Source organism: Myxococcus dinghuensis, from assembly GCF_024198235.1.
Classification (GTDB): Bacteria; Myxococcota; Myxococcia; order Myxococcales; family Myxococcaceae; genus Myxococcus; species Myxococcus dinghuensis.
The window spans coordinates 228,211-343,553 of the sequence record NZ_JAKCFB010000006.1 but is presented as its reverse complement, the minus strand read 5'-3'; the positions used below and the strand labels follow the sequence as shown (position 1 = coordinate 343,553).

Sequence of the window (115,343 nt, the reverse complement as noted above, 5' to 3'; positions counted from 1 at the left end):
CATGGCCGCCCGGGGCCTGGGCGCGGGGGTCCTCAACTGGAGCCCCTCCGGCTCCTCGACGTCCAAGGGCGAGACGCTCCTGGACACCGCGCGCAACATCGAGGCGACGGGGCCGGTGGCCATCGTCATGCGCCACAAGTCCTCCGGCGCGCCCCACCTGGTGGCGAAGCACGTGCGCTGCGCGGTCATCAACGCCGGGGATGGCACCCACGAGCACCCCTCGCAGGCCCTGCTGGACGCCTTCACGCTGCGCCAGCGCTGGGGCAGCCTCGAGGGCCGCACGGTGCTCATCGTCGGCGACATCCTCCACAGCCGCGTCGCCCGCTCCAACCTCTGGTGCCTCAAGGAGTTGGGCGCGCGGGTGGTCTTCTGTGGGCCCCCCACGCTGCTGCCCACGGGGCTGGAGTCGCTGGGCGCGGAGGTGACGTCCAACCTGGACGCGGTGCTGGCGCAGGCGGACGCGGTGATGTGCCTGCGCCTGCAACTGGAGCGGCAGACCGAGGCGTTCCTGCCGTCGACGAAGGAGTACTCGCGGCTGTTCGGGCTCACCGCGGCGCGCGAGGAGCGGATGAAGCCGGAGGCGCTGGTGATGCACCCAGGCCCCATCAACCGGGGGCTGGAGCTGGCGCCGTCGGTGGCGGACGGGCCGCGCAGCGTCATCCTGGAGCAGGTGTCCAACGGCGTCGCCGTGCGGCGGGCCATCCTCGAGGTGTGTACGTCATGAGCGGCACGGTGCTCTTCCGGCGCGGGCGCGTCATCGACCCGCGCAACGGCGTGGACGGCGTGCGCGACGTCCTGGTGAAGGACGGCAAGGTGGCGGAGGTCTCCGAGGCGCCGCTGCCCGTGCCCGCGGGCGCCGAGGTGGTGGAGGCCGCGGGGCGCTGGGTGCTGCCGGGCTTCATCGACCTGCACGTCCACCTGCGCGAGCCGGGCGAGGAGGGGAAGGAGACCGTCCTCACCGGGTGCCGCGCCGCGGTGGCCGGCGGGTTCACCGCCGTGGTGGCGATGCCGAACACCAAGGTGGTCAACGACAGCGGGCTCGTCACGGAGCTGGTGCTGTCGCGCGCGCGCGCCGCCAACCTCTGCCACGTGTACCCGGCCGGGGCCATCACCAAGGGCCTCAAGGGCGAGGAGCTGGCGGAGACGGGCGAGCTCATCTCCGCCGGCTGCGTGGCCATCACCGACGACGGCCGCCCGGTGATGAGCGCCGCGCTGATGCGCCGCGCCCTCCAGTACGCCACGCTCTTCGGCGTGCCCGTGATGGTGCACGAGGAGGACCTCACCCTGTCCGCCGGGGGCGCCATGCACGAGGGGCCCACGGCCACGCGCCTGGGCCTGCGAGGCATCCCCGCGTCCGCGGAGGTGGCCATGGTGGCGCGCGACCTGGTGCTGCTGGAGGAGACGAAGGGCCGGCTGCACATCGCCCACGTGTCCTGCGAGGGCAGCGTGCGCCTCATCCGCGAGGCGAAGCGCCGGGGCCTGAACGTCACCGCCGAGGCGACGCCCCACCACGTCATCCTGGATGACCGGGCGGTGGGGGACTACGACACGCACGCGAAGATGGCGCCGCCCCTGCGCGCCGACCGCGACGTGGAGGCCCTGCGCGAGGCGCTGGCGGACGGGACGGTGGACGCCATCGCCACGGACCACGCGCCCCACGGCGTGCTGGACAAGCAGGTCGAGTTCGAGAAGGGGATCAACGGCATCGTCGGGTTGGAGACGGCGCTCGGGTTGACGCTGGAGCTGGTCCACGCGGGCGTGCTCACCGAGCAGCGCGCGGTGGCGCTCCTGACGCACGGTCCCGCCCAGGCCTTCGGGCTGCCGGGCGGTCACCTGGCCCCGGGGGCCCCGGGGGACGTCACGGTGGTGGACCCCATCGAGGAGTGGACGGTGGATGCCCACCGGTTCTATTCCCGCAGCCGGAATACCCCCTTCCATGGCCGTAGGCAGAAGGGACGTGTGGTGCAGACCTGGGTTTCTGGCCGGAAGGTGTATGCCGACGGTCAGGTGAAGGAGTCGCGGTGATGACGAAGCGGGCAGTGCTCGCCCTGGCGGATGGCACCACGTTCGAGGGTCGCGCCTTCGGCGCGGTCGGCGAGACGGTGGGTGAGGTGGTCTTCAACACGTCCATGTACGGCTACCAGGAGATCCTCACGGACCCCTCGTACGTCGGGCAGATCGTCACCATGTCGTACCCGGAGATGGGCAACGTCGGGGCGACACCGGAGGACGAGGAGGCGGGCAAGGTGCACGCGGTGGGGATGGTCGTCCGCTCCCTCACCGACCTGCCCTCCAACTGGCGCGCGCGCGAGTCGCTCGACGCGTACCTCAAGCGAAACAACGTCGCGGGCATCGAGGGCCTCGACACGCGCCGCCTGGTGCGCCACCTGCGCACCCACGGCGCGCAGACGGGCGTCATCTCCAGCGAGGGCCACTCCGCGCCCGCGCTGGTCGAGCGCGCGCGGTCCGCCCCCGGAATGGAGGGCCTGGACCTGGCCACCGGCGTGTCGACGAAGGCGCCGTACACCTTCACCGCGCCCTCGCCGGACGTCTTCACCGGGCTGGGGGAGGTGCACCCCAAGGGCGACCCCCGCTTCGACGTGGTCGCGTACGACTACGGCCTGAAGAAGTCGATGCTGCACTTCCTGGTCGACGTGGGCTGCCGCGTCACGGTGGTGCCGTCCCACACCACTGCGGACGAGGTCCTGGCGCGCAAGCCCCACGGCGTCTTCCTGGCCAACGGCCCGGGCGACCCGGCGGCGGTGAAGGGCGCGGACCGCACCGTGGCGGCGCTGCTGGGCAAGGTGCCGGTGTTCGGCATCTGCCTGGGGCACCAGATCATGGCCCTGGCGCTGGGCGGCCGGACGTACAAGATGAAGTTCGGCCACCGCGGCGGCAACCAGCCCGTCAAGGACCTCACCACGGGCAAGGTGGAGATCACCGCGCAGAACCACGGCTTCGCCGTGGACGACGCCAGCCTCAAGGGCAAGGCCGTCGTGACGCACATCAACCTCAACGACGGCACGGTGGAGGGCCTGGCCGTCCCGGACGCTCGGGCCTTCAGCGTGCAGTACCACCCCGAGGCCTCTCCGGGCCCGCATGACGCGCGCTATCTCTTCGGTCGCTTCGCGAAGCTGATGGCGGGGTAGGATGACCTGGCCCCTATGGACTCCCCGCTGTCACCGCTCTCCTACCAGCCGTACCTGGACCAGCTCATCGCCTTTGGCAGCGCGGACTCGCGGAAGGCGGACCTCCTCGACGCGAAGGCGGAGTACTTCCGCCTGACGGGCGAGGTCTTCGAGGACGACAAGCTCTTCGAGCTGCGCATGGCGTCGTTCCTCGACTTCTACCTCTACGACCGCGTCTCGCCCCCGGCGGGCAAGACGCCGGCCGTGGAGTTCTACGAGCAGCGGGCGGCCAGCTCCTCCCCGGAGGAGTCCAACGCCTTCCGGAGCTTCACGGAGACGGTCCACGGCCTCTTCGAGGTCCGCAAGCTGGGCAAGGGCCTGGTGCGCCTGCGCGAGCTGTACTCCGGCAAGGACTTCGACGTGACGGAGCGCCGCCACATCGCCGGGCTGGAGACGGGCGACATCCTCGAGGCGCGCCTCATCCCGTTCGGTGGGCACCTGCTGTTCTCCTCGGCCTTCTGCTACCACCCGCGCGTGGCGGTGAAGGCCATCAAGGCCGAGGTGAAGCGCCGCAAGAAGAAGGAGCCGGAGCGCAGCCCCGACGAGCTCGTCTGGGAGTGCGCGCGCCGCGCCCTCAACATGGAGCGCTACCGCCAGCTCGCCGTCGAGAAGCTCTACGACTTCGAGCAGAAGGTCCTCTGAGGCCCCGGGGGCCGCCGTCGTCCGGACGACGGCCCTCGCGGCGACACCTCAGACGCGGTGGATGCTCATCAGGTTGGTGTTGCCGGGCACGTTGAGCGGGACGCCCGCGACGATGACCACGGGCGTGCCCACCTCGCAGATGCGCTCGCGGTGACACAGCTTGCGCACCTGCCGCAGCATGGCGTCCGTGGACGCCACCCGCGGCACCTGCAGCCCCGTGACCCCCCAGTACATGGCCACCTTGTTCACCGTCGCCTCGTTCGGCGTCAGGGCGATGATGCGCGCGTGGGGCCGGAACTCGGAGATGAGGCGCGCGGTGTGGCCGCCCTCCGTGTAGGCGACGATGGTGTGGATATCCAGTTGGGTCGCCGCCGCCACCGCCGCCGCGGCCACGCCCGTGCCCAGGTCCTCCGAGCGCTCGAAGGGGGAGTGGTGCAGGTGCCGCGTCACGCCGCGCTCGGTCTCCTCGACGATGCGCGCCATCGTTGCCGCCGCGTCCACGGGGTAGCGCCCCGCGGCCGTCTCGCCCGACAGCATCACCGCGTCCGCGCCGTCGAGGATGGCGTTGGCCACGTCGGAGACCTCGGCGCGCGTGGGCCGGGGGCTGCCCACCATGCTCTCCAGCATCTCCGTGGCCACGATGACCAGGCCGCCCATCTGGTTCACCACGCGCACCATCCGCTTCTGGATGGCGGGTAGCTGCTCCAGCGGCATCTCCACGCCCAAGTCACCCCGGGCCACCATGATGCCGTCCGCCACCTTGGCGATGGCCTCCAGGTTGTCCACCGCCTGGGGCTTTTCGATCTTCGCGATGAGCGGCGTCTGGAGCTTCTCCACGTGCTCGCGCGCCGCGTGGATGTCGTCCGCCGAACGCACGAAGGACAACGCCACGTAGTCGACACCCACCTCCTGCCCGAAGGCGAGGTCCTCGATGTCCTTGGGCGTGAGCGTCGCCACGGACATGGGGGAACCTGGCAGGTTGAGTCCCTTGTGGTCCTTGAGGACCCCGCCGACCTCCACTTCGCACAACACGTCGCGTCCGGACACCTTGCGCACGCGCAGGCGCACCCGGCCGTCGTCGAGGAGGATGGCGTGGCCCGGCTCCACGTCCTTCACGAGGGAGCGGATGGGCGTGGGGATGATGGCGCCCTGGCCCAGCACGGCGCGGGTCGTCACCGTCACCTTCTGGCCGGGCGTCACCGTCAGCTGCCCGCCCTCGAACCGGCCCAGGCGGATCTTCGGGCCCTGGACGTCCTGGAGGATGGCGACGGGCTGCTTCAGACGCCTGGCTGCCTTGCGCAGCAGGGCCACGCGCTGGCGGTGTTCGTCATGCGTACCGTGTGAGAAGTTCAGCCGCGCCACGTTCATGCCGGCGCGGATGAGGCCCTCGATGACTTCCAGCGAACTCGAGGCGGGCCCCAGGGTGCAGATGATCTTCGCCTTGCGCATATGCGCGGGCATCCTAGGCGCCCGGGTGGCCGGCTTGACAGCGTCGCGCCCCCGGGACTAACTCTTCGTCACGGGCGCGCGGCGGACCCAACCCACCGGGTGGTCTCGCGCCAGGCTTCCAGCGCTGTTCGATGTTCGAAAGAGAAAGCCCGGCTTCCCTGGGAGGGGGGGCCGGGCTTTCTCCTTTCGGCGCGGGCTCTCACCGGGGAGGCCTACAGCTCGATCTCCTTGCCGGTGCCCTCGGGCGGGGGCGGCTTGGGGTGGCCGGGAGGCAGCACGAGCGCGTCCCCATCCGAGGGAGGCTGGCCCCCGGACGACGGGGGGAGGCCGGGCGCGGCGGGCTCGTCCATGAGGCCCGGCGGGCCGCTGCCACCCACGCCGGGGCCGCCCTTCTGGAGCGATTCGATCTCCGACCGGCTGATGCCCGCCAGCGTCAGCACCTTCCGGGTGACGCGGATGCGCGCGTGGCTGGTCATCGCCATGGCGATGGAGTCCGAGGGCCGCGCGTCCAGGCTCATCTTCTTCTGGCCCTGCTCGAGGAAGACGCGGCCCGAGTAGACGTTGTCGCGCAGGTCGTCGATGCGGACCTCCGTCACCTTGGCGCCCAGCTGGTCCACCACGTCGTCCAGCAGGTCCTGGGCGAGTGGCTGGGGCGGCTCGCGCTCCGCCAGCCGGAAGGCGATGGAGACCGCGGAGGCCTCGTCCACGAAGACGGGCAGGACGATCTCCTGGTCCTTCGTGGTGAGCACCACCGCGTGCGTCTGGGCCTCGATGAGCGGGATGACGTCCTTCACCTCCAGGTCCACGAGTTCGGAGCAGGCCTTGGGGTCGCTCCCGTGGTCGGTGATGCAGGGCTGTCCGGCTGGCTTGTCCCGGCCCACCGCCGAGGCGATGGCTCCCGGGGAGGTGAAGGCCGGAAGCAGCAGGAACCCTCCCAGCGCCAGCACCAGAGCCGAGAGGGGAGCGAAGACGAAGGTGGCGCGCTTGGGCATTTTCACGCCCCTAAGCTACGCACCCGTCATTCCGCCGGGAGGGCAGCGGTCCAGCCCGGTTGCCCTCGGCGCCGGGAGCCGGCTGCCCGGAGGGCAAGGAGGCGGACGTCAACGACGGTCGTCGTCCTCGTCCTCGTCGTCGTAGTCCTCTTCGTCCTCGACGTCCTCGTCCTCGTCCTCGTCGAGGTCGTCATCCTCGTCCTCGGACTCCTCGTCGTCCTCCTCGTCCTCGTCGTCGTCGAGCGTGTCGGCGACGTCCTCGGACTCCAGCGTCATGGAGACGGCGAACTTCTTGTCGAGCACGGCGATCTGCGCGCGCATCTCCGAGAGGGCCGCGACGAAGTCCTCCGCGAGGTTGGCCGGCGCCTTCGCGTCGCAGTGGGGGCAGACGATCTTCTCCGTCCCCTCGATGAGGTCTTGCACGTCAAGCTCGAAGCTTGCCTCGCACTTCTGGCAGGTGAAGTCGATGCTCATGGTCGGGCGCGGCATACAAAGCCGCCGGTCCCCATGTCAACGCCCTCGACATGGAAGGGCGGGTGCATGGTGGCCCAACCCCCACATCCGCTAGCGTGCGGCCCATGGACCTCCCGAAGACCGTCGTGCATGCCCTTCATGAGCGGGCCGCGCAGCAGGAGCATCGGCCGGCCCTCTGGACGCGACGGGGACGCGCCTACGTCCCCACCTCCTGGAAGGAGTACGCCGAGCGTGTGAAGCGCTTCGCCCTGGGCCTGCGGACGCTGGGCTTCGGGGAGGGGCAGGCGCTGGGCATCATCAGCTTCAACCGCGAGGAGTGGCACGTCGCCGACCTGGCCGCGATGGCCCTGGGAGGCGTACCGGTAGGTCTGTACACCACCAGCGCGGTGGATCAGCTCGAGTACATCCTCGGGCACTGCGAGGCCACCGTCCTGGTGGTGGAGCACGACAAGCACCTGCGCGCGGCCCTGGCGCTGCGGGCACGCCTGCCGAAGCTGCGGCACATCATCGCCGTGGACGCCCCCATCGGGCCGCTCCAGGAGGGCGTGGTGCGCTACGAGGAGGTCCTGGAGCGCGGCACGGACGTGGACGAGAAGCCCTACTGGGACAGCATCAACGCGCTGAAGCCGGAGGCGCTGGGCACCCTCATCTACACCTCCGGCACCACGGGCCACCCCAAGGGGGTGATGCTCAGCCACCACAACCTGTCCTGGACGGCGCGCCAGCTCATCCTGGCCGTGGACTTCGTGGCCAAGGACGACTCCGTCATCCTCTCGTATCTGCCGCTGTCCCACATCGCGGAGCAGGTCATCTCCCTGCACTGTCCGCTGATGCTGGGCATCCAGGTGTACTTCGCGGACTCCGTGGAGGCGATGCCGGCGAACCTGAAGGACATCCGGCCCACGTTCTTCTTCGGCGTGCCCCGGGTGTGGGAGAAGTTCAAGGTGAAGGCGGAGGAGGGGCTGCGCGCCCAGCCGCCGTTGAAGCGCCGGCTGGTGGAGTGGGCCCGGGGCGTGGCCTCGGAGTTCCATGCCCGCGCCCAGCGCCACGAGCGCATCCCCGTCCTGTTGGAGACGCAGTACAACCTGGCGCGGCGGCTGGTGTTCGAGCCGCTCAAGGCCCGCATCGGCATGGCCCGGGTGGAGTTCTTCGCCACGGCGGCGGCGCCCATCGGCCGGGAGGTGCTGGAGTTCTTCGCCTCCATCGACATCCTCATCCACGAGGTGTGGGGCATGACGGAGGTGTCGGGCCCCGGCACGGTGAACACCCGCGACGCCACCCACCTGGGCACGGTGGGCCGGCCCATGATCGGCGTGGAGATCCGCATCGCCGAGGACGGGGAGATCCTCGTCAAGGGCGGCAACGTGTGCCAGGGCTACTTCAAGAACCCGGCGGCCACGCAGGAGCTGCTGGAGGACGGGTGGCTGCACACCGGTGACGTGGGGCAGTTGGACGGGGAGGGCTACCTCCACATCACCGGCCGCAAGAAGGAGATCATCGTCACCTCCGGCGGGAAGAAGACGGCGCCCGGCAACATCGAGGAGCTGCTCAAGGGGCTGCCCGGCGTGGGCAACGCGCTCGTGGTGGGCGACCGCCGCAACTACCTGGTGGCGCTGGTGACGCTGGACGCGGAGAAGGGGCGCACCCTGGCGCGGCAACAGGGGTGGCCGGAGGACCCGGCGGCCCTGGCGAAGGACGCGCGCGTGGGGCCGTTCCTGCAACAGCTCATCGACCGCGAGGTGAACCCGAAGCTGTCCCGCTTCGAGACCGTCAAGCGCATCGCCGTGCTGGAGCGCGACTTCACGGTGGACGACGGCGAACTCACCCCCACGATGAAGGTGCGCCGCAAGATCGTGGAGCAGAAGCACGCCGCCCTCATCGAGTCGCTCTACGACGAGGCCGCGGCGGCGCGCGCGGGCTGACGGCGTCCCCCTCTGCGGCGCCGTCCCGCCGCTCCAAAAAGAAGGAGGGGCGGGGAACCTTCCGGTTCCTCGCCCCTCCTCAGGTCATGCCCAAAGGGGTGTGGTGACGACCGGGACTACTTCCCGGTGCGCTTGTCCATGGGGATGTAGTCGCGGCGCGCCTTGCCGGTGAACACCTGGCGGGGGCGGGCGATCTTCTGCTCGGGATCCAGGACCATCTCCTCCCACTGCGCGCACCAGCCCACCGTGCGGGGGATGGCGAAGAGGACGGGGAACATCTCGACCTGGAAGCCCATCGCCTCGTAGATGAGGCCGGAGTAGAAGTCGACGTTCGGGTACAGCTTGCGCTTGACGAAGTACTCGTCCTGGAGGGCGATGCGCTCCAGCTCCACGGCGATCTCGAGCAGCGGGTTCTTGCCCGTCACGTCGAAGACCTCGTCCGCCACGCGCTTGATGACCTTGGCGCGCGGGTCGTAGGACTTGTAGACGCGGTGGCCGAAGCCCATCAGCTTCTTCTCGCCCTCGCCGCTCTTCACCGACTTGATGAAGTCCGGCACCTTCGAGATGTGGCCGATCTCACGCAGCATGCGGAGCACCGCCTCGTTGGCGCCGCCGTGCAGCGGGCCGTAGAGGGCGGCGATGCCGGCGGTGACCGCGGAGTACGGGTCGACCTCGGACGAGCCCACCGTGCGCACGGACGTCGTCGAGCAGTTCTGCTCGTGGTCCGCGTGGAGGATGAAGAGCACGTCGAGCGCGCGCTCCAGCACCGGGTGGACCTTGTAGGTCGTGGTGCCGATGCGCTTGATCATCGCCAGGAAGTTGGCGACGTAGGACAGGTCGTTGTCCGGGTAGATGTACGGCAGGCCCATGCTGTGCCGGTACGAGAACGCGGCGATGGTGGGCATCTTGGCGATGAGCCGGGTGATCTGGATGCGGCGGCTGCGCTCGTCCTTGGTGTTCTTCGCGTCCGGGTAGAAGCCGGAGAGCGCGGCCACCGTGGAGGCCAGCATGGACATCGGGTGCGCGTCGTAGCGGAACCCGTCCATGAAGGACTTCACGTTCTCGTGGACGTAGGTGTGGTGCGTGACCAGGTGGATGAACTGCTCCAGCTCCTTGGCCGTCGGCAGCTCACCGTTCAGCAGGAGGTACGCGACCTCGAGGTAGCTCGACTTCTCCGCGAGCTGCTCGATGGGGTAGCCGCGATACTCCAGGATGCCTTTGTCGCCATCGATGAAGGTGATGGCGCTCTTACAGTTCGCCGTATTCAGGAACGCCGGGTCGTAACCCATCAGGCCGAAGTCGTCGTCCGAGACCTTGATCTGGCGCAGGGCGTTGGTGCGGATACATCCGTTCTCGACCGGGACCTCGTACGTCTTGCCGGTCCGATTGTCGGTGATCGTCAGCGTGTCCTTGGGCATGGGCGGAGATTTCACAGGGCGCAGATCGCTTTCAACAAAAAAGAACGATAAGTCAGCAGGGGCGACACTGATGCTTCCTACGGGTGCTCGGAAATTCGGACGCCCGCGCGGGACAATTGGCGCCAGAAGCCCGGAAAACTCTTCTCGACACATTCGGGGCCGGTGAGGACCAGGGGCGTCCCGGACAGGACACTCAGGGTGGCGGCCGTCATCGCCAGCCGGTGGTCCCCCCGGCTGTCCATCTCGAACCGGGGCGGCGGGGCGGCGGGGGGCTGGATGCGCAGGACCTCTCCCTGGAGGTCCGTGGTGCCCCCGTAGGCCGCCACGAGGGTGCGGATGCCCTCGAGCCGGTCGCTCTCCTTGACCCGGAGGATGCCCACCTCCGTCAGCGTGGACGGGGCGGGCAGCACGCACGCGAGCGCCGCCAGGGTGGGGAGCAGGTCGGGGCACTCCGTCCCGGAAGCCCGCAGGCCCCCGGACAGCCGCCCCTGCACCTTCATCGTGTGCGCGGGGCCCTCGGGGACCGCCCGCAGGCCCACCTGCTCGATGAGCCGGAGGATGGCCTGGTCCGGGTGGGCGCTGTCCGGGTCCGCCCGCTCCACCGCGCCCTGGGCCTTCCAGGCGATGAGCAGGAGGTAGCCCAGCGACGACCAGTCCCCCGGCAGGGCCGGGACGCTGGGGGGCGCGGTGTAGCCGGCCACGGTGTAGCGGGAGGGCGACTCCTGGATGTCGAAGCCGAAGCGTCGCAGCCACGACACCGTGAGCTCCAGGTAGCCGGCGCTGGTCAGCGTCCCCTCGATGTCCACGCTCCAGGCGCGGCGCTCGCGCAGGAAGAGCGCGGCGCAGCCCAGCAGGAGGCTGGAGGCGTACTGGCTGCTCTGGGCGCCCGGCACGCGGAAGGCGGACGTCATGGACGACGTGTCCGTGGGGGCCTTCAGCTCCACGGGCCACGGCGTGCCCTCGACGAGGGTGAGCCCCGCGGCGCCGAGCGCGTCGCGCAGGGCGGTGAAGAGCGGACCGTGGGGGCGCTCCCCCAGGCGCGGCGTGCCGGTCAGCCGCACGTGGGCGCCGGGCGTCACCGCGACCTGGGTGGCGAGGATGCGGAAGGGGGCGCCGCCGTCGGCGCAGTCCACGTCGCGCACGGGCCCCGCCGGCAGCCGCAGGGCCTCCACGCCCCGGCGCAGCACGCGCACGTCGGCGGGGAGGTCCTCGTCGGCCTCGGCCTGGACGGAGGGCAGGGGCCAGGCCCCGGTGAGGTGTCCCAGCACCAGCGCCCGCTGCGCGTCCGACTTGGAGACGGGCGGGGTGAGGGCGGAGGCGCGCAGGCCGCTGGGGTCCACGAGGACGCGGCGGGTGCTCTCGCTCACGGGCGCACCCCCTTCGTCCAGGAGGGCCACAGCCCGCGCCACGTCGTGGCCTCCACGTCGCGGACCTCGGTCGCGCCGATGGCCGTCAGGAGCACCATGCGCAGCTCACCCTTCGCGCCCGCCTTCTTGTCGGCGTCGAGCAGCGTGGCCACGTCCTTCAGCGAGGACTTCCCCAGCAGGCCGGCCACGCGCTCGCGGCCGAGCACGCCCGGGCCCTGGAGGAGCGCGGACTCGACGGTGGCGGCGACGGGCTCCGGCGTGACGCCCAGCGTCCGGCCCACGTCGAGCGCCAGGAGGATGCCCAGCCCCACCGCGTCGCCGTGCGACAGCTTGAAGCGCGACACGCTCTCCAGCACGTGGCCGAAGGTGTGGCCGAAGTTGAGCACGCGGCGCAGGCCGGTGTGCTCGTACGGGTCCCGCGAGCAGACGCCCTCCTTGAGGGCGCGCGCGTCCTTCACCAGCTTCTCCAGCGACGGCGCCTTGCGCACGTACGCGCGGAAGCGGCGGGCGTCGAGGCTGATGACCATCTTCCACGCCTCGAGCGACCCCTCCCGCACCTGCGTGGGCGACAGGGACGCGAACAGCTCCGGGCAGATCCACCCCTCCTCGGCGTAGTGGAAGACGCCCGCGGGGTTCTTCACCACGCGGCCCTTCACCGTGAGGTCCACCGCGCCCTTGCCGCCGAGGCTGCTGTCCACCGCGGCCAGCAGCGTGGTGGGCACCTGGACCAGCCGGACGCCGCGCTTGAGCAGGTGCGCGGCCACGGTGGACACGTCGCCCACGGTGCCGCCACCCACGGCGACGAGCGTGCCGGAGCGGGGCAGGGACAGCCCCGCGGCGAGGACCTTCTCCAGCGCCTGGAACGTCTTGGCGCTCTCACCGCCCACCAACTGGACGATGGCGCGCGGCGAGCGGGCCTCCAGCGCGGGAATCAGGCCCGGGTGGAGCCGGGCGACGGTGCGGTCGACGACGGCGACGCTGCCCTCGGGCAGGCGCTTCGCGAGACGAGGAAACGGGCCCCAGCGGTCGTTCGGAGGACGGTAGGCGCCGGGAGGAGTCTGGCTCATAGGGTGTTCGGGCGTGCGTTCATCTGTTGGACGAGGTCTGCGATGACCAGGGACACCATGGACTCCAGCACCGGGACGGCGCGGGGCATGATGCACGGGTCGTGACGGCCACCCTTCGCGTGGTCCGCCAGCGTCGCTGGGGGTTTGAAGAAGGCGCGGACCTGGAGGGGCTCGCCGTTGGTGAGCCCGCCCTGGATGCCGCCGTAGACATCCTTCACGGAGTGGAAGCGGGTGCCGGGCTGGCTGATGCGCTCGAGCAGATCCGGCGGGCCCCACACGACGCCGGTGATCGCGCCGACGCTGCCGAGCGCCTGGGCGATGAGCGCCTTGATCTTCCCGAAGATGGGTTCGCCCAGTCCCACGGGCAGGCCCTCCACGCGCACGTCGATGGAGCCGCCCAGGCTGTCGCCGGCCTCCTTCGCCGCGAGGATGCGCGCCGCCATCTCCTCGCGCACGGCGACGTCCGGGCAGCGCGTGGGGTGCGCGTCCACCATGGCGCGGGTGAGCCCGGGCGCGGGGACGGAGGCCACGAGGTCCCCCACCTGGGACACGTACGCGACGGTGCGCACCGTGGGCAGGTCCCGCTCCAGGTACGCCTCGGCGATGGTGCCGCCGATGACGCGGCAGAGCGTCTCGCGCCCGCTGGTGCGGCCGCCGCCCCGGTGGTCGCGGTGCTTGTAGCGCTCGCGCCAGACGGCGTCCGCGTGGCCGGGCCGGTCCACCTGCTTGAGCTGCTCGTAGTCGCCGGAGCGCTGGTTCGTGTTGCGCACGATGGCGGCGATGGGCGTGCCCAGCGTCTTGTCCTCGAAGACGCCGGAGAGGATCTCCACCTGGTCCGGCTCGTTGCGGGGCGTGACGAGCGACGACTGCCCCGGGCGACGACGGTCGAGCGCGGCCTGGATGCGCTCGCGCGTCAGGGGCACCCCCGCCGGGCAGCCATCCACCACCGCGCCGAGCGCGGGGCCGTGGCTCTCACCGAAGGTCGTCAAGCGGAACAGGGTGCCGAAGGTGTTCATGTCGCTGTCTCCCAAAGCTGTCGCTGCCGCCGGGCCTGCGCGACGAACCACGCCGCGCCCAACAGGACCGGGGTACCGCCGCGCCGCGAAATCTCCGCCGCGATGCGTCGTCCGGGCGCACCGTACGCGATCACCGCCACGCGTGCTCGCTCGAATCGCAGGGAATCCGGTGGTGGCACCCGCTCGGGCCACGTCCAGACGCCCGCGCCCTCCAGCGGTCCCTGGATGTCGGCGCGGCGGAGGACCCGCAGGGCCTGTCCCCGCTCGGCGGCCACGGTGCGCAGGGCGGAGGTCGCGCCCCCGTCGCCCAGGACGAAGACGTCCCGGGCGCCCAGGCGCTCCAGGACCTTCCGGGCGCCCTCGGTGTCGGTGTTGAAGGACTCCCACCGGGAGCCCCGGCGGACGAGGGTGTTGATGGCGTCGAGGGGCGAGCCGGTGTGCCGGGCCAGCCGCATCTTGAAGGGGCTGGTGACGGCGAAGCCGGCGTACTCGGTGAGGAGCGAGTCCACGAGCGCCTCGACCGGGCCGGCCTCGGGGATGTCGATGCGGTCGAAGGGCTGGCGGTGGAGGCGCGGCGAGCGCGAGTGGGTGATGGCGGTGCCCAGGATGCCGAGCCGCAGGGGGGCGGGGAGGGTGAGGCGATCCGCGCCCTTCCACTCGCGCACGACGTCGTCGAGCAGGCGCTGGCCGGGGGCCGCCGCCCACGAGCCGCCCGCGGCCACGTAGTCCAGCACGTTGTTCCGGGCGAGCACGGCGCGAGCGGGCAGGGCCACCGCGCCCATGCCCAGCACCGTGACGCGCGTCGCGCCGAAGCGCGCCGTCAGCGCGCGCTGGGTCTCCAGGAGGGTGCCGAGGTGGGCCGGCTCGCTCATGGGCTCCACGTGCTTCACCAGCGCGTCGGTGGGCAACGGACGCTCCCACAGGGCCAGGGCCTCGTGGGTGCTCAGCGGCCGGTCCGCGTGGTGCGAGGCGAGCAGCTTGCCGGCGGGCGCGTCGAGCGAATCGCGCCGCTCGCCGGTGGCGTCCATCAGGTCCTGGTCCACGCGCCACGCGGCGGCGACCCAGGCGGGGGGGAGGGGCTTGCCCCGCTCCGAGACGAGCAGCGGCAGCACCTGGGCGAGCGCGGCCGGGTCGACGGCGTCGGCGGCGTGCAGGTCCGTGCGGATCTCCAGCACTTCGGCGCCTCGGCGCTGACACTCCCGCGCGAAGGCCACGGCGTCGCCGCCGAGGAGGGTGGGAGGCAGGGTCACGACACGCCGGGCGGGCGTCACGGGGGCTCCTCGTGGGTGAGGCAGCCCCGGAGGAAGTCGACCAGGGCCACGGTGGGGACGCGGGCGTGGAGCGCCTCGCGTTCATGGAAGATGGAGGCGATCTCCTCCTCGAGGGAGACCTCGGGGCGCAGGCGAGGGCGCGTCCGGTCCACGAGCAGGCGATCCCGATACGTCTCGAACGTCACCGGAATCAGCAGGGTGAAGGCCCCCGCGAGCGCGTCCGGATGATGCGAGAGGAAGCCGCCGCCCACCGCGACCAGCGAGCCGGGGGGCAGGTCCACCAGCGCGCGGCGCTCGGCGGCGCGGAACTCGGTGGGGGACTCGGCCACCCAGGTGCGCAGGGGCCGGCCGTGGAGGCGCTCCAGGTGGTGATCCAGGTCCACGCCCTCCCGTCCGAGCAGGGCCGCCACCCGGGGCAGCAGCGTGGACTTGCCGGCGCTGCGGTGGCCGCAGAGGACCACCGTCTGACCCGCGGCGGGGCGCGCGACCGGACCCGGCCGCGCGAGGGCTTCCCTCAGTGCCGGCGCGAGCCGGGGATCCACCGAGGTGAGGACATGCTCGACGAGGTGACTGCGCCGCTCAGCGGACGGTGCCGACATACACGTGCGCGGTGCCGAACGTCAGCGGATGGGCGCTGCGCTCCGCGTACGCTCCGGACTGGTCCATCAGCGACAGGAACTTGTCGCCGGCGGGGAAGGCCGCGGAGGTGCGCGGCAGGTACTCGTAGGCGGCGCGGTTGCCGGTGAGCAGACCGCCCACGGCGGGCATGATGGTCTTGCTGTAGAAGCGGAACAGCGCGCCGAACATGCCCTCGGGCTGGCCGAACTCCAGCACCACCACGTGGCCGCCGGGGCGCACCACGCGCCCCATCTCCCGCAGGCACTGCACCGGGTCGTCCACGTTGCGGATGCCGAAGGCGATGGACGCCACGTCGAAGCTGTTGTCCGCGAAGGGCAGGGCCATCGCGTCCGCCACCTGGAAGTTCACCTGGAGGCCCGCCTTCGCCGCCTTCGCGGGGGCGCTCTCCAGCATCTCCGGGCAGAAGTCGGTGCCCGTCACGTGCCCGGTGTCGCCCACCTTGCGCTTGAACACCATGGCCAGGTCGCCCGTGCCGGAGGCGCAGTCCAGGACGCGGTCACCCGCCTTGGCCTGGCTGAGCCGCACGGCCGTCCGCCGCCACAGGCGGTGGATGCCGAACGAGAGGACCTCGTTCGTCACGTCGTACCGCGTGGCGATGGAGGAGAACATCTGACGGACTTCAGTGCTCATCGCGCCCTCACGACCTGGGCCGGGCTGTCCGGCCGCCAAAGGTGTCGGCCCACCGCGTCTAGCACGGGTGACAGCCGCTGCATCAAGGATTGGAAGCGCTCCGGCGTCAGGGCCTGGTTTCCGTCACACAGGGCCTGCTCCGGGCGCGGGTGGACCTCGATGAGCAGCCCGTCCGCCCCCGCGGCGGCCGCCGCCAGGGACATGGGCAGGATGAGGTCCGGGTGTCCCGTCGCGTGGGACGGGTCCACGATGACGGGCAGGTGGGTGCGCTGCTTGGCCCAGGCCACCGCCGCCAGGTCCAGCGTGTTGCGCATCTCCGTCTCGAAGGTGCGGATGCCCCGCTCACAGAGCATCACCTGCTCGTTGCCGCCCTCGAGGATGTACTCCGCCGCCAGCAGCCACTCCTGGAGCGTGGCCGACAGCCCGCGCTTGAGCAGCACGGGCCGGCGCACCTTTCCGAGCGCGCGCAGCAGCGAGAAGTTCTGCATGTTGCGCGCGCCCACCTGGAGGATGTCCGCCGCCTCCGCCATGAAGGGAATCTGCGCGGAGTCCATCACTTCACTGATGACCGGCAGGCCGTGCTTGCGCCCCGCCTCCGCCAGCAGGTGCAGCCCCGGCTCGCCCATCCCCTGGAACGCGTAGGGACTGGTGCGAGGCTTGAATACGCCGCCCCTCAATACATGGGCTCCAGCGGCCGCCACGGCCGCGGCGGTCTTCTCCACCTGGTCCGTCCCCTCCACCGCGCACGGGCCCGCCATCACCACGAAGCCCGGACCGCCGACCTCCACCTCACCCGCGCGGACGCGCGTGCCCTCGGGCCGGAAGGCTCGCAGCACCCGGCGCGCACCCGTGTCCTTCCCGGACACCGCCGGCGTCGCTTCGTCTGGCTGCTTGCCTCCCACGGCCTCTCCTGTTCATCGAGTTCAAGAGGTTTTGAACTCCTTGGTGCATGTATAGCCGAGATGGCTTAGAAGACAACCGAAGGTGGTGGCAGGGCAGTCGCGGATGAGGACCGCTGATGAAGACGCTCAATCCCGTTGAGAGCCAGCGCTGGGTGGCAGGAGTGATGCCCCTGGCGGCGGTGGATCCGCTCTCCGGGGCGGAGGCCCTGGGCGTCCCGTCGGTCTACTGGGAGCGTCCCCTGGAGCAGGAGGCCGCGGCGGGTTGGGGCGAGGCGGCGGTGCGGGTGGCCTCGGAGCCCGGGCAGGTGCCCGCGGTGCTCGCGTCGTTGAGCGAGCTCCCCTTGCGCTGGTTGGGGGATGTCCCCGCGTCGATGCCGGGGCCCTGGTTCGGCGGTGTCCGTTTCGGCGCCACGGGGCGACCGGACGGGGACTGGGCGTCGCACGGCGTCTCCCGGTGGACGCTCCCGGAGGTGCTGGTCTGGCGCGCCGGGGGCCAGCTGCTGGCGGCGGCGTTCGCTCCGGAGTCCCAAGGCGGGGAGGACGCGGTGCGCTCGCGGCTGGAGCGGGTGCGCGCGTGCTTCCCGAGCGCCTATCGGCACGCGCGCGGAGACGCCGTGGCGTTGTCGCTCGCGTCGTCCCGGGAGGAGTTCGAGTCGCGGGTGGACCGGGCGGTGGAGGCCATCGCCGCGGGGAGCCTCCAGAAGGTGGTGCTGGCGCGGGCGCTCGACGCGCAGGCGCCCGAGTCCTTCGACGTGGTGGACGTGCTGGCGAGGCTGCGCGAGCAGAACCCGCGCTGCGCGACCTTCTTGTTCCGGGCGCCGGACGGGGCGTGCTTCGTGGGCGCGACGCCGGAGACGCTGTGTCGGGTGGAGGGCCGCGTGCTGGAGACGGAGGCGCTGGCGGGAACGGCGGCTCCTCAACTGGCCGAGGGGTTGCGAGGGCAGGACAAGGACGTGCGCGAGCACGAGGCGGTGGTGCGCTACATCCTCGCGACGCTGCGCACGCTGGCCTCGGACGTGAAGGCCGACGCGGAGCCTCGGCTCCTGGCGCTGAAGAACGTGGTGCACCTGCGCACGGGCATCCGCGCGGAGCTGCGGGAGGGCGTGACGGCGGCGCAGGTGGTGGGGGCGTTGCACCCCACGCCGGCGGTGGGCGGGACGCCCCGTGAGCGCGCGCTGGCCTTCCTGGTGGAGCACGAGGGGTTGGACCGTGGGTGGTACGCGGGGCCGGTCGGGTGGGTGGGGCCCCGCCGGGTTCATCTGGTCGTGGCGCTGCGCTCCGCGCTGGTGCGGGGCGCGCGAGCGAGGCTGTTCGTGGGATGCGGAATCGTGGCCGGCTCCATCGCGGAGGCGGAGTGGCGGGAGACGGAGATGAAGAGTCTGGCCATGTTGCGGGCGCTGGGAGGCGGGGATGTCGGCCGACGTTAACGTCAACGTGTTGTGGGCGCGCGCGCTCCTCGAGGAGCTGGTGCGCGGTGGCGTGCGCCACGCCGTGGTGTGCCCGGGTTCCCGCTCGTCGCCGCTCGCGCTCGCGTGCGCGCGCATGGAGGGGCTGCGCACCTGGTCCGTCATCGACGAGCGAGGCGCGGGCTTCTTCGCGCTCGGGCTGGCGAAGCACTCGCGCACGCCGGTGGTGCTGGTCGCCACCAGCGGCACGGCGGGAGCCCATTTCTATCCGGCCGTCATCGAGGCCTCGCTGTCGCACGTCCCGCTCATCGTGCTGACGGCGGACCGTCCGCTGGAGCTGCAGGGCTGGGGGGCCGCGCAGACGGTGCCCCAGGCGCGCTTCTATGGTGAGCACGCGCGCTACTTCGCGGACCTGGGCCTGGCCGAGGCGAGCGAGGTCGCCCTGATGCACCTGCGCGCCACGGCGGCGCGCGCGGTGGCGACGGCGAAGCGCGCGCCCCGAGGGGCCGTGCAGCTCAACGTCCCGTTCCGCGAGCCGCTGGCCCCCGTGGCCGAGCCCTTCGGTGAGGAGCGGCTGTCCGCGCTGGTGAAGGCGGGGCGTCCGGGCGCGCCCCTCACGCACATCGTCCCCCCGGTGCCGGTGCCGGACCCGGCGGTGCTGGAGGCCGTGCGGCGGCGCATCGCCTCCACCGAGCGGGGTGTCATCGTGTGTGGTCCGCGCGACGAGGTCGACGGCTTCGGCGAGGCCATCGCCGCGTTGTCCCTGGCGACGGGCTACCCGGTGCTGGCCGAGTCGGTCTCCCAGGCGCGCTACGGCGGTGGTCCGCTCACGCTGTCGTACTACGACGCGGTGTTGCGGCATGCCCCCTTCGCGAAGTCGCACAGGCCGGAGCTGGTGCTGCGCTTCGGGGGCGGGCTCACGCCGAAGGCTCCCCAGCAGTGGCTGGATGCGTCGGGCGCGGAGGTGGTCCTCTTCAGTGACGAGGGCGGCCTGTTCGACCCGGGGCATCGCGCGGCCACGGTGGTGGAGGGCTCGTCCGTGGCGGCGTGTGAGTCGCTCGCGAAGGGGCTGTCCCGTGGCGCGGCGGGGAAGTGGCCCCAGGCGTTCCTCGTGGCGGAGCGGTTGGCGCGAGGCGCCCTGGAAGCCGCGTTCGCGGAGCGCCCGGACCACCTCAGCGAGCCGCGCATCGCGCGCGAGGTGGTGGCCGCGCTGCCGTCGGGTTCTCCGCTGTTCGTGTCCAGCAGCATGCCCATCCGGGACGTGGACGCGTTCGCGCCCGCGGGGCCGGTGCCGCTGCGGGTGCTGGCGAACCGCGGCGCCAACGGCATCGACGGCATCGTGTCCAGCGCGCTCGGGGTCGCGGCGTCGGCGGGACGTCCCACGGTGTTGCTCACGGGGGACCTGGCGTTGCTGCACGACGTCGGCGCCTTCGTCACGGCGGCGCGCTCGCGCGTGCCCCTCACCGTCGTCGTGGTGAACAACGATGGGGGCGGCATCTTCTCGTTCCTGCCCATCGCGCAGGTGGCGAAGCAGGACGAGTTCGAGGCGCTGTTCGGCACGCCGCACGGCGTGGACCTGTCGCATGCGGCGGCGCTGGGCGGCGCGCGGTTCCACCGGCCGACGACGCCCGCGGGGCTCCGCTCGGCGGTGCGCGAAGGCCTCGAGGGGGGCCTGCACGTGGTCGAGGTGCAGGTGGACCGGGCCGCGAACGTGGATGACCACCGGCAGCTCTTCGCTCGGATGGCGACCGCCATCGGGGAGGGACCATGGGCGTGACGCTGGCGTACGAGACGTGGGGCGACGGCTCCCGGCCGCTCGTGCTGCTCCACGGCTTCACGGGCAATCGGACCTCGTTCGATGGCCTGCGTCCGTTGCTCGGGCCCGCGGTGAAGGCCATCGTCGTGGACCTGCCGGGCCATGGCGCCACGCCGCTGCCCGAGCGCACCGGGCGCGAGGGCTTCGTCGAGACGGTGGACGCGCTGGTGGCCCTCGTCGACTCGCTGGGGCTGGGCCCCGTGGACCTGTTGGGCTATTCGCAGGGCGCGCGGGTGGCGCTGGCCGCGGCGGTGCGCGCGCCCGAGCGCTTCGGTCGGCTCATCATGGAGAGTGGCTCTCCGGGCCTGCATCGCCGTCAGGAGCGGGCGGAGCGCAGGGAGTCGGACGCCCAGCTCGCGACCTTCCTCCGGACGCACGGCGTGGACGCCTTCGTCGAGCGTTGGGAGGCGCTGCCCCTGTTCGACGGGCTGCGGGCGATGCCCGAGGAGCGCCAGGCGGCGCTGCGCGCCAATCGCCGCGCGTGCACGGTGGAGGGGCTCGCGGGGGCGCTGGAGTGCATGGGCACGGGGACCCAGCCGGATTACTGGCCGGAGCTGCACCGTCAGCGCCTGCCGACGCTGCTGCTCACCGGGACGCGGGACGAGAAGTTCACGACCATCGCGCGCCGCATGGCGGCCGAGCTGCCCGTGGTGTGGCGGTACTCGTTCGCGGACGCGGGGCACGCGCCGCACCTGGAGGCGCCGGAGGCCTACGCACGCGAGGTGCTGGGCTTCCTCCAGACGCCCTGGTACGAGGCGCCGCAGTTCGAGGGGGCCGCCACCCCGGCGGCTCCGGAGAGGGTGAACCCGTGAGCACGTCCGTCCCAGGAGTCCCGACCGCCGAAGCGAAGCCCCGGCCCACGGTGAAGACGTGGCTGATGGCGGTGCGCCCGAAGACGTTGACGGCGGCGCTGGTGCCGGTGCTGGTGGGGACGACGCTCGCGTTCGGCCTGGGCGTGGGGCGCCTGTTGCCCGCCCTGGCGGCGCTGCTGGGCGCGGTGCTCATCCAGATCGGCACCAACTTCATCAACGACTACTACGACTTCAAGAAGGGCGCGGACACGCACGAGCGGCTCGGCCCCGTGCGCGTGACACAGAGCGGACTCATCGCGCCCTCCACGGTGATGGCGGGCGCGGCGGTGTGCTTCGCGCTGGCCACGGCGGTGGGGGCCTACCTCGTGGTGGTGGGCGGCTGGCCCATCGTCGTCATCGGCCTGTTGTCGCTGTTGTGTGGCTACGCGTACACCGGCGGCCCCTATCCGCTGGGCTACAACGGCCTGGGCGACCTGTTCGTGTTCATCTTCTTCGGGCTGGTCGCCGTGACGGGCACCTTCTACGTGCAGGCGGGCATGGTGCACCCGGCGGCGTGGTGGGCGGCCGTGCCGGTGGGCGCCAGCGGGACGATGATCATCGTCGTCAACAACCTGCGCGACGTGACCACCGACGTGAAGGCGGGCAAGCGGACCCTGGCGGTGCGCTTCGGCACGACGGCGGGCAAGGCCGAGTACGTGGCCCTGCTGGGGGTGTCGTTCCTGACGCCGGTCGCGATGTACCTCACCCAGATGGCGAGCCCCTGGGTCTTCCTGTCGTTCCTGAGCCTGCCGTTCGCGGTGCCGCCGCTGAAGCTCGTGCTGGGCGCGCAGGGCGCGGCCCTGAACCCGGCGCTGGGGGGGACGGCGCGGTTCCAGCTTTTCTACGGCGTGCTGTTCGGCCTGGGGCTGTACCTGAGATGATGTGAGCCCATGCGCATCGTCCAGGCGACGCTGACCCCGCTGCGGCTGGAGCTGCTCCAGCCCCTGAAGACATCCCGCGGTACCTACTCCGCGCGCGAGGGTTTCCTCGTGCGGTTGGAGGACGAGGAGGGCCGCATCGGGCTCGGCGAGGCGATGCCGCTGCCCGAGTTCGGCACGGAGTCTCATGCGCTCTGCGGCGAGGTGCTCGCGGCGTGGCTGGGCTCGCTGAAGGGCGAGACGCTGGGAGACAGCGTGCGCGCGGTGGAGGACACCCTGTCGCCGTTCGCGCCCACCCTGGCCCGGGGCGAGGGCGTCCGCATCCGCTCGCGCCACCCCGCGCCGTCGGGCCCGGTCCCGGCCGCGGAGCACGCGCTGGAGCTCGCGTTGCTCGACCTGCTCGCCCGGCGCCAGGGCGTGCCCTTGTGCTGGCTGCTGGCGGAGGAGGCGCGTCCGGAGGTGGTGGTCAACGCGCTGCTCGGCGCGGAGTCACCCCAGGCGCTCGCGCAGGAGGCGCGCGCGGCCGTGGCCGAGGGCTTCGGCACGCTGAAGCTGAAGGTCGCCATCCGTTCGCTCGAGGACGACGAGCAGCGCGTGAAGGCGGTGCGCGAGGCGGTGGGGCCGGACGTGAAGCTGCGGTTGGACGCCAATGGCGGCTGGTCCGAGTCCGACGCGAAGCGCGCGCTCGACAAGCTGGGCTGGTATGGCCTGGAGCTGGTGGAGCAGCCGACGGCGCCGGACGACCTCGCGGCCCTGTGGCGGGTGCAGCGTCGCGCCCCTTGCATCATCGCGGCGGACGAGTCGCTCGGCTCGCCGGACGCGCTGCGGGCGCTGCTCGCCGTCGACCCGCTGCTGGGCGGCGGCCCGGCGGTGGGGGCGGTGGTGCTCAAGCCGATGGTGCTGGGCGGCTTGCTCCCGGGGCTGGTGGTGGCGATGCGCGCGGCGCGGCTCGGCATGCAGGCGTACGTGACGAGCTCGCTCGACGGCGTCGTGGCCCGGGCGGGGGCGGCGCACCTCGCGGCGGCCTTGCCCTCGGGTTCGCTCGCGTCGGGGCTCGCGGTGGGGCGCCTCTTCGCACGGGAGCCCGAGGCGCATGAGTACAAGCCCGTTCACGGGCGCATCCGCCTCCCGGAGACCTCCGGGCTGGGCCTGGAACCAGGAGTGGTCGTGTGACGTCGCTGTCGTGTCCCATCCGCGAAGGGGCCGCGCATCACCCCGATGCGCAGGCGCTGACCTTCGCGGGGCGCTCGTGGTCGTACCGCGAGCTGGATGAAGCGGTGGGGCACTGGGTGGCGGCGCTGGAGGCCCGGGGCATCGCCTCGGGACAGCGCGTGGCGCTCCTGGCGACGAACCACGCGGACTCGGTGTTCCTCTTCTGGGCCCTGGGGCGCCTGGGTGCGGTGCTCGCGCCCCTCAACGCGCGCCTCACCGCCTCGGAGCTCGCCCCGCTCGTCGACGACGTCGAACCGGCCCTGGTGCTGGCGCTCGCGTCGCTCCGCGAGAAGTTCCCGCGCGCCGAACCCCTCGAAGCCTTCGCGTCGTCCGCGACCTCGGCCACCTGTGGTGCGCTCGAGGTGTCCTCGCCGCGCGTGGTGCTCTTCACGAGTGGGACGACGGGGCGCCCGAAGGGCGCGGTGCTGACGGAGGGGAACTTCCGCGCCTCCTGCCGGGCCTCCGCCGCGAACCTGGGGACCCACCCCGCGCCGCGCTGGCTCGGTACGCTGCCGCTGTTCCACGTCGGCGGGTTGTCGATGTTGACGCGCACCGCGTACGAGGGCGGCTGCCTCGTCCTGCACGAGCGCTTCGACGTCGACTCCGCCAATCGGGCCTTCGACGAGGAGGCCGTGTCTCACGCGAGCCTCGTGGCGACGACGCTCGAGCGCGTGCTGGATGCGCGGGGAGGGCGGCGGATGCCCTCCACCTTCGAGGTCGCGTTGATCGGTGGAGGCCCCGTCCCGGTGCCTCTGTTGGAGCGGGCGCGGGCCGTGGGGCTCGTCGCGCTCCAGACGTATGGGCTCACCGAGTCGTGTTCCCAGGCCGCCACGGAGCGCCCCGGCGATGCGGATGGCAGGACGGCGGGCCCCGCGTTGCCAGGGGTCGAGGTCCGCGTCGTCGGCCCGTCGGGCGCGCCGTGTGGCCCCGGAGAGGAGGGGGACATCCAGGTGCGCGGTCCCACGGTGATGTCGGGCTACTGGCGTCGCCCCGAAGCCACGCGCGAGGCGCTGCGCGACGGCTGGCTGCACACGAAGGACCTGGGCGTGGTCGATGCGCGAGGCCGCCTCACCGTGCTGTCTCGCCGCACCGACCTCATCCTGCGCGGTGGAGAGAACGTCTATCCCGCGGAGGTCGAGGCCGTGCTCATCAACCACCCGGCGGTGCAGGAGGCCGCGGTGGTGGGCATCGCGGACGCGCGCTGGGGCGAGGTGCCCGTGGCCTTCCTCGTGCCGCGTGTCGGTCAGGAGCGCCCGGACGTGGACGCACTCGCGGACTGGTGCCGGCGGGACCTCGCCGGTTTCAAACAGCCGGTGCGCTTCATCTGGCGGGAGGCACTCCCGCGCAACGCGATGGGCAAGCTCGAACGCCAGGTGCTCCGCCAGGACGCGAGTCACTGAAGGACAGTGGCGCCAGGAGGTCCGCGAGGGTTCGCGGTGGATTGATATGTGAATCAATTCCCGCTCGTGCCCGATGAGCGCTGGCCAGGGTGCCAGGCGGGCGGGCGAACGGGCGGCTCCTCACTTGCTTGGCGGGAGCCGAGCCGTTCGCGTCGAGGCGGTGTTCAGCTCTCGGTGGCGGGGTGGCCCCACGGATTGGTGCGCGGGTACTCGCGCAGCATCGCGGTCAGCCGATACACGGACGAGACGGTGGTCGCGCCGGCGCGGACTCTGCGCGTCAGGCTGGCCCTCCGTTCCGCCACGGCCCCGATCCGGGCCGCCTGTTGCGCGAGCTGTCGCTCCACTTCGGGGGACCAGCGGGAGAATTCGAGCCATTCCATGGGACTGCTCCTTCGCGAACCACACGTGAGGGGGACATGGACGAAACACCTGTCCCGGGCGGAATGCACGACGCCCTGCGTCGCTTCCCGGTGTCACTGCCGTCTTCCAGACAGGGAACGTACGCGTCGCACGGCCGTTTGATTCCATGTGGACGCAATCTTGAAGTGCACAGAAAACCCTCCACCCACCTTGGAACATGACGGGAACCCACCGGGTGTGGGTCGCCTCGCGGGTGTCTGAGAATACGCGCCGGATTTGCAACGGATTCACTACGCCGGGCGTGAATCGCAAACATGCAAGGAATTCGACGCGCGGCGTTCTCTGGGTGGGGGGACGTGATTCGGAAAATCCGTGACACGGATAGAGACATGGCCTGGGCGGTCGGCCGGGACCAATGGCAACTCATTCCTTGTCATGTCTGGAGGTGGCCGTGTTGCAAAAGACCGTTGACGTCATCATCGTGGGCTGTGGGCCGGTGGGCGCCATGGCGGCGAACCTGCTCGGGCAGCGAGGCATCTCGACGTTGGTGGTGGAGCGCGAGCTCTCCGCGCACGGACAGTCGCGCGCCATCAGCGTGGATGACGAGGCCCAGCGCATCTTCCAGGCCGCGGGACTGGAGGGCGAGCTGGGCGTCGGTTTCCATCCCTGCAAGCGGCTGCAGTATCTCGATGACGACCTCCGCGTGCTGGCGGAGGTGGACTTCACGAAGCTCGACGAGCCCAACGGTCATCCCGTGGGCGCGCTCTTCCAGCAGCCTCGGATGGAGGAGGCCCTGCGCCGGGGGATGGCGCGCTTCGCGCACGTCGAGTTGTGGCGCGGTCACCTGGTGGAGTCCTTCGTCCAGGGTGACGGAGGCCTCACGGCCCACGTGCGAGACGTCATCACGTCGCGCACGACGCTGGTGAGGGCGAAGTACCTGCTGGGCGCGGACGGCGCGCACAGCGCCATCCGGCGCATGCTGGGCCTGAAGCTGGAGGGCTCCACGGGGTTGGAGCACGCGCTCGCCATCACCGTGGGGACCTCCTCTCCGGAGCCTGACTTCTCCTGTTACCTATGCGGGCCAGCGCGGCGGGGCTTCGTCACGCGCACGGCGAAGGACGAGATGCGCTTCGACATCATGGTCCCCGCGGGCGTGGACCTGGACGCGGTCCGCCAGCCGGAGTCGGTGCGCGCGTTGATCGCGCCGTACATAGACCTGTCGACCGTCGAGGTCCGCTCGGCCAACGTGTACTCGTACCACAGCCGCATCGTGAGCCACTGGCGGGTGGGGCGCGTCTTCTTGCTGGGGGACGCGGCGCACCTCATGCCGCCGTTCCTGGGACAGGGGTTGTGCGCGGGCCTGCGCGACGCGCTCAACCTCGCGTGGAAGCTGGCCAGCGTCCTGGCGGGGGCCGCGGCGGAGTCGCTCCTGGAGACATACGAGGTGGAGCGGCGCGACCACGTCGAGGCGCTCATCCGCAGCTCGGACGCGATGGGGCGGGTGATGATGTCGGGCGGAGCGCTCGTGTCTCGCCTGCGCAACCTGCTCATCCAGGTGCTCTACCGGCTGCCGTTCACCGGTCCCTTCATCCGGGAGTTCCGCGCGCGGCCCGTCGTCCCGCTCCGGCGCGGCTTCCTCCTCGGGGGTGTGCGGGCCAAGGATGGGGTGGAGGGCACCTTGTTCCCCCAGCCCCGCGTCGAGGTGTCGGACGGGACGCTCGCGCGGCTCGACGACGTGCTCGGGCCGGGCTTCGTGCTGCTGACCCGGCCAGGGGCGTCGCGTGAGCTCCGGACGGAGGCGCGCACGTTGGCGGAGTCGCTGGGGATGGGCGCTTGGAGCGTCTTGCCCGCACCGCATGCGGGCTTCGCGTCGTCCAACGCGGTGGTGGACGTGGGCGGAAGACTGGGGGACTGGTTCCTGCGCCACGCGGTGGACGTCGTGGTGCTACGTCCGGACCGGCATGTCTACGGGGCCGTGTCGGCGACGCGCTTCGCCGCGCTGCAGCGCTCGCTCAAGGGGCACCTGCGGCCGCGCCAGGGCACGGGCGAGCGCGACGTGCGCAGGGCGGGGTAGGGCGGCTGGAAACGACGAGGGGCGCCCGGGCCGGAAGGTGGCCCTGGGCGCCCCGGAGGCGTCAACCGACGGCGGTGTGACTCAGGCCGCGGCGACCTTCGCCTTCAGCATGCCCTGGGCCTGCTCGATGCAATCGCCGAGGAAGCGCAGGTAGATGTCGAGCGCCTCGGCGCCCGTCTTGGCGATGATCTCCGCCTTGTCGTCGGAGACCTGCTCCAGCAGCTTGTTGAGCATGACCTCGTTGAGGGCGGTGTGGCCCACGTCCAGCTCCGCGTGCTCCTTGAGGAAGGACATCTTCCTCAGCACGCCCTCGCCACAGACGCGCTGCGCCTGCTCCAGCAGGCCGGGGACGAAGACGACGGACAGGTTCTCGATCTCGTACTCGATGGCGACCTGCGCGGCGGGGACGGGACCGGCGATGGTGTCCTCGTGGATCCGGCGATAGTCGACCATGGACTGGGTGGGCGTCTGCTTCAGCAGCGCGGACGCATCCAGCTTCTCGGTGTTCTTGGAGTTCCAGCTCTCCACGAGGCCCTTCGCGTCCTCGACCATCATCAGGTGATGGCCTTCCTCGTGCTTCGCGTGGGTGATGAGCTTCTCGCCCACTTCCTTCATGCCCGCCCGGACCGTGGCCTCGCCGGCGCGGCGGATCCACCCGTCCACGGGCTCCGTCATGAAGACGCCGCGCGAGTTGTACTGGATGAGGAAGGCCTCGACGAACGCCGGGTCTGCCTTGGGATCCAGCAGCTTCTGGAGGGCGGGGGACGTCTTGAGACGCTCGCGTGCGGCGGCGACGTGCGGAACGTACTTCTGCTCCACGAGTTGCTTGCTCATGTTTTGAACCCCTGTGGTGTTGGTGTTACCGCGAATTGTGTGGGCCGCGGCGCCCGATGGTGAGCTCGCTGATGTGCTCGAGGTAGTCGGGGATCAGCTTGGCGGAGATGATCCACAGATAGGGATCAGGTCCGCCGTGGATGCCGGCCTCCTCGATGTAGCTACCGCCCTCGTCCTCACAGATGAAGTGGAACGAGCGGCGTTTGCGCGCCGAGTACCAGCGGCGCGCGGCGTCCACCAACGCCACGAAGGTGGACGGTCCTTCCTCGGTCAGCGGGAAGAGCCGGGTCATGTCCAGCATCGAGTACAGGTTCGTACCCTGCTGACCCAGCTCCATCACCGCCGCGGCCACGGCGACGCCGTTGATCCGCGCGACCACGGTTCCTCGCTCGCGCTCCAGGCCGAACCCCTCCCAGCGGGCCTGGATGCGACGCATGTCGAAGCGCTCACGCGTGAAGTCGAGCGCCTCCATGTAGCAGTTGGGGCGCGTGCGACCGATGGTCTCGATGAGCTGGGCGATCTCCTCCGGCGTGGCCGGAGCGATCTCGATGCCCTCGTGGGCGCGGCCCGTCAGCTCGTGCGAGTAGACATCCAGCATGCGCACGCGCTTGGTGAAGGACTGCTCGGGGTCCGCCGCCATCTGCCGCTCGGCGTAGCGCACGTGCGACTTGGCGATCCACGGGTTGAGCCCCTCGACGTAGGCCACCACCCACTTGCAGTCCGCGTCGCTCTGCGCGTGCTCGAAGGTCCGCACGTAGATGTCGCGCAGGATGCGGCCCGGCTCCATCACCGCCATCTGTGGCTTGCCCGGGCGCTTGGCCAGCTGGTGCAGGAGCCAGGAGTGCTCCTGGGTCCGCATGATGGAGATGGTCGCCTCGGGGCCGCGACCGGAGGGCCACACCGCCTGGCAGAAGAGCTGCGGGACCTCGGAGGCCCGCTGCGCCATGGTGCGGAACTGCAGGCGCAGGGCCTCGAACTCCTCGTGCGACTTGCCCGCCAGGCTGAAGAAGCCGGAGAGCGTGAACACGTCCCAGAGCCCCTCGGTCAGGCCCTCGGCCGTCCGCGTCGTCGGCGTCGTCGTCTGCGACACGAAGCTGACCCACCGCGCCTCGTCGGACGAGTAGGGCTGCACGCTCAGGCCGCACAGCACGAAGCCGTCCGGACGCACGCTGGTGACGTAGCGCAGCTCCCCACGCAGCGTCAGCGTCTGCCCCATGCCCGTGTCCAGCTCGATGTGGGGCGGCAGCAGGCCGGGGAACATCAGGTCCTCCGGCTTGCAACGGATGCACAGGCCTGAGAAGGACAGGTCCACCAGGTCCCGCTTCAGCTCGCCCAGCTCCCGCCACAGCGGGTGGTGCAGGCGGACGCTGGTGCCCTCGGGGGCGGGGACGCGGCGGTGCCAGCGGTGGCGGATGCGCTGCAACTGCGCGGGCAGGGGGGTGAGGAGCTGGTCCTCGGCGCCCCCCGTGGCCTCCAGGCGCATGCGGTACGCGCTGTTGTAGCCGATGATGTCGACCTCGTAGGGCGCCTCGCCCCACCCGGTCACCGTCTCGTCGACGCGCCACTCCAGCTGCCCCGTCGCGCTGTTGAGGCGCTCGAGCTCCATGCGCACCGAGCGGCCCATGCGGCGCAGCACGCCCTTGTTCCGCGCGGTGCAGATGGCCGCGAGGATGGCGCGGATGCGCTCGGCGTCCTCGATGGTGTCCTGCACCGGCAGCGCCGAGGCCGCCGGCTCCGCGACGCCGCGCTTGAGCGCGTCCGCCAGCATGTCGAGGATCTGCCGGCCCTGCTCCACCGTCACGCCCACCAGTTGGAGTCCCACCGGCGCGTTCACCGTCTCCGCGTCCGCGCGGATGAGCGCGCCCACCAGCGGCCCGATGGTGACGCCGCAGCCCTGCAGGAAGACGGGCAGCGTCGGCGCCTCCAGCGTGTTCACCGGACCGCGCGGCATCACCCACACCACCGTGGGGCTCAGGCGCGTGACTTCACCGATGAAGCCATCCGCCGTCAGCAGCGAGCAGGTGATCGCATCCGCGCCCTTGCCGTGCAGCGAGTAGCCCGAGTCGTCCAGCGCGGCCTCGGCCGGCGGCAGCGGAATCACATTGAGGAACGCGTCGCGGCTGTCGAACTCAACCCTCGAGCGCGCGGAGAGCGGGTTTCCCCCTTCCATGTTCAGGAGCCCCCTTCTCCGGTAGTGAGGAACGCCCGATGCGGTTGGCGAAGTTGCAAGCACGACAGTTCCTCCCTGCTCCAGCGGTGCGGCGGTAGGCGGCGTTTCGCTATGGGTCCGCATCATACGGAGTCAGCAGGAACAGTCAAATCGAATTTGTGCAGCCTTGCTGTTTTCGTCAAGGCGGGAATCTAGAACACTGGGTCAACCCTGACAGGGTTCTTCTCCAAATTTCACGAAGTGTATGCCCAGGACACGACAACAGTACGGCCAAGATGTCGCGTATCTGTAATGTTCGCAGTCAATCACGCCCTCGGCCCTTTCTCGTAGTGAAATGGAGCGTGTCGGGGGAAGCCACTAGAGTCACCTACCGTACGTCGTCGGTGAGACGAGGTGTGGGATGCGTGCAGCGGCGGAAATTCCAGGGGTGACGGCGAGTGAGGGCGCGGAGTCGGTCCGGGTGCCCGCGCGCGTGCCTTCCCTGGAGTTGGTGGAGGGCCCGGATTCGTTCCAGGTGAACCTGGGGAACGTGGCGACCGAGGCCCGGGCGCTGTTGGACGCGACGCACCGGCTGCACGGCGTGGATGTGACGCTGGACCTGCCGGATGACGCGGCGGTGGCGCGGGTGAGCCGGCGTCGCGCGGGGCAGGTGATGTTGCTCCTGCTGGCGCACGCGGCGGACCACGCGGGAGGGCAGGGCGTCCGGTTCGTGGTCGAGCCCCCCGACGACTTCGGTGACGAGGGACCGCGCTTCGCGGTGCGGACCCCGGACGCGCGGCTGTCCGGGCGCGAGTTGAACACGGCCCTCCTCTCACCCGTGCTGGCGGGCCCGCGTCATCGTCAGCTCGCGCGGGCGCGTGAGCTGGCGGAGGCGATGGGCGGTGAGCTGGTGGCGTCCTGTGACGAGCGCTCCGGGCTGTGTATCACCGTGAGCCTGCCCTCGACGGGGCTGTCCAGCTGGTAGCGTCGTCGTCGACGCGTCGTTCCCTCGGGTGCCAGGGCGGTCCTCGCCCGTCCGTGTCTCGCCGCTGGGTCCGATAAGTCCTGCAACCTGGAAGGGTGGCCAAACTCCTTGACGGGAGGGGGGCGGGTTCTCGACTATCCCGCGCCTTCTTACACGGTCACACCTTCCAGGAGTACGTCCATGGCGCCCCCGTCGTCCGGCGAGAAGATCTCCCTCCAGAACGGCAAGCTGTCGGTTCCGGATCATCCGATCATCCCCTACATCGAGGGTGACGGCACCGGCCGCGACATCTGGCGTGCCTCCCAGGCCGTCTTCGACGCCGCGGTGGAGAAGGCCTACAAGGGCAAGAAGAAGATCGCCTGGTACGAGGTCCTCGCGGGCGAGAAGTCGTTCAAGGCCGTCAACAACTGGCTGCCGGACGAGACGGTCGAGGCCTTCCGCACCTACCTGGTCGGCATCAAGGGCCCCCTGACGACGCCGGTGGGCGGCGGCATCCGCTCGCTGAACGTGGCGCTGCGCCAGATGCTCGACCTGTACGTCTGCCTGCGCCCCGTGCGGTACTTCAAGGGCGTGCCCAGCCCCGTGAAGACGCCGGAGAAGGTCGACATGACCATCTTCCGCGAGAACACGGAGGACATCTACGCGGGCATCGAGTTCGAGGCGGGCTCCGCGGCGGCGGAGAAGTTCCTCGGCCTGCTCAAGCAGGAGTTCCCGAAGGAGTTCGGGAAGATCCGCTTCCCGTCCGACATCGGCCTGGGTGTGAAGCCGGTGTCCAAGGAGGGCAGCGACCGGTTGATCCGCGCGGCCATCCAGTACGCGGTGGACCACAAGCGCAAGAGCGTCACCCTGGTCCACAAGGGCAACATCATGAAGTTCACCGAGGGCGCCTTCCGCAAGTGGGGCTACGAGCTGGCCGCCCGGGAGTTCGGTGACAAGGTCTACACCTGGGATCAGTGGGAGGTGACCAAGGCCGCCAAGGGCGAGGAGGCGGCGAACGCCGAGCAGAAGGCGGCGGTGACGGCGGGGAAGATCGTCATCAAGGACTCCATCGCGGACATCACCCTGCAGCAGGTGCTCACCCGTCCGGACGAGTTCGACGTCATCGCCACGCTCAACCTCAACGGCGACTACCTGTCTGACGCGCTGGCGGCGCAGGTGGGCGGCATCGGCATCGCGCCGGGCGGCAACATCAACTACGTCACCGGCCACGCCGTCTTCGAGGCGACGCACGGCACGGCGCCCAAGTACGCGGACCTGGACAAGGTGAACCCGGGCTCGGTCATCCTCTCCGGCGAGATGATGTTCCGGCACCTGGGCTGGCACGAGGCGGCGGACCTGATGATCCAGGGGATGGATCGCGCCATCGCGGCCAAGACGGTGACGTACGACTTCGCCCGCCTGATGAAGCAGGAGGGGCAGTCCGGTGTGACCGAGGTGAAGTGCTCCGAGTTCGGTCAGGCCATCATCAAGCACATGTAATCCCCTCACGGGGCACGGGAGACGGCGAATCCATGGCTCAGAATCGCAAGAAGAAGATTGGTCTCATCGGTGGCGGGCAGATCGGCGGCAACCTCGCGCTGCTCGCGGTGCAGAAGTCGCTGGGCGACGTGGTGCTCTACGACATCCCCGTGGCGGAGGGGCTGGTTAAGGGCAAGGCGCTGGACATCAACCAGCTGTCGGCGGTGGACGGCTATGACTGCCGCGTCACGGGCTCGACGGACTGGAAGGACGTCGCCGGCTCGGACGTCATCATCATCACCGCGGGCGTCCCCCGGAAGCCGGGCATGAGCCGGGAGGACCTGCTCGAGGTCAACCTGAAGATCATGAAGGACGTGGCGGCCAACATCAAGCAGCACGCCCCGGACGCCTTCGTCATCAACGTGGCCAACCCCCTGGACGCGATGGTGTTCGCGCTCCACAAGATCGCCGGCCTGCCGGACAACAAGGTCGTGGGCATGGCGGGCGTGCTGGACACCAGCCGCTTCAAGTGCTTCGTGGCGGAGGCCCTGGGCTCCTCCATCCGTGACGTGGAGGCGCTCGTCCTCGGCGGCCACGGCGACGACATGGTCCCCCTGGTGCGCCACAGCACCGTGGGCGGCGTGCCCCTGACGGAGCTCATCGCCAAGGACAAGCTGGACGCCATCGTCGACCGCACCCGCAAGGGCGGCGGCGAGCTGGTGGCCCTCTACAAGACGGGCAGCGCCTACTTCGGCCCCGCGGCCTCCGCCATCGCCATGGCGGAGAGCTACATCTTCGACCGCAAGCGCATCCTCCCGGGCGCGGCGCTGCTGAAGGGCCAGTACGGCATCAACGACTACTTCTTCGGCGTCCCCGTCCAGATCGGCGCGGGCGGCGTGGAGAAGATCATCACCGTCGACCTGAACGACGCCGAGAAGGCCGAGCTGACCAAGTCCTTCACGTCGGTCAAGGCGACGGTCGACTCCGTCAAGCTGTAAGCCGTGGATCCGGGAGTCCTGGACTCCCTTCCAGACGCAGGCGGCCCGCCGGCATGGCCCGGCGGGCCCCGCGTCTGATGCCGCGAATGACGCGGCCTTATCGCCCCAGGCGCCGTGGTTGCGGCGCTGTTTCGCCAAGTTAACTAGCCTGTAGAACTCGCACAGGGATGTCCGGAGCGTGGCGTGTCCGGAGAGGCACGCTGGCGATGGAAGGTGTGTCCGGCATCCTGGCAGTCAAGGAGACGATGATGGCAGCAGCAGCGCGGTTCACGGTGGTGGGCGGCGGTCTCGCGGGGCTGATGACGACGATCAAGCTCGCTGAGGCGGGTCATCAGGTGGATGTGCTCTCGCTCGTTCCGGTGAAGCGCTCCCACTCGGTTTGCGCTCAGGGCGGCATCAATGGTGCGGTGAACACCAAGGGCGAGGGCGACAGCCCGGAGATCCACGTCAAGGACACGCTGCGCGGCGGCGACTTCCTGGCGGAGCAGGTGTCCGTCAAGGGCATGTGCTACGCGGCCCCCAGCATCATCTACCTGCTGGACCGCATGGGCGTGACGTTCAACCGCACGCCGGAAGGGCTGCTCGACTTCCGCCGGTTCGGTGGCACGCTCCACCACCGCACCGCGTTCGCGGGCGCGACCACGGGCCAGCAGTTGCTCTACGCGCTGGACGAGCAGGTGCGCCGCTACGAGGCGGAGGGCAAGGTCACCAAGTACGAGTACTGGGAGTGGCTCGGCACGGTGAAGGACGAGAGCGGCCGCTGCATCGGCAGCGTGGCCGTGGACCTGCGGACCATGGAGATCCGCACCTTCCCGGCGGAGGCCGTGTGCCTCGCCACGGGTGGCCCGGGCATCGTCTTCGGCCGCTCGACGAACTCCATCATCAACACCGGCACCGCCGCGGGTCGCGCCTTCATGGAGGGCGCCATCTACGCCAACGGCGAGTTCATCCAGGTGCACCCGACCTCCATCCCGGGCGAGGACAAGCTGCGCCTGATGAGCGAGTCGGTCCGCGGCGAGGGTGGCCGCGTCTGGGTGCCCCGGAAGAAGGGTGACACGCGCGGGCCCCGGGACATCCCGGAGAGCGAGCGCTGGTACTTCCTCGAGGAGAAGTACCCCAAGTACAAGAACCTGGTCCCCCGCGACGTCGCCACGCGCGAGATCTTCATGGTCTGCCGCGACCTGGGCATGGGCATCGGCGGGCGCGACGGCGTGTACCTGGACGTCACGCACATCCCGGCCAAGACGCTGGACGCCAAGATCAAGGGCGTCATGGAGATCTACGAGAAGTTCGTGGGAGACGACCCGCGCGTCACGCCGATGGTCATCTTCCCGGGCATGCACTACTCCATGGGCGGCCTGTACGTGACGTTCGAGCCGAACAAGGACAACACCCCGCTGGAAGGCAGCCCGAAGAACCAGTCCACCAACATCCCGGGCCTGTACGCCGCGGGCGAGGCGGACTACGCGTTCCACGGCGCCAACCGCCTGGGCGCCAACTCCCTGCTGTCGTGCATCTACTCGGGCATGATCGGCGGCCCGGCGATGACCTCGTTCGCCAAGAACAACGAGACCAGCGCGGCGGCGATGCCGCAGAAGTACTTCCAGGACGCCAAGCGCTACTGGGAGGACCGCTTCGCCACCATCAAGAAGATGAACGGCCCGGAGAACCCGTACGGGCTGGCGAAGGAGCTGGGCGACGTGATGACGGAGAACTGCACCGTCGTCCGCTACAACGACCGGTTGAAGAAGACGGTGGAGAAGATCCGCGAGCTCAAGGGCCGCTGGAAGAACGTGAACGTGCTCGACACGGGCAACTCCTCCAACCGCTCGCTCTCGTACACCAACCAGCTGTGGAACATGCTGGAGCTGGGCGAGGTCATCGCCACCAGCGCGCTCCTGCGCGACGAGAGCCGCGGCGCGCACTACAAGCCGGACTTCTCGCTGCCCGAGCCCAAGACGAAGGACCCGAACAAGGATCCGGAGTGGATGGCGCAGTGGCAGAAGCGCCACGACAAGTGGGCGAAGACGACCATCGCGAAGTACGCGGAGCAGGGGCCGCAGATCTCCTACGAGGACGTCAAGACCGACGTGTTGTCGCCCGAGCCGCGCTGGTACGCGTGAGTCGCCGGGGAGTTCTTGGGGCGGGCCCGGGCGCAGGTCCGGGCCGCCGAAACTGACTTGGAAGTGAAGGGTCGAGCCACATGGACACCGCACAGGCATCTGCCGTCAGTACCCAGACCATCACCTTCCGCATCTGGCGGCAGGACGATCCCAGCCAGCCGGGCCACTACGATGAGTTCAAGGTCCCCTATCGCAAGGGCGCCAACGTCATCTCGTGCCTGATGGAGATCCAGCGCAACCCGGTCACCGCGGACGGCAAGAAGGTGCCGCCGGTGGTGTGGGACGCCGCGTGCCTCGAGGAGGTCTGCGGCAGCTGCGCCATGAACATCAACGGGCGCGTGCGCATGGCCTGCTCGGCGCTCATCGACAAGCTGGAGCAGCCCATCACCCTGGAGCCGATGACGAAGTTCCCCGTCGTCCGCGACCTGGCGGTGGACCGCAACCGCATGTTCGAGGCGCTCAAGCGCGTCAAGGGCTGGGTGCCCATCGACGGCACGCACAACCTGGGCCCCGGCCCGCGTCAGTCGCCCGTGGACCAGTCCACGATGTACGTGCTCTCCACGTGCATCACCTGCGGAAGCTGCCTCGAGGCCTGCCCCCAGGTGACCATGGACAACTCCTTCGTCGGCGCGGCGGCCATCAGCCAGGCCCGCCTGTTCAACATGAACCCGACGGGGAAGATGAACGCCGAGGAGCGCGTGCGCGCCCTCATGGGCCCCGGCGGTCTCTCCGACTGCGGCAAGGCGCAGAACTGCGTCAAGGTCTGCCCGAAGGAGATCCCGCTCACGACCTCCATCGCGATGATGAACCGCGAGGTGACCAAGGTCGTCATCAAGGACCTCTTCTCGCAGGAGGAGGAGAAGAAGAGCCACGGCGGTCCGGGCTAGGCCCACGCCCGCTCACGGCTCGCTTCGAGGCGGCCCCGTCTCCGCGTCCTCTTCCGGACGTGGGCGGGGCCGTCGCCGTTCCCGGGGCCTCCGGGCGTCGCCAGGGGAGGGGAGCGGCGCACGACTCGACCGCTGGACGTCCCGGGCGCTGTTTCCTCCTCGTGACGATGGGGTGAAGGCGCGCTCATCTCCCCGGACATCCAGGGTTATCCGCTGTCCACCGCCTGCCGCACCGCGGTGGGGGTCGGGTCAAACGGCCTTGCCATCCGTTGTTTTCTGCGCAATGAGGGGCACGCGCTGGCCGCCTGTAAGCGGTCGTCCCCCTCGTCTCCACATGGAGCCTCGATGAAAATCCACGAGTACCAGGGCAAGGAAATCTTCCGGAAGTACGGTGTGCCCACGCCGAAGGGCATCCTCGCACTGTCGCCGAGCGATGCGGAGGCGGCCGCCAAGCAGCTCGCCACGCCGGTCGTCGTGGTGAAGGCCCAGATTCACGCCGGTGGTCGCGGCAAGGGCGGCGGCGTGAAGCTGGCCAAGAGCCCCGCCGAGGCGAAGGACCTCGCCAAGGCGATGCTGGGCATGAAGCTGAAGACCATCCAGACCGGGCCGGAAGGCCAGACGGTCCACAAGGTCTACATCGAAGAGGGTCTCGCCATCGGCCAGGAGCTGTACCTGGGCGTGACGCTGGACCGCGTCACCAGCCGCGTCACCTTCATGGCCTCCCGCGAGGGTGGCGTGGAGATCGAGGAGGTGGCGGAGAAGCACCCCGAGAAGATCCTCCGCGAGACGGTGGACCCGGCGGTGGGCTTCCTCGACTTCCAGGGCCGCAAGCTGGCCTTCGGCCTGGGCCTGACGGGCGCGACGGTCACCAAGTTCGTCCAGTTCTGTTCCGCGCTCTACAAGATGTTCGTGGAGACGGACGCGTCGCTGGTGGAGATCAACCCGCTGGTCATCCTGAAGGATGGCGGCGTGGTGGCGCTCGACGCGAAGGTGACCTTCGACGAGAACGCGCTCTACCGGCACAAGGATCTGCTGGAGTACCGCGACCTGGCCGAGGAGGACGCGCGCGAGACGCAGGCCAAGGAGTGGGACCTGGCGTACATCGCGCTGGAGGGCAACATCGGCTGCATGGTGAACGGCGCGGGTCTGGCCATGGCCACCATGGACACCATCAAGCTGGTGGGCGGCGAGCCGGCCAACTTCCTGGACGTGGGCGGCGGTGCGAGCAAGGAGAAGGTGACGGCGGCCTTCAAGCTCATCCTGGCCGACCCCGCGGTGAAGGCGGTGCTCGTCAACATCTTCGGCGGCATCATGAAGTGCGACGTCATCGCCGAGGGCATCATCGCCGCGGCGAAGGAGGTCCAGCTCAAGGTCCCGCTCGTGGTCCGGCTGGAAGGCACCAACGTCGAGCTGGGCAAGGAGCTGCTGCGCAACTCCGGCCTCGCCATCACCCCGGCGGACAACCTGCGGCAGGCGGCGGAGAAGGCCGTCGCCGCGCTGAAGTAGTCCGGCGCGCTTCATCGCCAACACTTTCCTGAAGGAGCGCCATGAGCATCCTCGTCAACGAAAACACGAAGGTCCTCTGCCAGGGCATCACCGGCTCGGCGGGCTCGTTCCACTCGAAGCAGATGCTGGAGTACGGCACCAAGCTCGTGGCCGGCGTGACGCCGGGCAAGGGCGGTACCCAGTTCGAGGGCAAGGTTCCCGTGTTCGACACGGTCGCCGACGCCGTGAAGCAGACGGGCGCCAACACGTCCGTCATCTTCGTGCCGCCCCCGTTCGCCGCCGACTCCATCATGGAGGCCGCCGACGCGGGCGTGTCCCTCATCATCACGATCACCGAGGGCATCCCCGTCCTCGACATGGTGCGCGCCAAGCGCTACCTGCAGGGCAAGCCGGGCGTGCGCCTCATCGGCCCCAACTGCCCGGGTGTCATCACCCCTGGCGCCAAGTGCAAGATCGGCATCATGCCGGGCCACATCCACAAGCCGGGCCGCATCGGCGTGGTGTCCCGCTCCGGCACGCTGACCTACGAGGCCGTGCACCAGCTGACGCAGCTGGGCCTGGGCCAGTCCACGGCGGTGGGCATCGGCGGCGACCCGGTGAACGGCACGGACTTCGTGGACGTGCTGAAGCTCTTCAACGCGGACCCGGACACCGACGCGGTCATCATGATCGGTGAGATCGGCGGCAGCGCGGAGGAGGCGGGCGCGGAGTACGTGGCTCGCGAGTTCACCAAGCCGATCGCCGGGTTCATCGCCGGTCAGTCGGCGCCCCCGGGCAAGCGCATGGGCCACGCCGGCGCCATCATCTCCGGCGGCAAGGGCACGGCGACGGAGAAGATCAAGGCGATGGAGGCCGCGGGCATCCTGATGGCCGCCAGCCCCGCCGAGCTGGGCACCACCCTCCAGGAGGCCGTCAAGCGCGGCCCCAAGAAGCGCTAACACCCCTCAAGGGAACAAGGAGCCAGTCACATGGCCATCGAGCGTACGCTGTCCATCATCAAGCCGGACGGTCTGCAGAAGGGCGTCATCGGGAAGATCATCACCCGCTTCGAGGACAAGGGCCTGAAGCCGGTCGCGATCCGGCTGCAGCAGCTGTCCCAGAAGGAGGCCGAGGGCTTCTACGCGGTCCACAAGGCCCGCCCCTTCTTCAAGGACCTGGTGCAGTTCATGATCTCCGGCCCGGTGGTCCTGATGGTGCTGGAGGGTGAGAACGCCGTCCTCGCCAACCGCGACATCATGGGCGCGACCAACCCGGCGAACGCCGCTGAGGGCACCATCCGCAAGGACTTCGCCACCAGCATCGACCAGAACACGGTCCACGGCTCCGACAGCCTGGAGAACGCGAAGATCGAGATCGCGTACTTCTTCCGCGAGACGGAGATCCAGCCGTACGAGTACACCGCCAAGAAGTAGGCGGGTGGGCCGCCCACGCGGCCCTGGACGGACGGCCCGGTGTCGGCACCCGCGAGGGGCTGGCCCGGGCCGTTGTCGTTTCGGCGGATGGCCTGGTCGCACGGGGGGTGCGCTAGGGTCGCCGTCGATTCTGGTGCCGCGTCGGGGTGTGCTTCCCCTGAGATGGCGAACACCCGGCCGCGCGCGCGGCGGAGGAGGTGTCGTGAGTCGTCGGCTGATGGTGTCGCTCGGCTTCGGGGTCGTCTTCGTGGTGGGGTTCGGAGCTGGGTTGTTCGTCCGTGAATGGGCCGAGGCGCTTGTGTCGGGCCCCGCCGAGACGCTCGTCCTGGGGGAGGATGTGGCGCTCGAGTTCGCCAAGGAGGACGACTCCTGTCCTGGCTCTCCGGCGGGAGGTCTGATGGCGGGTACGCGGCTGCAGGTCAGGAACCACGGCCCCTTCAGGACCGTCGAGTTGAGACTCTCCTACATCAGCAACAAGGAACTCCCGAGGAGGGAGGTGCCCTACGGGCCCCCGGCGGGCTTCGAGAAGCGGATGTGTGTCCGTCCTCCCGTGAGCATTCTGTCGGAGCCGACGCAATGAGTGGCGGAGGTGCTGGGTGAGCCGACGGTCGCGCGATCGTGGCTCGCCGGGCGGGCGGGCGGTCCAGGCAGGGGAGGGGCGTTCGAGTCGACCTGCCGGCCGGGGACGCCTTTGACACCTCGGCCCCAGGTATGGGAAGGGACGCCCCCAGGCCCACCGTTTACAGCGCGACGACGATGACCGAGACCCCCGCCACCGCCTCCCTTCCCGTCACCGAGCCCCTGCCGGCGCCGGCGCCCGCGAAGCTCGTGGACGTGGCCAGCCTGTCCATGGAGGGGCTCACCCGCTTCGTCACCGAGCAGCTCGGCGAGCGCGCGTTCCGGGCCCCGCAGGTCTACCGCTGGCTGCACCAGCGCGGCGCCACCTCGTTCGACGAGATGACGGACCTGTCCAAGGTCCTGCGCGAGAAGCTCAAGCAGGCGGCGGAGATCATCCCGCTGGTGAAGGACGTGGAGCTGCGCAGCACCGACGGCACCATCAAGTACCGTTGGAAGACGCGCGACGGCCGCTACATCGAATCCGTCTACATGCCTTCCGAGGATCGCCGGACGCTGTGCGTGTCCACCCAGGTGGGCTGCGCCATGGCCTGCGGCTTCTGCATGACGGGCACCATGGGCCTCAAGCGCAACCTGACGCCCAGCGAGATCGTCGCCCAGGTCCACGCCGTCAACCGCGAGGTCCGCAAGAACGAGGGCCACGAGACGCTCCGCCCGCTGTCGAACCTCGTGTTCATGGGCATGGGCGAGCCGCTCCACAACTTCGAGAACCTGAAGACGGCCCTCGCCATCCTCCAGTCCGAGGACGGGCCCAACTTCAGCCACCGGCACATCACCGTCTCCACCGTCGGCCTCGTCCCCATGATCGAGCGCTTCGGCAAGGAGACCGACGTGAAGCTGGCCATCTCCCTCAACGCCAGCACGGACGAGCAGCGCAGCAAGACGATGCCCGTCAACCGCAAGTGGAACATCGCCGCGTTGCTCGACGCGTGCCGCAAGTTCCCCCTGCGCCAGGGCCGGCGCATCACCTTCGAGTACGTCCTCATCCAGGGCTTCAACGACACCGACGAGGACGCCCACCGCCTCATCCAGCTGCTGAAGGGAATTCCGGTGAAGGTCAACCTGATTCCCTACAACGAGAACCCCGGGTTGGGGTTCCAGACCACCGCGGAGGAGCGGGCGGAGCAGTTCCGGGCCATCCTCTCCGACGGCCACGTGGCCGCCTACATCCGCCGGAACCGGGGCCGGGACATCGCCGGTGCTTGTGGCCAGCTCGCCAACCGCGGGGAGCAGGTCGCGGAGAGCACGACATAAGGTCCCGAGCTTCCTTGACAATCCAGCGGGAGCGGCGTTAAGAGCGCCACCCCGTTTCCATCGTCGTTACTTGTTCGTTGGAGCACTCCATGGCCGTTGTCCTCCGTCTTGCCCGCGCGGGCGCCAAGAAGAAGCCGTACTACCACGTGGTTGCCACCGACTCCCGGAACCCCCGGGACGGCAAGTTCATCGAGGCGGTGGGTGCGTACGACCCGAACCTGACCCCGCCGAAGGTGGAGTTCAACGAGGACCGGCTGAACTACTGGCTGAAGACGGGCGCGACGCCTTCCGAGACCGTGGCGGACCTCATCAAGGTCGCCTCGAAGCAGCCGAAGACCACTCCCGCGGCCTGATCCGCGCCCGTCTCCTGTACTGAGCGGACGTGGAGCAACTCCTCACGTATCTGGCGCGGGCCCTGGTCGACCAACCGGACCAGGTCGGCCTGCGCATGTCCGACGTGGACGGTGCCCGGCTCTTCGAGCTGAAGGTCGCCCCCGAGGACGTCGGCAAGGTCATCGGCCGTGACGGGCGCACGGTGAATGCCCTCCGGACACTGCTCAACGCCGCTGCGCAGAAGGCGGGGCAGAAGGTCCGGCTGGAGATCCTCGACGACCGGCGCGGTCCAGCCAGTCCGTCGCCTGCCGCGTCCCCGGATTCTTCCCGGTGACGCAGCGCCCCCTGTTGGAGCTCGGCTTCGTCTCCCGCGCGCATGGGTTGCGCGGTGAGCTGGCCGTGCGTCCGTTCGATCCCGCCTCGGAGACGCTCGGCACGGTCGACCGGGTCCGCGTGCGCACGCGCTCGGGCGAGGAGCGGGATCTGGAAGTGGAATCCCTGCGTCCCACCCCCAAGGAGGACATCGTCGCCTTCGTGGGCGTGGACTCCCGGACGGAGGCCGAGGCGCTCGTGGGCGCCACGGTGTTCGTCTACCGGGAGGACCTGGAGCCCCCCGCGGAGGGCGAGTTCTTCCAGGGAGATCTGATCGGCCTGTCCGCGGTGGACGAGGCTGGGGCGCCGCTGGGGAGCGTGGTGGAGATCTGGGCCACCGGCGAGGTGCCCAACCTGGTCATCCGCGCGCCCGGCAAGCCCGAACTGGTGGTGCCGTTCGCGGACGAGTTCGTCCCCACCGTGGACATCGCCGCCCAGCGCATCGTCATCCGCCCGCCCGAGTACATCGAGGTGGGGCGGCGCGAGTCCGCGGCGGAGGGCTCCGGGGACGGCGAATGACAGCGCCGTATCCGGTCGAGCTGCTCACGCTGTTTCCCGGCATGGTGTCCGGCTATCTGGGCGCCAGCATCCTCGGGAAGGCCCAGGAGAAGGGCTTCTTGTCGGCCACGGTGACGGACGTCCGCGAGTTCGCGGAGGGCAAGCACCGGGTGACGGACGACGCGCCCTATGGCGGCGGGGCCGGCATGGTGATGAAGCCGGAGCCGCTGGTGGCCGCCATCGAGGCCGCGAGGGTCCGGCACCCGGGCGCGAAGGCCCTGCTGATGAGCCCCCGGGGCGCGACCTTCACCCAGGCCACCGCGCGCGAGCTCGCCCGGCACGAGGCGGGGTTGATCCTCGTCTGTGGCCGCTACGAGGGCGTGGACGAGCGGGTGATGCCCCACCTCGATGGGGAGCTGTCCCTGGGCGACTTCGTCCTCACGGGCGGGGAGATCGCCGCGCTCGCCGTGGTGGACGCGGTGGCCCGCCTGGTCCCTGGCGTGCTGGGGAACGTGGCGTCCTCCGTGTCGGAGAGCTTCGAGGAGGGGATGCTGGAACATCCCCAGTACACCCGCCCGCCCGTCTTCCGGGAGGCCGAGGTGCCGGCCGTCCTCCAGTCCGGGGATCATGCCCGCATCGCCCGGTGGCGGCGGTGGAAGTCGTTGGTCCTCACGCGGGAGCGCCGGCCGGACCTCTTCGCTCGGTTGATCCTGTCCGCCGCTGACCAGAAACTGCTGGCGCGGCGGGAGGAAGAGCTGTAACCCTGGGCGTTCTCAGCGGCCAGGTCATCAGCGGGCTTGTCCGACACCGCTCTCTCTGGTAGTACGGCCCGCTCTTTCACGCGTCCTTCGCGTCCGCTTTTCGTTTTCTGGAGTCCGTCAATGCGTAACAGCGCCATTCAGCACGTCGAGGCCAAGTACCTGCGCCAGGACGTCACCTCGTTCCGTCCTGGTGACTCCGTGCGCGTCCACTGGAAGGTGAAGGAGGGCGAGAAGGAGCGCGTCCAGGCGTTCGAGGGCGTCGTCATCCGGAAGACCTCCGGCAGCCACCGCGCCACCTTCACGGTGCGCAAGATGTCCTTCGGCGTCGGCGTGGAGCGCATCTTCCCGCTGCACAGCCCCCGCTACGAGAAGATCGAGGTCCTCTCGCGTGGCGCCGTGAACCGCAGCCGCCTGTTCTACCTCCGCAACCTCAAGGGCAAGGCCGCTCGCGTGAACTTGCAGGAAGACGTCGAGAAGGCTTCGGCGAAGGCCTGAGGTCTGCTTCGACCTTCGGGGTCGTCGTGAGAAGGAGCGTCCGATACCGGGCGCTCCTTTTTTCATTCGCGCTAACATGCAGGGGCCATGCAATTCGCAGAGGTCGCCGTCCAGAATGTTCGGGGGTTCTCTCCCGCGGGCCGCTTCGCGCTGAAGGCCGGGTATCTGGTCCTCAAGCCGCCCACCTCCGAGGTCAGTCCGCTGGCCGGAGTCGTGCTCTCGCTCTTCTACGCGGATGGTCGCGGAGGGGATGTCGCCTTCGTGGCGCCGGGGGCGAAGGGGGGCAAGGCGGCCCTCACGTTCCAGGGCGCGGACGGAAACACGTACCGCGTGCTGCGTGAGTTGGGCGGCTCCGGGACGCTCCACCGCGTGAATCCGGCGACGCAGCAGCCGGAGCTGGTGTCCTCGGACGCGTCCGAGACGAACCAGTTCCTCCGGGGCCAGGTGGGCCTGCCGCCGCGCACCACCTTCGAGCAGGTGTACTGCCTCCAGGTCGGGCAGCTTCCGTCCCGCAGGCCGCGCAAGGCCGGGGCGAAGGCGGCGGATCCGAAGACGTCCGGCAAGTTCCCGTCGCTCGCCTCCGCTTCGGCCGTGGCGCCCGCCGAGGACATCGCCGCCGCGGAGGCCCGGCTGCGCTCGCTCGAGACGGAGCTGGTGAACGCGCGCGAGGTGGATGGGCTCCAGTTCCAGGTGGATGGGCTCTCCTCGCAGGTCTTCGAGGTGGATCAGCGCCTCAAGGGGACGGAGGGGTTGAAGGCGGCCATCTCGGAGGCGGAGGCCGCGTGGCGCGCGGCGCCCACGCCCCAGACGCTCGGGCTGCCCCAGGACATCCTCCAGCGCGTCCAGCGCTACCCCAAGGCCATCGCCAAGCGCGATGACGCCCTGGCCCGGTTGGAGGCGGATCGCGAGGCCGAGGTCGCCGCCGTCCCCGCGGACGTGGAGCCCTTGAAGGAGAACCAGGGCTTCTGGGTGGGCATTGGCGTGGGCGTGCTCTTCCTGGGGTTGGGCCTGGGGCTCGGTTTCGGGGTGCACACCTCCTTCCGCTACCTGGCCTTGTTGGACATCCCGGCCTTCGGCGTCTCCGCCTTCATGGCCCTGCGCTACGTGGACGACCTCCAGAAGGCGAGCCGGCGGGGCAGCAAGGAGGGGCGCTTCGACGCCCGCGCGAAGAAGATCCAGGAGGAGTTCGAGGCGGAGGCCGCTCCCGTGCGGATGGCCCAGAAGGCGCTCGGGGTGGAGAGCCTGGACGAGATTCCCGGCGCGCTGGAGCGCAAGGAGTTGATCGGCGCGCGCGTCGTGGAGCTGAAGGATCAGCTCCAGGGCGTCGAGTCGGATCCGGAGTTCGTGGCCGCGGCCTCACAGCGCCAGGCGTTGAAGGAGCAGTTGGACGCGCTCAACGTGGAGCTGGCCCGCAAGGGCTCGTACGTGCGCGACATGCGCGAGGTGGAGCGGGAGATGGGCCGGGTGAAGGAGTCCATCGCACTGGCAAAGGCCCCACCCCCGGCCGCCGCGCCCGGGCCGGATGGCAGCGTGCCCCCGGCCGAGCCGCTGGAGGATCCGTCGCCCGCGCTGTTGTCCCAGGCCGCGGACGTGTTCACCACGGACGTGCTGAACGTGCAGGGGATGCTCAAGGAGCGCTGCGTCCAGTACCTCACTGCGCTCACGGATCGCCGCTACCAGGGCGTCGAGTGGGACAAGGAGGGCAAGGCCGTGGCGCTCGCCGCGGGTCGGAAGGTGCCGGTGGGCGAGCTGCCCCCGAAGGACCTGGACCTCTACTACCTGGCGCTGCGCATGACGGTGGTGGAGAAGGCCAGCGCCCGGATGAAGCGGCCCTTCCTCCTGGAGGACGTCTTCACGGGCATGGACGAGGTGAAGCTGCCGCTCATCGCCCGCATGCTGAAGCACCTGGGCACCCTGACGCAGGTGATTCACGTCACCGCGCACCCCGGCTTCGCCCAGATGTCGGACGGCACGGTTAACGTGTAGTCCGACGTGGCGGGTGTCCTCCAAGGGGGAGGACTGAAGGGGGAGGGTGGATGGGGCGGGTGGATCGGCGGGCGTACGGGGCGGAGGCGGAGGAGGCGGCGGTGCGGTTCCTGGAGGCCCAGGGGTGGCGGGTCCGGGCTCGCAACTGGCCGTGCCGCCACGGTGAGCTGGACGTGGTGGCGGAGCGGGAGGACATCGTGTGCTTCGTCGAGGTGCGGATGCGCTCCTCGGCGGTGTGGGGTGACCCGGCGCACACCGTGTCCTTCGCCAAACAGCGTCGGGTGGTGAAGGCGGCGCTGCACTATCTCTTCGCCCACGAGGTCCGTGGGCGGATGATTCGATTCGATGTGATCTCGGTGGTGGGGCGCGGAGCGAGCGCCACCGTGGAGCACATCCCCGGCGCGTTCGACGCGGGCATGTGAGGGCAGGCAATGGCTGGAACGCTGTACCTGGTGGCCACGCCCATCGGGAACCTGGGAGACATCACCACGCGCGCGCTGGAGACGCTGCGGGCCGCGCGCTTCATCGCCTGCGAGGACACGCGGCACTCGCGCGTGCTGCTGGACCACTTCGGCATCGGCGGGAAGGACCTGGTGAGCCTTCCCGCGTTCGCGGAGGGCCAGCGCGCGGGCCGCATCCTGGATCGCATCGCGGAGGGCGAGGACTGCGCGCTCGTCACGGACGCGGGCAGCCCCGCCATCAGCGATCCAGGTGAGAAGCTGGTGGCGGAGGCCCTGGAGCGCGGCCTGTCCGTGGTGCCCGTGCCGGGTGCGACGGCCCTCGTGGCGGCCTTGAGCGCCTCCGGCCTGCCGACGGGGCGGTTCCATTTCCTCGGCTTCCTGCCCCGCAAGGGGCCTGAGCGCCGGGCCATGCTGGAGGAGGTGGCCCTGCTCTCCGCGACGCTGGTCCTCTACGAGTCCCCCCGGCGCCTGGGCGAGACGCTGCCGGACCTCCTGGAGGCATGGGGAGAGCGCCGGGCCTGCGTGGCCCGGGAGTTGACGAAGCTCCACGAGGAGTTCGCTCGCGGGACGCTCTCCGAACTCGCCGCGCGCTACGCGGCCGAGGAGGCGCGGGGCGAGGTGGTGGTGCTCGTCGAGGGACGCACCGGGGAGCGGCGCTGGTCCGAGGAGGAGCTTCGCCGGGCGCTCGAGGAGGGGCTGTCGCGCGGGGAGAAGCTCAAGCCGCTCAGCACCGAACTCGCCCGTCGCGCGGGATGGTCCGGGCAGGACGTCTACCGGCTCGGGCTGTCGTTGAAGCGGTGAGCCCCGGAGGCCTTCCGGGGACCGTTCGCGCGGTCCACGCCGGAGGGTGGGGCGACGGAGCGGGCCGTGTCGGACCCGCTCCGCGGCGCATCGTCAGAAGTTGAACGATGCGCCCAGCTCGAAGCGGAACGTGGTGCTGCCGACGGCGCGGAAGCGGCGGGACACCAGGTCGTAGCGCCAGTCGAAGGTGGGGTTGAGCTCCGGAGAGCCGGGGCTCACGTCGACCTCGCCGTCGCCGTTGAGATCCTTGCCCACCTCCTCGTTCGTCAGCGTGTGGTCCGTGTTGTAGAGGAACGTGCCGGACGCGCGGATCTTGAAGGACTCACCCGCGCTGGCGGTGGCGCCGATCATGCCGCCGACCTGGAAGTAGTCCTCCGAGGACAGCAGCTTGCGCAGCGCCGCGCTCAGCTCGTTGTAGTAGCGGCCGGAGCCCACGTAGTTGCCGATGGCGCGCACGTCGAGCTTGAACTGCTGGCCCTTCTGCGGCCGGTCGAAGGGGATCAACTCCACGCCTGCGAGCATGCCGACCTGCTCCGGCGCCTTGATGCCGGTCTCCTTGCGGTTCCACGGCCCCTCGCCGCAGTTGCCCGGGGCGCCCAGGTTCGGCGGTTCCGCGTTGCGCTGGTCGCAGTTGGAGTAGATGCCGGGGCCGCGGACGGGGATGGTGTAGCTGGCCTTGAAGTACGGCTCGGCCGCGCCCATCCGCCGCGAGAAGGACGTGTAGAGCTGGTACTTGTGGATGCGGTCGCCGATGTTGCCGCGGTCGTCCGAGTTGGTGGTGTCCACGCTCGGGTCACGCTGCTTGGCCGTGGGGGCCTCGTAGTCGATGCCGACGATCCACGTGGGCTTCGTGTCGTCCTTCGTCTGGTTGAAGAAGGCGTAGGCGAGGCCGAAGTGGAGGTTGCCCAGGCCGCCGCGGAAGCTCTCCTGCGGCACGCCGAACAGGGGGATGCCCTGGTTGCCCGGGTCCGCGAGACAGCCGGGGCTGACGAGCGAGCCGTCCGCGTTGATGCAGTTGTTGGTGATGGTGGAGTTCGCGCGAGACGACTGGGACGTGAAGTTCCAGGTCTCGTTCTGGGAGAACACCAGCGGCAGCTTGAAGGACAGCTCGAGGTCCCGGTACAGGCCGATGGCCAGCGCGAGGTTGAGCCGGGCGTCGACGCCCTTGTACCAGAGCTCCGCGACGTCGGCCCGCGTGGCGGGCGTGCCGTCCGGGTTGCCCGGCGCGCCCATGGGGGCGAGCTGCTCGCGGATGATCTTCGCGCGAGTCTGGGTGCGTTCGAACCCGACGTCGATGAACAGGTCGAACGGATCATCGTCCTCGAAGGCCGAGGCGATCCGGGTGATGTCCGCCGCGCTGGCGGCGAACGGCGCGCCCAGTGTCAGCGCGGCGAGTACGGCGCGAAGCCTGTGCATCCGACCTCCGACGGCGAAACGTCCGGACCTTCCGGCAAGGCCCGGGGGCTTCCAGCTAGCCGTGCCGTCGAAGGAGTGTCAAGAATCGGGTCGTATTTACTTCCCCGCCACCGGTGTGCCGAGCAGCCCGTCCAGGCGACCGACCTCCTCGTCGAAGGCGGTCTTGAAGCGGCTGGCCAGCGAGCGCCGGTGGGTCTTGTGCTGGTCGAAGGGGTCCAGGACGCGGTCGTCCTGCGTCATCAACTGGTAGTGCAGGTGGGGCGCGAACGAGCGGCCCGTGTTCCCGCTCCGGGCGATGACCTGGCCGGTGGAGAAGCGGGTGCCGGCGTGGATCTCCTTGGACACCTCGTCCAGGTGCAGGAAGAGGGCGCGCCGACCCCGGCCGCCGGACTCGATCAGCTCCAGGCAGTTGCCGTTGCTGCCCCAGTTCCAGTTCTTGCGCTTCACGACGCCCGCGAAGGGGGCCTTGACGGGGGTGCCCACCGGGGTGCGGAAGTCCACGCCCTTGTGGCGCCGGCCGTCGCGCAGCAGGGACGTCACCTGCTCGTAGTCGTCCAGGGGCGAGTTCTCCAGCCGCAGCTCCAACTCGTCGCCAGAAGACAGGTAGTAGCGGGCGGCGCCCTCGCTCGCGGGCTGGAAGCGGTAGGCGCTGAGCGTCTTGCCCAGCTTGGCGCTGGTGAAGCGCACCGCGTGGACCAGGGGCTCCTCGTTGGGGCGGCGCTGGAAGAGCACGTCGAGCGTGTCACCCCGCAGGATTCCCGTTGGCACCTCCACCCACCAGACGAGGGTGCGCGTCACCACCTGGGCGAGCGCCGGGCCCACGTCCGCGCCCGCGGCGCCCACGAGCGCGGTCTCCAGGGGGCCCTCGATGCGCACCGAGGCGCGCTCCAGCCCCGCGGCCTTCACCGGGTCGGACGACGGGGCGGCGACGGGCGCGGCCGGCGTCGCCGCGGCGACGGTGCCGGCGTCCGAGGCGGCATCCGCCACGGGGGCCTGGGCGGTGGCCTCCTGTGTGGCGTTCGCCAGCCGTTGCTTCCACCACCACACGCCCCCGGCGGCACCTCCGAGGATGAGTGACACGGCGACCACGGGCCCGATAGGGCTGCGCTTCGGTGGTGCACCGAGGGTGGGAAGGTTCGGCCGCATAAAGCTCCCAGGCGTTGGAAAGGGTGGGCGGGCGCGAAAACCGACGCCCGCGAGAAGGAATTCCGCCAACCGAGGTTCAGTCCTCGGGGCCGTCTTCCTGCTCGTCAGGCGTGGTGTCGCGCAGGCCGAATTCCTTCATCTTGGTCTGCAGCGACTTGCGGCTGATCTGCAGGAGGCGCGCGGCCCGGGTGACGTTGCCGCCCGTCTCCTCCAGCTTCTTCACGATGAGGTCGCGCTCGAGCTCCGCGGCCTTCATCCGGACGATGTCCTTGAGGCCCACCTCGCCGGCGGGCACTTCCATGCTCGGCGCGGGGGTGGCCGGCACGGCGCCCGCCTGGACGCCCGCTCCCTGGCGGATGGTGTCCGGCAGGTCCCGGGCGGTGATGAGCGGCCCGTCCGCGAAGATGAGCACGCGCTCGATCTGGTTCTCCAGCTCGCGGATGTTGCCCGGCCACGGATAGGCCTGGAGCAGGGCGAGCGCGTCGTCCGCGATGCCTTCGATCTTCTTGTTGAGGCGGCGGTTGTACTTCTCCACGAAGTGCCGCGCGAGCATGGGGATGTCGCTGCGGCGCTCGCGCAAGGGCGGCAGCGTCAGCGGCACCACCGCGAGCCGGTAGAACAGGTCCTTGCGGAAGCGGCCCGCCTCGATCTCCGTCTGAAGGTCGCGGTTGGTGGCGGCCACCAGGCGCACGTCCACGCGCGTCGTCTTGATGCCGCCCACGCGTTCGAACTCACCTTCCTGGAGCGCGCGCAGGAGCTTCACCTGCATCTCGACGGGGATCTCCCCGATCTCGTCGAGGAACAGCGTGCCGCCGTCGGCCAGCTCGAAGCGGCCGGGCTTGGACGTGACGGCGCCGGTGAACGCGCCGCGCTCGTAGCCGAACAGCTCGCTCTCCAGCAGCGTGGCGGGGATGGCCGCGCAGTTGATCTTGATGAACGGCTTGTCGCGCCGGCTGGACGCGCCGTGGAGCGCCGTGGCGATGAGCTCCTTGCCCGTGCCGCTCTCGCCCGTGACGAGCACCGTGGAGGGGGTGTCCGCCACCTTGTCGATGATCTTGTAGACGTCCTGCATCTGCGGCGACTCGCCGATGATGGCGGCGCGCGCCTTGAGGTCCGGGCGGACCGAGCGACGGGCGCTCTCGTTCGTCTTGGCGGCCTTGGCCACGACGACGGACAGCTCCGCCTGGTCGAAGGGCTTGGTGATGTAGTCGAACGCGCCCGCCTTGATGGCGTCCACCGCCGAGTCCACGGTGCCGTGGGCGGTGATGATGATGACGGGCACGTCCGGGTTGGCGGCGCGGATGGTGCCGAGCACCTCCATGCCGCCCACCTTGGGCATCACCAGGTCGGTCACGACGATGTCGGCGCCGTTCTTGTGGAACTCGGCGAGCCCCTGCTCGCCGTTCTCCGCGACGGTGACATCGAAGCCATCGCGGCGCAGCATCGCCGCGAGCACCTTGCGCAGGTTCGCTTCGTCGTCGATGACCAGGACCTTGGCCATGGGGTGAGGGCGCGTCCGGACTTACCGCTGGGCGGACGAGGTGGCGCCCTCGAGCGTGCAGATGGCGTCCGGGTGCTTGATGCGCAGCAGCAGCGCCTCCAGCACGCGGAACGGGTGGTTCATGCGCGAGGCGCCCAGGTACGCGGCCACCATGTCCATGGCCACCGCCAGGTCCATGTTCTCGCGGCCCGTGGACACCACCACGCCGGACTCACCGCGCAGGCGGTTGGACTGGTAGACGCCGTCCGACGCGAGCTGGCGGATGGTCTCTATCTCCAGGACGCCCGTCTTCTCGTAGATGCGGTGCAGCTGCGAGTACAGCCGGGGCGACAGCACGACGGCGTAGGGGCCGAAGTGGCCGTGCTCGTTGAGCTTGCGCGTGGCCTCGACGATGGCCAGGAAGCCGCCACCCGCCGTGGTCCAGTCCCCCAGCGGCACCGTGAGCCGGCCGTTGGCCGTCATCAGGCCCTCGTAGCCGAGCTTGGTGTCACCGTAGAAGATGAGCTCGTCCTCCTGCTGGGCGCACAGCGCGGCGGCGCCGGCGGCGGCGGACACGTCGAGCGGCATGTTGTGCGTGCGCGCCGCCTCGATGTCGCGCCAGTGCAGCAGGAAGTCCTTGTAGATGATGGGGATGGTCTTGAACTTGCGCGCGTCGGTGAAGACCATCGCCGTCTCCTGCTCGCCGACGATGTCCACCGCGCCGGGGGAGACGCCCTGGAACTCGTCGTAGGGCACCGTCTGCACGCCCGCGCCCAGCGGACCGTAGATGTCCAGGATGCGGCGGCCCACCAGCGAGCGCCGCGCGACCTGGATGACGGTTTCGTTCAGGCGCGCCCACTCCTCTTCACGGAGCGGATTCTCGGCATGTCCAAGGAAGTCAGGCATCGAACGGTCTCCAGCAGCTCTACCAAGGAGAAGAGGGGGACTACGAAAGACGTCAGCGACCGTTGCCGCCGCTGCCCTTGCGGAGCGAGCCGACGGTCAACGGGTGGGACTCGACGGCGGGCGGCGGGGCGGGCAGGCCGTACATCAGGCGCTGAGGGGGCAGCGCGGTCAGGGGCTCGACCGGAGACCGACCGTTGAGGAGGTGGGGCACGGGGGCCGGCGTCGGAGCCGGCGCGGGCGCAGGGGAGGGGACCGGCACCGGGCCCCCCGCGATGGCCTGTTGGAAGTGCCCCGGCGCGATGGGGGTCGTGAAGCGACCGTCCTGTCCGCTGTCGAGCATCCGCAGCATGTGGACGGCTTCGGACACATGCTCCTTCTCCTCCGACGCCAGGTGGAGGAAGAAGGCGCGGACCTCCGGATGGGAGGACGCCCTGGCGAACGCCTCGTACTCGTTGATGGTCTCCAGCTCGCGTGCCAGCACGCGGCGGATACGTGCCACGTCGTCCAGGTCGCTGTCCGGGGTCTCGGCCATTGGAATCGGACCCTCGCAATCCGCCGGGGGCACCGTCAAGTGAAACAGGGGTCGTCGGGTTTCCTGCTTCATGCCACTTGACGTCACGCATAGAGTCCCGTCCCCCGTGACTGTCTCCACGTCCGAGTCCGCCGCACCGCCCGCACCCGTCAAGCCCTCCCGTCCCGAGGGCCCCAGTGCCCCCGGAGGTCGCGGCGCCGTCCTGGTCGCCACCGGCATCCTCGCCTCGCGCTTGATGGGGCTGGTGCGCGAGCGCGTCTTCGCGCACTACCTGGGCAACGCGGAGGCCGCCGCCGTCTTCAAGGCCGCGCTGCGCATCCCCAACTTCCTGCAGAACCTGTTCGGCGAGGGCGTCCTCTCCGGCTCCTTCATCCCCGTCTACGCGCAGTTGCTGGGCCGCAAGGACACCGAGGAGGCGGACCGGGTCGCGGGCGCCGTGTTCGGGCTGCTGTCGCTGGCCACCGCGCTGCTGGTGGCCGCGGGGATGTTCTTCACCCCCTTCTTCGTGGACGCCATCGCCCCCGGCTTCGTGGGGCACTCGCGGGAGCTGGCCATCCGCGTGGTGCGCATCCTCTTCCCGGGCACCGGCTTCCTCGTGCTGAGCGCGTGGTGCCTGGGCATCCTGAACAGCCACCGGCGCTTCCTGCTGTCGTACCTGGCGCCCGTCGTCTGGAACGGCGCCATCATCACCACGTTGCTCGCCGTGGGCGGGCGCCATGGCGAGGACCGGCTGGTGGAGCTGCTGGGCTATGGCGTGGTGGCCGGCAGCTTCCTCCAGTTCGCGGTGCAGGTCCCGAGCGTGCTCCGGCTCCTGGGGCGATTCCGTCCCACGCTGGCGGTCGCGGGCGAGTCGGTCCGTCAGGTGCTGCGCAACTTCGGTCCGGTGGTCCTGGGGCGCGGGGTGGTGCAGTTCAGCGCATGGGTGGACACCGCCTTCGCGTCGCTCATCTCCGACCGGGCATTGTCCTCGCTGGTGTACGCGCAGACCATCTACCTCATCCCCGTGAGCCTCTTCGGCATGGCGGTGTCCGCGGCGGAGCTGCCGGAGATGGCGCGTGTGACGGGGGACGCGAAGGAGGAGGAGCTGGCGGCGAAGCTGCGCCAGCGCATCGACGGGGGCGCGCGTCGCATCGCCTTCTGGGTGGTGCCCTCGGCGGCGGCGTTCCTCTTCGTGGGGGACATGGTGGCGGCGGCCTTGCTGCAGACGGGCCGCTTCGACGCCGCCGACTCGCGCTACCTCTGGTACCTGCTGATGGGCGCCGCCGTGGGGCTCGTGGCCTCCACGGTGGGGCGGCTCTATGCGTCCGCGTTCTACGCACTCAAGGACCCGAAGACGCCACTGCGCTTCGCCATCGTCCGCGTGGTGGCGGGCTCGCTCGGCGCATGGGCGCTCGGCCTGCACGCGCCCGCGTGGCTCGGCCTGCCGGCTTATATGGGCGCGCTCGGGCTCACGCTCGCCAGCGGCCTGGTGGCCTGGCTGGAGTCCAGCCTGCTGCGCCGCAAGCTGACGAAGCGCCTGGGGCGGGTGGGGGTGGCCCCCGGGCTCCTGCCGCGCCTGTGGCTCGCGGCGGGGGTGGCGGGGGCGGTGGCCCTGGGCGTGAAGCTGGGGCTGGCGGCGGTGCTGGGCCCCATGCCGGGAGTGGAGGCGGAGTGGGGGGGCGCGGTGCTCGCTCCGCCCCGGCTTCACCCCATCCTGGGGTTGCTCGCGGTGGGGTTTCCCATGGGCGGGGTGTACTTCTCCTTGGCCGCCGCGCTCGGGATTCCGGAGGCGGGAGCGGTGTTCAAGAGGGTGGGACGCCGGCTTGGCCTGGTGCGCTAAACCCGCGTCCGTGCTCGGTTCCCGGCGGACCGGGCGGGGTGTCGTTGGAGATGCAATGACAGGGGTGGGGGATGGATTGACCCCCTGCGTCGGTTATGGCTCCGGCGGTGGTGTGTTCCACGCGCGCGTCATCTGGGCTTCCGCCGGACAGGGCGCACGTGTAGAGTGCGCCGCCTTTTTCATGAGCCCGGCTTCACGGAAAGTCCGGGCTGACTTCGTCTCAGGAAGGTCTCCGCAGTGAGCGACGAGAAGAACGGTTCCAATGCTGGTGGTCCGGGCGGAATGGGCGGCCCCAAGAAGCCGAAGGCGACCTTTGGCGACGTGATGCTCGGCATCCCCTCGGGTGGCAGTGGCCGTAGCGAGGGCGGAGGCCGTGGCGGTCGCGGTGGTGAGCGCGGGGGTGCGCCCGGTCAGGGTCGGGACTCGCGACCGCCGGAGGGTGGCGCTCCGCGCGAGGACCGTCGTCCTCGTGGCGGTGGCGACCGCGCCGAACGTCGTGGCGGTGGCGGCGGCGGTGGTGAGCGCCGCGCGTCCGGCCCCATGGTCGTCGTCAAGCGCGCCTCGGGTGCCATCGAGACGCGTGGCCCGGTCGGCGACGCGCCCGCGGAGGCGACGGCCACGGCGGAGCAGACCAGCGCGGCCGCCGAGGCCTCCGCTGCGCCGGCTCCCGCGCCGCGCCCGGTGACGCCGACGCCCGCGCCCTCCAGCGCCCTCTACGAGGAGGTGCCGGAGTCCGAGTCCTTCGCCGAGATGTTCGAGGCGCAGGCGAAGGAGGGTGGCACGCCGGGTCGCCGGGGCGTGCGCCTGGGCGAGAAGGTCAAGGGCACGATCTTCCAGCTCGGCGCGGACACCGCGTTCGTGTCGCTGGATGGCGCCTCCAAGAGCGAGGCGATGATCGAGCTGCGCGAGCTCAAGGACGACGAGGGCATCCTGCGCTACGGCGTCGGTGACAGCCTGGAGGCGCACGTCATCGAGGTCGGCGCCAAGGGCATCGTCCTGTCGCGCGCGCTGGCCAAGGGCAGCGCGTCCATGGCGATGCTGGCCGAGGCGCGCGCCTCCGGCATCCCCGTCGAGGGCATGGTGCTGAGCGTGAACAAGGGCGGCGTGGAGGTCGCCATCGGCGACGTGCGCGCGTTCTGCCCCATCAGCCAGCTCGACCTGCGCTACGTGGAGAAGCCGGACCAGTTCATCGGCGAGAAGCTCAAGTTCCGCGTCACCGAGGTCCGGGACCGCAACGTGGTGCTGTCGCGCCGCTCGCTGCTCGAGGACGAGCAGAAGCAGTTGGCCGCCGAGACGCGCAAGGCCCTGGACGTGGGGCGCGTGGTCAAGGGCAAGGTCACCGGCGTTCGTGACTTCGGCGTCTTCGTGGACCTGGGCGGCGTGGAGGGCATGATCCCCGTCTCCGAGCTGTCCTACCTGCGCGTGGGTCACCCCAGCGAGGTCGTGAAGCAGGGCGAGGACGTGGAGGTGGAGATCCTGCGCATGGAGGCCGCGCAGCCCAACTCTCCGGACAAGTCCAAGCAGAAGGAGCGCATCACGCTGTCCATGCGCTCGCGGCAGGAGGATCCCTTCAAGAAGGCGATCTCCGAGATCAAGGAAGGCGACCGGCTGCAGGGCAAGGTCGTGCGCCTCCAGCAGTTCGGCGCCTTCGTGGAGCTGCGTCCGGGCGTGGACGGCCTGGTGCACATCTCCGCGCTGAGCGACCGGCGCATCGCGCACCCGCGCGACGTCGTGCAGGTCGGCGAGACGGTCTGGGTGGTGGTCGAGAAGATCGACCCGAACGAGAAGCGCATCGGCCTGCGCCGGATCTCCGAGGAGGAGGCGCAGCGTCCTCCCGAGGAGCGTCCCGCGCCTGCCGCGGCTCAGGCCGCCGCTGCTCCCGCGGCTCCGGCCGCGCCGCGCCCCAAGGTGGGCCAGGTCGTCGTCGGCAAGGTGGACCGCATCGAGCCGTACGGCGTCTTCCTGGTGTTCGCGGGCGGCAAGGGCCTGCTCCCCGCCAGCGAGACGGGCACCGAGCGCGGCACGGATCTGCGCAAGCACTACGCGCTCGGCCAGGAGGTGAAGGTGGCGATCATCGACATCGACGCCTCCGGGAAGGTCCGCCTGTCCGTCACCGCGGCCCAGCGCGCCGAGGAGCGCGCCGAGGTCGAGGCGTGGCAGAAGACCCAGCAGCCGCAGGGTGCGGGCAAGAAGGGCTTCGGCACGTTCGCGGACCTCTTCAGCAAGGGTGGGAAGTAGCCGTTCGTTTTCCGTGCGCTTCGGCTCGTGGATGAAGCTTCGAAGCGCACGGGAAATAGAAGTTGACGCTATGGGGCGGGGGCGGTACTAACCCTCTCGCCGCTGACGCGGGGTGGAGCAGCCTGGTAGCTCGTCGGGCTCATAACCCGAAGGTCGCAGGTTCAAATCCTGCCCCCGCAACTCGACAGCCAGAGACCCGGTTGAGAATACTGAACCGGGTCTCTGGTGTTTCAATCAAGCAGTACACATGACGCGGGGTGGAGCAGCCTGGTAGCTCGTCGGGCTCATAACCCGAAGGTCGCAGGTTCAAATCCTGCCCCCGCAACTCTGATGTCGAGGCCCCATCCTCCCACTGCTCGGAGGATGGGGTTTTGTCTTTTCTGGGCACGCGGCGACGTTCCGCAAGCATTTGTCCGTCGCGTCCCGCGTTCGCGTCGGAAGGCGCGGCACTGCGGCGACACAGGTCCCACCGTCGTTCCGGATCGTGGGTTTTCAGCTCCAGTTCGAGCCGAAGGCGCCGTTTCGGCTCGGCCGGGCTCCGCCAGGGCCGAAGGGCGCGCCCGATTCCTTCACCGTGGCCCACATCGAGCCGGATGGCGCGGAGAACATCCTGGTGAAGCCGGGAGCCGCGACGAAGGCCTCGGGGGGGAGAAGGTCCGCCTGGGCGAGGAGGGGCGGATGGGCGTTGCGTCTGGGGGAAGGGGGCACCGAGGTGTTCCTCGGTCACGGGATGGAGGATCGCGAAGGCGTCCCAGGCGGGGTTCACGAAGGTCTTCGTGGATGCGCAGTCGATCGCGTCGTCCATGGCGTTGCTCAATGCAGGCCCCGCGAAGAGGAAGAAGTAGGGCTGCGTCCAGCACGTGAGGTTTTGCCTTTGGCCCGGTCGTCCGCGTGATGGCCGGGCCGATTGCTTTTGCCCGTCGTCTGGCAGCACTCGGTCCAACCTGACGGGTCGTCAGGCTTTCGTGGCGCCATGGTTGGAATTGTGGGTTTTGATTGACCCGGGTATTTCGCGTCACCTGTGTGAAGCCAGAAACCAGGTTGGATGCCCGCCTAAGTCATTGATTCGGCAAGAGAATTTCCAGCGCCAATCCTTCGCTGGCTGCGGAAATCTCCGGCCTTCATAGAAAATCAGGACAAGTCGCCTTTCAACCTACATCAGTATGGGCACTAATCTCTCCAACAGGTGACAGTTTGTCGCCCGGGAGTTGCCCAGAATTGACCAAAAGTTCCGGCGGACCCGCCGGCACTTGCGTCGCTGTCGCTTCTGGAAGCTCCCACCCCGCGCAAGCCAAGGGAGTCCCCCCACGTGAGAAGGTTGGTTGCCAAGCTGTCCGGCGTGGCACTGGTACTTTCGGGTACCGGCGCTTCGGCCCGGACACTGCCGAATTACGATGCAATCCTGGATGCGAAGCCCGCGGCGCGTCGGACCGCTGACTTCAAGCCCGTGAACGGTGACACCAGTGTCCGCGTTGCACATCGCGACGAGCTCACTGGTGCCCCTCGTTTCGTCTGGGCCAACCCCAAGAGCGGTGGCGCGCAGTCGAAGCTGCGCGCCGAGTACGCGAGCATGGCGCCGGAGAAGGCCGCCCTCGCTCAGCTCAACGCACACGCGGCGCTGTATGGCCTGTCGTCCTTCGAGGCCGCCGGCGCGAAGGTCACGTCCATCAGCGAGAGCTCGCGTGGCGTGAAGGTCGTCATGATGTCGCAGGAGTCCTCGGGCATCGAGGTCTTCCGCCGGGGCGTCCGCGTCCTGCTCAACGGGAACAACGAGGTCGTGGCCATCTCGGGCTCGCTCTCGTCCGGGCTCTCTCCGGACGCGACCGCGTCGGCGAAGATGGGTGGGGCGGATCGGCTCGCGTTCAGGATGCCCGCCACGTCCGCCATTGCCGCTGCCTACCACGACCTCACCGGGGTGGCGCTGGACGGCTCCCTGCTGTCGTCCGTGAAGGTGGCGAAGGACTCTGGCCGCTACACGCACTTCACGCTGGCCACGCTCGCGCGCCCGCTCGATGAGGGGCTGCTCATCCCCGCTCGTGCCAAGCAGGTGTTCTACCCGCTGGGCAAGTCCGTCGTCCCTGCGTACTACCTGGAGCTCAACACCGGGCGGGCGGACAGCACGGAGTCCGACTACTACTCCTACGTCGTGTCTGCGGTCGATGGTCGGCTGCTGATGCGCAAGAACCTGACGGCCGAGGCAGCGTTCAGCTACCGCGTCTTCGCCGACACCACGCCCCCGTACACGCCTCACGACGGCCCTGCCGGCAGCAATGGCACGCCGCATCCCACCGGTGCTCCGAACGGCTTCGTTCCTGCGTTCGTCCCCCCGTCCCTGATCACCCTGCAGAACGCGCCGTTCAGCCGGAACGACCCCTGGCTCCCAGCTGGCGCCACGGTGACCACCGGTAACAACGTGGACGCGTACGCGGATCTCGTTGCCCCGGACAACTACAACGCGGGCGACCTGCGTCCGACCGTGACCGCTCCTGGCGTGTTCGACCGGACGATGGTCTTCAACATCCAGCCGAACGCCAACGCCGAGCAGATCGCCGCGGCGACGACCAGCCTGTTCTTCATGAACAACTGGCTGCACGACTGGTTCTACGACTCCGGCTTCGACGAGGTCTCCGGCAACGGTCAGACCAACAACTTCGGTCGTGGCGGTCTGGGCAACGACGCCATCCGCGCGCAGGCGCAGGACTACGGTGGCACCAACAACGCCAACATGCAGACTCCGGCGGATGGTGCCTCGCCGCGCATGCAGATGTACCTGTTCAGCGGTCCGCGCAACGCCTCCTTGACGGTGAACGCTCCCGCCCCCGTGGCTGGCGTGTACCGCACCGGCGTCGCCACCGGCTTCGGTCCCCAGTTGTTCGACACGACGGGGGACATGATCATCGCGCTGGATGCCGCGGATGCCGCGGGTCCGTCGACCACCGATGGTTGCTCTCCCTTCACCAACGCAGCGGCCATCGCCGGCAAGATCGCGTTCATCGATCGCGGTAGCTGCAACTTCACCGTGAAGGTCCAGAACGCCCAGACGGCGGGTGCCATCGGCGTCCTCATCGCGGACAACGCGCCGGGCTATGTCACCGACATCGGTGGCGCCGCTGCTGGCATCACGATCCCGTCCCTCCGGGTCACGCTGGCGGACGGCAACATCCTCCGCGTGGCCTCGGGGCTCAACGTGCGGTTGTTCCGTGGCCCGACCACGAATGTGGACGGCACCGTGGACAACGCCATCGTGGCCCACGAGTGGGGTCACTACATCAGCAACCGCCTCATCTGGGACTCGTCGGGTCTCGTCAACAACCAGGGTGGTTCCATGGGCGAGGGCTGGGGTGACTTCCACGCCCTCCTGATGATGGCCCGGCAGGAGGACGTCAACGTCCCGGGCAACGAGAACTGGATGGGGGCCTACGGCGCGGGTGAGTACGCGACGCGAGGCATCTCCCCGGACAGCTCCTTCTTCGGCATCCGCCGCGTGACATACTCGTCGGACATGGCGAAGAACGCCCTGACGTTCCGTCACATCGCGGACTCCGCGGTGCTGCCCACCACGGCGCCCATCGCCCCGGGTGGCGTCAACTCGGAGGTTCACAACTCCGGTGAGGTGTGGGCCACGATGCTGTGGGAGTGCTACACGGCCCTCCTGCGGGCGCACCCCTTCGCGGACGCGCAGCTCCGGATGAAGGAGTACCTGGTCAACGGCTACAAGCTGACGCCGTGGGCGCCGACGTACATCGAGGCCCGTGACGCCGTGATCGCGGCAGCGCTCGCCTCGGATCCCGACGACGCCCTTCTCCTGTGGGGCGCGTTCGCCAAGCGTGGTGCGGGTGTTGGCGCGATCGCGCCGCCCTACAACTCCATCAACCACGAGGGCGTGGTGGAGAGCTTCCTCACGGGGACCTCCGTGGAGTTGGTGGCCGCGTCCGTTCGCGACGACCTCGTGGCGTCGACGTGTGATCGTGACGGCTTCCTCGACAACGGCGAGACGGGCCGCATCCTCATCACCATTCGCAACAACGGCTCGACCGCGGCCTCGAACGCCAGCGTGACGGTGCTGTCGACCACTCCGGGGATTCGGCTCGGCAATGGTGGCTCGGCCCGCTTCCCGGTTCTGCCCAACTACGGTGACGAGGCGACGGTCGCGATCCCGGTCACCCTGACCAATGGCGCGCCCATGGCCACGGCGACCTTCCAAATCGCCATCCGCGATGATCGCCAGGCCCAGGCGGGTGACCTGATCTCGACGTTGAGCGTCCAGACTCAAGTCGACGAAGGGGCCAACACATCGAAGACGGAGACTGTCCAGACGTCCCCCGCGAACTTGCCCTGGGGTCTGGATACCAATCCCGATCTCGTGGAGAACTACTTCGGCATTGTGGCGTTCGAAGACGGTAACCGTACGTTCTACGGCGAGGATGTCGACGGTCCGTCCGATGGTTCGCTCATCACCCCTGTGCTCCAGGTGAGCGCCACCGAGCCGCTCGTCCTCAACTTCAAGCAGGCCTACAGCTTCGAGTACTACGACAACCCCGCCACGGGCCTGCGGGAGTTCTACGACGGCGCCGTCATCGAGCTCACCGAGGACGGTGAGACCTGGGTGGACATCGGCACGCCGCTGTACGGAGGGACGCTCGAGTCGTACTCGGGCAACCTGAACCCCCTGGACGGCCGCCCCGCCATCGTCGACGAGACGCCGGACTTCCCGGATCTGGTCCCGGCGACCCTGAACCTGGGCACGACCTACGCGGGCAAGCAGGTGATGATCCGCTTCCGCATCGGCACCGACAACTTCTCAGGCGCCACGGGCTGGTTGCTGGACGACCTCTCCTTCAGCGGCATCGACAACCTGCCGTTCACGTCGTTCGTCCCCGACAACAACGTCTGCGTGAACCGTCCCCCGGTCGCCAACGCCGGGCCGGACCTGACGGTGAACGAGCGCTCCTCCGTGACGGTCAACGGCAGCGCGACGGACGCCGACAACAACCCGCTGACGTACACCTGGACGCGCGTGTCCGGCCCCGCCGTCACGCTCACCAACGCGAACACCGCCAACGTGAGCTTCACCGCTCCCGACGTCACCGCCGACACCGACCTGGTGCTGCGGCTGTCCGTCAGCGACGGTGCCGCCACCTCCACCGACACGGTCACGATCCGCATCAAGAACGTGAACCGCGCGCCCACCGTCAACGCCGGCCTGGATGGCGTCGTGGACGAGCGTCAGGCGGCCACCCTCAGTGGCTCCGCGAGCGATCCGGATGGTGACGCGCTGACCTACCTGTGGACCCAGATCTCCGGTCCCACGGTGGCGCTGAGCCAGTACAACACCGCGACCGCCACCTTCGTGGCGCCCGAGGTCTCGTTCGACCAGACCGTGAGCTTCCGCCTGACGGTGAGCGACGGTGTCGCCACCGCCTCCGACACGGTGGACGTCGTCATCCACAACGTCAACCGCGCCCCCGCGGTCACCGCCGCGTCGGTGACGGTGAACGAGCGCAGCACCGCGACCCTGCAGGCCACGGGCTCCGACCCGGACGGTGACTCGCTGACCTATAGCTGGACGCAGACCGCCGGCACGCCGGTCACCCTCTCCGGTGCGAACACGGCCACGGCCACGTTCAACACGGGCGAGGTCGCCGCCGACGCCGTCCTCACCTTCCAGGTGACGGTGTCCGACGGCACGGCCACGGCCAGCCAGACCGTGACGGTCAACATCCGCAACGTCAACCGCGCCCCCACCGTGAACGCGGGCGTGGACGGCGTGGCGAACGAGCGCACCGTCGTGACGCTGTCCGGCTCGGCCAGCGACGCGGACGGTGACACGCTGACCTATGCCTGGGTGCAGACGGCTGGCACGCCGGTGGCCCTGTCGGGCGCCAGCGCGCTGACCGCGACGTTCACGGCTCCCGAGGTCGCCACGAGCGAGACGCTGACGTTCCGCCTGACGGTGAGCGATGGCAGCGCCACGGTGAGCGACACCGTGAACGTGGTCATCAACTCCGTCAACCGTGCCCCCTCCGTGTCGGCTCCGGCCACCCTGTCCGTCAACGAGCGGAGCTCCGTCTCCCTCGTGGCCCAGGGCTCGGATCCGGACGGCGACGCGCTGACCTACACCTGGACGCAGTTGTCCGGGCCGGCGGTGACCCTTGCGGGCGCCAGCACGTCTTCGGCCTCGTTCACCGCTCCGGACGTGACCACCAGCACGGTCCTCACGTTCCGCGTGACGGTGTCGGATGGCACGGCCACCGCGAACCAGACGGTGACCGTGACGGTGAACAACGTCAACCGCGCTCCCGTGGCCAACGCGGGCTCCGCGGCCTCCGCCCAGTCGGGGACGACGGTCACCCTGAACGGCAGCGCCAGCAGCGATCCGGATGGCACGGCGGTCTCCTACCAGTGGACCCAGGTGGCGGGCCCGGCGGCGGCGCTGTCCAGCGCCACGGCGGCGCAGCCGACGTTCACCGCCCCGTCGGTGAACACGAACACGGACCTCGTGTTCAGCCTGGTGGTGAGCGATGGCGAGGCCACGAGCACGGCTTCGATCGTCGTCATCACCGTCACCCCGGCGCCGGTGCCCAACCGCGCTCCGGCGGTCACGGCGGCGGCGGTGTCCGCGGATGAGCGCACCACCGTGTCGCTCGTCGCGCAGGGCACGGATCCGGATGGCGACACGCTGACCTACGCGTGGACCCAGTTGACCGGCCCGACGGTGACGCTCTCTGGCGCGAACACGGAGACGGCGAGCTTCGCGGCCGGCGACGTGGACGACGACGCGGTCCTCACGTTCCGGGTGACGGTGTCCGACGGGCAGGCCACGGCCTCCACGGTCGTCACGGTCACCATCCGCAACGTGAACCGTGCCCCGACGGCGAACGCGGGCTCCGCGGCCTCCGCCCAGTCGGGGACGACGGTCACCCTGAACGGCAGCGCCAGCAGCGATCCGGATGGCACCACGCTGACGTACGCGTGGACGCAGGTGTCCGGTCCGGCGGTGACGCTGTCCAGCACCTCCGCGGTGCAGCCGACCTTCACGGCTCCGTCCGTGACGGGTGTGCGTGAGCTGGTGTTCAGCCTGGTGGTGAGCGATGGCGTGGCCTCCAGCGCGGCGTCGCTGGTGGTCATCACCATCACCCCGGCGCCGGTGCCCAACCGCGCTCCGGTGGTGACGGCCGCCGCTGTCACGGCGGACGAGCGCACCACCGTGTCCCTCGTGGCGCATGCCACGGATGCGGACGGCGACTCGCTGACGTACGCCTGGACGCAGGTGTCCGGTACGTCGGTCATCCTGGCGAATGGGAACACGGCGTCGGCCAGCTTCCTGGCCGCCGACGTGGACGACGATGACATCCTCATCTTCCGCGTGGACGTGTCGGACGGCACGGCCACGACCAGCGAGGAGGTGGTCGTCACCATCCGCAACGTGAACCGCGCTCCGACGGCGAACGCGGGCTCCGCGGCCTCCGCCCAGTCGGGGACGACGGTCACCCTGGACGGCAGCGCGAGCAGCGATCCGGACGGCACCACGCTGACGTACGCGTGGACGCAGGTGGCGGGTCCGGCGGTGACGCTGTCCAACGCGACGGCGGCGCAGCCGACCTTCACGGCTCCGTCCGTGACGGGCGAGCGCGACCTGGTGTTCAGCCTGGTCGTCAGCGATGGCGTGGCCTCGAGCACGGCCTCGCTGGTGGTCATCACCATCACCCCGGCGCCGGTGCCCAACCGCGCCCCGGTGGTGACGGCCTCGGCGGTGACGGCGGACGAGCGGACCACCGTGTCCCTCGTGGCGCACGCCACCGACGCGGACGGTGACACGCTGACCTACGCCTGGACGCAGATCCCCGCTTCCACGGTGACCCTCGAGAACGCGAACGAAGCGACGGCGAGCTTCGCGGCCGGCGATGTGGACGATGACGCGGTCCTCACGTTCCGGGTGACGGTGTCCGACGGCGAGGCCTCGACCTCCGCGGACGTCACGGTCACCATCCGCAACGTCAACCGCGCTCCGACGGCGAACGCGGGCTCCGCGGCCTCCGCCCAGTCGGGGACGACGGTCACCCTGGACGGCAGCGCGAGCAGCGATCCGGACGGCACCACGCTGACGTACGCGTGGACGCAGGTGGCGGGTCCGGCGGTGACGCTGTCCAACGCGACGGCGGCGCAGCCGACCTTCACGGCTCCGTCCGTGACGGGCGAGCGCGACCTGGTGTTCAGCCTGGTCGTGAGCGATGGCTCGGCCACGAGCGCGGCTTCGCTGGTGGTCATCACCATCACCCCGCCGGCGGTGCCCAACCGCGCTCCGGTGGTCACGGCCTCGGCGGTGACGGCGGACGAGCGGACCACCGTGTCCCTCGTGGCGCACGCCACCGACGCGGATGGCGACACGCTCACCTATGCCTGGACGCAGCTCTCCGGTGACACGGTGGCGCTGTCCAACGCGAACACGGCGACGGCCAGCTTCGCGGCCGGCGAGGTGGACGCGGACAAGGAGCTGACGTTCCGCGTGACGGTGTCCGACGGCAAGGTCTCCACGACCAAGGACGTCACCGTGACGCTGCGCAACGTCAACCGCGCGCCCGTCGCCAACGCGGGCGAGGCCATCACCACCGAGTCGGGTGCCTCCGTGACGCTCAACGGCAGCGCCAGCAGCGACCCGGATGGCACGGCGGTCACCTATCAGTGGGCGCAGGTGTCAGGCCCGGCGGTGACGCTGTCCAACGCGACGGCGGCGCAGCCGACCTTCACGGCTCCGTCCGTGACGGGCGAGCGCGACCTGGTGTTCAGCCTGGTCGTGAGCGATGGCTCGGCCACGAGCGCGGCCTCGCTGGTCGTCGTCACCGTGTCCGCCCAGCCGGTGCCCAACCGCGCCCCGGTGGCCAAGGCCCGCATCATCCTCAATGGTCCCCAGACGTCGATGACCCTCGACGGCTCGGCGTCCAGCGATCCGGATGGTGATGCCCTGACCTACCGTTGGGAGCAGGTCGGCGGCCCGGGTGTCACGCTGAACGAGTCGACCAAGGCGGTGCTGAGCGTGGACGTGCCGGAGCTGGATGGTGACAGCGCCACGTTCAGCTTCAAGCTCACCGTCAAGGACAGCAAGGGCGAGAGCCACAGCGTCACGGTCGAGGCCACGGCCAAGCCGAAGGACGAGGGTGGCTGCTCCGCGACGGGCGGTGGTGCTCCGGTCGGCATGCTCGGCCTGGCGCTCATCACCCTGCTGCGCCGTCGTCGTCGTCAGGCCTGAGACGCGGCGGACCTTCGGGGCCGGGTGCCTGACAGGCCCGGTCCCGGAGGTGTGAAGGCGGCCCGCTCGGCTGCTCTCGCTTTCGAATCACGGTAGTCCCGACGGCCGGCGTCCTCTCGCGAGGGTGTCGGCCGTCGTTCATTCGGCGGCGTTGTCAGCCGGACGCTCCCTGGAGCGAGAAGGGCCTCCGCCGTCTCACGGCGCTGACTGGTGCACAGACCACGGACAAGCCGACTGGGATGCGGGGAGGGATGCGGCACGCTGCGCGGCCCGTCCCATGTTCCCGCTCGCGACCACCACTCCGCCGTTCCTCCAGGAAGTCGCCGTGCTCATCGCCGCCGGCGCGCTGGTGGCGTACGTGGGGCACCGGTTCCGTCTGGTCCCCATCGTCGGCTTCCTGCTCGCGGGCGCGTTGATCGGCCCGAACTCCCTGGGGCTCGTGCGGGACCTGGAGTTGGTGAACTCGGCGGCGGAGCTGGGCGTCATCCTCCTGTTGTTCAGCATCGGCATCGAGTTCAGCCTCGAGAAGCTGGTGAAACTCCAGAAGCTCCTCTTCGGAGGCGGTGGCCTCCAGGTGGGGTTGTCCAGCGCGGGGATGACGGCATTGCTGATGGCGTTCGGCGTTGCCTGGCGACCCGCGCTCTTCACGGGCTTCCTCGTGGCGCTCTCGTCCACGGCCATCGTCCTCAAGCTGCTGGGTGACCGGGGCGAGACCTCGTCACCGGTGGGGCAGGTGTCCCTGGGCCTGCTCATCTTCCAGGACCTCGCCGTGGTAATGATGGTGCTGCTCGTGCCCATGTTGGCGGGGAAGGGCGATACCGCGGCGCACCTCCTGGGCGCGCTGGGCAAGGCGGTGGGCATCGTCGTCGCGGTGCTCGTGGTCGCGCGGCGGCTGATGCCGCGACTCCTGGAGGTGGTGGCGCGCACGTGCTCCCCGGAGTTGTTCCTGCTCACCGTCATCGCGGTGTGCTTCGGCACGGCATACCTCACCAGCCTCGCTGGGGTGAGCGTCTCGCTGGGGGCGTTCCTCGCGGGGTTGTTGGTCAGCGAGAGCCGCTTCAGCGAGCACGCCTTCGGCGAAATCCTCCCGCTGCAGATCCTCTTCAGCGCGACCTTCTTCGTCTCGGTGGGGATGTTGCTCGACGTGGGGTTCCTGGTGCAGCACCTGCCCGAGGTGGTGCTGGCCATCGCCGTGGTGCTCGTGGTGAAGGTCGTCACCACGGCGGCGAGCGTGCTGGCCCTGGGCTATCGCCTCCCCGTCGCGATGGAGGCCTCGCTGCTGCTCGCCCAGGTGGGGGAGTTCTCCTTCGTGTTGGAGCGCAGCGGACGGACCTTGGGGTTGTTTCCCGCGGGCATCGAGGAGGGCTCACAGGCGTTCATCGCGGCGACCGTGATGTTGATGGTGTTGACGCCCTTGCTGTCCCGGACTGGCCGTTGGGCGGCGGGGCGACTGGTGCGAGAGCGACGCAAGGCCGTCGCGGACCAGGGGCCGAAGACCGACGAGTCGGAGGCCATCGCCGCCGAGGCCTTCGCGCGCTTCTCGAACCATGTCGTGGTCGCGGGCTACGGCGACGGCGCGCGCCGACTGGTGCGGGTGCTGCGCGGGTCGGGGATTCCGTTCCTCATCACCACGTTGAGCCCCCAGGGCGCGAGCGAGGCGGAGGCGGACCAGATGCCGGTGCTGCGCGGGGACTACTCGCGCCAGCGCACCCTGCGCGTCGCGGGCCTCCCTCGCGCCAAGCTCCTGCTGGTGGTGGACGACGAGCTGGCCATGGCCCGTCGCGTGGTCGCGGTGGCGCGCCTGGAGAACCCCACGCTGCGCATCGTCGCGAGGGTCCGCATCGTGGCGGACATGGAGCCGCTGCGAGAGGTGGGCGCGGACATCGTCGTGTGCGAGGAACTCGAGAGCCTCGTGGCCCTGCTGTCCTCGGTCCTCGAGGACTACCGTCTTTCCCCCGAGGAGGTCGAGGAGCACGAAGCCGCGGTTCGCCGCTCGGGATACGCGGCGCTCCGACTGTCGGGGACACCCGCCAAACCCGTGCTGCTGTGCGCGCTCGGCGCGGACTGCCTCGACTCGCGCAGCGTGATGGTGCGTCCCGGGGCCCTCGTCGTGGGCCGCACCCTCGAATCCCTGACCCGCGAGTCCAATGGTGGGCTCATGGTGCAGGCGGTCCAGCGGGGCGGAGAGCGCCTGGACGACGTGTCCCCGCATCTGCGTCTGGAGGAGGGGGACGAACTCGTCGTGAAGGGGACCGCCGAGGCGTTCTCGCTCTGCGCGCGTTTGTTCAGGACGCCCACTCCGCAGGTCGTGGCGACCGAGGCCGAACTGGAGCCTCCCCCCACACCCCGCACCGCGGCGGAGCGCATCGACACCGAGGCCACCATCGAGTTCCGACCGAAATCCGGAACGGGACCCTGCGGTCACCTGGACCAGCTTCGACCGGTGCGCCCTCGCACGAAGGGATGCGAGGAGTGCCTCAAGCTGCACGACACCTGGGTCCACTTGCGGCTGTGCATGACGTGCGGACACGTCGGCTGCTGTGACGACTCGAAGAACAAGCACGCGACCCGGCACTTCCACGAGACGTCCCACCCCATCATCCGCTCCTTGGAACCGGGCGAGGACTGGGGCTGGTGCTACGTGGACCAGGTGCAGCTCGAGTCCGAGCCGTCCTCCTCCGGCCGGTGACGGACGGGCTCCATCAGAGCGGACGCACGTGCTCGGCGAGCTTGCCGGTGGCCATCAGCTCCTGGAACTCGTCGCCCATGCGCTCGCTCTCGGAGACGACCTGGTTCCAGGCCCGTACCCGCTCGGTGTCGCGCATGTTCTCGAAGTCCTTGCGGTCCGGGATGCGTCCTCCGGGGAGGCGCGCGACCAGCTCCGGAGAGGGGGCGATCAACAGCGCCCGGCGGAAGTTCGCGGGCCGGGCGCGCCGCCAGGGCAGGGCCTTGTCGAACCACCCGGGCACCACGTGCGGATAGAAGTGCGGGTACAGCACCAGCCCCTCGCCCGGGCCGAAGTCCAGGTCCAGGTGGTAGTCGATGATGCCGCCATCGCGGTAGATGCCCGTGGGCGCCCCTGGGATGCGCACGCCGCTGAGCACCATGGGGATGGACCCGGAGGCAATCAGCGCATGGCGCAGGTTCTCCCGGGTCAACGGCAGGTCGGTGGAGGGGAAGTCCTTCATCCCCGCGAACGGACTCGTGTCGCCCGCGGTGTGGAAGATGACGCGCCGCATGTGCAGGCCCAACGTGCCGCGGCTCACCAGGTTCCCCATGGCGCACAGCGCGAGCCCCAGCATCTGGACCTGGGACTGCTCCGCGCCGACGGTGCCCCGACACAGCGCGGTGATGACGTGGAGGCGTGCCCAGGGGTGATGGAGGATCTCCTCCACGCCCTCGTCGCCCAGCAACGCGTCGAGGATCCGCCCGCTCGTCTCGCTCACCAGCGACGGAGGGGGCTTGGGCGGGTAGCGCTGATCGATGTACGCCGCCTCGAAGCGCCGCAGCGCGGCAACGGGGTCCTTCTGCGCCAGGCAGGCCAGCCGCCAGCTCCCAATCGAGCTGCCGATGAGGTGGAGCGGTCGCGATCGCTCTCGGAACAGGTCTCCGAACAGCGCGCGGTCCAGCCCGGCGAGGACCAGCCATTTCGGCCCTCCGGAGGCACCCGGCACGACATCGACGTCTTCACCCCGAAGCCCGCGCTCGCGAACGAGGCGCAGGGCGTCAGGGCCCGCCAGCAAGGTCAGATGGGAGGTCATCGCGGACCGTCACCGTAGCAGGCGCCTCCCGGCCGTGGGCATTTCGTGCGCGAGAGCCCCTGGCTTGCGGCCTTCCAGGGCCCGCTGCTCTACTGCGCGCCGACATGAGCCAGCGCATCGTGCCCGGACGTCCGCCCGTGGAGTTGAGTCGTCGCACCTTCCTGGGGACGGCCGCCGCGGCCACGGCGCTCGCCGCGACGGACGCCCGGGCCTCCGCGGAGGCGCAGCCGGAGGCCGCGTCCGCCAAGCCCTTCGAACTGGCCGAGGTCTCCATCGTCGAGCTCCAGGCCGGGATGGCCGCCGGCCAGTACACCGCGCACGGACTCACCGAGCGATACATGGAGCGCATCGGCGCCATGGACCGGGCGGGCCCACTGCCGCTGTGCTCCGTCATCGAGCTGAATCCGGACGCGCTCGCCATCGCCGCCGCGCTCGATGCGGAGCGCAAGGAGAAGGGCGCGCGGGGGCCGCTCCACGGCATCCCCGTCCTCATCAAGGACAACATCGCGACGGCGGACCGGATGCAGACCACCGCGGGCTCGCTGGCGCTCGTGGGACGGGTGCCCAGGCGTGACGCCTTCCTCGTCGAGCGTCTGCGCGCGGCGGGCGCGGTCATCCTCGGCAAGACGAACCTGAGCGAGTGGGCCAACTTCCGCTCCACGCGCTCCACCAGCGGATGGAGCGGGCGAGGGGGCCAGTGCCGCAACCCCTACGCGCTGGACCGCACGCCGTCGGGCTCCAGCTCGGGCTCGGGCGCGGCCACCGCCGCGAACTTCTGCGCCGTGTCCGTGGGCACGGAGACGGATGGCTCCATCCTGTCTCCGTCCGCGGCGTGTTCCTTGGTCGGGCTCAAGCCGACCGTCGGACTCATCAGCCGCTCCGGCATCATCCCCATCTCCCACAGCCAGGACACCGCGGGCCCCATGGCTCGAACGGTCGCGGATGCCGCGGCGCTGCTCTCCGTGCTCGCGGGCGTGGACCCCTCGGACGCGGCGACTGCCGCGCGAAAGGGGCACGCGAGCACCGATTACACGAGGTTCCTCGACCCCGAGGGGCTGCGCGGCGCGCGCATCGGGGTGCTTCGTGAACCCTTCTCCGGCTACCACACCGCCACCGACGCGTGCATCACGGAGGCCCTGGCGCTCATGAAGGCGCGAGGCGCCACGCTCGTCGACCCCGCGTCCATCGCCACGGCGAAGCAGCTCGACGAGCCCGAGTTCGAGATCCTGCTCTACGAGTTCAAGGCGGGCCTCGAGGCCTGGCTCGCGGGGCTGGGCGAGCAGGCGGCGCCGCGCACGCTCGCGGACCTCATCCGGTTCAACGAGGAGCACCGCGCCACCGAGCAGCCCTTCTTCGGACAGGAGCTGTTCATGATGGCCCAGGAGCGCGGTCCGCTCACGGACCGCAAGTACCTCCAGGCGAAGGCCGCGAGCCGGAAGCTGTCTCGCGACCAGGGCATCGACGCGGTCATGGCCCGACACCGACTGGACGCGCTCGTCGCGCCGACCATGGCTCCGCCGGGGCTCATCGACCTCATCAACGGCGACCACTGGCTCGGCAGCAGCACGACGCCCGCCGCGGTCGCCGGCTATCCGAGCCTCACCGTGCCCGCGGGCTACGTGCGCGGGCTGCCGGTGGGGCTGTCCTTCATCGGACGGGCGTGGAGCGAGCCCGTGCTGCTCAAGCTCGCCCACGCCTTCGAACGGGCCAGCGGGGTACGCCGGCCCCCCGCGTTCGCGTCCACGGCCGACCTGCGATTCGTGGCCGGCCGCTGACGCCTCCGAGGGCTACGGGGAGTTGGCCCAGGGGGTCGTCGCCTGCATCACCGCCTCGCGAAGCGAGGCCGTCCGCAGGTGGTTGAAGCGCTGGTACTCCGGGTCCGTCACCATCTTCATGAACGTCGCCCGGTTCGGATAGCGGACCAGCAACACCGCGTCCCATGTCTGGCCGGGCTCCGCCACCAACGGCGTGGAGCAATCACCCGCGTAGAGCGGTTGGGCTCCGGCCTTCAGGATGAAGGGCAGCACGGCCTCCACGTACTCGGCGAAAGCAGCCCGGCCCCCCTCCTTGAACCGCACCAGGTTCATCATCACCATCGGGCCCCCGGTGTCTTCCTGGATGAATTTCTGGATATCGGCGCCCTGCGGATCGACAGCCACGTTGCATCTCCTGACTCGGTCCGCCCCCAATCGGACGGAGCGTCATTGTCCCTCAGTCCCCACGTGTGGTGAACCCAGAGTCATTCCGCACCGGTGCTTCAGGTGTATCAACCGAGCCAGAGGCCGCCCCGGGGCGGGCGCGGTGGTCGTCGAGATACGCGGCGAACCCCGCCTTGGACTGGATTCGGAACGCCGGCAGGCGTGCCAGGGCCTCGGGAGGGAAGACGTATTGCTCGCAGACGAGGCTGGCCCGGAGCTCCTCGGGGTCTCCTCCGAGGAAGGGCTGGACCTCGTGCTGCAGGTCCCCACGGAAGTGCACGAGGCCCCCTGGGTGTGGACGCACCTCGCCCACGGGGCGGCCCTCGTCGAACAGCCGCAGCGCGCCACCCCGGGCGCCGCGCGGCATCTGGAGATACAGGACGCTCACGTGATGAGGGGTGGCCCCGGGGACGCCGCTGGGCTCCTGGAGCGTCGCATCGATGTGTCGCCCCACGCCCGTGCCGGCGTCGAGCAGCAGCAGGTTCAGGTAGAAGGCATTGGGTACGGGCGGAGGGGGGCGCCTCGCCAGCCGCTCCCACCAGGGCGTCAGGCCCCGCGCGCTCTCGGGCGCGAGGACCCGGGCCAGATAGGCCCGTAGGAAGGGAAACCGCTCCTCCAGGAGCGCGCGCCCTTCGTGTGTGAAGATGAAGGCGAAGCCCCGACTCGCGCGAAACGTCCCCATGAGCGGGCTGCGCGCGACGAAACGAGAGCCCAGCAGTGCGTCTCGCAGGTCGTCGAGCTCCGTTGCGGGCAGGGCGTTGGGGCGGGTGATGAAGGCGCGCACAGGGACTGGGATCGCAGATATTTCGTGGGAAGTGACGGATAGTGCTTTTACAGCCTACCTTTCGGGTTCCAGAATTGTCGTGACTCCTCTCTCGCGCAAGGTCCCTGAATGAGCCAGCAGCCTCGCACCAGCAGCGCCCCGTCTCCTGCTCCCGAAGCCGCGCCACCGACCGCTGTGCTGACCCAGATGGTCTACGGCTTCTGGGTGTCTCGCTGCCTGCAGATCATGGCCGAGCTGGACATCGCGGACATCATCGGTGACGACCCGAAGACGGTGGAAGAACTCGCGCAGGCCAGCAAGACGCACGCGCCGTCGCTCCGGCGGCTGCTGCGGCTGGTCAGCGGCCTGGGCATCCTGCACCGGGACGACAAGACGGAGCGCTTCCGGCTCACGGAGATGGGGCAGCTGCTGCGCAAGGAGAACCCCGACTCCGTCTACGGCTCGCTGCGCGCGCACGGGCTGCTCATCTCGTGGCAGGCGTGGGGCGACCTGTCCACCGCGCTGAAGACGGGGCAGCCGACCATCGACAAGTTCATGGGGATGCCGTTCTTCGACTACCTCGCCAAGGATCGCGAGGTCGCGGAGATCTTCAACACCAGCATGGCCGCGTACCAGAGCCTCAACGCGCCCGCGGTGGTGGGCGCGTACGACTTCTCCGGCGCGAAGTCGGTGGTCGACGTGGGCGGCGGCACGGGGACGCTCCTGGCGCGCATCCTCCAGGCGTACCCCTCCATCAAGGGCGCCATCTACGAGCTGCCTCACGTGAAGCACGAGGCGACCGCGATGCTCAAGGAGCTGGGGCTCGGGAGCCGCACGGAGGTGCTGGAGGGCGACTTCTTCCAGAGCGTCCCCCCCGGCTATGACATCTACATCCTGTCGCAGATCATCCACGACTGGGACGACGAGCGCAGCCTGCGCATCCTCTCCAACATCCGCGCCGCGATGAAGCCGGACTCGAAGCTGCTCATCGTGGAGACGGTGTTGCCGGGCGACAACATCCCGCACTTCGGAAACCTCTACGACATGGCGATGCTCGTCGTCGTCGGTGGCCGCGAGCGCACCGGGCCCGAGTACACCGCGCTGGCGGAGAAGGCCGGCCTGCGCGTCCAGCGCGTGCTCCCCACGCACATGCCCCCGAGCGTGGTGGAGATCGTCCCCATCTGAGTCGGGCCCGAGCCGTGGCCCTGGACCCGTCCGGTGTCCGGGGCCACGCCGTTGCAAAATGCGGCACGTGGGGGGCGCCGGGGCCCGCCGGGACGCCCGCTGCCCGAGCAGGAAATCGCCCGGCGGGGTTTTCGCCGGGAGTGGGCGTCGATTAGAGTCCGGGTCGCCCGATGACGCCTTTTCTCGACGCCATCCTCGCGTTTCCCACGGCCATCTTCACCATCGTCCTGGGCGTGGTGATGACCTACTGGCTGTTCGTCATCATTGGCGCGGTGGGCATCGACATCCTGGACGGCGGCGACCTGCACCTGGAGGCCGGCGGCAAGGCGCTGGGCGGGGCGGTGGAGGCGGGTGGCAAGGCGCTGGGCGGGGCGGTGGAGGCGGGTGGCAAGGCGCTGGGCGCCCACGACCACGACGCGCACGTCGACGGGGGCATCCTCTCCGCGCTGGGCTTCGCCGGCATCCCGCTCACGGTCTCCGTGAGCCTCGTGTCCTTCATCTCCTGGTTCCTGTCCGTCTCCAGCGCGCAGCCCGCGCACGCGGCCCTGGGACCCTTCCTGCCTTCGTGGCTCATCAGCACCGTGCTGGGCCTGGTGTGCTTCATGGTGGCCACGGTCGCCTCGGGGCTCGCCGTCCGGCCGCTGCGCCCGGTCTTCGTCGCGAAGAAGGCACCGGGCCGTGACTCGCTGATGGGCCGTGTGTGCACCATCGCCAGCGGCGGCGTGACGGGCACCAGCGGCCACGCCTCGCTCGAGGACGGCGGCGCGGGGATGCTCCTCCACGTCGTCTGCGCGAAGGCGAACGAGCTCAAGCGTGGAGACCCGGCGCTCATTCTCGCTTACGACGCCGCGCGCGACGCTTATGAAGTGGAGCCAGTCGACTGGCTCGTTCCGGAGGAACTCGAGCAGCTGCGTGACCCCGCACGGGCCGCGGCGCTCGCCCGGGTCAAATCACACGGCTGAAGACACCAGGGTCCGCTCAGGGGGAGCGACCGACCCGTTCGACGCTGGAGGGCTTATGCGGGGGATCTCCAGCGCCTGATACAAGGCCCGCTGTCATCACACGTCAGGAAATGGCCATGGATCCAGTTACCGCGATCGCCGCCGGCGTCGGCGGCATCATCCTTCTCAGCGGCATCCTGCTCACCATCGTCCGGCTGTACCGGCAGGTGGACCAGGGCAAGGTGCTCATCGTCAACACGCTGAAGAGCGAGCCGCTCGTCACGTTCACCGGCGCGGTGGTGTTTCCCATCATCAACCGGGCCGAGGTCATGGACATCTCCCTGAAGACGGTGGAGATCGACCGGCGCGGCAAGGAAGGGCTCATCTGCCAGGACAACATCCGGGCGGACATCAAGGTCACCTTCTTCGTGCGGGTGAACAAGACGCGCGAGGACGTGCTGAAGGTGGCGCAGTCCATCGGCTGCGCGCGCGCCAGCGACCAGGAGACGCTCGAGAAGCTCTTCGAGGCCAAGTTCTCCGAGGCGCTCAAGACGGTGGGCAAGAGCTTCGACTTCGTCGACCTCTACACCCAGCGCGCGAAGATCAAGGACCAGGTCGTCGACGTCATCGGCAAGGACCTCAACGGGTACATGCTGGAGGACTGCGCCATCGACTTCCTGGAGCAGACCCCGGTGGAGATGCTCGACAAGGACAACATCCTCGACGCGGAGGGCATCCGGAAGATCACCAAGCTCACCACCGAGCACAACGTCGTCACCAACGAGCTGCGCCAGAGCGAGCGCCAGGCGGTGACCAAGCGCAACGTCGAGGCGGACGAGAGCATCTTCGAGCTGGAGCGCCAGCGCGAGGAGGCCTCCGCGAAGCAGAAGCGCGCCATCGAGAGCGTGCAGGCCCGCGAGACGGCCGAGGCGGAGCTGGTCAAGCAGGGCGAGTACTCGCGCGCCCAGCTGGCCCGCATCAAGGCCGAGCAGGAGATCCTCGTCCAGGAGCAGCACAAGACGCGCGACATCGAGGTGGCCCAGAAGCACCGCGAGCGCGAGGTGAGCGTCGAGGCGGAGAACGTCGAGCGCGCCCGCTCGCTGGCGGCCATCGGCCGTGAGCGCGACACGGAGCTCGAGCGCATCGCCAAGGAGCGCGCGCTCGAGGAGCAGAAGAAGGACATCGCCGACGTGGTGCGTGCCCGCATCGCCGTGGAGAAGACGGTGGCGCAGGAGGAGGAGCGCATCAAGGACCTGCGCGTGGAGTCGGACGCCCTGCGCAAGAAGAACGCGCTCATCATCACCGCCGAGGCCCAGGCCCAGGAGAAGACGGTCAAGGACGTGAACGCGGCCAAGGCCAACAGCGAGATGGCGGTGTTCCTGGCGAAGGAGAAGCTCACCCTCGCCGAGGCGGACCTGGAGGCCGCGGACAAGACGGCCAAGGCAAAGGCGCGCCTGGCCGAGGGTGTCCAGGCCGAGGCCGCCGCCGAGGGCCTGGCGGGCATCCGCGTGAAGGAGGCGGACGCCGTGGCCACGGAGAAGCTGGGCATGGCGCAGGTTCGCGTGAAGGAGGCGGAGGCCGGCGCCATCGAGAAGCAGGGCCACGCCCAGGCGCAGGTCGTCCGCGAGCGGCTGCTGGCGGAGGCCGCGGGTGAGCAGGAGAAGGGCCTGGCCCACGCGCGCGTCCAGGAGGCCGAGGCGGTGGCCATCCAGAAGCGCGGCGAGGCGGAGGCGTTCGCCACGAAGGAGAAGCAGCTCGCCGAGGCCGCGGCCATCCAGGAGAAGCTGCTCGCCGAGGCCCGAGGCCTGGCGGAGAAGGCCGCGTCCATGAAGCTGATGGACGGGGTGGGCCGCGAGCACGAGGAGTTCCGCCTGCGCCTGAACAAGGAGCGCGACGTGGAGCTGGAGACCATCCGCGTCCGCAAGGACATCGCCCACTCGCAGGCCGAGGTGCTCGCCAAGGCCTTCGCCAACGCGAAGTTCAACATCGTGGGCGGCGACGGCCAGTTCTTCGAGCGCTTCGTGAAGGCGGTGTCCTTCGGCACCGCGGTGGACGGCGCGCTGGAGCACGGCGAGGCCCTGAAGCAGGCGCTCGGGGGGTACCTCAACGGCGAGAAGGACCTGCCGGCGGACCTGAAGGAGATCCTCTCCAAGCCGGGCCTGAGCAACGACGCGCAGAACCTGGCCGTGGCGGCGCTCCTGCACCGCATGACGCCGGGCTCGGTGGACGCGGCCTCCGCCCTCAAGGCGCTGGCGGGCAGCGACGGCCGTCCGGCCGCCGACAAGAAGGGCTGACACCGGTCAGCGAGTGGGGCCGCCATCGCCCGGAGCGGTGGCGGCCGGGATGTCCAGACGTGACGTAACGACGACCTCGCCCCGGGGACCGCCTGGGGTTTGGCGCTCCCTCCACGTCGTGAGGGAGCGGGGGTGGGGTCCACGCGGTTTTCCGGTGAGCACGCATGGCAACTGACGGCGGCAAGGGCGCGGCGCCCGCGGGCGAGGTGGCGCTGGAGGGCGGCAGCTACGAGGTCATCCGGACGCGCCTGCTCGCGCAGGCGGACGCGCTGGGCGGGAAGGCGAACGACCTCAACGCGCGTCGCAAGGCGTTCTTCGGGGGCACGGAGCTCTCCATCACCGGCAACGAGCGCGTGCGCACCGAGCACAACTGCGTCGCGCGCGACATCGTCAGCGTCGGGCGATACCTGCTCTTCGGGTACAACGTCTTCATCGGCCTGAAGAAGGAGACCTCCGTCGCGGACGTCTTCTCGCTGCATCGCTTCGAGAAGACGGCGGAGGGGTTCGACCTGTCCGCCGTGCCGCACACCGAAGCGGGCGGCTTCCTCGCGGACCCGCGCTTCGTGCGCGACTTCGGGGAGCTGTATCGCTACTACAAGGACGCCAAGCTCCTGCAACTGCGGCGCAAGGACACGCGGCTGCTGGCGGTGTTCCAGACGGGCCGCTCCTCGCGCGACATCAAGGTCTTCCGCTTCACCCTGGAGACGGACGGCCGCGCGACGTACGTGGACAACCAGGGCGAGCGCGACCACGTCTTCCCGCCGTCGCATGACTTCGAGTGGACGGTGGCCACGCGCGAGAACTACGTCCTGGGCGCGCACCCGCACGTCAACGTGCTGGACCAGGTGTTCGTGGAGACGGTGAAGGGGGACCTCACCGTCAAGGTGGAGAACAACACGTCCACCGGGCTGGGCATCTACAGCGAGCCCGTGGACGACGCGAACCAGTCGCTGGACGACGCGAAGTTCGCCTGGGCCCAGGTGGGCTCGCTCATCCTCCTGCGCGTGCAGCCGTTCCGCGAGGCGGCGCCGCGCTTCCTCGTGTTCAACTCGCGCACGCAGCACGTGGCGCGCATCGACGCGCTGGGACAGGCCTGCATCCGCCTGCCGGAGGACCAGGGCGTCATCTTCCCCGGCGGGTACTACCTCCAGACGGGCGACTACAAGGTCTTCGAGGGCGACGCCACCGGCGTGGGCATGGAGTTCAAGCAGGTCATCCGCTCGCCCAACGGGGAGGACGTGCTCTACGTCTTCCACCAGCGCGAGGACGGCCGCTACCTGCTCTTCCCGTACAACCTGGTGCGCAAGGAGGTGCAGAACCCGCTGGTGTGCAACGGCTTCAGCCTCTTCTCGGACGGCGGGCTGGTGGTCTTCCGCGAGACGTCGCAGGAGCCCACGCGCGTGCACCCCATGCAGGTGTGGCAGACGCCGTTCGTGTCGGACGAGCACGCCGCGGCCACGCCGCCCGCGCCCGGCTACCTGGGCAAGGTGGGCAACGCGGAGCTGGTGCGCGGCATCTCCGACGCGCTGACGCTCCAGCGCATCGCGAAGACGGAGAAGCCCAGCCGGCGCACCTACGAGGACCTGGTGGGGTCGTCGACGCGCGCCCTCGACGCGTACTACTGGCTGGGGCACGCGGAGACGCAGCTCCAGGAGCCCATCGAGTCGCTGCGCCGCACCTCCGAGCTCATCATCGACGAGTTCGAGAAGGTGCTCGCGCTCCAGAAGCGCGCCACGGAGTCCCTGGCCGCGGCGGAGAAGACGCAGGAGAAGCTGCTCGGGCGCGTGCGGCCGGAGCTGCTCACCACGGCCGAGGAATTCATGCTCGTGCTGGCGGAGCTGCGCCAGCAGCGCGGTCACCTCATCACCCTGAAGGACATCCGCTACATGGACCTGGGGCGCGTGGATGCCCTGGAGGCCGCGGTGGTGGAGGCGTCCGACCGCACCAGCACCGGGTGCGTGGAGTTCCTCCAGAAGGGCGAGGCGCTCCAGCCGCTGGCCGCGCGCCTGGACGAGCTGCTCGCGAAGCTGGAGCCCGTGCAGACCACGGTGGAGCTGGCGCCGCTGGGTGAGGACGTGGAGAAGACGGCCCAGGGCCTGACGGTGCTGGGCGAGGTCGTCGGCGGGCTCCAGGTGGGTGACCCGCTGGCCCGCGCCCGCATCCTGGAGGGCATCTCCGAGCTGTTCGGCCGCCTCAACCGGGTGCGCGCCAGCCTCGCGGCCAAGCGCAAGGAGTTGTCGGGCCGGGAGAAGCGCGCGGAGTTCGGCGCGCAGTTCCGGCTGCTCGGGCAGGCCATCGAGAACGCCCTGGCCCAGGCGGACCTGCCGGAGAAGTGCGACGAGGGCCTGTCCCGGCTCACCGTCCAGTTGGAGGAGCTGGAGGGGCGCTTCGGCGAGTTCGACGAGTTCCTGGGGCAGATCACCCAGAAGCGCGAGGAGCTGCTGGAGGCGTTCGGCGCGCGCAAGCAGACGCTCGTGGACGAGCGCCAGCGCCGCGCGCAGAGCCTGTTCGGCGCGGCCGAGCGCATCCTCCAGGGCGTGCAGCGCCGCGCGAAGTCCTTCAAGTCCGACGACGAACTCAACGGCTACTTCGCCACCGACGCGATGATCCTGAAGCTGCGGCAGCTCGCCGAGCAGCTCCTGGCGCTCCAGGACAGCGTCCGCTCCGACGAGGTCCTGTCGCGCCTGAAGTCCGCGAAGCAGGACGCGCTGCGGGCGCTGCGCGACAAGCAGGACCTGTTCGCGGAGGGCGACGCGCTCATCAAGCTGGGGACGTACCGCTTCAACGTCAACACCCAGCCGCTGGACCTGACGCTCGTGCCTCGCGACGGCGCGCTCTTCCTCCAGCTCTCCGGCACGGACTACGCGCAGAAGCTCGAGGACCCCAAGCTGCTCGAGTACCAGGACCTCTGGGAGCAGCACCTCGTCTCCGAGACGCGTGACGTGTACCGCGCCGAGTACCTGGCCTCCTGCGTGCTGACGGACGCGGAGGAGGGGCGGGGCGGCCTGACGCTGACGGTGCTCCACGAGGCCCTCATGGCCGGCAGCCTGCTGGAGCGCGTGCGCGCGGTCGCCGCGGACCGCTTCGACGAGGGCTACGAGCGCGGCGTCCACGACGTCGACGCGACGGCGCTGCTGGAGAAGCTGCTCCACCTGCACCAGGGCGCGGGGCTGTTGCGCTTCGCGCCGCTGCCCCGGGCGTGGGCCGCGTTGTACTGGGCCTTCGACGCGGACGAGGGGGTCCGGACGCTCCTGCACCGGCGCGCGCGGAGCCTGGCGCGGCTCCGCAGGACGTTCATCTCCGCGGGCGGGATGGGGGAGCTGGGCATCGCGCTGGGCGAGGCCGTGGCCGCCTTCCTCCAGAAGCATGGCGTGAAGCACTCGCCCGCGGAGGCGCGGCTGGCCGGCCGGTACCTCGTGGAGGAGCTGGCGGTGGAGCGCCCCCGCTTCACCACGAGCGGCGAGGCGCTGGCGCTGCGGGACGCGCTGCTGGCGCAGCTCGACCGGCAGGGGACGCGCTCCGCGTTCGAGGAGGACCTGCGTGGCCTGGAGAAGGACCTGGCCTCCCGGCTGGAGGTCGCCCGCGCGTGGGTGGACGCCTATCTCTCGCAGAGAGAGGGGGGGCCCGGTGACGCGGTCCACGTGGCCCTGGAGGCGGCCGTGCTGCTGCTCACGGACCGCAAGCTGGATCGCGAGCCCGCGGGCGCCCTGATGGCGACGGAGGTGACGGGCCTGCTCGGCAGCCATCCGCGCATCCAGGACCGCAAGCTGGCGGTGCGCCTGGACGAGTTCCTGGCGCGGCTGGGGGAGTTCCGACAGCTTCGCGTGCCCCAGTACCAGGCGTACCGGGCGCTCCTGCGGGACCTGTTGGAGCGCGAGCGCCGCAAGCTGCGCCTGGACGAGCTGTCGCCCAAGGTGCTGTCGTCCTTCGTGCGCAACCGGCTCATCGACGAGGTGTACCTGCCGCTCATCGGCGCGAACTTCGCCAAGCAGCTCGGCGCCGCGGGCGAGGGCAAGCGCACCGACCGCATGGGCATGCTGCTGCTCATGTCGCCGCCGGGCTACGGCAAGACGACGTTGATGGAGTACGTGGCCAGCCGGCTGGGGCTCGCCTTCGTGAAGGTGAACGGTCCGGCGCTGGGTCACGCGGTGAAGTCGTTGGACCCGGCGGAAGCCCCCAACGCCACGGCCCGCCAGGAGGTGGAGCGCATCAACCTGTCCTTCGAGATGGGCAACAACGTGATGCTCTACCTCGACGACATCCAGCACACCGACCCGGAGCTGCTCCAGAAGTTCATCTCGCTGTGCGACGGCCAGCGCCGCGTCGAGGGCGTCTGGAACGGCCGCACGCGCACCTACGACCTGCGCGGCAAGAAGTTCTGCGTCGTCATGGCGGGCAACCCGTACACGGAGACGGGCGAGCGCTTCCGCATCCCGGACATGCTCGCCAACCGCGCGGACACCTACAACCTGGGTGACATCCTCGACGGGAAGGAGCACCTGTTCGCGCTCAGCTACCTGGAGAACGCGCTGACGTCGAACGTGGTGACGGCGCCGCTGGCGACGCGCGACGCGGCGGACACGCACCGCATCATCCGCATGGCGCAGGGCGAGGAGGTGCCCGCGGGTGAGCTGAAGCACGGCTACGCGGCGGCGGAGCTCCAGGAGATCATCGCCATCTTCCAGCGGATGTTCCGCGTCCAGTCGGTGCTGCTGAAGGTGAACATGCAGTACATCGCCTCGGCGGCGCAGGACGAGCGCTTCCGCACGGAGCCGGCGTTCAAGCTCCAGGGCAGCTACCGCAACATGGGCAAGCTGGCGGAGAAGCTCGTCGCGGCCATGACGGACGCGGAGCTGGAGCGGCTCGTCGACGACCACTACCAGGGCGAATCCCAGACGCTCACCACGGCGGCCGAGCAGAACCTCCTCAAGCTGGCGGAGCTGCGGGGCCGCCTGACGCCGGAGAAGGCGAAGCGGTGGGAGGAGATCAAGCAGGGCTTCGCGCGCGTCAAGCGCATGGGGGGCAAGGAGGACGACCCCGTCGCCCGCGTCACCGGCCAGCTCAGCGGCATCGAGGAGCAACTGGGCGCGGTGCGCGACGCGGTGGTCCAGGCCGCCACCCAGGTCCAGCAGGGCACGTCCCAGGACGAGAGCCCCGCGGCGGAGGCGCTGCCGTACCTGGAGGCGCTGCGCGACGCGGTGCTGGAGGTCGCCAGGGTGGGTCGGGAGGTGAAGGACGTGCAGCCGGCTCCCGCGCCCGCCGCCGCCACGGACATGACGCCGTACCTGAAGCACCTGGCCCAACTGCTCAAGGCCCTCACCGAACGGGTGGCGACGCCCGTGGCGCAGCCGGCGGCGGTGGCCGCGCCCCAGACGGACTTCGGCCCGTACATGGAGCAGCTCTCCCGGGCGCTCTCCTCGCTGGCGGAGCGGCCGGTGAACGTGTCCGCCCAGGTGCCGGTGGAGGCCCTCCAGCGCACCGCCAACGCCGTGGGGCCGTCCCCCGCGGAGCTCAGCCGGCAGATCGAGCTGGTGGAGGGCGCGCTGCTGCCGCTGGAGCGCGCCTCCCGCCGCGCCATCCAGGGCGAGGGCGAGGGCGTCAAGTCGCTCCAGGTCTGGCAGGGCGTCACCGAGGCGCTGGAGCTGCTGCGCTCCATGCTGCGGCGGTGACGTCGAGGCGCCCGGGGCCATGGCCCCGGGTGTCGCGGGCGGGGAGGGGGCTTCAGCGGAACTGGCTGTCACCCTCGTACGTGCCGTTGTCCAGGACGCCGGGCAGGGTGTCCTCCACCTGCTCCCCCGTGGACGACGTCACCCGGACGTTGAAGGCGCCTTCCCCCATGCCGCTCTCGTTGACGAAGTAGTTGTAGTCCTGTCGCGGCACGTTCTGCCAGGCGCCGTTCCCGCGCCGCCACTCCAGCTTGGAGATGGGCAGCCGGTGGTTCCGCACCTGGATGGCCGTCCACCACGGGTTGCTGCCGTTCTTGAAGTGGTACTCGAGGCCGCCGGCCACGTCGCAGGAGACCACCTTCCAGGTGATGTCCACGCGGCCCAGGCGCATCTCGGCGATCTTCGCGAAGGCCTCGCGGCTCAGGTCGAGATGGCCCGCCTCGCACTCGGGGCAGCGGTCGACGATGCGCACGCGCACCGAGCCGCTGGGGCCCTGGATGTCCACGCACTGGCCGCAGGCCGCGCTGTTGGCGTACTGGGGCGTGTTCATGGCCGCCACCATCAGGTCGCCCGGGCTGGGGTCGTAGCTGCAATTGCCGGCGCCCGTGGCGTCGTAATAGGTCGCGATGCCCTTCTGCTCCTCCCCCAACGGCACACCTCCGCCGGTGGGGTCATCGCTACACCCCGCACAGGCGAGGAGCGCGGTGGCGACGGGGAACAGCAGGACGCGGGACGGAAGAGGGAATGAGCGCATACGCGGCCGATGATAGCGCATTGCGTCCATGTTTCGTCGCGTGAACGCTCGGGGATTGTTCACGCAAAGACTTGCATGCCTGCTAGCTTGCGCGCGCTTCCCCCGCGAGCAAAGGAGTTGTCACGCAATGCAATTCTTCAAACGGGCTGTCTATCTTTGCGCCGCCGTCCTGCTCCCCGCCTGTGGCGGAGCGGATGGAGCCATTGGGCAGGAGGATTCGCTGGCGCAGCATGAGTCAGCGGTGACATCCGTGTCGTTCGGTGGCTGCATCTTCAGCATCACGGCCTATCCCCAGTCGGGGGTAACGCCGCCGGCCTATGACGCCAAGCTCATCCGCCAGCCGATCCCCTCGTGTCCATATGGCGGTGGGCTGGTGACGCTGGGCACGTCGGTCATCCTGGAGCCGTCGCGGACCGTGGCGGGGAACAGCCTGGGCGTCGCCACGGCCTTCACCAAGAAGTCGAGCGTCAGTGGCAGTTCGCCCACCACGGTCACCGTGCAGCACGTGGACCCGGCCACGCTGGCCATCCTGCGGACGGCCACGATCGCCGTCTACCTGGGGGCGGGGAACGTGGAGTCGGCGACCGTGGCGGTGGAAGCGGACGGCACCACCGTGACGGTCTCTGGCTCCAAGACGGGCGTCATCTACGGCGAGACGGGCAGCGGGAGCCACTACACCGTGACGTACCCGGACTTCTTCACCAGCACCACGCCGCCCACCGTCGCGGCGTTCCCGTGAGGTGAAGTCCAAGGGGTGGGAGGCGCCTCCCCCGAAGGCCTCCCACCCCGTGTCCCCCCAGTCGTGCCAGGAGTCTCAGCGCCCCCGCGCCGAGGCTCCCGAGATCGCACGTGCCTGGGCCACCAGCTTCACGAACTCCAGTCGATCCGCGTCCCCGGCGGCGGCGCCCTCCGCCAGCTTCTGCGCGGTCATCAGGCTCCAGCCCTCGGTGGCCGGGTTGCCGCGGAGGATGTCCGCGGTGGACGCGACGGCCACGGCGAAGCGGAAGTCGGGCGACGCGGCCTCCAGCGACTCGCGCAGCTTCGCGCGCTCGAAGGCGAAGGCCTGTTCGGACGCCTCGGTGCCGTTGGGCGCCTTGGCGCGCACGCGCACGGTGGCCAGCGGGGCGTTCGTCTCCCGCTCCAGCTCCACCTCGTACAGGGCGGTCACGTTGTGGCCCGCGCCGATCTCACCCGCGTCCACCTTGTCGTTGCGGAAGTCGCGGTCCGCCACGTCGCGGTTCTCGTAGCCCAGCAGGCGGTAGCGCTTCACCGCGACGGGGTTGAACTCCACCTGGAGCTTCACGTCCTTGGCGATGACCTCCAGCGTGCCGGTCAGTTGCGTCTCGAAGACCTTGCGCGCCTCCTTGTAGCTGTCGACGTAGAAGCAGTTGCCGTTGCCCTTGTCGGCGAGCTTCTCCATCAGGTCATCGCGGTAGTTCCCCATGCCGAAGCCCACCGTGGTGAGGGTGACGCCCTCCGCCACGTACTTGTGGATGCTCTCCAGCATGGACTGCGGAGAGAGGTTGGGGCCGATGTTGGTGTCGCCGTCCGTGAGCACCACCACGCGGGACACCACGCCGCCCGCGGCCTTCTTCACGGCGTGGCGGTACGCCAGCTCCATCCCCGTGCCCATGGAGGTGCCACCGCCGGCCTCGAGCATGTCGAGCGCGGCGTGGATGCGCTTGATGTCCGTGGCGGGCGTGGGCGGCAGCACGTCCCGCGTCGAGCCCGCATAGGTGACGATGGCCACCGTGTCGTTCTCGTTCAGGTTCTTCACCGCGATCTTGATGGCCTCCTTCGCCAGGGGCAGCTTGTCGCTGGAGGCCATGGAGCCGCTGGTGTCCACGAGGAACACCAGGTGCGCGACCTTGCGCTGCGAGCGCGAGACGACCTTGCCCTGCACACCCACCCGCATGAAGTGGCGCTTCGTGTTGAAGGGCGAGGGTGCGGCCTCCAGGTGCACGGTGAAGGCCCCCTTCTCCGGCGGGGCGTAGCGGTACTTGAAGTAGTTGACGAACTCCTCCACGCGCACGGAGGACCCGGGGGGCAGGTTGCCCTGGACCAGGTAGCGCCGGGCCACCGTGTACGACGCGGTGTCCACGTCCGCGGCGAAGGTGGACAGCGGATCCTTCGCCGTCTCGGTGAAGGTGTTCGGCTTCCAGGCCTCGAACGTGTTGCCCCCACCCTCCGCGCCGCCGACGTCCGACGTGTCCGCGAACGCGCCGTCCATCGCCTTCTTCCGCGACAGGTCCTTGGGCGACGCGAGCTCCTGCATCGGCTGCAGTTGCATCATGGGAGTCCCAGCGGCGGACGGTGCCGCCGCCCGGGTCATGGGCGCTGCCTTCATCGGGGCGGGGGAGGCCGGGGGCGCCACACGGCCGACGGCGCGCTCTCCTTCCGCCTTGGCCGCCGCCTTCTCCTCCACAGAGGGGTCGGGCTGGGTCTCGGTGTCGACGTCATCGAGCGCGGCCTCTCCCTGGGCACCAGAAGGGGCGGTGGCGACGGAGACGGGAGCGGCGCGGGTCCGGTTCTCGCCGACCGCCATGGGGGCCTGGCTCGTGCAGGCGGAGCCGATGAACAGGAGTGTACTTCCCCACACGGTCATGCGGCGCTTCAGGAAGGTCTGGGACATGCGGTCTCCGGGGGACGGAAGGTTCGGTCGCCGCGTCGATACGCATGACCCGGGGAAATGGGTCTAAGCCCCCGGATGATTCGCGTCCGCCGGGGGGCAGTCCCAGGGCGCGTCCTTGTGCGAGGCCAGGGCGTCTGACAGGGTTGCCGCCCATGCAGACCTCACGACCCTTTCGCATCCTCGGCATCCAGCAGATCGCCATCGGCGGAGCGGACAAGGCACCGCTGCGCAAGCTCTGGGTGGACCTGCTGGGCCTGACGCCTCACGGCACCTATCGCAGCGAGCGCGAGAACGTGGACGAGGACATCGTCACCGCCGGCGCGGGGCCCTTCAAGGTGGAGGTGGACCTGATGCAGCCCATCAACCCCGAGGGCAAGCCGCGTGTCCACGAGACGCCCCTCAACCACGTCGGCCTCTGGGTGGATGACCTCCCGGGCGCCGTGGCCTGGCTGGAGAAGCAGGGCCTGCGCTTCGCGCCCGGAGGCATCCGCAAGGGCGCGGCGGGCTTCGACATCTGCTTCGTCCACCCCAAGGGCAACGACCAGTTCCCCTTCAGTGGCGAGGGCGTACTCATCGAGCTGGTGCAGGCGCCCCCGGAGGTCATCGCCGCCTTCGACACGCTGGCGGCCGCCGCTCACTGAGGCAGTGCGGGGCGGGCCTTGAGCCGCTGCCCCAGCCCCTGGAGCGCCGACTTCACGCCGCGCTCCAGGCGGTCCCACCCGAGGCACAACAGCCACGTGGCGACGATGAGCGCCGCGGTGAGGACCCAGTACAGGCCCCACCCGGCGCGGTCCCTCCAGAAGCGATCGAACGAGAGGACGCCGCCGACGCGGTAGAACAGCAGCATCTCGTGGAAGAAGTACGCGGACAGCGACGAGGTGCCGAAGACCTCGAGGAAGCGCCGCGCCCGCGACGGAGCCTGTCCCGCGGGCAGCCGCCCCTCCACCCACATCAGCGCGAGCAACACCGCGCAGACCCACGCGAAGCGGGTGGCGGAGTTGGACGGGTTGGAGACGAAGAAGCGGTGGGCGGGGTACAGCGCGAAGAGGACGTCCGCGGCCAGTGTCCCCGCGATCCCCAGCGCGACCAGCGCGAGGAGGCCCCGCGCCAGCACGGCTCGGCCCCACGCGCCCGCGAGCGCGCCCGCGAAGGTGCCGAGCCACGCGAAGCCCACCCAGGGCAGCAGCGGGAAGGGCGCGAAGGAGGACTTGTTCGTCAGCGTCGCCCAGGGCCCCGAGACCTGCTCTCCGAACGGCGCCACCACGAAGACGCCCATCGCGAGCGTGAAGCTCAGCCCGGCGAGGACCCGCGGTCGGGTCGCGAGCGCGGCGGCCACGGGCAGCACGAGCAGCAGGCAGACCCCCACGCACTGGAGGATGTCCATGCGGAGGATCCACTTCGGTTCCCGCAGCAGCGGGAACCAGGCCCAGTTGACGAGCGTGGCCACCAGCAGGACCTCGCCCGCGCGGCGGAGGTTGCGGCGCACGCGCTCGCCCAGCACGCCGCCCGCGGCGCTGCGAATCATGAGCAGCGCGAGCGCGAAGCCGGCGGAGAAGATGAACGCCGGCGCCACCAGGCCATCGACCTTGAGCAGCCTCCCGGTCCAGGCGCTGCGGCGCAGCTCGGGGGTGAGCAGGGCGAGCGAGTGCGTCTGCACCATGAACAGCACGGCGATGCCGCGCAGCCAGTCGATGGCGCGCACGCGGTCCTGGGACACAGGGGCGGGGAGGGCGGTGGAGGTCACGGGCGGGCGCACCCTACGGCAAGTCGGGGTGGGTGTGCACCGGCGGTGGGACGGCCCACGTCCGCGCCTCCCGTGCGCCCGGGCTGTGACAGGATTATGGGGTGCTGTCGGAGTCGGGCGTCAGCCGAGGCGAGGTGACCGGTGGGTGATGAGGTCGACCGGAGAGAAGCGCTGAAGTGGATCGCGGTCGCGGGAGCCTCGACGGCCACCGCCTGCACGCGGAGTTCCGGAAAATCGGAGGAGCAGCAAATGAGTCAGCAGGAGAGTGAGCAACCCGCCGTCCTCCGGGCCGGCCCGCTGGGAGGGATGCCGTGGCGGACCCCGGACCCCTTCCTGTTCTGCGTCCACCATGACGACCGCTATCCCCGGGGCAACGACCAGTTCGGCCCCGCGGCCTCGTTGGCGGGCCGGGACCTCGGCCAGGATTTCGGCGGGCGGGATGGCTGGAACATGTATCACGGCACCGTGGTGCCGGGTTTCCCGCAGCACCCGCACCGGGGATTCGAGACGGTGACCGTCGTCCGCAACGGCCTGCTGGACCACTCGGACTCGCTGGGCGCGGCGGCGCGGTTCGGCGGCGGCGACGTGCAGTGGATCACCGCGGGCAGCGGGCTGCTGCACTCGGAGATGTTCCCGTTGCTTCGCTCCGACACGCCGAACCCGGTGGAGCTGTTCCAGATCTGGCTCAACCTGCCGCGCGCGGACAAGATGGTGGAGCCCCACTTCTCCATGCTCTGGAGCCACGCCATCCCGCGCCACGTCGCGCGGGACGACGCGGGGCGCGTCACGGAGGTCACCGTCATCGCGGGGAGCCTCGGCGGGGAGAAGCCGCCCGCGCCGCCGCCCAGGTCGTGGGCCGCGCGGGCCGACTCGGACGTGGCCATCTGGACCTTGCGACTGGAGGCGGGCGCCCGGTGGACGATTCCCGCCGCGAAGAAGGGGAGCAACCGGTTCCTGTACTTCTTCAAGGGCGCGTCCGTGCGGGTGGGGGCGCGCGACGTCCCCGCGGGGCAGCTCATCGAGCTTCGCGCGGAGGTGGCCGCGGCGCTGGAGAACGGCTCCGAGGAGAGCGAGTTCCTGATGCTCCAGGGACAGCCCATCAACGAGCCCGTCGTCCAGCACGGCCCCTTCGTGATGAACTCCCGCCAGGAGATCATCCAGGCGTTCCAGGACTACCAGCGCACGGGCTTCGGTGGCTGGCCGTGGAAGCGGGACGACCCGGTCCACCCGCGCGACGAGGGGCGGTTCGCCCGCCACGCGGATGGACGGCTGGAGCGACCGGCCTGACGAGCCGTCCTGGCGCCGGTGCCCCTCCGTGCGGGGGGCTCGGCTCCGGGTCGGCCTCGCTCACTCCGTGTGGCCGGGAAGTCACCTGGGTGGCATGTCGTCAGGCGTGACAGCTTCGTCCGCGCGTGCGCATAGAAGAGAGGTGTCCGACTCCCCTGGTTCCTCTCCACCCCGAGCCGCTTCGGAGCCCTCTCGCTCGGGCTCGCGGCTGGCGTCCATCGCCGTGGCGAGCGCGCTGTTCATGGAGTTCGTCGACTCCACCGTGCTGTCCACCGCGCTGCCGACGCTGTCCGTGGCGTTCGGCACGGACCCCATCCACCTGAAGCTGGCGCTGACGTCGTACATCCTGGCGCTCGCGGTGCTCGCCCCGGCCAGTGGCTGGGTGGCGGACCGCTTCGGCCCCAAGCGCGTCTTCATGCTGGCGATGGTCGTCTTCCTGACCGGCTCGGTGCTGTGTGGCTTCTCGCGCACGCTGCCGCAGCTGGTGGTGTTCCGGACGCTCCAGGGATTGGGCGGCGCCCTGATGACGCCGGTGGGGCGCCTCATCGTGGTGAGCTCGGCGCCGCGGGAGCGGCTGGTGTCCGCGCTGAGCTGGTTCACGATGCCCGCGCTGGTGGGGCCGCTGCTGGGGCCTCCGCTCGCGGGCATCATCCTCGGCGTCGCGAGCTGGCCGTGGATCTTCTTCATCAACGTCCCCGTGGGCCTGCTGGGCATGGCCGCGGTCGCCCGCTTCGTGCCGAGGCTGGAGCAGCCCGACCCGGGGCCGTTCGACTGGAAGGGCTTCGCCCTCGCGGTGGTGGCCATCACCCTGTTGATAGGCGCGGCGGAGACGCTGGGCATCGGGCTGGTGCCTCCGCTGCTCCAGGCGGGCGTCGTCGCCGTGGCGGTGATGGCCACGGTCCTCTACGTCCGCCACGCGCGCCGCGAGTCGCGGCCGGTGCTGGACCTGGGCCTCTTCAAGGTGGCCACCTTCCGCGCCAGCACCGTGGGCGGAGGGCTCGTCCGGATGGGGCTGGGCGCCACGCCCTTCCTGCTCCCGCTGCTGTTCCAGGTGGGCCTCGGGTGGGGACCCTTCGAGGCGGGCGTGGTGACCATCGGGACGAGCCTGGGCGCGCTTTCGTGCAAGCCCGTGGCGCCGTGGATCATCCGGAGGGTGGGCTTCCGCAGCACACTCATCGGCTCCAACATGGCGTCCGCCGTGCTGACGGCCGTGCCGGCCCTGTTCCGCTCCTCGACCCCCATCCCCGTCATCTTCGCCGCGCTGTTCATCAGCGGCTTCGTGCGCTCGCTGCAGTTCACCGCCACCAACGCGGTGGCCTACGCGGACATCTCCACGGACCGCATGAGCACGGCCTCCACCATGGCGGTGGTGACGCAGCAGGTGGGCCTCGCGATGGGCATCAGCTTCGGCGCCCTCATGCTCCACGTCGCGCGAGGCAAGGGCGACCTGCCCCTGACGCCCGACCGCTTCGTGCTGCCGTTCGTCGCCATCGCCATCGTGTCGTCGCTCGCGGGGCCGATGTTCCGACGGCTGCCGGCCAGCGCGGGCTCCCGCATCGGTGGGCGCGCGGCGGCGTGAGCGGGGGGAGGGCCGCTGTCGTGGGCCCTCGGGCTCACTCCTCTCGACGCACCTCGCGGATGGTCCCGCGCGGCTCGGGCGTCCCGAGCGTCACGAGCTGTTCGAGCTCCCCGCGCACGAGGAACGTGGCCTGGGCGCGGCTGTAGAGCGTGTCGCCGACGGACTCGACGCTCCGGTGGATGCCCATCAGCGTGGAGGAGGTCTGCAGCAGGCGCAGCCGGACCCCCGAGTCTTCCGTGAGGGCGTCGTCGTCCTCGAGGTTGCCCAGGTCGACGGACGCGGCCAGCGCCGCCGCGAGCGCGCTCGACAGCAGCGGCGCCGCGTTGCCCGGGGTCTTCACCCACGCGCGGATGGCGAGCGACAGCTCGCAGCGTCGTCGCTCGAGGTATCCCGCGGCCCTCTCTCCCTTGAGGAACGCGACCACCGCCTCGTCGGCGGTCGCGGGGGGGCGGTAGAGCCGCAGCGTGAGGTCGTCCACCGCGTAGTCGTCACCGCGCCGCAGCGGATGTCCTGGAGGGGACTCCACCTCCACCACCTGTCCCTGGGCCGTCTCCGGGATCGCGAAGTTGAGGGTCCGTCCATCCGCGGACCAGCGGAGGACCTGGGCGAAGTACGAGGGTTGCCGCAGCACCTCGAGGTCGTCGCCCGGGGGCAACTCCAGCTTCATGCTGGAGGCACAGACCTCCACGAGCGCCTCCACGTCGGTGGTGGGGCCTCGGGAGGGGCCGGTCGCCACGTCCACCGTTTCGGGGATGGCGGGCCGGACGACGTCGTGGAAGTAGGACTCGAGGGTGACGAGCATGACGGCCTCACGACCGGGGGAAGAGCGCGTAGGTCTCTTGGCGTGGGATGACGACCTGGGGCGCGGAGAGGATGACCTCGCCGGCCGCGCGGGACTCGACGATGACCTCCAGCGGGGTGTCCGCGGCCACCGGAGGCGGGAGCTTCTTGAGGGCCTGGGCATCGAGCACCACGAGGCCCTCCTTGTCGGGCGTCACGGGCAGCACCGTCATCCCCCAACCGACCTTCACGGCGGGCGGAGGAAGCGCTTCGGCGCGCCCGAGCAGGAGGTGGGGCCGCGCGCACGCCCAGAGCGACAGCGTGGCGCCCTTCCCATCCGGGATGGCCTGGGCGATCCCGAGCCAGGGCCCCGTGACCTCGGTGCGATACAGCGTGGCCCCCTGGGTCAGGGAGCCCGCCACCGCCTCGCGATGGTCCGTGAGGCTCCAGAGCACGTCCCCCTCCGTCACCGTGAGGACGGCCCACCAGGTGCCGGCGGCGAGCTCCACCAGGGCCTCGGGTGTGAAGGCGACCCAGCGCGTGCTCCAGGGCGCGGGGCCTTCGCTCTCCAGCACCAGGGGGATGGGGGCCTTCGTCAGCGGAACCTCGCCGGGGCGACCGTGGGCATCCGGGTAGAGATTCAGGCTCCCCACCACGCGCGGCGTCAACGGGCGCAGGTGGAGGTCGAGTGACGAGAGCTTGCCGCCGGGCTTCGCGATGACGAACGCCTGCGCCGTGGCCTGGCCGGAGCCACAGGGCTGCGACAGCGGCGGGCGCTCCGGCGGCTGGGGGGCGAGGGGGATGGTCTCTTCCCGAAGCTGATGACGGACGCGGAAGCGCACCTCCGCGAGGGGCCGGTTCCCCGACAGCGGCACGGTCGCCGTCGCGCTGCCGTCGGTGGCGAGCGTGAGCCTCGACTCGTCTCCGCCATGGCTCCACTGCCGGAGCACGTCGAGCGTGTCGAGCACGAGCCGGACACGGTCGAACAGTCCGAGCCCGGTGGCGCGCAACGTCACCGCCACCTTGCCGGTCTTCAGCTCCGCGGGCCACGCGCGCTGGAGCGCGTCGGTCAGCGTGTCCTCGATGGTGAGCTCCTGCCGGGGCATCAGCGGAGTGGCCTGCTGGAAGAACAGGGCGCCCGCGCCCACGCCCACGGAGGCGGAGAGGTCCGGCGGTCGTGCCGGCGCGTTGAGCTTGATGCTGGTGACCTTGGCCTTGGTCAGCGTCTTGGGCGTGCCCACCGGAGGCAACGCGGCCGTGGCATCCACCAGCTCCACCATGAGACGGGTGGCGAAGATGCCGGGGAGCGGCTCCGCGGGGCCCACCGCCACCGTGTCGGATGGCGTGGGCGGATACCAGGCGCCACCCTCGGCGACGCTCAGCCGGCCCTTCCAGGCCGCACCCGTCGGAACGGGCGCCGTGAGCTGCACCTGGACGGAGGTGAGCGGGCGACGGGCGCCCCAGTCCAGGCTGAGCCAGGTGATCTCCGTGGCCGGCGCGAGGACCGATTGGCCCAGGCTCGTGGCCAGCGTCGCGGTCGGCGCCAGGTCCACGACCACGTCGTCCGAGGGCGCCCGCACGACGAGCGCGGCGCGCGACAGCGCCACCCCCGCGGGGACGTCCAGGGCGAGCACGAGCCCGGCGGCGTCCACGGGGACCAGGGTGGTCGGGGAGGGCGACTGCGCCGTTCCGGTATAGGTCAGCGTGGCGCCGACGCGCGTATCACTCATGGGGTGGTCCCGACGCCGCGCTGGAGCTCAGCGGGCGGCTTCCTTGATGTCCGTCACGTTGGGGGCGCGGCTGGTGTCCGAGGCGATGATCTCCTGGAGCACCTGGATGGCGCCCTCGATGCGCAGCATCGTCTGGACGAGCTGGGAGCGCTTGGCGTCCAGCTCCGCCATCATCTTCTGACCCGCCTCGTGCTCCGCCTTCAGGTCGGCCAGGCGCTGCTCCATTGCGTCCTTCATGACTTCTTCTCCTGCTGCCGGAGGCGCTGCTCCAGCTTCTCGATGCGTTGGTCGTACTGCTGCTTCATTTCCTGGATGGCCGCGATGGCCAGTACCCCGAAGAGAGAGTAGTTCAGGCCCTTGATTCCAGGGCTGTCCTCGCTCACGCCCTGCTTGCTCTCACCCACGAGTTCGGGGAACAGCGGCTCCACCTCCTGGGCCACGAACCCCAGGTTGCGCGTCCCGGTCGCCTTCCACTCGAACGTCCTGGGGGCGAGCGCCATCACGCGCGGGAGGATGCCGTCCAACGACTCCACGTTCGTCTTCAAGGACACGTCCGACGAACCGAAGAAGCCCTGGCCGTCCTGCGTCAGCCAGGCGCCGATGCCGTTGCTGTACCGGATGTGGAAGATGCCGCCGCTCTCCATGGCCATGCTCACGAAGTTGGCGCGCGTGGGGTTCACCTCCTGCAAGCGGATGCCGACGTCCGGGGCCGTCTGGATGATGTGCAGGGGGGACTTCGGAGCCTGGGTCGCCGACGGGACGTTGATGCCGACGTTGCCGTTGGAGATGGTGAGGCGGTCCGCGCCCAACTGGCGGAGGACGATGATGTCGTAGTTGTCGTTGTCGTTGCAGATGACCAGCTTGGTGCTCTCGGTGTCTGCGACGTAGGCGGGCGTATGGCGGAAGTAGCGGATGTACGCCAGATCGCCGGAGCCTCCGAAGGGATCCAGCGGGAACTGGATGCCATTGCTGGTGGTATCCCCCACGGAAGGGACGAAGGCCGCCGCGGTGATGTTGCCGGTCGTCGTGAGCTTGGTGCAGTTGACGCTGCCTGACACGCGGAGGTCGCCCCCCTGGATGTCCACCTTCGTCCCCGGGGTCGTCGTTCCGATGCCGACGTTGCCGTCCGCGCCCAGCCAGAGCGGGTGGGTGTTGTTCACCACGAAGGAGAAGGCGTTGTTGGCGCGGACGCCCACATCCCAGAACAGACCCGACGCGGTGCCGCCGCTGCGGCCGTAGCGGATGGACGCACGGGCGTCCGCCGCGAGCCAGACGACGTGCGGGTTGTTCATCATGAACCCGTTGCCGCTGTTCGCCCCGATGGTGACATGGGACGTGGGGTCTCCCCACAACTGCGTGGCGCCGACGACCAGGCGGTCGAAGCCCACGGCGGCGCCGGGCACCCGGACGTCCAACGGCCCTTGGGGATCCGCGGTGTTCAGGCCGAGGTTGCCGCCCGCCTTCAGGTGGAGCCGGACGTCGCCGGCCCCGCTGCCGTTCTCGTTGTCGCCGCCGTTCTCGGCGATCTGGAACCCCGTCGCGGTGTTGCCCGTCTCACCACGCACCAGCCAGCTCTTGGTCCGGCTGCGCAGTTGGAGCGCGGCACCATCGACGCCCGCCGTGGTCTTCAGGAGCAGCGCGACGCCGAACCCGGCGCTACCCGACATGCGGAACTCCGCGGCGGCGCTCCCGTTGCTGCTGACCGCCAGGAGGCGCCCCGTGCCCGGCGCGGCCCCGATGCCGATGTTGCCGCCGACCGACAGGCTCCCGGAGAGGGTTCCACCGGTCACGCTGAGCTTCGAGCTGTCCAGCCCGGTCAGCCGGTCGGTGAGCTCCGTTCCATTCAGGGAGATCCCCGCGGTGGTCACCACCCGGGCGACGCTCAGGGTGGCGGTGTTGGAGATGCTGTCGCCCTCCAGCTTCTTGCCGTCGTCCCCCCCGCGGTGCGTGTGCGAGCGGATCTCGTCACGCGTCTTGATCTGCATGTTGTTCCAGGTGTCCGCGAGGATGGGATCACCGGACTTCGCTGGGTAGAAGGGAACGCTCATGGCTTGAACCTCGATGTGTCGAAGCGGGTCGCGTCGAAGACGCCGTCCCAGGAGAGCTCCTCCCGGGGCGGGTCGAACGTGTCATGCAGGTCGATGGTGGAGCCGAAGGAGGCGAGGGCGTCCTTCACGGTGAACTCCTCCATCGTGAAACGCGTGGTGATGTCCATGTTCAGCGGGCCCTCCCGCGCGATGAGGGCCTCCGGGGGCATGGGCAGCGTGAGCTCGATGCGTGCCGTCACACCCGCGGCGCGGCCGTACTCCATCGCCGCGGTGAGCTCCTGGATCAGCCCCGGCAGGCCGGGGACCTGGAGGTCCTCGCCTCGCAGTTGGAGGTGGAGCGGGATGTAGTCGACGGGGATTCGCAGCGTGCAGGTCGCGGGCGTCACCTCGCTCCAGTCGAAGCGCAGGTCCGCGCGAGGGGTGTTGCGCTGCTCGAGCGCCTGGGCCACGGCCTCGTCCTGACGTTGCGCCGACCAGCCGAGCAGATACGAGCGGACCTGTTGTCGGTCCAGCGTGTCGTAGGTCCAGTGGGTCTCGCCCGGCACCATCTCGGGGAACTGGTCGTTCTCGCTGAACACGGAGAAGCGCGCGGTGGGGGCGTTGAAGCGCGCGGGGGCGCTGGGGTTGTCGGGGCCCGCGAAGCGGGTGGGGTTCGCGACGATGAGGGGCTGGGAGACGGGGTGTCCGTCGATGAAGGGGGGACGGCCCTTGTTCAGCGTCAGCGTGGAGCCCAGGGGAACGCGGCCCAGGAAGATGAAGTCGAGCCCGGTCTCGACCTGATGGAGGATGGGGACGGCGATCTCCCGCTCGGTGGCGCGGAGCGCGATTTGAGGCAATTCCGTCTCCAGCCCTCCGTTGTTCGTGAGCAGGCGTTGTGCCGCGCCCACGTTCCGGAAGCTCGCCACGGCCCGGGTGCGGGGGTTGTCCACCAGCTCGAGTCGGACGGTCCGCGGCGTCCCGTCCGCCCGGAGCACCGTGAAGGTGCCCACCGCGACGTCCCCCTCCCAGGTGATGTCCGGCGGCTGGCGCGCCATGTAGACCATGGACGCCAGTCGCAGGAGCGCGGGGGCGGAGGCGAGCCCGGTGCGATGCAGCTCGACGAGGGCCGCCAGGTGCTCGCGGAAGTAGTCCTCCGACTCGCCCCGGCGCGGGGTGAGGCCATAGAGCGCGGCGACCCGGCCCAGCTCGGAGTCCGCCTTGTCCGTCGGCAGGTCGCTCTGGGGGAAGCCTCGCGCCAGCGAGTACCAGCGTGAGCGCATCAGCCGCGTGAGGCCGCTCTCCATCTGCTCCAGCTCGAGGGCGAGCGTGGAGAAGAAGGCCTGGAGCTTCGAGCCGGATTGGAGGACCGCCGGGAGGTATCCCACCATCCGACGGGCGCGTTGGTCGGCGCTCATCCGCCCCCCACCAGCTCGGCGCCGCCGAACTGCAACTGGAGGTCCGGCTTCGCCACCAGCCGGGTGACCGTCTCGGCAGACAGGGGCGCCGGCGTTGCGTCGACGAGCGTCACGGTGATGCCGGTCTCCAGCCGGACGTCGCAGTTGACCAGCGCGCTGATGCGGGCGTGGGTCATGAGGTGCTGCTCGAACGGATCCCACGTGAGCTCCGCGGGCTGGCCGATCTCCGCATCCTCGGCGAGCCGCGCCCCATACAGGCTCACGGCGGAGCGCAGGGACTCACGCACCTGCTCGGGCGTCCGCGCCTCGCCGTTGACGAGCGCCACCACCAGGTCGAGCCGCCAGATGGGCGGGCGCAGGCGGGTGATGCGGGGCGGCTTCTTCTCCAGGTCGATGCGCGCGGCGTCCAGTGAACCCAGCCGCCAGTCCCGGTCGAGGCCGTACTCCCGGCTCTCCTCCTCCTGGACGAGCACCTTGTCCGGCGGTGGTGCCGCGTTCTTGCCCCAGATGAACGTGGCGACCTGCAGCCCGGTGATGCGGCGCACGCCCGGGTTGCCGTAGAGGACGGCCTCCAGCTTGCGGCGGCTCACCGTGGTCCCCACGGGCAGGCCGTTCAGGTGGACGGACAGCGCTTCCTGGAGCTGGCGCCGGAGGCGGTCGAAGGTCGCCTCGTCCATGTCCTCGCGGATGGGCTCCACCTGGAAGTCGACCTGGAAGTAGATGTTGCGCGCGTAGCTGAGCCGGGCGCGGATGCCCGCGGCCTTGGACTCGCGGATGGCCTTCTCGACGCGGGTGATGCCGTCGACGTCCAGTTCGAAGTCCGCGTCACCGACGAGGATGTCGACGACGCCCGGGGGGGCGTCCTCCGGCTCCCGCACGGTGACCTGCTGGACGCCCTGCTGGCGGACGGCGGCGGCGATGGCCTCCAGCGTTCCCTTCTCGCCGTCCCGCAGCGCGGTGCGGGCACGGGCGCGCAGGTTCTCGTCGGTCTCCTCCTCGCCGACGCGCCGCAGGGGCGCCGGGTTGGAGATGGCCTCGATGCCGAGGATGGGCCGCGGCATGATCGTCAACTGGAACGGGTTGATGACGGCGGGCGCCGAGCGCGCCGCCTCCGAGTCGTCCCGCACCTCCTGGATGGGGATGACCACGCGCGTCTCGCCCTTGCGCAGCGTGGCGTCCTCCAGGGTCTCGAACAGCGGCAGCGGCTTCCCATCCGAGGCGATGCCCGTCACCAAGCGCCCGGCGGGGATGCCGATGTCGTCGGGCGCGGGGGCGGCGCGGCTGAGCTCCACGTCCCCCGCGAGGCGCCCGGCGCGCGCGCGCTTGATGCCGAGCACCGCCACGACGTTGTCGAGCGCCGCGCCCTCGGCGGTGTCGAGGTAGCCCGCGCGATGAGCCAGCTCCATCATCGCGTAGAACGTCGCCATCTCCCGGGCGTAGGCCTCCGCCAGGGTGCGCGCCATGCCGCCGACGTTGGGATCGGTGCCCGCCCCCATGTTCTCCAGGAGGCGCTCCACGATGGCGCTGAACGTGGTCTTCTCTGGAGGAATGAGGCTCAAAAGGAGATCTCCCACGTCATCGTCATGACCATGTTGGGTCCGCGGTTGACCTCCTCGAAGCGCACCCAGTTGAAGAGGACGGCGGTGTCGCCGCCCTGGCGAATCAGGATCCCCGCCTCCGTCAGGGGCTGCACCGTGGCCTGGGTGAGGGGTTGCAGGGTGGCCGTCACGGTGGCGCGCACGAAGCTGCTCCCGTCGCTCAGGGTGATGACCTCGACCTTGGGGGCCGTGTCGGGTGCCTCGTCGACCTTGGTGAACCCGGTGGTGTCCTTGGGGTTGGGCGTCTGGGTTCCCGTGCCCACGGCGATGGCCCATTTGGTGGGCAGCGAGGTGACCCGGCCCATGAGCAGCCCCGCGACCAACTGCTTGCCCGCGATGGTGATGAGGTTGGGGACACGGCGCTGCTCCATCAACGAGCCGTCCAGGTGGCGCAACTCGAGGGTCAGCACTCCGTTCATGCCCTGCATTTCCTTGCCGTTCATCGTGCTCTCCCGAAGTCGTGTCCGTACCCGTCGTCCGCGCCGCCCGTGCTCAGCCCATGTCGAGCGCGAGCCCCAGCTCTACCGCGTCACCTGTGATCGCCTTGACCCGCGCGCGCACGTCCACAGCGCCCGGCAGGTCCGCCCGCGCCGTGACGCTCAGCTCCGTCACCTCGTCCACGCGCGGGTCCTCCATGAGGGCCTGTCGGACGTAGCGGCGCAGCAGGTCCAGGTTCGCCCGGTCCAGCGGCTCGCCGATGAGGTCCGCCACGCGGCTGCCGTAGCGCTGGTGGCCGAGCTGGTCCAGGTGTCCGCGATAGACGAGCAGCCGCATCGTCAGCGCCTGGATGAGGTTGTCCTTGCCGCTCACGGTGGGCGCGCCGGCGTCCTGGGACCAGTCGAGGTCCACCTCGCCGGTCTCCTTGAAAGCCAGGCGGAGGTCCGTCTTGAGTTCGTCCGCCATCAGAGCAACCTCCCGGGGCCCGCGGTCGCGCCAGGGGAGCTGGGGATGCCCGGCGACACCTTGAGGCGCGACATCATCTGGGTCATCGCGTTGCCCAGCGTCTCCGCCATGGCGGCGGCGAGGTCCTTGGCGTTCTCACCCCGGATGCCGCCGGCCATGAGGAAGCCCAGGGCGAGGGGCTCGAGCAGCGACTTGCTGGGCGCCGCGCCCATGAGGCTTCCGGGCGACGCGGTGGTGAACCCCGCGATGGCGATGCCCGGCGCCACCTTCACCTGCACGGTGAAGAGCGTGAGGGCCTGCTCGACCGTCTGCCCGATGGCCTTCGCCAGCGCGTCGCGCTGCTCCCCGTTGATCTTGTTCGCCGCGAGCAGGCCCTTGGCGATGGGTTCGATCTGCGAGGCCCCGGGGCCTCCCGCCGGAGGGGGCAGCATCATCCCGGGGCCCGCGGTGCTGCCGGAGCCCGGGGGCGGTGGGGCGGCGGCGGGGATGCCCGGCGTCACCATGCCCATGGCCGTGAAGAGGGTGAAGGCCTGCCCGCAGGCGTCGCCGAGCGCGGTGGCCAGGTCCGGGGCGTTCTCGCCCCGGAGGCTCGCGGACTGCATGGCGCTCTTCGCGAGACCGCCGATTTCGGATCCGCTCGGTGCCGGCATGGTTACTTGGCCTTCACGTCCTTCGAGCCCTTGAGCGGGGCGCCGGTGAAGTAGCACTTGTGGCTCATCTCGGTGATGACGCCGCTGCCGCCCTTGCCCAGGTCGATCTTCCCGGACGCGTCCACGGTGCAGTCGGTGCACTTGAGCTGCACGTTGCCCTCCACCTCCAGCGACAGGTCCGTCTTGCCCTTGATGGTGATGACGTCGTCCTGCTTCACGGTGACCACCGTCTCGCCGGCGGTGAGGACGATGGACTGCTCCTGGTCGATGGCGATGGACGTCTTGCCGCCCGGGGGCGAGACGACGCGCCACTCGTCCGCCTCGTGGACCGGCGGGTTGAGCGTGTCCGAGTACAGGCGGCCGGTGATGATGGGACGGTTCGGGTCGCCGCCGATGTACGTGATGACGACGAGGTCCCCCGCGTGTGGCGCACTCACCATGCCGATGTGGGGCGTGGCGATGGGGACGCGGCGCAGCTCCAGGCCGCTCTCGCGCAGCTTCACGTGGCACTCGTGGTTGTGCGCGTCGCCATCCGCGTGCGGGAAGGCGCTCGTCACCACGCCGATGTCCCCCATGCGCAGCGAAGCCAGCTCGTCCCGGATGATGGCGCGGATGATGGTGACCAGGTCGCTCATGCCGCGCCTCCCGCCGCCAGGAGGCCCGCGGCGTCGCCGCCGGAGGGGACGGGTTTCGACGCCCCCTTGCCCGGGTTGACCAACTGCTCGCCCAGGTCCGCGAGCGTCTCCTTGAGATGGGCGAGCGACTCGCGCAGGGAGATGACGGCCTGCCGGGGGATGACGGTCTCGAAGATGAGGTGGACGCCGGCCGCCAGCTTGTTGATGACCCGCATCGCGGCCTGGGCCGCGTTGATGAGGGGGGCGAGGGTGGCGTAGTCGGGGTTCTGCGCGCTGCCGTCGTCATTGCCCATGCTGGTCAGCCCCTCGAACGCGGGCTGGAGGCTCTGGAGCATGTCGTCGATGGCGAAGACCTGGTCCAGCCGGCCGAGCCACACGAGGATGAGGTCCAGGGCCTTGCCCAGCGCGTCGAGGCCCACCTTCACGGGCGCCCCGATGCCGAAGCGCCCCACCAGCCTGACGATGGACTCCACGGTGTCCGTCTGGAGCAGCTCGTCCAGGGCCGTCACGAGTCGGGAGACGGAGTTGATGATGTCGGCGGTGGTGCTCATGTGGGCTCCTCCAACTCCTGCTTGGGGGGCTCCTCCGGCGTTGTGTCCTCTGGCAGGGCCTTCTTCTCCAGGGCCTCCAGGTTCTGGAAGGGACCGAGCGGATCGAACCCGACGATGGCGTCACCCAGGGCGCTGGCCTCCTTGGCCACGCGCTGGAGCTTGGCGAGGAAGTCCCCGGCGCCGGCGATGCCCTTGATGACGTCGAGCGCCGCGCCCAGGTCGAGGCCGGTCATCTGCTCGAGCAGGCTGACACCCTCGGTGGCGAGCTTCTGGATGAACTCGCCGATGCTCCCCGCTTCCGTGAGTGACTTCACGAACCCGATGATGGCCCCGGGGTTCACCTTCCCGAGCTTGCTCATCAATCCGCCGAAGTCCTTCCCGGTCAGCGAGTCCTTGGTGCCGTTGACGACCGAGCCCAGCTCGTCCGGCGTCAGGTGGTTGAGCAGCTCCGGGTTCTTGTCCACGGCCTTCATCAAGGAGCCGGGGTCCTGCATCACGCCCGCCGCGTCGACGGAGCCCTGGGCCCACGTCTGCGCGTCCTGCTTCACGGCCTGGTTGACGCTGGCGACGCCCGCGTCCTTGGACGCGGGGGGCTCGACGTACTCCTTGACGCGGAGGAAGAAGCTGAAGCGGCTCTGGTGGCCCGCGAGCTGGCGCACCTGGAAGTCGGCGATGAGGACGTCGGTGAGGTCCGCGCCCGCGATGGCGTCCGACGCGAACGACATCGGCGTCGCCTTCATCTGGGCCTGGCGGAGCTCCTCCAGGGCTCCCTGCGGATCCTCCCCCAGCAGCAAGCCCTCCATGACCACGGTGACGGGCTCGCGGCCCAGGTCCTGGAAGACGCTGCCGGCCTGACCGGGCACGCGCTGCTGCACGAGGTTGCGCGCGTCCTCGGTGTAGATGTTGGTGAGCCCGACGAGCTCGATTTTTCCGATGCGGACGGGCATGTCAGAGCTCCATCCGGGTGGTGAAGCCCGTGCGGGCGTTCAGGGTGTGGCGGACCGTGCGGACGCGCAGCACTTCGCCGGAGAGCAGGGCCTCGACGGGATGGCCCGCGGGGATGTCGCTCACCTCTACGAGGTCACCTGGCTTCACGGCCGGCGCTCCGAGGACTTCGATGAAGCCATGCAGGGGGCGGGCACCGAGCGCCGCCACGCGCGCCTTGGCCTGGGTGGATGCGTCGTCGCCGGAGCGGACCGCGCCGTCCTTGACCTCGCGCGAGCGTTGCCCCGTGGCGCCCGCGCGCACGGCGCCGTCGTCGCCGAGCGCGGCCTTGCCCTGGATGGGAGACAGGTCCTCCACGAGCCAGTGGGCCTTGGCTGTGCCCTGACTGCTGGCCGCGCCTTCGCCCCACACCTCGAAGCCGTCGATGACGGGGAGCGGCTTGCGCAGCTCGGTGCGCAGGACCTGGGTGCGGTACACGAAGGAGTGGTCAGCGCTCCCCGTCTTGGGCTTGGCGAAGTGGACCTTGCCCTGGCCATCCGTGAAGACATCGAAGCCGCTCTGTTCGGCGAGCCGATGGATGTGGCGCAGCGCGCGCGGGCCGCGATGCAGGACATAGCTGGGGAACGTGGGGCCGTCCTCGATGGTGCCTGGCGTGCCGCCGGCCTTGTTCACCAGCTCGCGGACGATGGAGCCCGCGGACATCTGCTCATAGGCGCCGGAGACGTCGAGCCGGGCGAGCTTCGCGAGCGCGTCGCCTCCCGAGATGATGCCGACATCCGGCGCGGCCCTCGACTCCAGGACGATGCCGGTGAAGACGGTGGCGGCGCCGTCGCCTCCATCGAGGGAGATGGTCGTCACTTCGCCAGGACCGGGCAGGGCCGAGTCGGAAGGCACGAGCTCCAGCGTGCAGCGACCACCCGCGCCGTCCATGGTGAGCTCGCTGGTGATGGCGCGCACGAAGGCCTGTCCCTGGCGCGGCTTGCTCGAAGCCTGGAGGGAGCCGATGGTCACGCTGTAGCCGATCCCCGCCATGGCCTCAGACCTCCAGCCCGTGACGGCGCGCCGTCTCGCGAAGGATGTCCACCAGTGCGTCCTCCAACGTGCGCCGGTCCATGCCACCCGCGGTGGCCGCCGGGTCCAACTGGACGTTCACGTTGAAGGTGTTGCGCACGGCCGCGCCTGGAGGGGCCTCCGTCGACGCGCGCGCGGACGTGTCGACGGTGAGTGAGGCGTGCGTGATTCGCTGGGCGTGCTCCAGGACCGGCGCGACCTCCTGCCCGACGTGGAGCGCCAGGGCGTGTGTGGAGGGCGCCGGGCGCGGCGTCGTGCTCTCTGGGGGCGAGGGCTCCGCCGACTGGACGGGCTCGCGCGCGACAGGGGGCGCGAAGACGAGCTTCGTCGCGGGCCGCGGGGGCGTGGTGGCGACGGGACGGAGCGGTCGCGCGCGCACGCCTTCGGGCGTGGGCGAGGCGGGGCCATCCGCGTGGCTCGGAGCGAGGGGGGCCACCCGTTGCGCGGAGATGCCGAGCGGCGACGTGGCCGCGTGCGCCGGTGGCGGAGAGACGTCCCGTGACACCGCCGGTGGGAGGGCGCTGTTCGAGGAGGCGCGTGCGGCAGCTGGGGCGGGGGACCGCACCGGCGCTCCGAGCGAACCGTCTGGGGTGTGCGCCGTCGTGCTCGTGCGGCCGGAGGCGTGCTCGAACGGAGCGGATGCCTGTCGCAGCGGGAGGGACCGCGTATCCTCGAACGCTCTTCCGCTTTCGCCGTAGGTGGCCTCACCTTGCCCAGGCATGGGGGACGCGATGACTCCGCGGAGAGGCTCCTCCCGGTGCGGTGCGAGGTTCGCGGACGCGGAGCGCATCGGCGAGTGGGGCGCGGCCGGGGCCTCGCTCTTCGGCGCGGACGTCGGTGCCGGAGACGCCGTCACGGGAGCCGGGCGCAGCAGGCGGACCACCTGACGTCTTGGCGTGGGGGATGGCGCTCCCGAGGGGGAGGTCTGACGCGGTTCGTCCGAGCGCGCGGCGGCGCCGGTCGTCATGCCCCCGGAGCCGTGGGACTGGAGCAGGGGCTCGAGGCGCGAGGCCGGGGGCCCCGACACGACGGCTGCATGGGCGGCTGGAGGCGTCGGGCGGGACGGGGGCGCGAGCGCGCGTGCGTCGTCGCCACTGGGGGCCGAACCCTGGCGCGGCGGTGTCGCGGCCAACGAGGAGTCGATGCTCGCGGCCGGGCTCGACGAAGAACGGGCGACTGGCTCCGCGCGGTTGTCCGGTGCCGTGTGGGTGCCCCTGGGCGCCTCGGCCATGGCCTGCGTGGCGATGGCGGGCGCGGGCCGCTCGTCGCGCTCCTGCGGCGACGGAAGCGTGGCGCGTGGGTCGGAGGGAGGGGGCCTCCGCTGGGCTCCCATCGCGTTGAACGGGGCCTCGGGACCGGCGGCCTGCCGTGGGCTCGCGGCGCCCGTGTGCCGCTCATCTGAGTCGGCGACGTGGCGGGAACGCGTGACTTCCTCGTCCGCCCCCTGGCCCGTGTCCTCGGAGGCGACCTGCGACTCGGGAACGCTGGTCGGTAGCCGCAGGCCAAGCTGCCGCGCCACACCCTCGAGCGCGCGGAAGGCGGGGGTGGCCAGGCGCGAGGCCAGCTCGGCGGTGGTGAAGGTCGTCTTCATTCAGTCGCCCTCCACCTGGATGACCACCGCGTCGGGAAAATCGGACAGCCTCCTCGGTCTCGACACCGGTAGGGAGGCGGGAGCCTGGGGCTCCGTCAATTTCAACATCGTCAGCAGCCGATCCACTTCGGCCGCAGGGAGTGCCCAGACCTGGGATGGGGCCCACCCCAGGGCCTTGCACAGCTTCAACGTCACGTCCGCCAGCACGCGCGAGCGCGGGTTCGCCCCGCCGAGGATTCGATCCTCCTCGCGGACCTCCCCCGCGTTGAGGGAGACCACCTGTCCGAGCAGCGCGGCCGTGCTGGCGCCGTCGAGCCGGTTCAAGGGTCCGGCGGGTGACAACGCCACGAGCGACGCGGAGAGCATCTCGCGCAGGTAGCGCTCCAGGCTCAGGACCCGCGAACCCTCCGCGCGGGTCTCCATGCTCTCCTCGAGCGCTCGTGCGCGCTCCGAGAACGTCCACGGGCGCAGTCTCGCCTGCACCTTGCCCGCTTGGATCCAGCCCTCCGGCGGCGGCGTGACCGCGGCCTCCATCGCCCCTCCGGAGGCCCACCACAGCGCGACGGGCGCCAGCTCCTCGAACAGCGCGGCCGGCACCCCGGAGTCCCGCAGGACGTCGCCCGCGAAGCCCTCCGTGTCGAAGACGAGGCCCGCGCCGTCCAGCTTCGCGTGCTGGTCGAGCGCCCGCAGGTGCGCATCGAAGCCCCACCGGCGGAGGCGGAGGTGCTCGCCGGTGGAGGCCTCCACCTCCAGCTCCTCGGCGTCCTCTCCGAGGCGGAGGTGGAAGTCCCGGCCGTCGATCTCGATGGAGATCGCGCCGGGCTCCATGCGTGGGCTCGCGGGCGCCTCCGTCACGGGCTACTCCTCGCGGACGCGGGTGGCCGTGAAGGCGTAGGTCGTGGCGGCGCTGCCGTGCGCGTCCATCTGGAACGACTTGCCCTCGACGAAGCAGTCGTCGAAGGACAGCGTGCGCACGTCGTCCGTGCCCTCGGTGCGCTTGAGGTTGGCGACGAGCTGGAACTTGCCGCGCGCCTCCAGCAGGGAGTCCAGCGCGACGTCGGCGGAGCGGATGACCATCTCCCCCACGACGGTGCGCAGGCCGAAGATGACGTCCACGCGCTCGTTGGAGCCGATGGCGCGGATGTCCTCGCGCTCGGTGACGACGCGGAAGGCGAGCGACTGGAGGCCCTCCACGGCCTGCCCGTCGACGAGGATGCTGCTACGGTTGGCTGAGAATACCGTTGGCATCGGTGTGTTCCCTCATCAGACCTGGACCGTGATGGTCGCGTAGATGTAGTCGATGGCTCGCACGGGCCTCACCGCCATGTTCACTCGGACGATGCCCTGCGCGAAGTCCTGCTGCGACGAGTAGACCTCCACCTTGAAGGCGGGGTCCTTGCCGTCGGTGGAGGGGACGATGGCGCCGTCCTTCTGCATCTGCACCAGCGCCTCCACCAGCTTCTGCTTGAGCGCGCTGCGGCCGTCGGCGTTGTTGAGCAACCCGATGAACAGCTCGCCCACCATCTTCAGCGTGCGCACCGCGCGATCCGCCACGCGGCGCACGTTGATCTGGTCGCCGTCGGTCGTCAGGCCACGCACCACGATGGTGCCCCGGCCGCGCTCGGTGACCACGGGGACGACGTTGCCGCGCAGGAGGCTCTTCTGGTCCTCCACGCTCAGCGTCTTCTCGTCCAGGCCCGCGACGCGCTTGAACGTCGGGGAGTGGTGGGAGGGCAGGCTGCCCACCAGGCCCGCGACCGCGCCCACCGTCCCGTGCGGCGCCACCAGGACGAACCGGTCGCTCACGAGGTTGGTGGCGAGCTGGGTGTTCTCCGCCACGGTGCCCGCGGGCGCCACCTGGCCGAAGCCGATGCGGCCCTTGCTCTCACCGGCCATCAGGTTGCAGTGGCTGATGACGTCGCCGTGGATCTTCGTCACCTTCGCCAGGTCGGTGAAGTCCTGGACGGCGGCGAGCACCATGTCCACGTCCGGCTCGTTGCGCAGGCGCCCCAGCGCCGTGGCGTAGTCGTCCGGCGAGGCGTCCTTGCCGCCGGCCAGCGTGTACGTGCCCGCCAGGGGCCAGCCCACGCCCTTCGTCGTGTCCACCCGGACGAGCGACGAGGTGTCCAGCGTCGAGGTCAGCGAGGCCGAGTTGATGTTGCGCAGCACCTCGGTCGCGCCGCTGGCCGGGTGGGTGACCTCCACGTCGAACGACACCGACTTGTCGATGTTGTTCCGGTACTCGATCTTCAGCGTGATGCCGTTGGCCCACGGGCCGGGCACCCTCGCCACGAACGTGGCGCCGAACTTCTCCCCCGTGGAGCCAGAGGGGAACTTGCTCGGGTCGGCCGCCACGGCGATGGTCGCGGTGGCACCCGCGCCCGCCGGCAGCGGGGAGACGACGAGCTCCGACACGCCGTTGTCGAGCGCCTGCCGCGCCTCGGGGAGGCTGAAGCCGCTCGCGCGGCCGGCGATCTCCAGGAACCGCGACCAACTGCTGGCGCGGAGCACCTTGCCGTTCGCGGCCTCGATGAAGCCTGTGATTCCCAACACACCGGAAGGCGTGAGCTGTTGAGGTAATACTTCCTTGACGACACTGACCTGGACACCAGGAATGATGAGACCTGTGGCCATACGCTCCCCGACCCTCGCGAGCGAGGGGGTGGTAGACCCTGCTCAGGGGGCAGGTTCCCTGGACCGCATACCTGGGCATCACGCCCGCCCCGGAAGGGGCACGGTCCTATGCAATGAAACAAATGTGGAAGATGCGTGCGCAGGGCCGTGACGACACGCCGCTCCTGGCGGCGAACGAGACGTCCGCGACACACCAGGAGTTGTGACAAATCACTGCAACAGGGATCAGGTGGTGGCGGTCGCCGGAATCTGCACGCCCACCTTCTTCAGCGCGGCGATGGTCGTGGCGGCGAGCGTGTAGGCCTCGTTCACCAGCGCCTTGCCCACGCCCAGCAGCAGGTCGACGATGGCGACGATGTGCTCGACACCGGCGCTGACGAAGTCGACGATGATGTTCAGGAAGCGCTGCCCCGTCTGCGCCAGGTTCCGAGCGGAATCCGGGAGCAGGTCCAGGGTCGAGTTCACCAGGTCACGCCCGGCCTCGAGCACGCCCTTGATCGACTCGACGACCTGGGGATCCTTCAGCGGAGCAATCAGCCCCTCGACCTTGGTGAGCACCGAGCTCAGTACGTTGCGTACCGGCGTCCAGATGACCTCGATCTTGGCGGTGATGGACTTGAAACCACTGCCACTCACGGCAATGAACAGCTTGTATAGCGACTGCTCGACCTGGATCGCGATGTTGTCCACGGTCGCCAATGCGTCCGAAACGGTCGCCGCTGCGTCAGCCATATGTTTCCCCCTCAATTGGATTGAGTGCGTTCACCCGAAAAGCGAACGCGTGCGCAGAGTATGTTAGCGAACACTCCGCTTTCAAGTGTTTATCAGGTAGGGAGCAAAACACGCGAGACATCCTACCGGTGTTGTGCTGTCACGGCGGACCCAGCGCGGCGTGACGCGCGAAGTCGAGGAGCGCGGGCGTGAGGAGCGCCGCCCGCGCCGCTCTTCCCGGTGTCGGTCAGGGGTCCTGGGTCATGAAGGGGATGCGGAAGGCGCGCGCGGAGGAGGGGAAGCCGCCCGCGGTGGCCGCGGCGACATACGCGGTGAGGTTCGGGAAGGCGTAGTCGCGATCAGCCACGCCGCCCAGTCCCAGCCAGGTGGCGAGGGAGAAGCCGTACTGGTCCACGGAGAGCGAGGGAATCCACCGGCCCTTCGCGTCGACCGTGTCCAGGTTGTTCCCCGCGCCGTTGGACAGGTCCAGGTTGGGGAAGGTGCCGAAGAGGCGCCGGCCCTGGACGCGCGTGCCGAGCACGAGGGCGTGGCTGCCCCACCCGTGGTCGGAGCCGTTCTGCGCGTTCTCCAGCAGCGTCCGGCCGAAGTCGCTCATGGTGAAGAGCGTGGCCTGGGGCGGGTTCGGGCCGAAGAGCCCCTCCGTCTCCAGCCGGAGCATGGCCTGCTGGAATGCATCCAACGCGAAGTCGAGCTGGCGGAGCAGGTCCGTCTGGGTGGGGCCTTGGCCGGCGTGGGTGTCGAAGCCGCCCAGGCCCACGGAGAACATCTGCCGGCGCACGCCCAGTCCGCCACTCGTCGAGGGCGCCGCGCCCGCGATGAGGTCGCGGACCACCTGGTACAGTTGCGTGTGCAGCGTCCAGCCCGTGACGCCGGCGGGGGCGGTGAAGGCGCCGTCGATGAAGTCGCGCGTGGCCTGGGGCAGGGCGCTCCAGGCCGTCTCGCGCGCGGTGGCGCGGGCGCTGGAGAAGGTCTGCGCGGTGTCGAAGACGCCGCCGTAGGACGCCTCCAGGGTGACGCCGTCGTGGAGGTCCACGATGCCCGCGAGCGCGTTGGCGCGCAGCGTGTTGAAGGCGGCGTCGTTCGTCTGCTTGAACTCGAGCACGCCGCTGGAGGACACCATCATCGGTTGGCGCTCGCCGCCGGCGGAGAACAGCGGCTTGCCGCCGAAGGACGTCAGCTCCGGGTAGTCGCCCGGGTTGAGCGGATGGAGCCGGTCCGCCGTGCGACCGCCCCAGCCGGTGGCCTTGCCCTCCAGCGTGTCGGGCAGGTCGATGGTGGAGGGATTGGCGATGGCGCTGGCCCAGGCGTCCTGCTGGTCGCTGTGTGAGAAGAGGTTGTCGGGAGAGGCGATGGCGCCGCTCTGGTAGTCCGCCTTGCGCAGCGGGAGGACGAGCGGGCCGACGTTGCAGATGACGGCCGCGCGCCCCTGCTCGAAGTGGCTCGCGACCTTCTCCAGCGAGGGATGCAGGCCGTATTCGCCGGTGGCCATGCCGATGGGGTTGATGACCCGGAGGTCGTCCAGGGGGATGCCGATGTTGGGCCTCGCGGCGAGGTACGTGGCGTGCGCCGTGGAGGTCCGGGGGACGATGACGTTGTTGCCGTCATTGCCTCCCAATAGGAAGACGCCGACGGTGGCGCGATAGCCCGCGTAGCCGGACAGCGACGCGGCGGCGGCCTCGCCCAGCCAACGGGGCAGGGGCGGCGCGACGGCGAGGAGCCCGAGACCGAGCGAGGTGCCTCGGAGGAACTGGCGACGTGAGAAGTGCATGACGGGCTACCTCTGGATCTGGAACTCGGGAGAGAGGGCGGTGAGATGGACGGCGAGCTTCTTGCGGCGGAGCGTGTCGCCGGCGTCCGGATGGGAGATGGCGTTGAGGACGGCCTGCTGGAGGTCCGCGGACATCGTCCCGTGGAGCCAGTAGCGGTTGAGCCACTGCACGATGTCGCTGGACGCCGTGGGCAGGAGGTCGAGGTCGATGAGGACACCCGCGTTGGCGGTGCCGCCGGTGAAGAGCAGGTCGTGTGTGATGTTGGCGCGCGCGGTGATGGTGGCGGTGTCGAGGATGGCGAACTCGGGCCCGAGCAGTCCGCCCCCTCCCGGCGCCGGAGCGTTGGGTGGGTAGTAGCTGAAGACGGAAGGCGGCTGCGGGACGAGCTGCCCCATGGACTGGCTCCAGCCGCTCAGCTTCGCGCCCGGGTCGAGCGTGCCGGAGGTGTCGAGCGTTCCATCCAGTCCCCGGACGATGGCGCCGACGTAGAGCGCCGGCGAGCGCAGGTGGCCGAAGCGAGCGAGGTCGCCGGAGGGGGCCGTGGGGCCGCGTGCTTCGTCGTACTGGAGGATCTTCCGCACCACCGCGCGCAGGTCGCCGCGCACGCCGTTGCCGTTGTTCTTGAAGGTGTTGACCACCGCCTGGACGTAGGCCTCGCTCGGGTTGCTGGTGACGAGGTGCTGGATGAGCTGCTTGCAGAGGAAGGGCGGCAGGTTCGGGTCCGCGAAGACGTTGTCCAGGGCCTCGGTGAGGTGTTGCCGCGCGGTGGCTCCGGCGGTGGTGTGGAAGCCCCGGAGCAGCTCCCGCGAGGACGCGTCGTGGTTGACGTCGCAGTCCATCATCGGCGCGGTGTAATCGGGGGGATTGGCGCGGCCCCGGGTGGGGCAGGTCGCGCCGGCGTACGTCCAGCCGGAGAGCGTGTGGGCGAAGGCCTGGACCTGGGCCTCCGTGTAGACGGGCACCTTGTGGCCGAGCCCGTCGAGCTGCGGCGTACCGTTCTCGTTCAGCTTGTAGATGCCGAGCGAGAACAGTTGGAGCATCTCCCGCGCGTAGTTCTCGTTCGGTTCGATGGGCTGGCCGTTGGCCTTGAAGGCCTTGTTGTTGACCATGTCCAGGTACGTGCCCATGGCGGGGTCGAGGGTCAGCTCCTCCAGCAACTGACGGTAGTTCCCGAAGGCCCGCAGGGAGAGGAGGTTGAGGTAGCCGGCGAGCGCGATGCGCGGCTCGGGCTCCGGCGTGGACTGGACGTTGGGGATGCCGTTCTGGGAGACGACGAGGATCTGGCTGAGCGCGAAGGCCACGCGCTGGCGCAGTTGGTCCTGGCCATGGATGGCATTGAAGAAGAATTGGGAGCCGAGGTCCTTCGTGGCCAGCCCGTCATAGGTGGAGCGGGGCGCGGCGAACTGGTCGGTGATGGCCTGCTTGATTCCGACGGCGACCACGTGCTCGACGGTGTCGATGGGCGGTGGCGTGACGCCCAGTGCCTGGCGTGGGCCGAACGTCGCCTGTTCCAGGAACCGCAGGGCGTTGGCTTCGCTGGGGCTCTCGAGCGATTCGACCCCCTGCTCCTGTCGGGTGGGGTCCTCGAGGGGTGGAGTGGAGGAGGAGGGTGGGTCCTCCTCCGGTGTACAGGCGGTGAGGCCCACGGCCAGCGTGAGCGCGAGGCGACGGATCATCCGGGGAGGCTCCTTCAGCGGGTTCACGAACGGAGATGGACAGTCTCCGGCCGGAGAAACACGGAAGGTCAGCAGAAGTTGCGCTCCCCGGGAATCTTCGTGAGCGGCGTCCCAGGCGATCCGATGTGTGGGATTGCCCGTAGGGGGCATCCACGAGGGCGGCTCCAGGTCGGGTCGGAGTCGCCCTCCACGCTACCAGGCGATGGTGTCCAGGTGGACGGTGCCTGTCCATCCGCCGCTCGTCGTCAGCTCGGCACCGAGCTGGTAGAGCGGCGTGGTGCTGTCCGAGGGCAGGGTGACCGTCAGGGTGTTCCAGTTCCCGAGCTGGAGCTCGCTGATGGCGGTCCATCGCCCCGTGTAACGCCAATTGCCAGTCGCCCCCTCGAGCGCGAAGGGCTGGACGGCGGTGATGGCGCTGCCCGTGGGAATCCACAGACGGAGCGTGACGCTGGCGCCACGGGGTACGGGGGGCGAGGGGACGGAGACGACCCCGGTCCCCGAGGTCCCGCTGAAGGGGACCGCCAGGGAGCGCGTGCCGGACTGGGCTCGGGCGGTGCTGCTCGTCACGGCCCCGAGCACGGCGCCGGACGCGGACCAGCCCTCGGTCCCGGATTCGAAGCCATAGCCCCCGGTGCTCGTGCCCCCGTCGGTGCCACCTCCCGTGCCGCCATCCGTGCCGCCGGTCCCACCATCCGTTCCACCCGTGCCCCCGTCGGTGCCACCTCCCGTGCCGCCATCGGGAGTCGGCAGGGTGCTGCCCGTCGCGGGCAGGGTGAGGCCTCCGGCTTCGAGGAAGGGCCTGGCCCGGCTCTTCAGGTAGGGCTGGCCGTCCGTGCCCTGGTCGTTCTGGTACGAACTCTGGCCCCCCGCGCCCGCGCCGAAGAGCAGCGCGAGGACGCCTGAGTTGGCGAACTTGCGGCGGTGGAGGTCTCCCGTCGGGCCGAAGAAGTACTCCGTGCGGTTGTCGCGGTAGCCGGCGCGGGCGCTGCCATCGTTGCTGATGTTGCGGTGGCTGGAATTGCCGAGCGGAATCTGCCAGAGCACCCAGCGCTTGCCGGAGGACTGGTTCATCAACCGCAGCCACTCCGCGTAGCGGTTGAAGGAGCGCGAGGCGATGGCGGCGGTGTCGCTCGCGTTCCACCACACGTCCTGGCCCTGCGTCAGCTTGTAGAAGTCCGCGTCGCGGTCGAGCGGGTCTCCCACCAGCACGTCGAAGGTGGCGCCGGTGGCGTTGGTCGTCAACCCGAGCGGCCCGAGGAAACGGACGACCTTGTCCACCTCGGGTTGGAGCGGGTCGGTGATCGAGCAGCACGAGATGTCCTTGCCGCTGGCCCACGCCGAGACGTGGAGCCCCAGGATGACATTGTTGGCGCCCACGGCCTTGCGCAACTGGAGGAATGCCAGACCCCAGCCGGCCACGGTGTTGGGCAGGGCCGCCAGCTCCGGCATGCCCGTGTCCGCGACGGCGGCATAGGCCTGGGGATTGGCGCTTGTCTGGTGTTGGAGGAGCCCGAAGGCGTCTGGCTCGACGAGGAGGAGTACGGGTTTCCCGTGCTCCTTGGCGCGCTGCATGAGGATCTTCCAGTCACCGAAGTAGGTCCGCATCGTCGCGGCGTTCCGTACCTTGACGAGCGCCTCGCCTTCGCCTCCACCCGACTCTCCGTAGAGCTGGTAGAAGACAGGCGCGGGGAGGAAGCCCTGCGCCTCCGACTCCTGGAGGAAGGCCTTGCCCCAGCTCCCGTCGCGGGAGCCCCAGCCCCAGTTGTCCACCCAGCCCTTGGTGAAGTAGCGGTAGCGCACGTCCCAGGGGACGCCGCTGTCACGCATCCAGACCTGCCCCGCTTCCTCGAAGAGTCCCACGAGCAAGCGATTGGGGAGCCCCGTGGGCACGGGGCCTTTCACACCCGAGCTCTGCGCGAACACGGGTGCGGGGTTGAGCGCCAGCGCGACACACGCCAGCGCCAGGGCGCCAAGGTTTCGTCGGAGGGTCGTTCTCATGCACTTGATACAAACAACGACCGTGCGACACGCCGAGTGTCAGCGTGGGTGCCCGCGAGTGCTGCACGGACGGTCGCGTGCCTGCCTGGAGACCGGGCCCGTCGAGGGACGCCACTTCTCCGACCGGGACATGTCTGGCATTGGCGCGCGTGCGGGGAGCTGCCCCGCAGTGGGGCTCAAGGCCCCGGGCACGCGAGGCCGGGCTCGGGGGCGTCGACGTCCTGGTAGCGCAGGAGGCAGCGCACGGCGTCGGGGTCGACCGAGTCCGCGAGATACGTCCTGCGCCACAGCAGCGCGGCCACGCGCTGGGGCATCTGCGGATCCTGCGCGACCAGCGCCCGACGCACGCCATTGGCACCCGTGGGGATGGCCGCGGCGAGCTCCTCCAGCTTCGCGACCTCGTCGGCGCAGCCCTCCGGGCAGTTGTAGAGGAACACGGCGTGGCCGTGCTCCAGGTTGTGGACGTAGAGGCAGCGCGAGACGGGCTCGGCGTAGACGCCACAGCGCGCCACGTTGCCGCAGTGGGGGCCGGAGTTGGGGGGATCCTCGCCGTTGCCACACACCGGGGTGTCGCACGTGGCCAGGTGGCCGGACGACGTCGCCGCGGAGAGCGGGAAGGTGAAGCGGTCGCAGCCCTCGAGGTCGGGCTCGTCGGACGAGTCGCAGGCCGACAGCGCGAGGAGCGCGAGAAGGGAGGGGAGGAGGCGTCGGGAGTGGGCGGTCACCCCTCCGTCATATCCCATCAGCCCGGGAAGGCGCCGCGCCGCTCCAGGTCGTCGAGGCGCAGCCCTCGAAAGCCAAGCACCTCCGTGAGGCGCAGGAAGTCGGACGGGGACAGGCTTCCTCCCACGACGGGCGGCGGTCCTTCGGCTCGCGGCGCGGCGCCGTATGTGTCGAGCAGGGCGACGACGTCCGGGCTGGACGGGCCTCGCACCGTGAAGTCCACGCGTCCGGGCAGGTAGCCCGCATTGGCGGCGAGGATGACGTGGTCGGGCAGGCGTGACTCCCAGCGTCTGGCGACCAGGGGATGGACGCGTGCTTCGGAGCTGAAGAGCAGCAGCGCGGCATGGGATGAGAGGCGAGGCGGGGTCCGCGCGCAACGCTCCGCCTCGCGCCGGACCTCCAGGCGGCAGTCCCGCAGCGCGTCGACGCCTGGGATAGCTCCCTGGGCGATGTCCCGCGCGCTCCTCGCGCGCAGCAGGACCTCCTGGGCCCGGGCGACCGGGAAGAGGGAGGCGCGGGCCGCCGCGTTCACCAGGGCCACCGTCTCCGTCACGGACTTGCGGTGGGCGCGGCGCAGCGCGTCCTTCAAGAAGGGGACGCGGGCCTCCATGCCGAGCGCCGCCACGGTGCCCACGGTCGCGAGCCATTCCAACGGGCCCGGCACAACCAGGGGCGCGGCGAGCGCATACGTCAGCAGGCTCGTGCTGACGGCGCTCGCGTCATCGCCCCCAGGGCCGGGGCAGAGGACGTGCGTGTCGTCGGTCCGTGGCGCCGCTCGGGTGTGGCGCTCCACCACGAGGGTGGGGACCCCGGGGACGAGCGAGTCGGTCTGGAGGTCCCATCCCAGGAGGACGAGGGCCTCGGGCCGCCAGTCCCGCACGCGCTCGACGAAGGACGGCGAGTGGGCATGCTCCCCCTTGCCAGGCAATCGCACGGCGCCACGCGCACCCATCGTCTCGAGAGCCCGCACTGCGAGGACTCCCGCCGCCAGCCCGTCCGTGTCCGGTGCGGGGACCACGAGGACGCGGCGCTCCCGCCACGTCCCCAGGACGCGGCGGGCATCGGCGAGCGCATCTTCGGGGGCGGGCCACCTGGGGTCCTGGAGATGTCCGAGCCGCATGGGGGATGTCTGAACATTCGGACCGGGGAGGGGATGCCGCACCCAGGTGGAGGCAGGCCGCCCTCCAGCCGGCTTGCGCGCGCGCGGCGGGTGGGACTTGCCGTCGAGGCGGGACGGACAGGTCGGGTTTCGCGGCGCGTCACCTCCCGGGTGGGGCGTATGCGGGCGCATTTCGGAGTGTCATCGGACGGCGGTTCCTCTAGGGTCCGCCCCTATGAACCGGACCCGACTCCCGCAGTCCTTGCTGCGCTCGGCCCTCGCGGCCCTGGTGTTGACCGCCGCTC

The 115,343-nt window shown here is 70.1% G+C and carries 92 protein-coding genes and 2 tRNA genes (2 of these 94 only partly in view); 46 read left to right on the top strand and 48 right to left on the bottom strand.

Features of this window, described 5'->3' with window-relative positions:
- The 4 genes in view from LZ198_RS12020 to LZ198_RS12005 are tightly spaced (at most 15 nt apart) and all read left to right on the top strand, a layout consistent with a single transcriptional unit that may run on beyond the window.
- On the top strand, positions 1–724 hold the 3' portion of the coding sequence (locus LZ198_RS12020) for an aspartate carbamoyltransferase catalytic subunit (RefSeq protein ID WP_253972058.1). 170 nt of this gene lie to the left of the window's left edge; only the last 724 of its 894 coding nucleotides appear in the window; its start codon lies beyond the left edge, outside the window; its stop codon occupies positions 722–724.
- Positions 721–2,025 carry a dihydroorotase gene (locus tag LZ198_RS12015; protein WP_253972057.1) on the top strand — a complete coding sequence of 435 codons (1,305 nt, stop codon included), beginning with the start codon at positions 721–723 and terminating at the stop codon, positions 2,023–2,025. The genes LZ198_RS12020 and LZ198_RS12015 overlap by 4 nt, the downstream gene beginning before the upstream one ends.
- Positions 2,025–3,149 carry a glutamine-hydrolyzing carbamoyl-phosphate synthase small subunit gene (gene carA, locus LZ198_RS12010; RefSeq protein ID WP_253972056.1) on the top strand — a complete coding sequence of 375 codons (1,125 nt, stop codon included), beginning with the start codon at positions 2,025–2,027 and terminating at the stop codon, positions 3,147–3,149. Before LZ198_RS12015 ends, carA begins: the two co-directional genes overlap by 1 nt.
- 15 nt (positions 3,150–3,164) lie before the next feature.
- Complete coding sequence (locus LZ198_RS12005) at positions 3,165–3,830, top strand: hypothetical protein (protein WP_253972055.1); 666 nt, start codon at positions 3,165–3,167, stop codon at positions 3,828–3,830.
- A 48-nt stretch (positions 3,831–3,878) separates the two neighbouring features.
- Here LZ198_RS12005 and pyk read toward each other — a convergent pair whose 3' ends face one another.
- From pyk to LZ198_RS11990, 3 genes are all read right to left on the bottom strand, one after another.
- The gene (gene pyk / locus LZ198_RS12000) at positions 3,879–5,279 is read right to left on the bottom strand and encodes a pyruvate kinase (RefSeq protein ID WP_253972054.1); all 1,401 of its coding nucleotides are present in this window, start codon (positions 5,277–5,279) and stop codon (positions 3,879–3,881) included.
- Positions 5,280–5,491: 212 nt separating this feature from the next.
- Positions 5,492–6,277: a bifunctional nuclease family protein gene (locus LZ198_RS11995; RefSeq protein WP_407667410.1), complete on the bottom strand. Its 786-nt coding sequence runs from the start codon at positions 6,275–6,277 to the stop codon at positions 5,492–5,494.
- 102 nt (positions 6,278–6,379) lie between these two features.
- Entirely contained in the window at positions 6,380–6,760 is a 381-nt protein-coding gene (locus tag LZ198_RS11990; protein ID WP_253972052.1) for a hypothetical protein, read from the bottom strand.
- An 89-nt stretch (positions 6,761–6,849) separates the two neighbouring features.
- Here LZ198_RS11990 and LZ198_RS11985 point away from each other — a divergent pair, with 89 nt between their 5' ends.
- Positions 6,850–8,667, top strand: coding sequence for an AMP-dependent synthetase/ligase (locus LZ198_RS11985; RefSeq protein ID WP_253972051.1), 1,818 nt, complete (start codon positions 6,850–6,852; stop codon positions 8,665–8,667).
- A gap of 116 nt (positions 8,668–8,783) precedes the next feature.
- On the opposite strand, the gene LZ198_RS11980 is transcribed toward LZ198_RS11985, so the two are convergent.
- From LZ198_RS11980 to aroF, 8 genes are all read right to left on the bottom strand, one after another.
- Positions 8,784–10,085 carry a citrate synthase gene (locus LZ198_RS11980; protein ID WP_253972050.1) on the bottom strand — a complete coding sequence of 434 codons (1,302 nt, stop codon included), beginning with the start codon at positions 10,083–10,085 and terminating at the stop codon, positions 8,784–8,786.
- A gap of 77 nt (positions 10,086–10,162) precedes the next feature.
- On the bottom strand, positions 10,163–11,452 hold the full coding sequence (locus LZ198_RS11975) for a 3-phosphoshikimate 1-carboxyvinyltransferase (RefSeq protein WP_253972049.1): 1,290 nt from the start codon (positions 11,450–11,452) through the stop codon (positions 10,163–10,165).
- Positions 11,449–12,519 (bottom strand): 3-dehydroquinate synthase, encoded by a 1,071-nt coding sequence (locus LZ198_RS11970; protein WP_253972048.1) that lies wholly within the window; start codon positions 12,517–12,519, stop codon positions 11,449–11,451. The genes LZ198_RS11975 and LZ198_RS11970 overlap by 4 nt, the downstream gene beginning before the upstream one ends.
- The gene (aroC, locus tag LZ198_RS11965; protein ID WP_253972047.1) at positions 12,516–13,535 is read right to left on the bottom strand and encodes a chorismate synthase; all 1,020 of its coding nucleotides are present in this window, start codon (positions 13,533–13,535) and stop codon (positions 12,516–12,518) included. Before aroC ends, LZ198_RS11970 begins: the two co-directional genes overlap by 4 nt.
- A complete protein-coding gene (locus LZ198_RS11960; RefSeq protein WP_253972046.1) occupies positions 13,532–14,806 on the bottom strand; it encodes a shikimate dehydrogenase in 1,275 nt (424 codons plus the stop codon). Before LZ198_RS11960 ends, aroC begins: the two co-directional genes overlap by 4 nt.
- On the bottom strand, positions 14,803–15,348 hold the full coding sequence (locus LZ198_RS11955; RefSeq protein WP_253972045.1) for a shikimate kinase: 546 nt from the start codon (positions 15,346–15,348) through the stop codon (positions 14,803–14,805). Before LZ198_RS11955 ends, LZ198_RS11960 begins: the two co-directional genes overlap by 4 nt.
- A 37-nt stretch (positions 15,349–15,385) precedes the next feature.
- Positions 15,386–16,075, bottom strand: a complete 690-nt coding sequence (gene ubiE / locus LZ198_RS11950; RefSeq protein ID WP_253972044.1) for a bifunctional demethylmenaquinone methyltransferase/2-methoxy-6-polyprenyl-1,4-benzoquinol methylase UbiE — start codon at positions 16,073–16,075, stop codon at positions 15,386–15,388.
- Positions 16,072–16,977, bottom strand: a complete 906-nt coding sequence (aroF, locus tag LZ198_RS11945; protein WP_253972043.1) for a 3-deoxy-7-phosphoheptulonate synthase — start codon at positions 16,975–16,977, stop codon at positions 16,072–16,074. Before aroF ends, ubiE begins: the two co-directional genes overlap by 4 nt.
- A 116-nt stretch (positions 16,978–17,093) precedes the next feature.
- Between aroF and LZ198_RS11940 the strand changes: the two genes are divergently transcribed.
- The 6 genes from LZ198_RS11940 to menE are packed head-to-tail and all read left to right on the top strand — an operon-like array spanning position 17,094 to position 24,540.
- Positions 17,094–18,404: an isochorismate synthase gene (locus tag LZ198_RS11940; RefSeq protein WP_253972042.1), complete on the top strand. Its 1,311-nt coding sequence runs from the start codon at positions 17,094–17,096 to the stop codon at positions 18,402–18,404.
- Positions 18,388–20,160 (top strand): 2-succinyl-5-enolpyruvyl-6-hydroxy-3-cyclohexene-1-carboxylic-acid synthase, encoded by a 1,773-nt coding sequence (gene menD / locus LZ198_RS11935; RefSeq protein ID WP_253972041.1) that lies wholly within the window; start codon positions 18,388–18,390, stop codon positions 20,158–20,160. Before LZ198_RS11940 ends, menD begins: the two co-directional genes overlap by 17 nt.
- The gene (gene menH / locus LZ198_RS11930) at positions 20,151–21,011 is read left to right on the top strand and encodes a 2-succinyl-6-hydroxy-2,4-cyclohexadiene-1-carboxylate synthase (protein ID WP_253972040.1); all 861 of its coding nucleotides are present in this window, start codon (positions 20,151–20,153) and stop codon (positions 21,009–21,011) included. Before menD ends, menH begins: the two co-directional genes overlap by 10 nt.
- Positions 21,008–21,931 (top strand): 1,4-dihydroxy-2-naphthoate polyprenyltransferase, encoded by a 924-nt coding sequence (locus tag LZ198_RS11925; RefSeq protein ID WP_323382427.1) that lies wholly within the window; start codon positions 21,008–21,010, stop codon positions 21,929–21,931. Before menH ends, LZ198_RS11925 begins: the two co-directional genes overlap by 4 nt.
- 9 nt (positions 21,932–21,940) lie before the next feature.
- Entirely contained in the window at positions 21,941–23,101 is a 1,161-nt protein-coding gene (locus tag LZ198_RS11920; RefSeq protein ID WP_253972039.1) for a mandelate racemase/muconate lactonizing enzyme family protein, read from the top strand.
- Positions 23,098–24,540 carry an o-succinylbenzoate--CoA ligase gene (menE, locus tag LZ198_RS11915; RefSeq protein ID WP_253972038.1) on the top strand — a complete coding sequence of 481 codons (1,443 nt, stop codon included), beginning with the start codon at positions 23,098–23,100 and terminating at the stop codon, positions 24,538–24,540. Before LZ198_RS11920 ends, menE begins: the two co-directional genes overlap by 4 nt.
- A 164-nt stretch (positions 24,541–24,704) precedes the next feature.
- Here the strand turns inward: menE and LZ198_RS11910 are convergent, their stop codons facing one another.
- On the bottom strand, positions 24,705–24,920 hold the full coding sequence (locus tag LZ198_RS11910; protein WP_253972037.1) for a hypothetical protein: 216 nt from the start codon (positions 24,918–24,920) through the stop codon (positions 24,705–24,707).
- Positions 24,921–25,315: 395 nt separating this feature from the next.
- On the opposite strand from LZ198_RS11910, the gene LZ198_RS11905 reads away from it, so the two are divergent.
- On the top strand, positions 25,316–26,974 hold the full coding sequence (locus LZ198_RS11905; RefSeq protein ID WP_407667408.1) for a bifunctional 3-(3-hydroxy-phenyl)propionate/3-hydroxycinnamic acid hydroxylase: 1,659 nt from the start codon (positions 25,316–25,318) through the stop codon (positions 26,972–26,974).
- Positions 26,975–27,055: 81 nt separating this feature from the next.
- On the opposite strand, the gene LZ198_RS11900 is transcribed toward LZ198_RS11905, so the two are convergent.
- Together LZ198_RS11900 and LZ198_RS11895 are read right to left on the bottom strand one after the other, a co-directional pair.
- The gene (locus LZ198_RS11900; protein ID WP_253972035.1) at positions 27,056–27,808 is read right to left on the bottom strand and encodes a hypothetical protein; all 753 of its coding nucleotides are present in this window, start codon (positions 27,806–27,808) and stop codon (positions 27,056–27,058) included.
- Between the two features lie 25 nt (positions 27,809–27,833).
- The gene (locus tag LZ198_RS11895; RefSeq protein WP_253972034.1) at positions 27,834–29,978 is read right to left on the bottom strand and encodes a PilZ domain-containing protein; all 2,145 of its coding nucleotides are present in this window, start codon (positions 29,976–29,978) and stop codon (positions 27,834–27,836) included.
- A gap of 427 nt (positions 29,979–30,405) precedes the next feature.
- Between LZ198_RS11895 and LZ198_RS11890 the strand changes: the two genes are divergently transcribed.
- The 18 genes from LZ198_RS11890 to rsmI all read left to right on the top strand — a co-directional run bounded on the left by LZ198_RS11890 (position 30,406) and on the right by rsmI (position 46,923).
- A complete protein-coding gene (locus tag LZ198_RS11890; RefSeq protein ID WP_253972033.1) occupies positions 30,406–30,942 on the top strand; it encodes a histidine kinase in 537 nt (178 codons plus the stop codon).
- Positions 30,943–31,122: 180 nt separating this feature from the next.
- Positions 31,123–32,421 (top strand): NADP-dependent isocitrate dehydrogenase, encoded by a 1,299-nt coding sequence (icd, locus tag LZ198_RS11885; protein WP_253972032.1) that lies wholly within the window; start codon positions 31,123–31,125, stop codon positions 32,419–32,421.
- Between the two features lie 32 nt (positions 32,422–32,453).
- On the top strand, positions 32,454–33,398 hold the full coding sequence (mdh, locus tag LZ198_RS11880; RefSeq protein WP_253972031.1) for a malate dehydrogenase: 945 nt from the start codon (positions 32,454–32,456) through the stop codon (positions 33,396–33,398).
- 248 nt (positions 33,399–33,646) lie between these two features.
- Positions 33,647–35,521, top strand: coding sequence for a succinate dehydrogenase flavoprotein subunit (gene sdhA, locus LZ198_RS11875; protein WP_323382440.1), 1,875 nt, complete (start codon positions 33,647–33,649; stop codon positions 35,519–35,521).
- An 80-nt stretch (positions 35,522–35,601) separates the two neighbouring features.
- Entirely contained in the window at positions 35,602–36,408 is an 807-nt protein-coding gene (gene sdhB, locus LZ198_RS11870) for a succinate dehydrogenase iron-sulfur subunit (RefSeq protein ID WP_253972029.1), read from the top strand.
- Between the two features lie 345 nt (positions 36,409–36,753).
- The gene (gene sucC / locus LZ198_RS11865) at positions 36,754–37,914 is read left to right on the top strand and encodes an ADP-forming succinate--CoA ligase subunit beta (protein WP_253972028.1); all 1,161 of its coding nucleotides are present in this window, start codon (positions 36,754–36,756) and stop codon (positions 37,912–37,914) included.
- Positions 37,915–37,955: 41 nt separating this feature from the next.
- Entirely contained in the window at positions 37,956–38,852 is an 897-nt protein-coding gene (gene sucD, locus LZ198_RS11860; protein ID WP_253972027.1) for a succinate--CoA ligase subunit alpha, read from the top strand.
- 30 nt (positions 38,853–38,882) lie between these two features.
- On the top strand, positions 38,883–39,326 hold the full coding sequence (ndk, locus tag LZ198_RS11855; RefSeq protein WP_253972026.1) for a nucleoside-diphosphate kinase: 444 nt from the start codon (positions 38,883–38,885) through the stop codon (positions 39,324–39,326).
- A gap of 217 nt (positions 39,327–39,543) precedes the next feature.
- Positions 39,544–39,906 (top strand): hypothetical protein, encoded by a 363-nt coding sequence (locus tag LZ198_RS11850; protein ID WP_253972025.1) that lies wholly within the window; start codon positions 39,544–39,546, stop codon positions 39,904–39,906.
- A 176-nt stretch (positions 39,907–40,082) separates the two neighbouring features.
- Entirely contained in the window at positions 40,083–41,216 is a 1,134-nt protein-coding gene (gene rlmN, locus LZ198_RS11845) for a 23S rRNA (adenine(2503)-C(2))-methyltransferase RlmN (RefSeq protein WP_253972024.1), read from the top strand.
- An 89-nt stretch (positions 41,217–41,305) separates the two neighbouring features.
- Positions 41,306–41,569 carry a 30S ribosomal protein S16 gene (gene rpsP, locus LZ198_RS11840; RefSeq protein ID WP_253972023.1) on the top strand — a complete coding sequence of 88 codons (264 nt, stop codon included), beginning with the start codon at positions 41,306–41,308 and terminating at the stop codon, positions 41,567–41,569.
- A gap of 29 nt (positions 41,570–41,598) precedes the next feature.
- The gene (locus LZ198_RS11835; protein WP_253972022.1) at positions 41,599–41,883 is read left to right on the top strand and encodes a KH domain-containing protein; all 285 of its coding nucleotides are present in this window, start codon (positions 41,599–41,601) and stop codon (positions 41,881–41,883) included.
- Positions 41,880–42,440 carry a ribosome maturation factor RimM gene (gene rimM / locus LZ198_RS11830; protein WP_253972021.1) on the top strand — a complete coding sequence of 187 codons (561 nt, stop codon included), beginning with the start codon at positions 41,880–41,882 and terminating at the stop codon, positions 42,438–42,440. Before LZ198_RS11835 ends, rimM begins: the two co-directional genes overlap by 4 nt.
- Positions 42,437–43,180, top strand: coding sequence for a tRNA (guanosine(37)-N1)-methyltransferase TrmD (gene trmD, locus LZ198_RS11825; protein ID WP_253972020.1), 744 nt, complete (start codon positions 42,437–42,439; stop codon positions 43,178–43,180). The genes rimM and trmD overlap by 4 nt, the downstream gene beginning before the upstream one ends.
- Positions 43,181–43,300: 120 nt before the next feature.
- On the top strand, positions 43,301–43,675 hold the full coding sequence (gene rplS, locus LZ198_RS11820; protein ID WP_253972019.1) for a 50S ribosomal protein L19: 375 nt from the start codon (positions 43,301–43,303) through the stop codon (positions 43,673–43,675).
- An 87-nt stretch (positions 43,676–43,762) separates the two neighbouring features.
- Entirely contained in the window at positions 43,763–45,661 is a 1,899-nt protein-coding gene (locus LZ198_RS11815) for an AAA family ATPase (RefSeq protein WP_253972018.1), read from the top strand.
- A gap of 50 nt (positions 45,662–45,711) precedes the next feature.
- The gene (locus LZ198_RS11810; protein ID WP_253972017.1) at positions 45,712–46,083 is read left to right on the top strand and encodes a YraN family protein; all 372 of its coding nucleotides are present in this window, start codon (positions 45,712–45,714) and stop codon (positions 46,081–46,083) included.
- A gap of 9 nt (positions 46,084–46,092) precedes the next feature.
- Positions 46,093–46,923: a 16S rRNA (cytidine(1402)-2'-O)-methyltransferase gene (gene rsmI, locus LZ198_RS11805; protein WP_253972016.1), complete on the top strand. Its 831-nt coding sequence runs from the start codon at positions 46,093–46,095 to the stop codon at positions 46,921–46,923.
- Between the two features lie 93 nt (positions 46,924–47,016).
- Here rsmI and LZ198_RS11800 read toward each other — a convergent pair whose 3' ends face one another.
- The 5 genes from LZ198_RS11800 to LZ198_RS11780 all read right to left on the bottom strand — a co-directional run bounded on the left by LZ198_RS11800 (position 47,017) and on the right by LZ198_RS11780 (position 52,403).
- Positions 47,017–48,339: a hypothetical protein gene (locus LZ198_RS11800; protein ID WP_253972015.1), complete on the bottom strand. Its 1,323-nt coding sequence runs from the start codon at positions 48,337–48,339 to the stop codon at positions 47,017–47,019.
- Positions 48,340–48,435: 96 nt separating this feature from the next.
- Complete coding sequence (locus tag LZ198_RS11795) at positions 48,436–49,485, bottom strand: peptidoglycan DD-metalloendopeptidase family protein (protein ID WP_253972014.1); 1,050 nt, start codon at positions 49,483–49,485, stop codon at positions 48,436–48,438.
- A gap of 76 nt (positions 49,486–49,561) precedes the next feature.
- Complete coding sequence (locus LZ198_RS11790) at positions 49,562–50,986, bottom strand: sigma-54-dependent transcriptional regulator (protein ID WP_253972013.1); 1,425 nt, start codon at positions 50,984–50,986, stop codon at positions 49,562–49,564.
- A gap of 21 nt (positions 50,987–51,007) precedes the next feature.
- Positions 51,008–51,871, bottom strand: a complete 864-nt coding sequence (gene encA, locus LZ198_RS11785; protein ID WP_253972012.1) for an encapsulin nanocompartment shell protein EncA — start codon at positions 51,869–51,871, stop codon at positions 51,008–51,010.
- Positions 51,872–51,923: 52 nt separating this feature from the next.
- Entirely contained in the window at positions 51,924–52,403 is a 480-nt protein-coding gene (locus tag LZ198_RS11780) for a ferritin family protein (protein ID WP_253972011.1), read from the bottom strand.
- A 106-nt stretch (positions 52,404–52,509) separates the two neighbouring features.
- Between LZ198_RS11780 and murJ the strand changes: the two genes are divergently transcribed.
- The 6 genes from murJ to LZ198_RS11745 all read left to right on the top strand — a co-directional run bounded on the left by murJ (position 52,510) and on the right by LZ198_RS11745 (position 68,396).
- Positions 52,510–54,222, top strand: coding sequence for a murein biosynthesis integral membrane protein MurJ (murJ, locus tag LZ198_RS11775; protein WP_323382422.1), 1,713 nt, complete (start codon positions 52,510–52,512; stop codon positions 54,220–54,222).
- A gap of 237 nt (positions 54,223–54,459) precedes the next feature.
- Complete coding sequence (locus LZ198_RS11770) at positions 54,460–56,460, top strand: S1 RNA-binding domain-containing protein (protein WP_253972010.1); 2,001 nt, start codon at positions 54,460–54,462, stop codon at positions 56,458–56,460.
- Positions 56,461–56,566: 106 nt separating this feature from the next.
- A tRNA-Met gene (locus LZ198_RS11765) sits at positions 56,567–56,640 on the top strand.
- Positions 56,641–56,711: 71 nt separating this feature from the next.
- Positions 56,712–56,785: transfer RNA gene (locus LZ198_RS11760), tRNA-Met, on the top strand.
- Between the two features lie 984 nt (positions 56,786–57,769).
- Positions 57,770–65,707: a myxosortase-dependent M36 family metallopeptidase gene (locus LZ198_RS11755; protein ID WP_323382420.1), complete on the top strand. Its 7,938-nt coding sequence runs from the start codon at positions 57,770–57,772 to the stop codon at positions 65,705–65,707.
- A gap of 277 nt (positions 65,708–65,984) precedes the next feature.
- A complete protein-coding gene (locus LZ198_RS11745) occupies positions 65,985–68,396 on the top strand; it encodes a cation:proton antiporter domain-containing protein (protein ID WP_456094073.1) in 2,412 nt (803 codons plus the stop codon).
- Positions 68,397–68,409: 13 nt separating this feature from the next.
- Here the strand turns inward: LZ198_RS11745 and LZ198_RS11735 are convergent, their stop codons facing one another.
- Positions 68,410–69,468 (bottom strand): patatin-like phospholipase family protein, encoded by a 1,059-nt coding sequence (locus tag LZ198_RS11735; RefSeq protein ID WP_253972009.1) that lies wholly within the window; start codon positions 69,466–69,468, stop codon positions 68,410–68,412.
- Positions 69,469–69,572: 104 nt separating this feature from the next.
- On the opposite strand from LZ198_RS11735, the gene LZ198_RS11730 reads away from it, so the two are divergent.
- A complete protein-coding gene (locus LZ198_RS11730; RefSeq protein WP_253972008.1) occupies positions 69,573–71,243 on the top strand; it encodes an amidase in 1,671 nt (556 codons plus the stop codon).
- 12 nt (positions 71,244–71,255) lie between these two features.
- On the opposite strand, the gene LZ198_RS11725 is transcribed toward LZ198_RS11730, so the two are convergent.
- Both LZ198_RS11725 and LZ198_RS11720 read right to left on the bottom strand, forming a co-directional pair.
- Entirely contained in the window at positions 71,256–71,627 is a 372-nt protein-coding gene (locus LZ198_RS11725; RefSeq protein WP_253972007.1) for a DUF1330 domain-containing protein, read from the bottom strand.
- Positions 71,628–71,679: 52 nt separating this feature from the next.
- Entirely contained in the window at positions 71,680–72,450 is a 771-nt protein-coding gene (locus tag LZ198_RS11720; RefSeq protein WP_253972006.1) for a 2OG-Fe(II) oxygenase family protein, read from the bottom strand.
- 108 nt (positions 72,451–72,558) lie between these two features.
- Between LZ198_RS11720 and LZ198_RS11715 the strand changes: the two genes are divergently transcribed.
- The 4 genes from LZ198_RS11715 (at position 72,559) to LZ198_RS11700 (ending at position 82,518) form a co-directional block, all read left to right on the top strand.
- On the top strand, positions 72,559–73,614 hold the full coding sequence (locus tag LZ198_RS11715) for an acetylserotonin O-methyltransferase (RefSeq protein ID WP_253972005.1): 1,056 nt from the start codon (positions 72,559–72,561) through the stop codon (positions 73,612–73,614).
- A gap of 170 nt (positions 73,615–73,784) precedes the next feature.
- Positions 73,785–74,576, top strand: coding sequence for a hypothetical protein (locus LZ198_RS11710; RefSeq protein ID WP_253972004.1), 792 nt, complete (start codon positions 73,785–73,787; stop codon positions 74,574–74,576).
- 110 nt (positions 74,577–74,686) lie between these two features.
- Positions 74,687–76,849: a hypothetical protein gene (locus LZ198_RS11705; RefSeq protein ID WP_407667404.1), complete on the top strand. Its 2,163-nt coding sequence runs from the start codon at positions 74,687–74,689 to the stop codon at positions 76,847–76,849.
- Positions 76,850–77,013: 164 nt separating this feature from the next.
- The gene (locus tag LZ198_RS11700; RefSeq protein WP_253972002.1) at positions 77,014–82,518 is read left to right on the top strand and encodes a DNA repair ATPase; all 5,505 of its coding nucleotides are present in this window, start codon (positions 77,014–77,016) and stop codon (positions 82,516–82,518) included.
- A gap of 52 nt (positions 82,519–82,570) precedes the next feature.
- On the opposite strand, the gene LZ198_RS11695 is transcribed toward LZ198_RS11700, so the two are convergent.
- Positions 82,571–83,269, bottom strand: coding sequence for an expansin EXLX1 family cellulose-binding protein (locus LZ198_RS11695; protein ID WP_253972001.1), 699 nt, complete (start codon positions 83,267–83,269; stop codon positions 82,571–82,573).
- Between the two features lie 241 nt (positions 83,270–83,510).
- Between LZ198_RS11695 and LZ198_RS11690 the strand changes: the two genes are divergently transcribed.
- On the top strand, positions 83,511–84,008 hold the full coding sequence (locus LZ198_RS11690) for a hypothetical protein (RefSeq protein WP_253972000.1): 498 nt from the start codon (positions 83,511–83,513) through the stop codon (positions 84,006–84,008).
- Between the two features lie 75 nt (positions 84,009–84,083).
- Here LZ198_RS11690 and LZ198_RS11685 read toward each other — a convergent pair whose 3' ends face one another.
- Positions 84,084–85,901, bottom strand: coding sequence for a vWA domain-containing protein (locus LZ198_RS11685; protein ID WP_253971999.1), 1,818 nt, complete (start codon positions 85,899–85,901; stop codon positions 84,084–84,086).
- Between the two features lie 152 nt (positions 85,902–86,053).
- Between LZ198_RS11685 and LZ198_RS11680 the strand changes: the two genes are divergently transcribed.
- Entirely contained in the window at positions 86,054–86,542 is a 489-nt protein-coding gene (locus LZ198_RS11680) for a VOC family protein (protein WP_253971998.1), read from the top strand.
- Here LZ198_RS11680 and LZ198_RS11675 read toward each other — a convergent pair.
- Entirely contained in the window at positions 86,536–87,645 is a 1,110-nt protein-coding gene (locus LZ198_RS11675; RefSeq protein WP_253971997.1) for a heparan-alpha-glucosaminide N-acetyltransferase domain-containing protein, read from the bottom strand. The two genes, LZ198_RS11680 and LZ198_RS11675, sit on opposite strands and share 7 nt — an antisense overlap.
- A gap of 249 nt (positions 87,646–87,894) precedes the next feature.
- On the opposite strand from LZ198_RS11675, the gene LZ198_RS11670 reads away from it, so the two are divergent.
- Both LZ198_RS11670 and LZ198_RS11665 read left to right on the top strand, forming a co-directional pair.
- A complete protein-coding gene (locus tag LZ198_RS11670; protein WP_253971996.1) occupies positions 87,895–88,932 on the top strand; it encodes a pirin family protein in 1,038 nt (345 codons plus the stop codon).
- A gap of 223 nt (positions 88,933–89,155) precedes the next feature.
- Complete coding sequence (locus LZ198_RS11665; RefSeq protein ID WP_323382437.1) at positions 89,156–90,511, top strand: MFS transporter; 1,356 nt, start codon at positions 89,156–89,158, stop codon at positions 90,509–90,511.
- A 34-nt stretch (positions 90,512–90,545) separates the two neighbouring features.
- Here LZ198_RS11665 and LZ198_RS11660 read toward each other — a convergent pair whose 3' ends face one another.
- From LZ198_RS11660 to LZ198_RS11550, 23 genes are all read right to left on the bottom strand, one after another.
- On the bottom strand, positions 90,546–91,313 hold the full coding sequence (locus tag LZ198_RS11660) for a hypothetical protein (RefSeq protein ID WP_253971995.1): 768 nt from the start codon (positions 91,311–91,313) through the stop codon (positions 90,546–90,548).
- 7 nt (positions 91,314–91,320) lie between these two features.
- On the bottom strand, positions 91,321–93,021 hold the full coding sequence (locus LZ198_RS11655) for a hypothetical protein (protein ID WP_253971994.1): 1,701 nt from the start codon (positions 93,019–93,021) through the stop codon (positions 91,321–91,323).
- 27 nt (positions 93,022–93,048) lie between these two features.
- The gene (locus LZ198_RS11650; RefSeq protein WP_253971993.1) at positions 93,049–93,258 is read right to left on the bottom strand and encodes a hypothetical protein; all 210 of its coding nucleotides are present in this window, start codon (positions 93,256–93,258) and stop codon (positions 93,049–93,051) included.
- Positions 93,255–95,069 carry a tail fiber domain-containing protein gene (locus LZ198_RS11645; RefSeq protein ID WP_253971992.1) on the bottom strand — a complete coding sequence of 605 codons (1,815 nt, stop codon included), beginning with the start codon at positions 95,067–95,069 and terminating at the stop codon, positions 93,255–93,257. Before LZ198_RS11645 ends, LZ198_RS11650 begins: the two co-directional genes overlap by 4 nt.
- Positions 95,066–96,463: a hypothetical protein gene (locus LZ198_RS11640; RefSeq protein WP_253971991.1), complete on the bottom strand. Its 1,398-nt coding sequence runs from the start codon at positions 96,461–96,463 to the stop codon at positions 95,066–95,068. The genes LZ198_RS11645 and LZ198_RS11640 overlap by 4 nt, the downstream gene beginning before the upstream one ends.
- Complete coding sequence (locus LZ198_RS11635) at positions 96,460–98,022, bottom strand: baseplate J/gp47 family protein (RefSeq protein WP_253971990.1); 1,563 nt, start codon at positions 98,020–98,022, stop codon at positions 96,460–96,462. The genes LZ198_RS11640 and LZ198_RS11635 overlap by 4 nt, the downstream gene beginning before the upstream one ends.
- Complete coding sequence (locus LZ198_RS11630; protein WP_253971989.1) at positions 98,019–98,504, bottom strand: hypothetical protein; 486 nt, start codon at positions 98,502–98,504, stop codon at positions 98,019–98,021. The genes LZ198_RS11635 and LZ198_RS11630 overlap by 4 nt, the downstream gene beginning before the upstream one ends.
- Positions 98,505–98,553: 49 nt before the next feature.
- The gene (locus tag LZ198_RS11625) at positions 98,554–98,964 is read right to left on the bottom strand and encodes a DUF2634 domain-containing protein (RefSeq protein WP_253971988.1); all 411 of its coding nucleotides are present in this window, start codon (positions 98,962–98,964) and stop codon (positions 98,554–98,556) included.
- A complete protein-coding gene (locus tag LZ198_RS11620; RefSeq protein ID WP_253971987.1) occupies positions 98,964–99,566 on the bottom strand; it encodes a hypothetical protein in 603 nt (200 codons plus the stop codon). Before LZ198_RS11620 ends, LZ198_RS11625 begins: the two co-directional genes overlap by 1 nt.
- Positions 99,567–99,616: 50 nt before the next feature.
- Complete coding sequence (locus LZ198_RS11615; RefSeq protein WP_253971986.1) at positions 99,617–100,249, bottom strand: phage baseplate assembly protein V; 633 nt, start codon at positions 100,247–100,249, stop codon at positions 99,617–99,619.
- Entirely contained in the window at positions 100,246–100,800 is a 555-nt protein-coding gene (locus LZ198_RS11610) for a hypothetical protein (RefSeq protein WP_253971985.1), read from the bottom strand. Before LZ198_RS11610 ends, LZ198_RS11615 begins: the two co-directional genes overlap by 4 nt.
- Entirely contained in the window at positions 100,797–101,747 is a 951-nt protein-coding gene (locus LZ198_RS11605; RefSeq protein WP_253971984.1) for a hypothetical protein, read from the bottom strand. Before LZ198_RS11605 ends, LZ198_RS11610 begins: the two co-directional genes overlap by 4 nt.
- 1 nt (position 101,748) lies before the next feature.
- Positions 101,749–102,777 carry a hypothetical protein gene (locus tag LZ198_RS11600; RefSeq protein WP_253971983.1) on the bottom strand — a complete coding sequence of 343 codons (1,029 nt, stop codon included), beginning with the start codon at positions 102,775–102,777 and terminating at the stop codon, positions 101,749–101,751.
- A 4-nt stretch (positions 102,778–102,781) separates the two neighbouring features.
- Entirely contained in the window at positions 102,782–103,195 is a 414-nt protein-coding gene (locus tag LZ198_RS11595) for an RAD23 family protein (RefSeq protein WP_253971982.1), read from the bottom strand.
- Between the two features lie 1,212 nt (positions 103,196–104,407).
- Positions 104,408–105,262 (bottom strand): hypothetical protein, encoded by an 855-nt coding sequence (locus tag LZ198_RS11590; protein WP_253971981.1) that lies wholly within the window; start codon positions 105,260–105,262, stop codon positions 104,408–104,410.
- A gap of 3 nt (positions 105,263–105,265) precedes the next feature.
- A complete protein-coding gene (locus LZ198_RS11585; RefSeq protein WP_253971980.1) occupies positions 105,266–105,655 on the bottom strand; it encodes a hypothetical protein in 390 nt (129 codons plus the stop codon).
- Between the two features lie 15 nt (positions 105,656–105,670).
- Positions 105,671–106,960, bottom strand: coding sequence for a phage tail sheath C-terminal domain-containing protein (locus LZ198_RS11580; protein ID WP_253971979.1), 1,290 nt, complete (start codon positions 106,958–106,960; stop codon positions 105,671–105,673).
- A 306-nt stretch (positions 106,961–107,266) separates the two neighbouring features.
- Entirely contained in the window at positions 107,267–107,731 is a 465-nt protein-coding gene (locus LZ198_RS11575; protein ID WP_253971978.1) for a hypothetical protein, read from the bottom strand.
- 268 nt (positions 107,732–107,999) lie between these two features.
- Positions 108,000–109,541 (bottom strand): DUF1501 domain-containing protein, encoded by a 1,542-nt coding sequence (locus LZ198_RS11570; RefSeq protein ID WP_253971977.1) that lies wholly within the window; start codon positions 109,539–109,541, stop codon positions 108,000–108,002.
- Between the two features lie 6 nt (positions 109,542–109,547).
- On the bottom strand, positions 109,548–111,218 hold the full coding sequence (locus LZ198_RS11565) for a DUF1800 domain-containing protein (RefSeq protein WP_253971976.1): 1,671 nt from the start codon (positions 111,216–111,218) through the stop codon (positions 109,548–109,550).
- Between the two features lie 192 nt (positions 111,219–111,410).
- Complete coding sequence (locus tag LZ198_RS11560) at positions 111,411–113,216, bottom strand: hypothetical protein (protein WP_253971975.1); 1,806 nt, start codon at positions 113,214–113,216, stop codon at positions 111,411–111,413.
- A 176-nt stretch (positions 113,217–113,392) separates the two neighbouring features.
- On the bottom strand, positions 113,393–113,941 hold the full coding sequence (locus LZ198_RS11555) for a DUF3105 domain-containing protein (protein WP_323382413.1): 549 nt from the start codon (positions 113,939–113,941) through the stop codon (positions 113,393–113,395).
- Positions 113,942–113,958: 17 nt separating this feature from the next.
- Entirely contained in the window at positions 113,959–115,059 is a 1,101-nt protein-coding gene (locus tag LZ198_RS11550) for a hypothetical protein (RefSeq protein ID WP_253971973.1), read from the bottom strand.
- 214 nt (positions 115,060–115,273) lie between these two features.
- On the opposite strand from LZ198_RS11550, the gene LZ198_RS11545 reads away from it, so the two are divergent.
- On the top strand, positions 115,274–115,343 hold the 5' end (the start) of the coding sequence (locus LZ198_RS11545) for a M2 family metallopeptidase (RefSeq protein ID WP_253971972.1). 1,760 nt of this gene lie beyond the right edge of the window; the window shows 70 of its 1,830 coding nt (coding positions 1–70); the start codon lies at positions 115,274–115,276; its stop codon lies off the right edge, out of view.

Bases quoted from the DNA above. Each gene is read 5' to 3' on its own strand.
- LZ198_RS12015 (WP_253972057.1), top strand. From the start codon at position 721: ATGAGCGGCACGGTGCTCTTCCGGCGCGGGCGCGTCATCGACCCGCGC.
- carA (WP_253972056.1), top strand. From the start codon at position 2,025: ATGACGAAGCGGGCAGTGCTCGCCCTGGCGGATGGCACCACGTTCGAG.
- LZ198_RS12005 (WP_253972055.1), top strand. From the start codon at position 3,165: ATGGACTCCCCGCTGTCACCGCTCTCCTACCAGCCGTACCTGGACCAG.
- pyk (WP_253972054.1), bottom strand. From the start codon at position 5,279: ATGCGCAAGGCGAAGATCATCTGCACCCTGGGGCCCGCCTCGAGTTCG.
- LZ198_RS11990 (WP_253972052.1), bottom strand. From the start codon at position 6,760: ATGCCGCGCCCGACCATGAGCATCGACTTCACCTGCCAGAAGTGCGAG.
- LZ198_RS11985 (WP_253972051.1), top strand. From the start codon at position 6,850: ATGGACCTCCCGAAGACCGTCGTGCATGCCCTTCATGAGCGGGCCGCG.
- LZ198_RS11980 (WP_253972050.1), bottom strand. From the start codon at position 10,085: ATGCCCAAGGACACGCTGACGATCACCGACAATCGGACCGGCAAGACG.
- LZ198_RS11970 (WP_253972048.1), bottom strand. From the start codon at position 12,519: ATGAGCCAGACTCCTCCCGGCGCCTACCGTCCTCCGAACGACCGCTGG.
- aroC (WP_253972047.1), bottom strand. From the start codon at position 13,535: ATGAACACCTTCGGCACCCTGTTCCGCTTGACGACCTTCGGTGAGAGC.
- ubiE (WP_253972044.1), bottom strand. From the start codon at position 16,075: ATGAGCACTGAAGTCCGTCAGATGTTCTCCTCCATCGCCACGCGGTAC.
- LZ198_RS11940 (WP_253972042.1), top strand. From the start codon at position 17,094: ATGAAGACGCTCAATCCCGTTGAGAGCCAGCGCTGGGTGGCAGGAGTG.
- menD (WP_253972041.1), top strand. From the start codon at position 18,388: ATGTCGGCCGACGTTAACGTCAACGTGTTGTGGGCGCGCGCGCTCCTC.
- menH (WP_253972040.1), top strand. From the start codon at position 20,151: ATGGGCGTGACGCTGGCGTACGAGACGTGGGGCGACGGCTCCCGGCCG.
- LZ198_RS11920 (WP_253972039.1), top strand. From the start codon at position 21,941: ATGCGCATCGTCCAGGCGACGCTGACCCCGCTGCGGCTGGAGCTGCTC.
- LZ198_RS11910 (WP_253972037.1), bottom strand. From the start codon at position 24,920: ATGGAATGGCTCGAATTCTCCCGCTGGTCCCCCGAAGTGGAGCGACAG.
- LZ198_RS11905 (WP_407667408.1), top strand. From the start codon at position 25,316: ATGGCAACTCATTCCTTGTCATGTCTGGAGGTGGCCGTGTTGCAAAAG.
- LZ198_RS11900 (WP_253972035.1), bottom strand. From the start codon at position 27,808: ATGAGCAAGCAACTCGTGGAGCAGAAGTACGTTCCGCACGTCGCCGCC.
- LZ198_RS11895 (WP_253972034.1), bottom strand. From the start codon at position 29,978: ATGGAAGGGGGAAACCCGCTCTCCGCGCGCTCGAGGGTTGAGTTCGAC.
- icd (WP_253972032.1), top strand. From the start codon at position 31,123: ATGGCGCCCCCGTCGTCCGGCGAGAAGATCTCCCTCCAGAACGGCAAG.
- mdh (WP_253972031.1), top strand. From the start codon at position 32,454: ATGGCTCAGAATCGCAAGAAGAAGATTGGTCTCATCGGTGGCGGGCAG.
- sdhA (WP_323382440.1), top strand. From the start codon at position 33,647: ATGGCAGCAGCAGCGCGGTTCACGGTGGTGGGCGGCGGTCTCGCGGGG.
- sdhB (WP_253972029.1), top strand. From the start codon at position 35,602: ATGGACACCGCACAGGCATCTGCCGTCAGTACCCAGACCATCACCTTC.
- sucC (WP_253972028.1), top strand. From the start codon at position 36,754: ATGAAAATCCACGAGTACCAGGGCAAGGAAATCTTCCGGAAGTACGGT.
- sucD (WP_253972027.1), top strand. From the start codon at position 37,956: ATGAGCATCCTCGTCAACGAAAACACGAAGGTCCTCTGCCAGGGCATC.
- ndk (WP_253972026.1), top strand. From the start codon at position 38,883: ATGGCCATCGAGCGTACGCTGTCCATCATCAAGCCGGACGGTCTGCAG.
- LZ198_RS11850 (WP_253972025.1), top strand. From the start codon at position 39,544: ATGGTGTCGCTCGGCTTCGGGGTCGTCTTCGTGGTGGGGTTCGGAGCT.
- rlmN (WP_253972024.1), top strand. From the start codon at position 40,083: ATGACCGAGACCCCCGCCACCGCCTCCCTTCCCGTCACCGAGCCCCTG.
- rpsP (WP_253972023.1), top strand. From the start codon at position 41,306: ATGGCCGTTGTCCTCCGTCTTGCCCGCGCGGGCGCCAAGAAGAAGCCG.
- trmD (WP_253972020.1), top strand. From the start codon at position 42,437: ATGACAGCGCCGTATCCGGTCGAGCTGCTCACGCTGTTTCCCGGCATG.
- rplS (WP_253972019.1), top strand. From the start codon at position 43,301: ATGCGTAACAGCGCCATTCAGCACGTCGAGGCCAAGTACCTGCGCCAG.
- LZ198_RS11815 (WP_253972018.1), top strand. From the start codon at position 43,763: ATGCAATTCGCAGAGGTCGCCGTCCAGAATGTTCGGGGGTTCTCTCCC.
- LZ198_RS11810 (WP_253972017.1), top strand. From the start codon at position 45,712: ATGGGGCGGGTGGATCGGCGGGCGTACGGGGCGGAGGCGGAGGAGGCG.
- rsmI (WP_253972016.1), top strand. From the start codon at position 46,093: ATGGCTGGAACGCTGTACCTGGTGGCCACGCCCATCGGGAACCTGGGA.
- LZ198_RS11800 (WP_253972015.1), bottom strand. From the start codon at position 48,339: ATGCACAGGCTTCGCGCCGTACTCGCCGCGCTGACACTGGGCGCGCCG.
- LZ198_RS11795 (WP_253972014.1), bottom strand. From the start codon at position 49,485: ATGCGGCCGAACCTTCCCACCCTCGGTGCACCACCGAAGCGCAGCCCT.
- LZ198_RS11790 (WP_253972013.1), bottom strand. From the start codon at position 50,986: ATGGCCAAGGTCCTGGTCATCGACGACGAAGCGAACCTGCGCAAGGTG.
- encA (WP_253972012.1), bottom strand. From the start codon at position 51,871: ATGCCTGACTTCCTTGGACATGCCGAGAATCCGCTCCGTGAAGAGGAG.
- LZ198_RS11780 (WP_253972011.1), bottom strand. From the start codon at position 52,403: ATGGCCGAGACCCCGGACAGCGACCTGGACGACGTGGCACGTATCCGC.
- LZ198_RS11745 (WP_456094073.1), top strand. From the start codon at position 65,985: ATGTTCCCGCTCGCGACCACCACTCCGCCGTTCCTCCAGGAAGTCGCC.
- LZ198_RS11735 (WP_253972009.1), bottom strand. From the start codon at position 69,468: ATGACCTCCCATCTGACCTTGCTGGCGGGCCCTGACGCCCTGCGCCTC.
- LZ198_RS11730 (WP_253972008.1), top strand. From the start codon at position 69,573: ATGAGCCAGCGCATCGTGCCCGGACGTCCGCCCGTGGAGTTGAGTCGT.
- LZ198_RS11715 (WP_253972005.1), top strand. From the start codon at position 72,559: ATGAGCCAGCAGCCTCGCACCAGCAGCGCCCCGTCTCCTGCTCCCGAA.
- LZ198_RS11710 (WP_253972004.1), top strand. From the start codon at position 73,785: ATGACGCCTTTTCTCGACGCCATCCTCGCGTTTCCCACGGCCATCTTC.
- LZ198_RS11705 (WP_407667404.1), top strand. From the start codon at position 74,687: ATGGCCATGGATCCAGTTACCGCGATCGCCGCCGGCGTCGGCGGCATC.
- LZ198_RS11700 (WP_253972002.1), top strand. From the start codon at position 77,014: ATGGCAACTGACGGCGGCAAGGGCGCGGCGCCCGCGGGCGAGGTGGCG.
- LZ198_RS11695 (WP_253972001.1), bottom strand. From the start codon at position 83,269: ATGCGCTCATTCCCTCTTCCGTCCCGCGTCCTGCTGTTCCCCGTCGCC.
- LZ198_RS11685 (WP_253971999.1), bottom strand. From the start codon at position 85,901: ATGTCCCAGACCTTCCTGAAGCGCCGCATGACCGTGTGGGGAAGTACA.
- LZ198_RS11680 (WP_253971998.1), top strand. From the start codon at position 86,054: ATGCAGACCTCACGACCCTTTCGCATCCTCGGCATCCAGCAGATCGCC.
- LZ198_RS11670 (WP_253971996.1), top strand. From the start codon at position 87,895: ATGAGTCAGCAGGAGAGTGAGCAACCCGCCGTCCTCCGGGCCGGCCCG.
- LZ198_RS11660 (WP_253971995.1), bottom strand. From the start codon at position 91,313: ATGCTCGTCACCCTCGAGTCCTACTTCCACGACGTCGTCCGGCCCGCC.
- LZ198_RS11655 (WP_253971994.1), bottom strand. From the start codon at position 93,021: ATGAGTGATACGCGCGTCGGCGCCACGCTGACCTATACCGGAACGGCG.
- LZ198_RS11650 (WP_253971993.1), bottom strand. From the start codon at position 93,258: ATGAAGGACGCAATGGAGCAGCGCCTGGCCGACCTGAAGGCGGAGCAC.
- LZ198_RS11645 (WP_253971992.1), bottom strand. From the start codon at position 95,069: ATGAGCGTTCCCTTCTACCCAGCGAAGTCCGGTGATCCCATCCTCGCG.
- LZ198_RS11640 (WP_253971991.1), bottom strand. From the start codon at position 96,463: ATGAGCGCCGACCAACGCGCCCGTCGGATGGTGGGATACCTCCCGGCG.
- LZ198_RS11630 (WP_253971989.1), bottom strand. From the start codon at position 98,504: ATGAACGGCAAGGAAATGCAGGGCATGAACGGAGTGCTGACCCTCGAG.
- LZ198_RS11625 (WP_253971988.1), bottom strand. From the start codon at position 98,964: ATGGCGGACGAACTCAAGACGGACCTCCGCCTGGCTTTCAAGGAGACC.
- LZ198_RS11620 (WP_253971987.1), bottom strand. From the start codon at position 99,566: ATGCAGTCCGCGAGCCTCCGGGGCGAGAACGCCCCGGACCTGGCCACC.
- LZ198_RS11615 (WP_253971986.1), bottom strand. From the start codon at position 100,249: ATGAGCGACCTGGTCACCATCATCCGCGCCATCATCCGGGACGAGCTG.
- LZ198_RS11610 (WP_253971985.1), bottom strand. From the start codon at position 100,800: ATGAGCACCACCGCCGACATCATCAACTCCGTCTCCCGACTCGTGACG.
- LZ198_RS11605 (WP_253971984.1), bottom strand. From the start codon at position 101,747: ATGCCCGTCCGCATCGGAAAAATCGAGCTCGTCGGGCTCACCAACATC.
- LZ198_RS11600 (WP_253971983.1), bottom strand. From the start codon at position 102,777: ATGGCGGGGATCGGCTACAGCGTGACCATCGGCTCCCTCCAGGCTTCG.
- LZ198_RS11585 (WP_253971980.1), bottom strand. From the start codon at position 105,655: ATGCCAACGGTATTCTCAGCCAACCGTAGCAGCATCCTCGTCGACGGG.
- LZ198_RS11570 (WP_253971977.1), bottom strand. From the start codon at position 109,541: ATGCACTTCTCACGTCGCCAGTTCCTCCGAGGCACCTCGCTCGGTCTC.
- LZ198_RS11565 (WP_253971976.1), bottom strand. From the start codon at position 111,218: ATGATCCGTCGCCTCGCGCTCACGCTGGCCGTGGGCCTCACCGCCTGT.
- LZ198_RS11560 (WP_253971975.1), bottom strand. From the start codon at position 113,216: ATGAGAACGACCCTCCGACGAAACCTTGGCGCCCTGGCGCTGGCGTGT.
- LZ198_RS11550 (WP_253971973.1), bottom strand. From the start codon at position 115,059: ATGCGGCTCGGACATCTCCAGGACCCCAGGTGGCCCGCCCCCGAAGAT.